Raw genomic sequence first — 115343 nt, 5'->3', positions numbered from 1 at the left:
AAAAATCCTACCAAGGCTTGGGCTCCAGCTGCCAACCGGCGGCTATCCTCGTTTAAATTGCGGTGAAACCGGTTTTGCCATTCAGGCTCGATATTGGTGGTTTCAGCCAGAATAGCGCTTGTAGAACGGATTGCGGTTGCTGCGCTGAGCACTTCAAACAGGGAACCTGCCAAGCGCGGATCATGCGACAAACGATCGGCCATCGCATTCACCATATGTTCAAGTTCGCGGTATTTCCCATGCAGCGCGACCAAACGATTTGCCCAGGGTAAAAACCGTGCGGCAAAATCGGCGGTATCTTTGGGCAACACTGTCGCCTCAGCGTCCAACAGCGCCGCGATATCATTTAACCCTGCGATCAATGCCGCCTCTGCCCCTTGGCTTAAAAGCGTGGCCTCCACGTTGAGCAGCTTGGCAAGGTCAATCAACAATTTGCCAGCGATTTTCCGGCGATCATGCTCTATCAAATTCAAATAGGGCGCCGATATCCCGGCCCTCGCCGCTAATTCGGCTTGCTTCAGGCCCGCCGCAAGCCGGGCTTGCCGGATCCGCGCACCCGGTGTGTTTTCTGAAGTCATATTTTATATCCTAATTTCAGCAGGATGCCGCGTTGCAACATAAATAAATTTACAAAAACTGTCTATTCCATTTACATAAATTTACAAAATTTTTGTTGATTTGATGATGTTTATTGCGAAATTTTCTAATTACAAAGATAAATACCTTACATTCTAGTGATGTGCGCCCAATCGGAGGAGACTGGGCTTGAAACGCGACATGGGAGGTTTTTATGTCAAAATCGAATTTTACACGCCGCGGCGTTTTGCAGACCGGCGCCGTTGCCGGTGCAGGCTTGGCCCTGCCGACAATTATCACGGCCGGTAGCCATGCAGGCTATACAAACGCCCCCACAGGCAGCAGCGTAACGCTTGGCTTTAACGTGCCGCAAACGGGCCCTTACGCAGAAGAGGGTTTAGATGAGCTTCGCGCGCAAGAGCTTGCGGTAGAGCATTTGAACGGCGAAGGCGATGGCGGAATGATGAACACGTTCAGCTCAAAAGCGCTGAAGGGCAACGGCATTTTGGGTAAAAAGGTTCAATTTGTCACGGGCGACACGCAAACGAAATCTGATGCGGCGCGTGCCTCTGCGAAATCTATGATCGAAAAAGACGGCGCGATCATGGTAAATGGCGGGTCATCGTCGGGCGTTGCAATCGCGGTTCAAGGCCTGTGTCAGGATGCCGGCATTATCTTTATGGCGGGCTTGACCCACTCAAACGACACCACGGGTAAAGATAAAAAGGCCAATGGCTTTCGCCATTTCTTCAACGGGTACATGTCAGCAGCTGCTTTGGCCCCCGTTTTGAAAAACGCCTATGGCGCTGATCGCCGCGCGTATCACCTGACGGCGGATTACACTTGGGGTTGGACACAGCAGGAATCGATTGCGGCGGCAACCGAAGCCATGGGCTGGGAAACTGTGAACAATGTGCTGACGCCATTGGCATCAACAGATTTCTCTTCTTACATCGCGCCCGTGTTGAACTCAGGCGCCGATGTGTTGGTTCTGAACCATTATGGCGGTAACATGGTGAACTCTTTGACCAATGCTATCCAGTTTGGTCTGCGGGACAAAATGGTGAATGGCAAACAGTTTGAAATCGTTGTTCCGCTTTATTCAGAGTTGATGGCGGCTGGTGCGGGTGAAAACGTGCAAGGCGTGATCGGTTCGATGAACTGGAATTGGCAGCTACCAGATGCCGGATCAAAAGCCTTCGTCAAATCGTTTGGCGAGAAATATGGACGTCCACCGTCAAATTCTGCGCATACATGCTACGTTCAAACCTTGCTTTATGCGGATGCTTGCGAGCGCGCAGGAACGTTTAACCCCTGCGGCGTAGGCGAAGCTTTGGAAGGGTTTGAGTTTGATGGTTTGGGCAATGGTCCAACCTTGTATCGCGCTGAGGACCACCAATGCTTCAAGGACGTGCTGGTTATGAAAGGTAAAGAAAACCCGACCAACCAATACGATACGCTTGAAATCGTTGAAGTGACGCCACGCGCCCAAGTGGAATACGAGCCCGATCACCCCATGTTTGCGGGTGGTGATTTGGGCACCTGTAATCCAGGCGCATAAGCCGGCTCAAGAAAATAAGGGCGGGGGCAGTTAGCCTCCGCCCTTGCCTATTTCCCAGTGGCAGTGCACTGGTACCCTTTAATTTTTATAAAGGCACGAACGATGGACGCATTCATCCTTCAAATTTTAAATGGTTTAGATAAGGGCTCGGCTTACGCTCTGATCGCTCTTGGGCTCACGTTGATCTTCGGCACGTTGGGCGTTGTAAACTTTGCGCATGGCGCCTTGTTTATGATTGGCGCATTCTGTGCGGTCACCTTGTCCAAACTGTTAAGCATCAGCTATGAAGAGGTTGACGAAACCCAAACCGACTTTTTGGGCAATCCGCTCAAGGTTGACGTGCCATATATAAACGGACTTTTGGGGCCTGATTTGGGCGGCAGCGTCATTGAATGGGCGGTCCCTCTTTCGATTGTTTTCTCGATACCAATCATGATTGTGATTGGCTTTGTGATGGAACGCGGGCTTATCAAACATTTTTATAAGCGCCCCCATGCAGATCAAATTTTGGTCACGTTCGGCCTTGCAATCGTGCTGCAGGAAATCATTAAGCTTTGGTTTGGCGCCAACCCAATCCCGACGCCAGCCCCCGATGCACTTTCTGGTGTAGCCAATTTGGGGGAATGGGTGGGGCTGCAAGTGCCCTATCCGGTCTGGCGTATCGTGTATTTCTGCTTTTCTGTCTTGATTATTGGTGGGATATTCGCGTTTTTGCAATTCACCACCTTTGGCATGGTGGTGCGCGCGGGAATGGCCGATCGCGAAACCGTTTCCATGCTGGGCATCAATATCGATCGGCGCTTTACAATTATGTTCGGCATTGCCTCTGCCGTGGCGGGCCTCGCCGGTGTCATGTATGCGCCGATTAATCCGCCCAATTATCACATGGGCATGGATTTTCTGGTGCTTAGTTTCGTCGTGGTGGTTGTCGGGGGGATGGGATCTTTGCCGGGTGCGGTTTTGGCTGGGTTCCTACTTGGCATCTTGGAAAGCTTTGCCTCAACCACCTGGGCCACGACCACAATTCCGGGCATCAATCAAATCATCATCTATGTGGTGGCAATTATCGTTTTGCTGACGCGCCCACGGGGCTTGCTGGGCAAAAAAGGCGTAATGGAGGATTAATCGATGCTGGGTCTCAACAAAAAAGATTTTTCGCTTCTGGTGATTGTAACCGCGCTTACGCTGCTGGCGCCGTTTTTCCTGAACCCATTCCCGACAAATTCAGGATTGGCCCAGTTCAATGGTGGCTATCCTGATTTGATGCAAAAATTTGTTATCTTTGGTATTTTTGCGGTTGGGTTTAACATTCTGTTTGGCCTCACCGGATATTTGTCTTTTGGGCATGCCGCGTTTTTGGGTGTCGGCAGCTATAGCTGCGTCTGGATGTTTAAATTGCTGGGCTATAATGTTTTGCCCGGAATCGCGTTGAGCATCGTTACTTCAGGGATTTTTGCGTTTCTAATTGGTGTCGTATCTCTTCGCCGCTCGGGTATTTATTTCTCAATCTTAACATTGGCCTTCGCGCAGATGTCTTTCGCGCTGGCCTATTCGGTTTTATCCAACCCGAAATTCAATTTGACCAATGGCGAAACGGGATTGCAAGTCTATGCCAATGATCCGCAATGGTTCCATTCAGCCAGCAAGCCGGACTTACCCCACCTCTTCGGATTCTCCATGCGCGCGACCGAAAAGGTGCAAATGGGCGCTTGGGAGTTTCAATTCAACGCGGGGTATTACCTCTGCGCGGTGTTCATGATCCTATCGGTTTATTTGGCCATTCGAATTTTCAGATCGCCCTTTGGTTTGATGCTGCGTGCGGTGAAATCAAACCAGCAGCGCATGAATTACACCGGCTTGAACGCGCGCCCCTACACGTTGGCGGCTTTTGTGATTTCTGGTATGTATGCAGGCTTAGCCGGAGGGCTTCTCAGCGCGGTCGATCCGCTTGCAGGCGCAGAGCGAATGCAATGGACAGCCTCTGGTGAAGTTGTGCTGATGACCATCTTGGGCGGAGCAGGCACATTGATCGGGCCAATTTTGGGCGCAGGCGTGATTAAGTATTTCGAAAATATCTTCTCAAAAATAAACGATAATGTTCTTCACACGTGGTTTTCATTCATGCCCGACGGGCTCGAAAATTTTATCGTTGCAATTATTCACCCATTTATCGGAAAGGGCTGGCATCTGACCTTGGGCCTTTTGTTTATGTTGGTGGTGATTTTTCTACCCGGCGGGCTTGTCGAAGGCGGCCAGCGAATTGGTAAATTATTTCGCAAAAAAGACGATAAAGCCGCAGCCATAACAAAGCCGGCAGAGTAAGGAAGACACGATGGGTATTCTTGAAATTAACAATGTAGGGATCCGGTTTGGCGGCTTGCAAGCGCTGGGAGATGTGAATCTAAGCATCAAAGAAAATTCAGTGCACGCGATTATTGGTCCAAATGGCGCGGGGAAATCGACCTTGTTGAATTGTCTCGTCGGCAAACTCATTCCCGATACGGGCAGCGTGATGTTTGATGGCCAATCGGTGTTGGGCCGTTCCCCGCATGAGATTAACCAGATGGGTATCTCGCGCGTGTTCCAGACCCCCGAAATTTTTGGCGATCTGAGCGTGTTTGAAAACGTCATGATCCCATGTTTCGCCAAGCGCGACGGCGCGTTTCGGATGCAAGGGCTGGCCAGCGTAGGCTCGCAGGCTGACATCCAGGAAACCGCAGAAAAAATCTTAATGGACGTCAATATGATCGATAAACGCGATATGCATGCTGCATCTTTGTCTCGCGGCGATAAGCGGCGATTAGAAATGGCCATGTGCCTTGTGCAGAACCCAAAATTATTGCTTCTGGATGAGCCAACGGCTGGGATGGCGCGCGCGGATACCAATAATACCATCGATCTTCTGAAGGAGATCAATCAAAAACGCGATATCACAATGGCAATTATTGAACATGACATGCACGTTGTTTTCAGCCTGGCCGAACGGATCACCGTGTTAGCGCAGGGCACCCCGTTGGTAGAAGACACCCCCGAGAATATCAAAGGCCATCCAAAGGTGAAGGAAGCCTATTTGGGCGAGACGCAATAAGGAGCGCTGAAAATGACAGGTAACCTCGCAACAAAAATGGCCAGTAACAGTTATTTTTCGATGCATGATATGCACGCCTATTATGGTGAAAGCTATATCGTTCAAGGCGTCAGCTTAGACGTGAATGAAGGCGAAATTCTGGCTCTTCTAGGGCGCAATGGCGCCGGTAAAACCTCAACGTTGCGCGCAATTGCGCGGCTTGACGACCCACAATTACGCCAGGGTGAAATCTGGCTTGACGGGCAAAGCTTGCACAACATGAGCAGCCACCAAGCCGCGGTCTCTGGCGTGTCTCTGGTGCCGGAAGACCGCCGGATCATTCAGGGTTTGACCGTCGAGGAAAATATTCAACTGGCACAAATTGTAGAGCCTGTCGGCTGGTCGATTGAGCGGCTGTATGATTTGTTCCCGCGCCTGGGCGAACGCCGCAAACAAGAAGGGGTAACCTTATCGGGGGGCGAGCAACAAATGCTGTCGATCGCCCGTGCTCTGGCGCGCGACATTAAGCTATTGCTCCTTGATGAGCCCTATGAGGGTTTGGCGCCGGTTATCGTGGATGAAATCGAGAAAACCTTGGCGATCATTAAAGAGCAAGGCATTACCACCATTATAGTCGAACAAAACGCGGTGCGCGCCTTAGAACTGGCGGATAGATCCGTGATCTTAGACACGGGCAGCGTGGTTTTTGACGGAAGCGCAAAAGAAGTACTGGACAACCCCGACTTGCGTGCTGAATATCTCGCCATCTAAACGTATACGCAGAGGGCGGTTTTTATCCGCCGTTAAGACCACCAACAGAAAATTATGGCTTTCTGACATTAGGGACCAGAGTTATGACCCAGACATCCTACGCACCCACGGCTAAATTCGCTGAAAACGCGCATATCGACCAAGCCCGCTACGAGGCGCTTTATGCCCAGTCGATTGAAGATCCAATCAGCTTTTGGGCCGAACATGGGAAACGGGTTGATTGGATAAAACCATTTGAAACGGTTAAAAACGTCTCTTACGAACATCCCGACGTGTCTATTAAGTGGTTCGAAGATGGCACGTTGAACGTATCGGCAAATTGCATCGACCGCCATCTTGAAAGCCGTGGCAGCCAAACCGCTATTATCTGGGAAGGCGATAATCCTGCTGATAGCAAGCATATCACCTATCATGAATTGCATCAGCAAGTCAGCAAATTATCAAATGTTTACAAAAGCCTTGGCGTAAAAAAAGGGGATCGGGTGGTGCTGTACATGCCGATGATCCCAGAGGCGGCTTATGCAATGTTGGCCTGCACAAGGATTGGGGCAATCCATTCGATTGTGTTTGCCGGGTTTTCGCCAGAGGCTTTGGCAAGCCGCGTAGAAGATTGTGGTGCGGTACTGCTGGTCACGGCGGATGAAGCGCCGCGCGGGGGCAAAAACACCCCGCTGAAAGCCAACGTCGACAAAGCTTTGGCGATCTGCGGTGATGTTAAAACGCTTGTGGTTGAACGCACCGGGGGTGATGTTGGCCTGAAAGAGGGGCGAGATTTTGCATTCGGGGCGATGATGGACAAAGCGGACCCGCATTGCCCGCCAACAGAAATGAACGCCGAAGATCCCTTATTCGTGCTGTATACTTCGGGCTCGACCGGCAAGCCCAAAGGCGTTTTGCACAGCTCGGGCGGCTATCTTGTTTGGGCATCCATGACCCATGAATATGTGTTTGATTATCATCAGGGTGATATTTTCTGGTGTACGGCGGATGTGGGCTGGGTGACCGGGCATAGCTATATTGTTTATGGCCCCCTGGCCAATGGCGCCACAACACTAATGTTTGAAGGTGTGCCCACTTATCCCGATGCAAGCCGGTTTTGGCAAGTCTGTGAAAAACACAAAGTAAACCAATTCTACACGGCCCCGACTGCGATCCGTGCGCTGATGGGCCAAGGCGATGAGTTTGTAAGTAAATGTGATTTAAGCGCCTTAAAAGTCTTGGGCACCGTTGGAGAGCCCATAAACCCTGAAGCTTGGAACTGGTATAATGATGTGGTTGGAAAAGGGAATTGTCCGATTGTTGACACATGGTGGCAAACCGAAACGGGCGGGCATTTGCTCACCCCTCTGCCCGGTGCGACCACTACAAAACCAGGTTCTGCGACCCTGCCGTTCTTTGGGGTGCAACCCGTCATTTTGGACCCGACAACAGGCGAAGAAATTACCTCTACAGAAGCCGAGGGAGTTTTGTGCATCAAAGACAGTTGGCCCGGCCAAATGCGCAGCGTGTTTGGAGATCATGACCGCTTCGTGAAAACCTATTTCAGCGATTTTAAAGGCTATTACTTTTCAGGAGATGGCTGCCGGCGCGATGCCGATGGGTATTACTGGATCACGGGGCGCGTTGACGATGTGATCAATGTTTCAGGTCACCGTATGGGCACGGCTGAGGTGGAAAGCGCATTGGTTGCCCACCCAAAAGTGTCGGAAGCTGCAGTTGTCGGCTATCCCCATGACATCAAAGGCCAGGGCATTTATTGTTACGTCACGCTGATGAGTGGGGAATCGCCAAACGAGGAATTGCGCAGCGAATTGCGCCAATGGGTGCGCAAAGAAATTGGCCCCATCGCTTCGCCTGACTTGGTGCAATGGGCCCCAGGTCTGCCAAAAACGCGTTCAGGAAAAATTATGCGTCGGATTTTGCGCAAAATCGCCGAGAATGACTATGGCAGTTTGGGAGATACATCAACATTGGCCGAACCAGCAGTGGTTGATGAGCTGATCGAAAACCGAATGAATCGCGGATAAAAAAATGCTAAGGTGCTTACGCCGTTCGTAGCCTGCATAATTTATGTCCAAAAAGCGCTTTGCGCAGACTCTTTCAGGTGCAATGGCCTTGCGCCTCTGATCGGTTGATAATGTTGAGCGCTGTTTAGACTGGGAACGGGTTGGGTTTGCCACACCAGAAATATTTTTAGCTCAAGCCACTCGAAACCCGCACATAAGGAAACGTATTTAAGTAATTGATTAATATTAACTTTTAATATTTTATTAAAGATCGCAACGCTGTTTTCAAAACTTTCCCATAATTATTCTTGGGTAACTCAGATACAAAAATATACTCTTTTGGACGTTTAAAACGTGCGATCCTGTCAAGGCAGAATTGATCCAACGCGCTTTGCGAAACGCTATGTGAGAGCCAAGGCACCACAAAGGCGATCACCTCTTCCCCCCAATCGGGATGCCTGCGCCCAATAACGGACACTTCGGAAATACTGGGATGATGCAGCAAAACCTCTTCAACTTCTCGGGGGTAGATATTGCTGCCCCCCGAAATAATTACGTCTTTCGATCGATCTATTAATGTTAAGTAGCCCGCCTTATCCAATTTCCCCATATCGCCGGTCAAAAGCCACCCATTCTTGAACGCCGCTTGCGTGGCTTGTGGATCTTTCCAATATCCAGACATTACCGGAGCGCCCTTCACGGCGATCTCTCCAACCTGCCCCAGCGGTGCAAGCTCTCCTTCACGATCAAACAGTTGAAGCTCAACAACCGATTGCGCCCGCCCTACGGACGATAGGCGCTCTTGCCATCCTTGTGTTTCACGATCGGAAATATCCGCGCGTGACAGCGCGGTTATAGCCATTGGGCATTCTCCCTGACCATAAATTTGAATGAAAATCGGGCCAAAACAGGCAGTGGCATCCACGATATCGCTCAAATACATGGGGCCACCGCCATAAATAACGCTGCGCAAACCCGAAACGTTGACTCCCTTGTGTTGCGCGGCTTTGGTCATGCGTTTGACCATTGTCGGCGCGGCGAACAGATGAGCCCGTTGAAAAAAATTGGCTAATTCAAAAATTTCAAGCGGATCAAACCCGCCAGAACATGGAAAGACGTGCTGCGCGCCCTTCAAGACATGCATTACGTTATAAAGCCCCGCCCCATGCGACAAAGGCGCCGCATAAATCGCTGAATCTTGTGCGCTCACAGCATCCACATCGGCAAAATAACCCAGCGCCATCGCCTGCAGCATCCCATGCGTAATCATCACGCCTTTGGGCTTGCCCGTTGTTCCAGAGGTGTAAAAAAGCCACGCCAAATCGTAGGTACTACGCGCGGTGATGTTTTGAAATCGCCCCATTTCAGCGGCTTGCCTATTACCCGTATCTGGCGCCAGCTGTTTCAAGGCTGCATCAAGCATATTTGGCGCGACAGCAACATAGGTGGTTGCAAGCGGTTCTGCCGCGCTGTCCTGTTGCAATGTTGCGACAAGCTCAGGCTCACAGAACAGCACACGTGCCTCCGAATGTTCCAATATCCAAATCAACTCTTTGGGGTGCAGCTTTGCATTGATTGGCACAACAACCGCCCCCGCCTGCCAGATGCCATAGAACAAACGCAAGTAATCGGGTTGGTTTTTCATAAATACTGCAACCCGATCCCCTGGTAGAACGGCATTTGCGCGCAGCCACTCGGCGATCCGACCGCTGGATTCTGCGAACTGGCCATAAGTTGCAACGATATCTTTGCCCCAAAACAAGGCTGGCCGCTCGGGTGCAGCGCGGGCCTGCCGGTCTAACCAAACTGCCAAATTCATGGAGTTTCCTTTTTTTTATTTAACCAATCAGCTGATGCGTCCCTAGTCCCAACTTGGCGTAAAATTCGACTCGTTCAACAGCTTTTGTCTGTTCAACGCGCTTTCATCCCCCAAACTCTGCGAAAATAGTACAAAACTGCATTTTCCCGACAACAATCGTAAATCCATTTCTTTTCACCCAGCGCTGCATGGCGTATAGTTACATTAACGAGGCCAAGAGCAGGCTAAAACAAAGAATGAGGGAAACATGACAACGCAAAAACGCAAGGATGATATTGCTTTCATAGAAGGTCTCGCCGACCTTTTAGAGCGCCGCGACCTTAGCGAGATTGAGGTTTTACGAGAATATGGCGCAGATGATAGCTTGAACGTGCGCGTATCACGAACCGCATCGGCCGCGATGGTTCCAGCCGCACCGATCATCCAACAGGTTGCCGCGCCTACCCCACACGCCCCTGCCGCTGTCGCAACGGGGTCAAGTGATGCCACCGATGCATCCGATCCTGCAAGCCATCCCGGAGCGGTGACCTGTCCAATGGTGGGTACGATTTATATGCAGGCAGAGCCCGGAGCGCCGGCCTTCATTTCAACGGGCGCTCAAATTAACGAAGGCGACACGTTGATGATCGTCGAAGCCATGAAAACCATGAACCATATTCCAGCCCCAAAATCTGGAACAATAAAGCGCATTTTCGTTGAAGACGGCGCCGCGGTCGAATTTGGAACGCCGCTGGTCATTATCGAGTAAGGCGATTTGATGTTTGAAAAAGTACTTATTGCAAATCGGGGCGAAATCGCGCTGCGGGTCATAAGAGCCTGCCGTGAAATGGGCATAAAATCAGTCGCAGTGCATTCCACTGCGGATAGCGATGCGATGCATGTGCGAATGGCGGATGAATCGGTTTGTATTGGGCCGCCGAGCAGTGGCGCAAGTTATTTATCCGTACCCGCGATTATCTCAGCCTGTGAGATCACCGGCGCCCAGGCAATTCACCCCGGCTACGGCTTTCTATCGGAAAATGCGCAATTCGTTCAAATCGTAGAGGATCATGATTTAACCTTTATTGGCCCAACCGCAGAGCATATTCGCATCATGGGCGATAAGATTTCAGCCAAAGACACGATGAAAGCCCTTGGCGTGCCCTGCGTACCCGGTTCAGATGGCGGCGTTGCAACCCTGCAAGAGGCCTATCGCATTGGTACAGAATTTGGCTATCCAGTGATTATCAAAGCCACTGCAGGAGGCGGCGGGCGCGGCATGAAAGTTGCCCAAAACGAAGCCGAGATGGAACAGGCATTTATGACCGCACGCGCAGAAGGCAAGGCGGCTTTTGGCAATGATGAAGTTTACATAGAAAAATATCTTACGACTCCGCGCCATATTGAAATTCAAGTATTTGGCGACGGAAAAGGCAAAGCGGTTCACCTTGGTGAAAGAGATTGCTCGTTGCAGCGCCGACATCAAAAAGTATTCGAAGAGGCCCCGGGCCCCTCTATCTCAGCTGAAGAACGCGCCGCAATCGGAAAAGTATGCGCCGACGCCGTTGCTAAGATCAATTATATTGGCGCTGGAACTATTGAATTTTTATACGAAAATGGCGCCTTTTACTTCATCGAAATGAACACGCGTTTGCAAGTTGAACATCCGGTTACAGAGGCAATTTTTGGCGTGGATCTGGTGCGCGAACAAATTCGCGTTGCCAGCGGCCTTGAGATGAGCTTTTCGCAATCAGACTTAAGTATTGATGGGCACGCGATAGAAGTGCGGATCAACGCTGAAAAACTGCCCAACTTTTCACCCTGCCCCGGTAAAATCACCGCCTATCATGCCCCTGGCGGCTTGGGCGTGCGCATGGATAGCGCGCTCTACGCTGGCTATTCCATTCCGCCCTATTATGATAGTTTGATTGGAAAACTCATCGTGCATGGGCGCGACCGCCCCGAGGCATTGGCGCGCCTAAACCGCGCCTTGGCTGAATTGATCGTTGATGGTGTCGATTCAACCATTCCGCTTTTTGAAGCGCTTCTGAACGCACAAGAGGTGTTGAGTGGAGATTACAATATTCACTGGCTAGAGGATTGGTTGGAATCGCAGGATTTTGACTAGAGTTAACAATGTTTGGGATATTTTCCATAGAAACGCCCTTCATTTTGGCAAAAACTAACCGCATAGACATGCGGCTTGGACCGCTGAAATAAGGGGCGATACGCGTGATGGCAAATGACGCTTTTGCCCCTGAATTCTTGTTACAAGCCTATCGACAAGGCGTTTTTCCAATGTCGGAGGGGCGGAATGATCCAGATTTATTCTGGGTTGATCCAAAGTTTCGCGGTATATTTCCGCTGGGTAATTATCACATCTCGCGTAGTTTAGGCCGCAGGATCCGTCAGGAAAATTACGAAATTCGGATCAATTCAGCGTTTCCTGACGTGATGCAAGCCTGCGCTGAGCGCAGCGAAACTTGGATCAGCACGCGCATTTTCAACCTCTATTGCGAATTGGCCAAATTAGGCCATGCCCATTCCCTGGAAGTCTGGCAAAAGGGAAGCATGGCCGGAGGTGTTTATGGGCTAACGATCGGAGCTGCCTTTTTTGGTGAGAGCATGTTTTCTAAGCAAACGGATGGATCAAAAATCGCGCTGGCTTATCTTATACATCGATTAAAGCACACAGGGTTTAAGCTTTTTGACACTCAATTTATAACGCCGCATTTGCAATCGCTGGGAGCCGTCGAAATCAGCCGCGCCGATTATCATAAAAAGTTACAGCATGCCCTGCGTAACAATGGCGATTTTTTAAATAGAGATTATTCTGTAGACGCTTCAGACATTGCACAGCGCAAAACCCAAACATCATAACGTCGATGATCCAGTGGATTTAATGCCGGTGAAGAGGCCACCATCCACCCCATAAATACTGGCGGTTGAAGCGGATCCTCAGAAATTGTAAGATAAGCAAACGCATCGCCCATCGGATTATCGACCGGATAGCGACATTCGGATAATGCTACATTCAACGCGCCAAGTTCAATAGAAGACCCGGCGCGCAGCGGGAAATCTTGTATATCGCCGCTGACTTTATCTAATCCGCGCAGTACCGCTCCATCCGCTGTTTGTACGGCGGATTGCGCCTGCCCATCCTGGGCGCAAATAGCGAACCCGATCAAAAAACCAAAAAAGCCGAACCGCATCAGTTTTGGCCGCTAGACACGAACTTCAACAACAATTGAATTAAGCTAACCGAGCCTTGCGTGTCGATAATCTCGTCACCAGCCTCTAAATAATCAAACGAGGCACCGGGGATAACTTCGATAAAGCTACCACCCAAAAGGCCTTCTGAAGCCACAGCCAAAGCACTGTCATCGGGAATTCGAACGTCATTTCTGACCGACAGGATAGATTCAGCGCGGTAAGTTTCGGAATTCAACTTCAAATCGCTGATCGTGCCAATTTTCACGCCGGCGAGGCGAATGTCAGTACCAACACTGATCCCCTCGGCCGAGCGGAAAGACGCCGAAATCGGATATGAAGAAGATGATCCAGACAATCCGGTTGATTGGGCTAAGAATACCGCGAACCCCACTGCGAGGGCTAAAACCACCCCGCCAACGGCAATTTCAAGACGGTTTTCAGACATGCTAAAGCTCTCCGCTACCCTTCTGGTTGCCACGCTTCATAATCTTGTGCGGGCTTGGGGGACTGGAGGCGTAAGGATCCTGCGGGGGCGTAGGCAGATTGCGTGCCCGTCAAATTTTCTTGATGCGCCTTTTCCCAGGTTTTACGCTTTAACGGCGCAACATTGGGAGGATCGTTCCAAGTATGATGAAGCCAACCATGCCAATCAGGGCTAACCCGACTGGCTTCGATTTCTCCGTTGAAAATAACCCATCGGCGGCTATCGTCAGCATTTTGGTAATAGGTATTGCCCTGTTCATCCATGCCCACTTTAAGCCCTTTGCGCCATGTAAACAGCTGCGTGTTTAAGGTTTGACCCTGCCACCACGTAACCGCCCTTAGCAGGCTTTTCAAAACACCCATGAAACTCTCCAAATCGCAAATAATCTCATTTACCCTATCGCTCTATAAGGTTGCACCCTGAAGGTAAATAACCGAATTCACGCCCCCCTAGCTTCAACCCTAACCAGCGGTAGCTGATTCTTTTTTAGCATCAGAATAAATCATCAAAGGCGCCACATCGGAATTAACCGAATCTTCATTCACAACAACCTCTTGGACCTCGTCCATGCCTGGCAAGTCAAACATCGTATCCAGCAGGATATCTTCCAGAATTGACCGCAATCCACGAGCACCTGTTTTACGCTTAATCGCCCGTTGCGCGATTGCCTCGAGCGCCTCATCGGTAAATGTCAGATTTGTTTCTTCCAGCTCAAACAAACGCTGATATTGCTTCACCAACGCATTTTTAGGCTGCGTCAAAATCGTAACCAGCGCGTCTTGATCCAGATCTTCTAGCGTCGCCAAAACTGGCAGGCGCCCAACAAATTCAGGAATAAGGCCAAATTTCAGAAGATCTTCGGGTTCTAAATCTTGGAAAACCTCGCCCACACCGCGCTCATCATTATCGCGCACATCGGCGCCAAACCCCATCGCGCTGCCTTTGCCACGCTGTGCAATGATCTTATCCAAACCGGCAAAAGCGCCACCACAAATGAATAAAATATTGGTCGTATCAACTTGTAAAAATTCTTGCTGCGGATGCTTTCGTCCCCCTTGCGGAGGCACGCTTGCCACGGTGCCCTCCATAAGTTTCAGCAAAGCTTGCTGAACCCCCTCACCCGATACATCCCGGGTGATCGATGGGTTTTCAGATTTCCGCGTTATTTTATCAACTTCATCTATATAAACGATGCCACGCTGCGCGCGCTCGACATTATATTCAGAAGCTTGCAGAAGCTTCAAAATAATATTTTCAACATCCTCGCCCACATAGCCCGCTTCGGTCAGCGTGGTTGCATCCGCCATTGTAAAGGGCACGTCTAAAATCCGTGCCAAGGTTTGGGCCAGCAAGGTTTTCCCGCAGCCGGTTGGCCCGATCAGCAAAATGTTGGATTTTGACAATTCGATATCGCCCGATTTAGCAGCGTGGTTCAAACGTTTATAATGGTTGTGAACCGCCACAGATAAGACACGTTTGGCAATGCTTTGACCAATCACGTAATCATCAAGAACGCCGCAAATTTCGCGCGGCGTTGGAACCCCTTCTGAGGATTTCAACCCCGAGCTTTTGGTTTCCTCGCGGATGATATCCATGCAGAGCTCGACGCATTCGTCACAAATGAACACAGTCGGCCCAGCGATCAGCTTTCGCACCTCATGCTGGCTTTTACCGCAGAAGCTGCAATAAAGAGTATTCTTACTTTCACCACCGGAATTTGATGCCATGTTCTACCCTTTTGGATTTTCAAAATCCCAAAAACTTTACGCGTCTACATATACTGCCTGCTAGCTTAAGCTAGGCATGGCGGCTCTACAATGCCAAAATTTTGCTTCCAACCTCCTGCGCTTGCGGGCGCTGTCACAAGCCGAACCCTATTCCGCGTCATCTTTCGCGCGATTAGTCACGATTTCGTCAATTAACCCCCAGTCTTTGGCATCTTCAGGAGACATAAAATTATCGCGCTCGAGCGCGGTTTCAACCTGATCAAGATCCTGCCCGGTATGCGTGACATAGATTTCATTGAGGCGTTTTTTAAGCTTCAATGTTTCTTCAGCGTGTATCATGATGTCAGTGGCTTGCCCCTGATATCCACCAGAGGGTTGGTGTACCATAATCCGACTATTTGGAAGCGAGAAGCGCATGCCTTTTTCACCTGCCGTAAGCAGTAGGGACCCCATCGAAGCCGCCTGCCCTATCACAAGCGTTGAAACTTTTGGTTTGATATATTGCATCGTATCGTAAATCGACAATCCACTGGTCACTACACCGCCCGGGCTGTTGATATACATGCTAATCTCTTTAGAAGGGTTTTCCGCCTCTAGATGTAGCAACTGCGCAACGATCAAGCTGGACATCCCGTCATGGACGGGACCACTGAGAAAAATGATCCGCTCTTTCAAAAGCCTTGAGAAGATATCATAGGCGCGCTCGCCGCGGCTGGTTTGCTCAACCACCATCGGAACCAAGCTGTTCATATATGTGTCTATTGGATCTTTCATTCTGCCCTGCCTATTCTTAAGGATATCTGACTAGTACGAGTCTTAGTACTGCAACCCCCGCTCTGCAATAGCTCACGCAGATTAAACCTGCTTCCGAGGCAAGCATCTCGTTCGTTTTAGACAAAACCCGCGCTTTTTAGGTGAAATTTACCGCTCTTAAGCTTCATATGCTTTTCAAATTAAAACCAAAACTCGTTTGTTTTTATCGTCTTGAAATCATCCTCTTTAGGACTAACTCACAAGAATGGTTACGGCGGAATTTTCAATGCAGGTGTGTTCAGGATCGCGAGAAGAGGCCCTTGTGCTTTTGGCCGCTTTTTTACCAAAAGCTGGCACATCCTATACAAGAAACCGAAACTTTGACCTGGGCGCGGGCCAGCATAAACATGTGTCGCAGCTCTCTGCTTATATAAAACGCCGCATTATAACGGAAGAAGACGTTTTGAAGAAAGTGCTGTCAGCGCATTCTCTCAACGAGGCGGGAAAGTTCATTGATGAGATTTTTTGGCGCACATACTTCAAGGGATGGCTCGAAAGCAGGCCCCATATTTGGATGCAATACTGCGCCGATGTGCATCACCTAACCCATGAGTTGCAAACTCAATCAGGCCTGCGCGATCGTTGGGCGGCCGCCTGCCTGGGCGAAACCGGGATAGATTGCTTTGATGCATGGGCAAAAGAACTGGCCGAAACCGGATATCTGCACAATCATGCGAGAATGTGGTTTGCCTCAATCTGGGTTTACACGCTGCAGTTGCCCTGGCAATTGGGCGCTGACTTTTTTTTGCGGCACCTTCTGGATGGCGATGCTGCCTCAAACACGTTGAGCTGGCGCTGGGTGGTGGGGTTACATTCTGTTGGGAAAACCTATCTGGCGCGCGCCGAAAATATTCAACGCTTTACCAATGGCAGGTTCGTCCCAAAAGGATTGGCGCAGGTCGCGCCGCCGCTGAACGACACCGCGAGCACGATGGCTCCTAAAATAATAGACCCTCCCAATCCTTACCTCGAGGGGCGCAAAACTGGGTTATTGCTTCACTCAGACGATCTAAATATCGCGCATCTCACTCATCGTAGCGACTGCATCGCATCGGCCGCTTATCGCCCGGTTGATGCGGGCACTATGCTGGTTTCGAGCCCGAAATTGCTTGAATTTAACAACGCAGCTTTGGATGCCGCGACAAAGCGTTGGAAACCCAACCTGCTCAATTGCTGCGACGTGACCACCCCCGAGGGGATCTTGTCTTGGGCGCTAGAAAACAAATTAGAGCAAGTAGTCACACCCTACGCCGCCGTAGGGAATACGTCACAGATGCTTGAAAAATGTACACGTCTATTGAGTAATCACGGCGTTCAGTTAACGCAAGTGATGCGCGAGTACGATATTGTTTCTTGGCCATATGCCACAAAAGGCTTCTTCAAATTTAGAGAAAAAATTCCGAAAATCTTAACGTCGCTCTCGATAATTTAACGCGTTTCGGCCAATCGGGCGACATATCGCGCCAGCGTGTCTATTTCTAGGTTGACCAAATCCCCTACAGCCATGTCGTCCCAAGTTGTGACCGTTTTGGTGTGGGGAATAAAATTGACGCCGAAGCTTTCATCCCCAACCTCATTCACCGTTAGCGAGGTGCCGTTCAAAGCCACCGACCCTTTTGGGGCAATAAAACGCGCAAGATCTTTCGCCACTTTAAATTCAACCCGCGTGCTGTCGCCATCCTCGGTGATGGCCGTGATTTCAGCGATACCATCAACATGGCCCGATACAATATGCCCGCCAAGTTCATCGCCCAATTTGAGCGCACGCTCGAGATTCACGCGCCCTCCTTCAACCCAAGCGGATCTGCTGTTTGTCGCGGTATCAGACGGCCCAATATTGGTTTTTGAAACCGTTTCTGCACTAATATCAACATCAAACCAGCCGTCGCCAAAATCAACAACGGTCAGGCACACCCCATTGCACGCGATGGAAGCACCCAGGGCGATCGTTTCATGGTCATAGCTGGTTTTTAACCTTGCTCTGATATCGCCGCGTTGTTCAACGCGTTCAATTTGCCCAATATCTGTGATGATCCCAGTAAACATTGTTCGGTGACTCCAAATTTTCTTATCTTCGCCGCAATTATGCCAAAAAATTAGCGCATTTGAGCGACAGCCCTTAGCTTGCATAGATATGGATCATTTCACGCTCATGAACAATGACCTGCAGAAAAAACGTATGTTTCTTTTTTTACAAGGGCCGCATGGACCTTTTTTTTCACAGCTGGCAGGTGCGCTTGAAAGCTATGGCCACAGCACCTGCCAAATTGGATTCAATCAGGGCGATAAAATCTTTTGGGCAAACAAACAAAATTTTGTGGCTTTCACGCTGCCGCTTGAGGCCTGGAGCGGGTTTTTCCAACGACAAATTCGAGACAAGCAGATCACAGATCTTGTGATCTATAACGACACGCGCCCCTTCCATAAAACCGCCATTCAAGCCGCGCATGCCAAAGGTATAAACGTTCATATCTTTGAAGAAGGCTATTTAAGACCCTATTGGATCACCTATGAGCGCGACGGCAGCAATGGAAATTCAAAATTAATGTCCTTAGCGCAGAGCGCCGTTATTCCAGATCACTTGATCCTCAATCCAGATCCCGTGCCTGCCCCCTGTCATTGGGGGGATATGCGCGAGCATATTTTCTATGGCGCCGTCTATCATTGGTGCATTCTGTGCGCCAATCATCAATTTCCCAATTTCACCTCGCATCGAGAGATCAGCATTAGGAAGGAATTTCGGCTTCATCTGAAGCAATTGATTTTTACGCCAGCGCGAATGGCGGCACGTTTCTGGGCAAATTTAACCTTAAAGTTACGGACCCATCCCTATCATTTGATTTTGATGCAATTGCAGCATGACAGCGCAATTCAAAACCACTCTCCCTTCAAAACGAACGCCAGTTTTCTTGAATTCGTTCTTCGAAGTTTTGCAAATAACGCCGCGCCGCATCATCATCTTGTGATCAAAGCGCACCCTTTGGAAGACGGTCGTTCAGAGATTGCGTATCATTTGCGAAGACTAGGTGCAAAATTCGATATTAACAGGCGTATTCACTATCTTCCCGGCGACAAGCTCGCGCATGTCTTAGATCCCGCACTCAGCGTTGTGACCGTCAATTCAACCGCCGGGCAACAAGCCTTATGGCGAGGTATTCCAGTAAAAACGCTGGGAAAAGCGATTTACAATCAAAATAAATTTGTCTCCGAGCAATCGCTTGATGCGTTTTTTGCAGACCCAAAAGCGCCAAATCTTCCAGCCTATCAGGCGTTTCGAAACTTTTTATTACAGACATCGCAAATACCTGGCGGGTTTTATTCAAAAGCCGGGCGGCAGCAAGCAATTGCCCGCCTTGCAAAGAAAATGTTTCATCCACTAGACCCCTATACCGCCTATTTAACGGGTGAGATCGCCCATAATAAGCAGGATGGTTTAGCAGCCCTACCCTCCGCAGCTGCATTGGTGGCAGCCGAATGATCCCCTTACCTATCGGTTTTATACGGTCGTATCGCTTTCAACCCGCATCGCGCAGATGGCTGGCTCGCCAGATCGCGGCGCTTATCTGTTTAAGCAGCGTTATGGCGTGCGAATTGCCCAGAGTTGGCCCGACACGAGCAGAGATTATTGCCGATTTAAACACAACTGAAAAAAATCTTATTGTCGAAGTTGACGCCGCCGTTGCACGAAAAACCGCTAGTATCTCTGCCTTGGGCTTTTCCAATAAATTCAAATCAGCCGCCATCCTGGGCTCCGATACGATACAGCCTGGTGATACATTAGGCCTGACGATTTGGGAAAGCGTGGAAAGCAGTCTTTTGGCAGCCCAAAACAGCAATTCAACGATCCTTGACGAGGTACAGGTGGATGGCGAGGGGTATATTTTCATTCCCTATGCTGGGCGGATCAAAGCAGCTGGGCATTCGCCTGACTCGATCCGCCAACATTTAACGGAAATCTTGCAGGTGCAAACCCCTGACCCGCAGGTGCAAGTGCGCCGCAGCTCGGGAGATGGCGCGACCGTATCGGTGATTGGCGCCGTGGTGCAACAGGGCATCTACCCCATCGAGCGCCCAACGCGAACGCTGGGTGCCATGCTGGCCCGAGCAGGCGGCGTGACCATCGAACCCGAGGTGGCGCAAATCACCATCTTACGCGGAAGTCTTTTGGAAAAGGTCTGGTTTCAAGACCTTTATAACCACCCGAACACCGATATTCCGCTGCGTGCAGGAGATAGAGTTCTTGTCGAGACCGACACACGCGCCTTCACCTCTTTAGGATCCACGGGCACACAAGCACGTATTGGATTTCCCACGCAAACGATCTCGGCAATCGAAGCCTTGGCCTTGGTGGGGGGCTTATCGCCCGTTACCTCTGACCCACAGGGCATTTTCGTATTTCGCAATGAGGCCGCCAAAACCGCCAATCATGTCTTGGGCCGCTCGGATCTAACTGGCGAGGTTAAAATTGTTTATATTTTGGATTTAACAAAGCCTACAGGCATCTTTATCGCCCGCGATTTCACCATCCGTGATCAAGATACCGTTTACGTTACCGAGGCCGCCTTTACCCAATGGAACAAGCTTATTGCCGCCGTTACCGGATCTTTAGACGCTGTAAACACGATCAACCAATCAGCGAATACGCTCTCGTTAAAACGCTAAGCGATGCAACCCCCTCTCGCTCATAAAAATCGGCGCATGGTTCAATCGCAGCGCCAAAAGAATGTTTTTTGGCATAGTTTAGGGCTTTTACACAACCGCCGCCTGGCGCGTATTCTGGCGCTTTCAGGATATCAGCTAACGCTGGGCCTTCCCTTTGCCCAAGCTGAAGTTCTGATCTGGGGAAAATCGGCGGCCGCGCGGCGCGGCCAAAAGATAGCTCGGCATTTCAACGCACCGCTTTTATATTGCGAAGATGCGTTTTTACGCTCGCTCTTTCCCGCCCGGTTAAGCCAAGAGCCCCCGATCGGCATAATGCTCGACAAACGGGGCTTCCATTACGACCCGGCGCAGCCCAGCGATCTGGAACAAATTCTGCAGCATGCGCCTTTAAACGATCCACAAGAGCTACAGCGCGCAGAAAACGCAATATTTCGCCTTCAAGACCAGCACCTGTCCAAGTATTCAGCCTTTGACCCGCGCTTGCCGCTTCCCGAACCCGGTTTCATTTTGCTGATCGATCAAACCCGCGGCGATGGTGCTGTACGCGCGTCTGGCGGCGGGCAAATAGACTTCGATGCAATGCTTGCGCACGCAAAAGCCCATTTCCCTGATCATAAAATCATTATTCGAACCCATCCAGAAACGCGGCTCAATCTGCGCGAAGGTTATTTTTCTGCGCGGCATTGCGATACCCCACAGATCACGCTTTTTAATTGCGCAACTTCACCCTGGCATCTCTTGGAACGCGCAAAAGCAGTCTATAGTTTTTCTTCCCAGTTAGGTTTTGAGGCGATTTTAGCGGGGCACCGCCCCCATATTTTTGGGCAGCCCTTTTATGCGGGATGGGGCTTAACAGTGGATCACAAGCCTATGCCTTGGCGAAGCCGAAAGCTAAGCTCTCGCCAATTGTTTTTGGCGGCTATGATTAAATATCCAATTTGGTATGATGCCTATCGGGACCGCTTATGCAGTTTAGAAACCACGTTAGACAATTTGGAAGCCGAAACGCGCACGTGGCGCGAAGATCACCAAGGCTGGTCTGCTTCAGGCATTAGCCTGTGGAAACGCCGGCATTTTCGGGCCTTTTTTGGCCGATACAAATCCGTAAAATTTCAAACCACATCCAGCGAAGACCTAAAAGGAAACCCGCGCAAAAGGATGGTTTGGGCCAGCGCAAAACAACCGGCCGGCAAACCTGTCACGCGCATTGAAGACGGGTTTCTGCGCTCGCGTGGTTTGGGTGCTGACTTGGTGCCGCCGCTTTCCCTAATTTGTGACGATCTTGGGATCTATTACGACCCTTCGCAGGAAAGCCGGCTTGAGCGCATATTGTTAAAAATGCCGCCGCTTCGCGCGGATCAAATACGGCGCATCCAAACGCTACAAAGACGGTTGATTGACCATGATCTGACAAAATACAATCTTCATAGAGCCTATAACCTGCAGCAAAAAACAAGCTGCATTCTGGTGCCGGGACAAGTTGCCGATGATGCCTCTGTGCTGTGCGGCGGTGGCCCAAAGGGTGACAATCTATCGCTTTTAAAGCGCGTCAGGAACGCCAATCCAAACGCCTTTATCCTTTTTAAGCCGCACCCGGATGTGGAAAGCAATTTAAGGCTTGGCGCCTTACCTAAGAAAACCATTTTGCACTTTGCCGATAATTGCCTCGAAAATTGCGGCGCAGCGCAGGCCCTCAGAAGCTGCGATGCGGTGCACACTGGCACATCATTAATGGGGTTTGAAGCGCTGCTGCGCGGTATTTCCGTTACAACATATGGGCAGCCCTTTTATGCAGGCTGGGGGTTAACAAATGATCTAGGGCCCAGAATCACTAGGCGCAAACCCGGCCTAACCTTGCTTGAATTTTTATACGGATGCCACATATTGTATCCGCGCTACTTTGATCCGGTCACGCGCAGGGCTTGCCCAGTTGAAGTGGTGGTGGATCGATTGCTGGACGCCACCGCGCATCGCCCGAGCCAGGCGAACAGAGTGGCCGCAAAACTTCAAGGTTGGTTTGCCAAACCCAATCCGTTTTGGCGTTAAGCCAAAATTTGGACAAAACGAACCTAGCAGCGCCGCCAGATTTGCAATAAATCGGGGCCCACAGCGTGTGCCTTATGCGCAACGAACCGCTTTGCCTGTTTTAAGTGATTGATGGGCAAATCCCCGATCACCGGCTGCGCGCGCGCGCCCAGCACAAGCCCGGCCGTGATGCCAATCAGCTCATCGATCAGATCTTCTTTCAGTAGAGCCGCTGCCAGCGCCCCTCCGCCTTCGCAAAAAACCCGTGTTAGGCCCTTTTGGGCCAAACGCTGCGCAACATCTTTAAGGTCAACATTGTTGTTATCCGCCCTACATTCGATCAACACCGCCCCAAGCTTTTGCCACGCCTGCAAACGCGCGTTATCCGCCTTGGGGCCATGGCAGATCCAGACGGGCACGCTGTTCGCCGTTTGCGCCAAATGATGGGTTTCGGGAAGATCAACGCCATTGCTAACCACAACCCGCACCGGCTGCCGCTCAATGCCTATATCCCGCGCGGTCAGATTGGGATTGTCACGGCGCACCGTCCCCCCCCCCACCAAAACGGCATCATAGCGGGCGCGCATTCCATGCACCCATCGTCGTGCCAATGGCCCGGTGATCCATTGACTTTCGCCATTTTCCATCGCGGATTTGCCATCAAAGCTGGCCGCCATTTTCAACGCTATATGTGGCCTGCCACGCAGGATCCGATTTAAAAAGCCCGCGTGATCCCAGGCAGCGGCCTCAGCCTCTACACCTTCAACAACTTCAATGCCCGCCGCTTTTAATGCCGCCACCCCGCGCCCCGCAACGCGCGGATCTGGATCGGGCGCACCGATCACAACCCGCGCAACCTTGGCCGCAATCAGCGCGTCACAACAGGGCCCGGTCTGCCCTTGATGCGCGCAGGGCTCTAACGTGACAAAGGCCGTGGCACCCGCTGCCAAGGCGCCCGCGCGTTGTAACGCCTGTGATTCGGCGTGAGGACGCCCTCCTATCGCGGTCCAACCGCGGCCAACAACGCGTCCCTCTTTTACGATCACGCAGCCCACTGCCGGATTGGGCCAGCAATGGCCTTGGTTGCGCCGCCCCAAGGCCAGCGCATGGGTCATGAACTGGTGATCTTCCACCGCTCTTGCCTATTCTTCTGTGGGTATATCGGGCCTTAATTCACTGACAAATTTATCAAAATCATCGGCAGCCTGAAAGTTTTTATAAACGCTCGCAAAGCGCACATAGGCCACCGTATCGATGCGCGCCAGCGCTTCCATAACGATCTCACCAATTTTCTTTGAATTGATATCGGTTTCGCCAAGGCTTTCCAGACGCCGCACGATCCCCGAAATCATTTGCTCCATCCGTTCATTTTCAATTGGTCGTTTTTGCAGCGCAATACGAATTGAGCGCTCGAGCTTGTCGCGATCAAAATCTTCACGTCGTCCATTCGACTTGATCACCACAAGATCGCGCAATTGTACCCGCTCATAAGTGGTAAAACGCCCAACGCAAGCAGCACAAAACCGACGGCGTCGAATTGCAACATGGTCTTCAGCGGGTCGGGAATCTTTCACTTGGGTATCAATATTCCCACAGAACGGGCAACGCATTGGCATATCCTTTGGCATAAGACTGGCCCGGGTTTGCGGGCCGAAGAGTGTTTTCCACGAGCACTATAGGGCAACCGCAACGCTTTGTGTAGTCTGCATTTTTGATCACTACAGATAGATCGTCGATGAAATGCCTAAACTCCGCCCACACAATATCGTGCTGCTACACCTGCATAGAAACGGCAGCCGGGCTCAAAAAATTTGTTTGAGAAGCGCAGCGTCTTTACAAGTGCACGGGCAGCTGATCGCGCAAGACAGAGGCAAAGACCCGACGCTGATGCGGCGCCACGCGATGTTCGACGAGGTAAATTCCCTGCCACGTACCCAATGCCAATTGGCCCTCATGCAGTGGAATGGTTAGGAATGTCGGTAAAAGCGCGGCTTTTATATGCGCAGGCATATCATCCGCACCTTCATAAAGGTGGGTCAAATATGACATGGAAGGATGGGTTGCCGGCGGCACCAAACGATCAAAAAACGCCGTTAAATCAGAGCGCACATCCCTGTCAGCGTTCTCTTGAATCAACAAGCTTGCTGAACTGTGCTGAACGAATAAATTTACCAGACCGTTGCCTTGCACCCACTGAGCGATCTGATCGGTAAACTCATACAGCCGCGGACCATTTGTTTGTATAGTGAAAGTCTTTTGAAGCATACCCGCGCTACCGGTTTTTCGGGTTTAGCCAGCGCATACCAAACTGCCCTATCTTCACAAAAATGCATTGGGTGCATCTGGCCGGTAAAACAGACCAAATAGCGTGTTTATTGATCTAAGAAACTACGCAATTTACGCGAGCGTGACGGGTGCTTTAACTTGCGCAAAGCTTTGGCTTCGATCTGCCGGATCCGCTCGCGCGTCACGCTGAATTGCTGACCCACTTCTTCAAGCGTATGATCCGTATTCATACCAATGCCGAAGCGCATGCGCAAAACCCGCTCTTCCCGCGGCGTGAGCGATGACAGCACGCGCGTAGTGGTTTCTTTCAAATTCTCTTGAATAGCACTGTCTAATGGCAAGACAGCGTTAGAATCCGGAATAAAATCGCCCAGCTGCGAATCTTCTTCATCTCCGATCGGGGTTTCGAGTGAAATTGGCTCTTTGGCGATTTTCATCACTTTGCGCACTTTTTCCAACGGCATTTGAAGTTTAGCAGCCAATTCCTCGGGCGTTGGTTCGCGCCCAATCTCATGCAGCATCTGCCGGCCAGTGCGTACCAGTTTGTTGATGGTTTCAATCATATGAACAGGAATACGAATGGTTCGCGCCTGATCAGCGATCGACCGGGTGATCGCTTGGCGTATCCACCATGTCGCATAGGTTGAAAACTTGTACCCACGCCGGTATTCAAACTTATCCACCGCCTTCATGAGGCCAATGTTACCTTCTTGTATTAAATCAAGGAATTGTAAGCCGCGGTTCGTGTATTTTTTAGCAATTGAAATCACCAAACGCAGGTTTGCCTCAACCATTTCTTTCTTGGCTTGGCGGGCTTCTTTCTCACCTTTTTGCACCTGCGCGACTATGCGTCTGAATTCGCTGATATCCAAACCGATATATTGACCAACCTGCGCCATATCATTGCGCAACCCTTCCGCTTTATCGGAGGAGCGTTCGATGAACATTTGCCATCCCCGGCCAGCTTTCTCAGCCATGCGTTCCATCCAATTGGGATCGAGTTCATGGCCCCGATATTCATCGATAAACTCACGGCGGTTGATCCGCGCTTGATCCGCCAATTTAACCATTGAACTATCAATCTGCATGATGCGCCGATTGATGCCATATAGCTGATCAATCAAGGCCTCAATTCGGTTATTGTGCAAATGTAGCCCATTCACCAGCTCGACAATTTCAGCGCGCAACGCCTGATATGTTGCCTCTTGTGTCTCGGTAAAGCTGCTATCTTCGTTCAAAGTCGCCGAAATCCGCGAATCTTGCATGTCGGATAATTTGATATAATCGGATGCAATACGATCAAGCGTTTCAAGCACCTGAGGTTTCAGCGCCGCTTCCATTGCCGCCAAAGACAGGTTGGACTGATCATCATCGTCATCGTCATCATCATCGGTCAGTATTGGATTGCCATCTGCATCCAACTCTTCGGATTGGGCCTCTTTTTGCTGCCCAACCGCGACATTGCCGTTTGCCAGAACATTTTCGCCTTCACCATCTTCTTCCATTTGATTGCCGAAGGTGGTTTCCAAATCGATCACTTCGCGCAGAAGAATATCTTCGCTTAGCAATTCATCGCGCCAAATCGTGATCGCCTGAAACGTCAAAGGGCTTTCACATAGCCCAAGGATCATCGTGTTGCGCCCTGCCTCGATCCGTTTGGCGATCGCGATTTCACCTTCACGGCTGAGCAGCTCAACCGAGCCCATTTCACGAAGGTACATGCGCACGGGATCATCGGTGCGATCAAGCTTTTCGGTTTCACCCGAAGAAAGCGCCACATCTTTACCGCCTGTCACCGCGACCAGATCCGTGGCTCCTTTTTCTTCTTCTTCGATCTCTTCATCTTCAATGATATTGATGCCCATTTCAGACAGCATCGACATCACATCTTCAATTTGTTCGGAAGAAACCTGATCGGGTGGCAAAACCTGATTGAGCTGATCGTATGTTATATAGCCACGCTCACGCGCTTCACCGATCATTTTCTTGACTGCGGCTTGACTCATATCAAGGGAGATCTCCGCATCCTGATCATCTGTCTTGCGATCGTCGGTGTCTTTAGCGGCCATTTGGGACTCCTAATTTAACGCGAGTGATTCGTTACTGACAAGAAATAACGGAATCACATGATTCGGCCACCCCGTGTATAGTACTTTATTTACTGTTATCCCTCTATTTAGTCAGTTTTTTGGCTTTTGAAAGGAAATTCCCCCCAAAATTTCATCGAATCGGTCTTTTTCACTGCGGTTGATTCGCGCACCGTTCTGCGCCATCTGATATTGAACCTTATCTTCTTGAACTGCTTTTAAGGAATTATGCCCCGCCTCAGCGGCTTCCTTCAGACGCCAAACAGCGGTTTCATCCAAGGCCTCCTCTCCGGCCTCTTGCAACTCTTTCAATTCTGCGGCCAGACCTTTTCGGCTGGAAAGTTTCCCCAAAGCCTCCAAAATTGTAGCGCGCGCATTCTCTGTTTGATCCGAATTCAGCAAACCGGCGGCCATACGCACATGTCCCGCAGAAAACAGTTTTTCGATCACCTGAGGCCCTAGCGCAGCGGCAATCTGCGCCTCTAACTCAGAGCGCGTTTGATTTTTGCTTTGCACCATGATGCGGAGCATTGCATCTAAATTTGGATCATCAAAATCCACGCCTTCGAGGAAGCTGCGCACATCCTTCAACACAGCTGGGCAGACCAGCACGGCCGCAACGATCACCGCCTCATGGATATATTGGGCAACCCTATCATTACCTGAGGCGAGCGCTGAGGCCTTGGTGCTTTGCTGAGGTTTTCCCGGCAGGCTTGCCGCTTGACCACGCTTGCCGCCCCGCTTGCCATGGTTTCGAAACAAGGCCCAGCGCAAATCTTTCAGCGCCGTTTCATAATGCAACCGCAGTCCGTGATCCTTGATCAACTTAGTTTTAGTTGCCAACGCTTTATCCAAGCCGGCTTTGCGCTCCGGGCTATCAAACGGTCCAGCCGCCATTTCGCGCTGCCAGAGCAGCTCAACCATTGGCATCGCTTTTTGTAGCAATTTGCGCAAGGCGCCGGCCCCAGATTGGCGGATGAGATCGTCTGGGTCTTGGCCTTCGGGCATCAAGGCAAACCGCAAAGCACGGCCGGCTTCCAACGCCGGCAACGCCAAATCGATCAATCGGTAGGCTGCTCTCAAGCCAGCTTTATCGCCATCAAGTGCCACAATAGGCTCGGGGGTCATGCGCCATAACAGCGAGAGCTGGGTTTCGGTTATGGCTGTGCCCAGCGGCGCAACCGCGGCCTCAAAGCCCGCTTCAACCAATGCGATTACATCCATATACCCTTCGGCTACAATCAATGGTTGATCCGGTCCAACGGCCTTTCTGGCAGGGCCCATATTGTAAAGCGTGCGCCCTTTATCGAACAAAACAGTTTCAGGAGAATTAAGGTATTTGGCCTTGGCAGCCGGATCAAGCGCGCGCCCGCCAAAAGCAATGCACTGCCCACGGGCATCACGAATAGGAAACATGATCCGTCCACGAAACCGGTCATACGGGGCTCTGCCCTCTTCGGGCTGGATACAAAGGCCTGTTTCAATAAGCTTTTCAGGGGCAACACCGGCAGCTTTAAAATGCTGTATAAGCGCAGAGCGATCTTCTGGCGCAAAGCCAATGCCAAAGCGCGCTTGCGCCTCTTCAGACAGCCCACGCCCAGACAAATAGCGCCGCGCATCAGCAGCGGCGTTTGTTTTCAGGCTTAAGCGAAAAAAGCGAACCGCTTGCTCCATAACATCGACAAGCGCACCTTTTTGATCCGCTTTCTCTTTTGCCTGCGGATCGCGGGCCGGCATGCTCAGACCAGCCTCTGCGGCCAAAATCTCTACCGCCTCTATGAAGCTCACATTTTCTGTATCTTTTACGAATGTAATAATATCGCCCTTGGCCTGACAGCCAAAGCAATAAAAATAACCTTTGGTGTCTTCCACGTGGAACGAGGCCGTTTTTTCTTGATGAAACGGGCATGGCGCCCACATATCACCGCGGCCCTGATTGGATTTACGCAGATCCCATGTGACCTTCTTGCCCACAACAGCACTTATGCTGACGCGGCTCCGCAACTCATCCAAAAATCCAACTGGCAGGCTCATGGGCTGAATATCGGAGCTTCCTAAGGCGAAGTCTAGTACTGAGCAAAAAGAAACAAACTTTTTACGCCCCCGAGCAATTCAAAAAAGCACGATCTGGCTTTAAAGCCCTTTTGTTTGATAACTCTCTGCGACTTTGCGAATGGCGACCAAATAAGCTGCGATGCGCAGATCGGTGACGTTTTGATCACTATGCCAAAGCGCCCGCATTGCCTGCATCGCGGCGCGCATCGTATCATCCAAACCCGAGCGCACCAACTCTAACTCACCCGCGCCCTGAACAAAGCGTTTTTTGAAATCTGCACTCATGCTCCAATCAGCGCCCATTTGGGTTGAGAGGCGTTCCAATTCGTCCAATAACATGAGGCTGCGTGCCTCTTCCTGACGGCGCTGCATCCGGCCAAATCTGATATGGCTAAGATTCTTTACCCATTCAAAATAAGAAACGGTTACGCCCCCCGCATTTGCATACATATCCGGAATGATCACGCAGCCCTTTTCGCGCAATATTTCATCAGCGCCCGCCGTTACTGGCCCATTCGCCGCTTCGATGATCAACGGGGCTTTGATCCGCGCTGCATTTTCTAAATTAATCACGCCCTCCAAAGCCGCAGGGATCAATATATCGCAATCATGCTCAAGCAGCTTGGCGCCCTCTGGCACAAACACAGCATCCGGGTAATCTTTAAGACCCCCTGTTGTGTTTCTCCAATCTGCAACGCCCTCAACATTCAGCCCGGTTTCGTTTATGAGCGCGCCGTCGCGCTCGATCACGGCAATAATTTTAGCGCCATCTTCCTGGGATAAAAACTTTGCAGCATGAAACCCGACATTGCCAAGCCCTTGAACAATCACGCGCTTGCCTTCTAAAGACCCGCTCAACCCCGCGCGCTGAAGGTCTAATGGCTCACGAAAAAATTCTTGCAACGCATATTGAACACCGCGCCCCGTGGCCTCAACCCGCCCCGCAATTCCGCCCGCGTTCATCGGTTTGCCAGTGACGCACGCCTTGGCATTGATATCGGTTGTGTTCATGCGAGCATATTGATCTGCAATCCAGGCCATTTCACGTTGCCCCGTGCCCATATCAGGCGCGGGTACGTTTTGGCTGGGATGAATCAAATCACGCTTAATCAGCTCATAAGCAAACCTGCGGGTAATCAGCTCAAGCTCATGCTCTTCGTAAAGCGTTGGGTCAATACAAAGCCCACCTTTAGAGCCGCCAAACGGCGTATCGACCAAAGCGCATTTAAAGGTCATAAGCGCCGCCAAAGCTTCCACTTCGTCTTGGTTCACCCCTAAAGAATACCGAATGCCCCCTTTTACAGGTTCCATATGTTCAGAATGAACCGAACGATATCCCGTGAAGGATTTTATTTCACCGCGTAATCGCACGCCAAACCGCACCGTATAAGTGGCATTACAAATCCGGATTTTTTCTTCCAACCCAGCCGGCAAATCAATCAAGCGAACTGCCCGATCAAACATTCTTTCAACGCTTTCGCGAAAGCTAATTTCCGTTTTCACCCTGCAATCTCCCCCAAACCATAAATATAAAAATAAAACTCGTTCGGCCCAACACATATCATATTTCTCACAACCCCAAGAAAAATTATGGCAGAAAGAACGCGAGGCCTTATGTGGTTAGACGCGCACTTCATAGCCGGGCTGTTCGGGCTCATCATCAATTAATTCGGCCGGAAAACCATCTGCGCGCACATCTAACCCGGTCACCTCTTCTAAGCGCTTGATAATATTTGGGGATAACTCACGCGCCCCAAAGCGCTTAATCCCATCTTGAAAGATAGAGATTAACAATGGATTCAATTCGAGCGGTATCGAAGCTCGATCTGCAACCTCTTGAAACAAGCCAATATCTTTTGCAACCAGATCCATCGTAAACGACACATCGCGGCTGCCATTTAAGATTAGCTGGCTTTCTGTTTCATGCACAAATGACGTACCCGAAGAGATTTTCAAAGCCTCATACGCCACTTTAAGATCCATGCCCGCCCCTTTGGCGACGGTTAAGGCTTCCGCGCAAGACACCAGATTTGCCGTGGCCATATAATTTGTGATTACTTTTAGAATACTAGCAGATCCCAGATCTCCGGTATGCAAAATACGCCGCCCCATTTTTGTAAGAAACGGCAAAACCGCCTCAAAACTGTGCCGGTCACAACCAGCGAAAATGCTAATATTTCCCGTATCTGCACGATGACATCCGCCTGAAACAGGACAGTCCACGGCTTGTCCGCCTTTGGCCTGCACCAACGCACCAAGTCGTTTGACTTCCGCTTCGTCTGTGGTCGACATTTCCAACCAGATTTTACCGGGCTTTACATGCGCAAGCATCGCTTGAACCACCGCGGCAGAAGCGGCTGGATTTGGCAAACAGGTGATCACTATGTCACAGCTTTGCATCATTTCAGCCGGGCTTACTCCGTTTTTGGCGCCCTTTGCCACAAACGCCTCCACCAAAGCCTCATCCAAATCATGAACCTGTAAAGATACACCATTGCGCAGCAAACTGCCTGACAATTTGCCTCCAACATTTCCCAAACCAATAAATCCGACCTGCATCTTATTTTCTCCTGAGTTTTTTAAAACTTAGTGGTTTCCAAACCATTGTTCAGTCTGTTTCCGACCTTCCAGCGCCGAATACTTCCCAGCTTGGCGGCTTGCCCAATTTCAAACGGTTCCTTTTTTAAACACCAAATGTGCCAGCACCAAGTTTAGCAAGCCATTTTCAAGTTTCAAAATTCCGAGTGCGCCTTCAGAGCCGGTTTTTACGGCACATTGAAATCGTAACCACGCTGGAAAATCGTAAACACGCGGATCTGTTCGCGCAACGGTCAGCCTAGACAGGCGCCAGGAAATAAGACGCCCATCAACCGTACGCGGCGCGTTTCGGCGCGATCGCTGGTTCAAGCAAAGAAAAGCAGATCACGGTTTGCTGGCAGGCACGCCCAACATGCGAAGCACAAGGTCACGGTACAGCGCAATAATTTCATCCTTTGTTAAGCGGCCTTCGCCGTCAAACCAAGTGCCCACTTCTTTCAGCATTCCTAAAATGGCGAAACTTGTAATCTTTGGATCTTCAACCGAAAAAATACATGCCCCTTGTCCGGCCGTAATGATAGATTCCAGCTCTAATTCATAGCTCTTGCGCAAAGTTTCAATCTTAGCAAAATTTGACTCAGAAAGATTGCGTAACTCCATATAGGCGATAAACACTGCCTCTGATTTATCCAGATGATAATTCAAATGGCAGGTCACGAATTGCAACACCAGTTCTTCGGGGGCGGTATCCGTTTTTTGCGAACGCCAAGTCTGCAACAAATCAGTAAGATGCGTATGCATCAAATCATACAATAAGGATTGTTTATCCGGTGTGTAATTGTAAAGCGCACCCACTTGCACGCCAACCTCTGCCGCGATCTGACGCATAGACACAGCCGCATATCCGTAAAGCGCAAACAGCTTTAAAGCGGCCAGTCGGACTTTTGGGCCAGTTTTTAATGCGTGAGATCCAGAGGTTCGAGCCATAACACAGCAATATATGAACACTTGTTCAAATAAAAGCATCAGATGATTTTCTGTCAATCTTTTACGGTATGAGGAACAGAGTGATTGCAGCGCTGCGGTGAAAACGCTAGAGCAGGAGTCGTTTTTATATAAAAAATCGGATTGTAGATGAGCGCTCCATTACGACTGGGAATTGCCGGATTGGGCACCGTGGGTGTCGGTGTTGTAAAAATAATTGCAGAAAAAGCTGCCTTGCTGCGCCAGCGTACGGGGCGCGAGATAGTTATAACGGCAGTGTCAGCGCGCAGCGCGCAGAAAGACCGCGGTATTGATCTAGCGCCCTATGCATGGGAAGCGGATCCGGTTGCTTTGGCCAAGCGCCCGGACGTCGATATATTTGTTGAATTGATGGGCGGCCATGAAGGGCCAGCCAAAGAGGCAACCGAGGCTGCCTTGAACGCGGGCAAAGATGTGGTCACGGCGAATAAAGCGCTGTTGGCGCATCACGGGCAAAAACTGGCCGAAAAAGCGGAAAATGGCGGTAAAGTGCTGCGTTTTGAGGCTGCTGTTGCGGGTGGTATTCCAGTGGTGAAGGCCTTGACCGAGGGGTTGGCCGGAAATGACATCACCCGCATTTTAGGCGTGATGAACGGCTCTTGCAATTACATCCTGACGCGCATGCAAACCGCAGGTTTGTCCTATGCCGATGTTTTTGCCGAGGCTGAAGCGCTGGGCTATCTAGAAGCGGATCCCGAACTGGATGTGGGCGGGATCGATGCAGGGCATAAATTGGCTTTGCTTTCTTCGATTGCTTATGGCACCGCGGTAAATTTTGAAGGCGTAGAGCTTGAAGGCATTGGACAAATTTCGATCAATGATATCGAACAAGCCGCCGATATGGGGTTCCGCATCAAATTGCTAGGGGTATCTCAATTCACCGATCGCGGTTTAGAACAGCGCATGACCCCCTGTTTGGTACCCGCACAATCGCCGCTGGGGCAATTGGAAGGCGGCACCAATATGGTGGTGCTGGAAGGAGACAATGTGGGGCAAATTGTGCTGCGGGGCGCGGGCGCTGGTGAAGGCCCCACCGCAAGCGCAGTTCTGTCCGATATTTGCGATCTGGCCCGTGGCACGCGCATCAGCACGTTTGGGCAACCCGCCAAATCGCTTCGACGCGCGCAAACCACGCAAAGCGTGACGCCTGCCCCGTTTTATCTTCGGCTTCAATTGCTCGATAAGCCCGGAGCCTTGGCGCGCGTTGCCGCTATCCTAGCTGACTCAGGGATCTCGATCGATCGAATGCGCCAATATGGCCATTCCGAAGAAACCGCCCCTGTTTTGATCGTAACGCATAAAACCTCGCGCCAGGCCTTAAACAAAGCCTTGGCCGAATTGCCGAACACGGATGTATTGGCCGCCCAGCCGGTGGCGCTTCGCATTGAAACGGTTTGAGCAAACCACCCTTTGCTCCTAGTAAAAGGACTTAAAACAAAAATGACAAAAACAGATTTTAGTGATCGGATGCTGTCTTTAGGGCTGGCGCGCGTATCAGAAGCCGCGGCCCTGGAATCAGCTGATTTAATTGGCCGAGGTGACGAGAAAGCTGCTGATCAAGCGGCCGTGAACGCGATGCGCGACCAATTAAACAAACTGGATATTGCCGGGGTGGTAGTGATTGGGGAAGGCGAGCGCGATGAAGCCCCTATGCTCTATATCGGTGAAGAAGTCGGCACCGGCAATGGGCCTGGGGTGGATATCGCTTTGGACCCGCTAGAGGGCACTACGCTGACCGCCAAAGATATGCCAAATGCATTGACCGTGATCGCTATGGGTCCGCGCGGTTCAATGCTGCATGCGCCAGACGTATATATGGAAAAATTGGCCATTGGGCCGGGTTTTCCCGATGATTTGCTGCATCTTGATATGAGCCCGGCGGAGCGAATTATGACGCTGGCCTCTGCCAAAAATTGTTCTGCATCTGATTTGACCGCCTGCATCCTTGACCGACCAAGGCACGAAAAAATGATTGAACAAGTGCGCAGCACGGGGGCAGCCATTCGCCTGATCACAGATGGGGATGTGGCCGGTGTTATGCATTGCGCAGAACCAAGCATCACGGGCATTGATATTTACATGGGCGATGGCGGGGCCCCAGAAGGGGTTTTGGCAGCCTCTGCGTTAAAATGTATGGGCGGGCAAATTTTCGGTAGGCTTTTATTCCGCAATGAGGATGAAAAAAAACGCGCTTACAAAGCCGGTATAACCGATTTAAATCGTATCTATGCGCGCGATGACATGGTTACCCAAGATGTGATCTTCGCGGCAACCGGCGTGACAGGCGGTTCGCTCTTGCCGGGGATAAAGCGTGAGATTGGATTTCGAACAACCGAAACCTTGCTCATGCGCTCTAAAACCGGCTCTGTGCGCCGAATGAGCTATCGCGTTCCAACGGAGCCGCGCGATTAAAGGAGATGGTTTGGCCTTTCTAAACGTTGAGTCTTCGATCTCCGGTCGCCCCTGGATGGGGCCATCTGACGCGACGCGCCGTGCCGCTGAAACACTTGCACAAGATCATGACCTGCCTTTTGCCGTCGCTGCAGTATTAGCGCGGCAAAATATTTCTGGCCAAGAGGCCAAACCCTATCTTAACCCGCAATTGCGTGACCTATTGCCGGACCCCTTGCGATTGCGCGATATGGATAAGGCGGCCAGTCGCTTGATTGAGGCGATGCTCAAAAAACAGCGAATCGCGATTTTTGCGGATTATGATGTTGATGGGGCCACATCGGCAGCTTTGTTGATCACGTGGCTAAAACATTTTGGCCAAGCCGCAACGCTGTACATCCCGGACAGAATTGAAGAGGGATATGGCCCCAATGAACCAGCAATGCAAAACTTGGGTCAACATCATGATCTGATTATCTGTGTGGATTGTGGAACGCTGAGCCATGCCCCTGTGCAGGCCGCGCAACCTGCCGAAGTGATCATTTTAGATCATCATTTGGGGGCAGAGACGCTGCCCCAATGCTGCGCGGTTGTGAACCCTAACCGCCAAGATGAAGACAGCGACCTTGCGCATTTATGCGCTGCCTCTGTGGTATTTTTATGCCTTGTAGAAGCGGGTCGACAATTGCGAAAAATGGATCAATCAGGTCCAGATTTGATGCAAATGCTCGATTTGGTGGCTTTAGCGACGGTTGCCGATGTTGCCCCCTTAATCGGGGTGAACCGCGCATTTGTCCGCCAAGGTCTGCGCATTATGGCGCAGCGCAAACGCCCTGGCATGACGGCCCTTGCAGATTGCGCAAACTTACAAAGCCCGCCCAGCAGTTATCATCTTGGATTTGTTTTGGGCCCGCGCATCAATGCGGGCGGCCGCGTCGGACAAGCGGATTTGGGCGCAAAATTACTTATTTGCGATGATCCCTCTCACGCACAAGCCCTGGCTGAGCGCCTTGAAGAGCTGAACCAAGATCGCAGAGACGTGGAGGAAAGCGTGCGCTTAGCGGCGATCGACCAAGCCAGCGAGCGCGGTTTAGAGGGCCCCCTTGTCTGGGCCGCCGGCGCAGGGTGGCATCCAGGCGTCGTGGGAATTGTTGCCGCGCGGCTAAAAGAAGCCACCAATCGCCCAGCCATCGTTATTGGATTTGACGGCAAGTCGGGCAAGGGCTCGGGCAGATCCGTCAGCGGTGTTGATCTAGGCGCGACAATTCAAAAATTGGTGCAAGAAGGAATGATTGAAAAGGGCGGCGGACATAAAATGGCGGCTGGTCTGAGCCTAACAGAAGCCCAACTGGCCCCGGCAATGGCGCGTTTGTCTGACTTGCTTGCAAAACAAGGCAGCGCCGCAGGGGGCGCAAAAGATTTACAACTCGATGCGTTACTAATGGCCTCTGCAGCTTCCCTTGAGCTTTATGAAGATCTGGAAAAAGCTGGGCCCTTCGGATCGGGGGCTCCTACGCCGCGCTTTGCCTTTAGCGATATGCGTCTGTCTTTTGCAAAGCGCGTTGGGGATCAGCACCTCAAGTTTCGCGCGCAAGATCCCGAGGGCGCGGCGCTTGAAGGCATTGCATTTAATGCGTTTCAAACGGCGCTTGGCCCTGCTTTGCTTGCGCATGGGGGAAAACGGTTTCACTTGGCAGGAAAATTAAACCTGAACATCTGGAACGGACGAAAATCCATTCAATTGGTGCTCGATGATGCCGCGCTGGCCTAGATTGAAATGCCAGCAGATGGTTTTAACACTCCCAGTTCAATAAAAAGTGGATTTTTTAAAAATCACTCAAATTTCGCTTGCAAGCCCCTTGGTCATTGCCTAAAGACACGGCACGAAGCGATAGTGGCCCGTTCGTCTATCGGTTAGGACGCCAGGTTTTCAACCTGGAAAGAGGGGTTCGATTCCCCTACGGGCTGCCACGTTTTTAAAACCCCTTATTTACATGACAAAAACAGGCTTCGGTTAAAGATATTTCCCGCAGGTTTTTCCCGTAGGTCGTGACTGGTAATATTTTCCTCAGACATTCCGCTTCAATTTCAAAGCTACGGGGACATAGGGAATCGTACACTTTTGCAATGTAATTAAACTAGCCCTGCTTAATCGGTGGGGTCATTTTTCGATAATGTTCTGCACAATCAATCTTGTAGAAACTTCGGGTTGTTCCATATGTTGACCACTCCAGAACAGGCGTTAGTCCGGCTATCACCAAAAAATTCAAGTAAATGCTCTACGGTATCAAGCCACGTAACTTCTTCGTCTTCCGTTTCAATTTTTTCTTCTAAACCTGCGATACCTAACTCGTAAAATTCCTGTTCATCAGTTTGAATAATTGTCTTGCGTATTTTCATAGGAATTTCTGATGGGGTCATCACGAAGTCTAGAAACTCATCCACACAGCCTTCTTTGACCCGATACTTTACAGCCGACAGTACCTTAGTTTTGTTTTGCAACTGCAATTCATTTTGGTCATTATGCCAATCAAACAATATTGCTCCTGAACATGCATCTGTCCTACTGCCATTAGAGAACTTAACTAACATATGTTCGACAGTATCTAACCAATTCACCCCCGTTTCTTCTTTCGTAATCATATCATCTAACTCAGGTACCATAGTTACATTAAGTATTTCAGAATCTGAGATTTGAAGTGTGTATTGAACTACCGCTTCTTCCGAACCAGTCTTTGTTATTTCATCAAACATTGAACTCATATGGCCTGGTTTTACGACGAAACGAACAATAGATGCGAAGACTGGTTTGGGGGCATTGGCCGCTGCGATGGAAGACAATGTTTGCACTCTTTCAACTATAGATGTCTCTTCTTTCATTTTGAGGTCGTTATCAATCGTCTCATCTTTCCCGACGGAATACCCCTCTGTTTTTGGGAAACTTTTAGAAGCAGAGTGCCTTTTCCAGTACAGTAAATTGAAACCTTGGTCGGCATAAGTATCTACTGTCACTAGCTCCCAGCCTTGAGATCCCATATCGTTAAGGTGGCTGGAATAATTTTGTGGGTTAAACTCCCGAGAAATCTTTGTGTTCGTATATTCCCATCGAGAGTTCATAGTTCAGTTAATCGCCTTAGTTTTTGACCACATATTTAAACTACGGGACATTAATCAAAGGTCAAACTTATTTCTTATTTTTATCTTTCTGAGTGATTAGGTTTTAAGCGAATGCTGGTGGCGTAGATTGATATAAATTGGGCGCTTATACTATCGCCTCAGAACGTATTTTTTAACCCTTTAGTTAAACAATTTTTACTTTCCACCGTATTTTCTTGCACAAAGCAAATTAGAAGTGAGGTGGTAATATGAATTTATACACTCACACTATGGCAACCAATTTTGCTGTTACGAGCGTATATTCCAAAGCGAACAATGTGTTGGAACCCAAGCAATCGGGTCGTTTACGTCGTAACAAGAAACATAAAGATGGAGTGGAAGTCTCGATAACCCGTGACAGTCCTACCCAAAACCATGAAGAACTTTTAAATATGCTAAAAGGTCAGTTCGGTTAGTCTATCTGCCGTGGGTACATACTTCGTATCTGGCCTATACGGTACCCCACTGGTGACAAGTTCATTGGCTACTTGCTAGAGTTAGAGCCAATGGCAATCCTTTCAATGCTGTCCTTTATTAAAACACCAGTGCCATCATCAATCAGTTGACCCGCTGAATAATTAGTGCTGCATTCGAGTTTATGAGAATGAAAAGGGCTAATGACAATGACTGTGGCAAATGTTGTAATGTTTGAGTTTGATACGCCAGAGGAACTTAAGGGTTGGGCGCAACAATACGGTAAGTCAGGGCCCTTTCCCAATAATATTATCTCCTTATTTGTTCAGACTGGAGATACCTCAGCTATTGGCATCAACACTTACCCTGATGAAGAAACTAGAGCAGTTGCTGACCAGCACAGGGTGAATTTTATCGAAGATCAACGTGAGAACTTTAGTGTGAGGGAAGTTATGCCCTTGAGTGGGCCAGTCTTAGTTGAGTTTATCAACGGAGTACTGAACAATAACACTGAGAAAGATTAACTTAAATGTACTGTATCAAAGCCGAGATACCACAAAACATTTGTGACATAGATGATGAGTTAAAAGCTATTTATCATGGCAAAGACACAGTTTGTATTTGGGTTTTTCAATCCAGAGAGGACAGAAACAACTTTATGGATGATACAGCGGGGATGCTAAAAGCTGAACGTGAAAGCCACTATGAAAAATACTTCAGCTAAACAATTCCTGTCTTTATCCGTATCAATTATAGACTTACTTTTTCTCCCTCGCTTTAAAACTGGCCCTGCTTAATCGGTAGGGTCATTCTTTAGGTAAGTAATACCTTTTCGAAGCAGCTTATCTGTTTTCAACACTCTCGATTAAAGTCGCAAGACGCTCCATCAAGCCGCTATCTTCAACCCGCATTTCAAAACAATCGTTGTCTTTAAGAAACTTTAGCTTTTCACTTGTCCAGATTTCCAGCTTCAAACCTTCAACTTCTTTAGCCTTGTCAAATGTTCCGAGTGGCATACCCACAACGCCCTCTAATATTTCTGGTCTGGCTGAAACTCTGACATAACATTTGGGGCAGAAACCCATCTTCATATTTCCACCACTACCACCTTCATACTCGTAATAAACTTGGTCCCCCGAAAAATTCACTTCATCTTCTTGATAATACATACCCATATTCACAGACCCAGTTAAACGTCGGCATGAGGAACAATTACATTGCATCGAAAGCATTGGGTTTAAGTCAGTTTCAAACTTCACCTGTCCACAGTGGCAGCCACCTGAATGTTTCATTTCACTCTCCCTCTTTAAATCCTCTCAATTCTAACAAACGATACGAAGCACCTCAGTTCAGGTCAAACTTATTTCTTATTTTTGTATTTCTAGGGGATTTGGGGTGAGGTGAAGGCTATTAGTGAAGAAGTACCGATACGCAGTGAAACAGCAGACGGGCTAAAGTATTTTTTTTATTTTACACCTATAGGTAGTTATTAAGTACCATCGAATCTACCTTTGATTATATCAGGGGTCCCATATAAATCAAGTAAGCATGGGTATAAACTAGCTGCTATTATCACCTTAGAAATATCCTCTAAATACATTGTAAACATTACATTCTTATAGACATCCTAACTGTGTCACTAGCATCAACGGTCGTTGGTGGACACGACACAATAGAGGGATTCTTATTATGAAACAGAGGTTCATCTCACTACTTAGAGTATCGACTGACAAACAAGGTATCTCAGGACTAGGATTAGAAGCCCAACGTGACCATGTGGGTCGCTATATTGAGGGCGTAGGCGGGGAACTCATCCAAGAGTTTGTAGAGGTAGCCAGTGGACGTAAGACAGACCGAACTGTCCTTAATCAAGCGATAGAACTCTGTCAGGTCTACAATGCCACCCTTATCCTTAAGTCATTCGATAGATTAAGCCGTGATGCCCACTTCCTATTGGGTTTACAGAAGTCAGGCATACGCTTTCTTGCCAGTGATAACCCCCAAGCCAATGAACTCACCGTGGGAATACTGGCCCTTGTAGCCCAACAAGAAGCCCAAGCTATAAGTTCAAGAACCAAAGCTGCATTGGCTGCTGCTAAAGCTAGAGGTGTGAAACTAGGTGGTTTCAGAGGGTATGTGGGACGCACCGAAGACCTTCAGGCAGCAACAGAGAAGCGCATGGAGAACGCTAATCTAAAAGCCACCAGACTTAAGCCAATACTTGAAAGGGTTAATCCTGACGGTTCCCTGTCGCTGCACAGGGTAGCCAAGGCACTTAATCAAGAAGAGATACCTACAATGTCAGGGAAAGGTCAGTGGAATGCTAAGTCAGTCCAAAGGGTCTACAAACGATTAGCCGCCTGACCCCCTCCAGTGGAAAATGACCCCATCAGCGAAATTAATTCAGTTATTTAAAGTAAGTCCTTGCGCTCGTAGAGCAAAAGCGCCGCCCAAAACCCCCATATGATTTTAAGGTAAGCCATTATCAAAACCACCTAGAAGCTTTTGCTGGAAAGCTACAAATAAGCATAGAACTACCTATAGCTTTGAGATGAAAACCTTTCTGGTCTTCGAATGAAGCAAGCGGTATGCTGTAAGACAACATGCATTGGCCTAACCAACCACAAGAAATCAGCATATTCAAAAATGAAAAATAAAAGAGCTAAAAACTCAGACACCCCACAAATTGATCACGGTTCATTTAGCTCTATCGATGAAAAGGTACTGCTTAATCAGAAAAATATAGAACATAAGCCTAAGGTTTTGCTGCTTTATGGCTCACTTCGTGAACGTTCATTTAGTAGGCTGATGACCGAAGAGGCAGCTAGAGTACTATCGCTCTTAGGAGCAGAAACAAAAACATTTAATCCGAGTGGTCTACCATTACCTGATGACAGCGACGAAACCCATCACAAAGTCCAAGAATTGAGAATGTTAGTCAATTGGAGTGAAGCAATGGTATGGTGTTCCCCAGAGCGCCATGGAACGATTACAGGTATTATGAAAGCTCAAATTGATTGGATACCATTGTCCATAGGGTCTGTTCGTCCGACACAAGGTAAAACATTAGCGGTCATGCAAGTAAATGGCGGCTCACAAAGTTTTAATGCTGTTAATCAATTACGTATTTTAGGTCGTTGGATGCGATGTGTTACCATTCCTAATCAATCATCAGTTCCAAAAGCGTTTCAACAATTTGATGAGAATGACCGAATGAAACGCTCTCCATTTTATAACCGTATGGTCGATGTGATGGAGGAGCTTGTGAAGTTCACGATTTTAACCCGAGGATGCTCAGATTATTTGGTCAACCGCTATAGCGAAAGGGTTGAAACCGCTGAGGAGCTTACAGTTAGGGTAAATCAAAGCGACTGAATGCAAATAACCGCTTTAGTGGCCCACCAGTGAGCAAAAACTTACTTTATAAACCCATATCAAAGAGCCGTCTGTATTGAGCTTGTAGAGATTCTCTGTGGACTTCTGAGGGGCTGCTGGTTCAGGTGTTTTCTCAAGCCTATCTTGAGCCGTGAGAATACGGTAGCGAACTGAGTTTGCGTTAAGCATAGAAAGCCCTGTTGTGTTCTGCTGGTCCAGTGTCAATGCCTTTGTTTAATTTGTCTAAGTTATGGTAGAAACCCGAAAGTCTAAATCAGGAAACCGATTATCATGCTGCGATTAATCAGATTTGTGTTCAGGCTGTTTAGATCAGCTATTTTCTTATTCTTATTAGCCGTTGGTTTAGGATTAGCTCTTCTGCAAACCAGCTTAAGTTTAGCCAGTGCAACAGCCCAAGTCGCCACTCTATCAGCTAACGCAGCAACAGCAGCTGCACTACATAAAAAGCAGATGGCTAAAGCTATTTCTAAAGAGAAGGCGAAGGCTAGGCTTAAACGACTGATTGTAGCAGTTCCTCTTCTTGGCACAGGCGCAGCAGTAGCTTTTGAAGGAAATGACTTGAAAGTTTGGCTTGCGGAAAACCCAGATAAATCTCCTACGGATTATGGGTGTGAGATAGCATCCTCTTCGGCAGAAGTTATGGATGAGGTACTAGCTGAATTACCTGAAAAGTTTCGTCCTTCAAGTGATCTGATTATGTCTCGAATGCCTGAGTGCAATGAGCCCAGCACTGATAATTGAAGACACCCACGGCGCAGAAGGTCTACCCAAAGCACAAAGCATTTAACCGCAATTATCACTTTAGATGTCTGAATTAAATCTCTGATATAATTAATAAATACATAAATATTATCAATAAACAAGTAACCTGCACATGACCAACAGAACCCAAGCAGGCAGCGTAAAAACATTTGCTTTATACACTCAATAAGTCTCAACTTGTTCCAGTAATTGGGGGGGCTATGTGGGATGACAAATAGAAGTATGGATAACCTAGACCCCATAGACAGATACTTTTCAGAAGTTCTAGACGTACATACTTGGTCAAACCATCCTGAGATAAGAGACTTAACTAACCTTCTATTCGATGAACTTGGCTGTGCTGAGTTACAGTCCAGATCTAATAATCAAGGCAAGATCAAAGTAAAAGATATGCTGAGGGTTCTTCTCTTAGATCTTTATGTTCGTTGGCTGACTGACCCAAATCTGGCTACTGGCTTCCACAAGCACCCAAGGAACTACAAGCCAAATAGCAGATACAATGCGTTATATATCAACAGAAAGATAATAGCTGTTGAGAGGTTACTGGAAGAGCATGGATACTTAGGCGTCTTAAAACATTACAATGAGAGATCAGGTACTGGCCCTAGTTTCTCTACACGAATAAGACCTAGTCAGAAGCTGGTAGAACACTTCAATAAACTGACAGTAGAGCTACACGACATAGACAAACACTATAATCAGGAATGTATTATTCTCAGACAAAAGTACTTCGATGATGAGGATCGGAGAAACACGACAGTCGATCTTGAGTATCACGATACTGACTTTACCAATACAATACGAAACCAACTACAAACCTATAATACCCTTCTAACGACTTCCTTCATTGATATTCCATCATTCTCTAAGGCGTCCTTCTCTAGAGCTATAAAAAAGGGCAAGAGAGCAGGTCAGAGGACAACAATCTCTATTGGGCCAGACAACAAGTTCGTAAGACGTATCTTTAGTGGAGGACTAGAGAGTGACTGGAAACTCAATGGCAGGTTTTATGGTGGTTGGTGGCAACAGATAGATAAGGAATACAGAAGCCACACCTACATAAATGATGAGCCAACCTATGAATATGATCTAAAGGCTTTACACCCTACATTATTATCCAACAGAGCAGGCATAGAGCTTCCAGCAGACCCATATAGCCTACAAGACCATTTACTTACTCAGACAAGCCCACAGCAGCAGAGACAGTACGTTAAACTACTAGTCCTTATGGCTATCAATGCTTCCACGCCAAGTGACGCTTATGCAGCCTTTAGGAATAACGACAGAAAGGACAAACTTGCGGCCAGCCTAACCAACAATACCCTCTCATCTCTCCTTAAATCCTTCTTTGATGAACAACCTCATATGGAACAGTTCTTATGTAAAGGACTAGGACTTGAGCTAATGGCAGTAGATGGTCAAATAGCTAATATGGTTATTGATTACTTCACTAAACAGAATGAACCAGTTCTTTGCATCCATGACAGTTTCTTAATCAACTACAAGAAGGGTGAAGAGCTTAGAAGGATTGTATCTAACAGTACATTTCAACTCACTGGATACAGAATACAGCAAGACATTAAGAATGAGAGATTAGAAACAACAACACCAGTAAAGGGTAACATAGAGGGATATAAAGAACCTATAGACGTTACCTTCCACACACCAAACAGAATTGAAAGAACTGATCAGTATGTAGCTAGAAGGGATAAATTCTATAAGTGGACAGAACTAAAGAGTGAGTAACTTGTTTGTTGTAAATCTGAATAAGTTATTAAGTTGGTGGTTGTTATTACTTTGTTGTTATTCCGCCTATAGCACCCCCTCCTCCATTACTGGAACAAGTTGAGATAATGACCTTAGATCTAGAAGAATACATCACCAAACGCATGCAGATGTCACACATTTACCAGCCCGTGATGCTAAAAGTGTTATTAGAAAATTCTGGTGAGGCATCAGTAGATCAGATCGCATCAGCACTTCTCACCTATGATCAATCTCAAATGGAATATTACGGCAAAAGAACAAAACAGATGGTTGGGAAAGTCCTAACGAAAAATGGTGTAGTAGAACCCATCAGATCTGGTCGAGCGACTAAAGGTTATAGGCTCAACTCAGAAGCTCTTACAGAAGCCCAAAGAGCGTCACTGATAGCCGAATGCGATAAGAGTATTTCAGATTACCTAGATAAACGTGGTGACCGGATATGGCAGCATAGAGCTTCCGAGAGTGGTTATGTTTCAGGCTCCACAAGATACAATGTCCTTAAAAGAGCAAAATACCGTTGTGAATTGTGCGGTGCGCACGAAACCCAAGTAGCACTCCATGTTGATCATATTATGCCACGATCAAAGGGTGGCCCCGACGATCTGAGTAACTTTCAAGCATTGTGTCAGACCTGCAATACCAACAAACGGGCAGAGGATGATACTGACTTTAGGGGCATACTAGACAGTTACAGTGATAGAGATGCTGATTGTGTCTTTTGTAATAACTGCGCTGGGCGGATCATAGCCGAGAATGAACTATGCTTTGCCATCAGAGATGGTTTTCCAGTTACAGACTTACACACTCTGATAATTCCAAAGAGACATGTTGCAGATTTCTTTGATCTCTACCAACCAGAACTCAATGCTATTCACGATCTTCTTTCACGGCAGAGGCAAAGCATAATGCATGAGGATAAAACAGTGACTGGCTTCAATGTTGGCATCAACGCAGGGAAATCAGCGGGACAAACCGTATTCCATGTGCATATTCACCTCATACCTAGGCGTAATGGTGATGTAGAAGAGCCGAGAGGTGGTATAAGAGGAGTTATACCTAGGAAACAGTCCTATTGAACTAAGTAAGGGATTTTTGAGGTGACAAAACCGTCTAACATAAGCGACTTTATCTCTGAACTTGATGCCAGTGCTGCGAACCAAATTATCCTTTCAGACATATCAGTTACAACCGCAACACCAGAATTACCTTCACCCCTTTTAACTGCGAGTGGTGCCTTAAAGAATGCTTCACTCGTTTTGGTAACTATGACAAGCAAATGTGGTATCGAAGGTCACAGTTACTTGTTTTCACCTAACGCCAAGCTTTTACCAGCATTAGCTAGTGCAGTATCAGTCGCCTTTGAAGAGGTTAAAGGCAGAAGTTGCTCACCAGAAATGAATACAGATTACCTGTTAGATAAGTTTAAGTTGTTCGGCGGCACAGGTATCCTGACAATGGCTTTTGCTGCGGTCGATATGGCTTCTTGGGATTTACTTGCTCATGCGCTGAGAAAGCCACTGTATCGTCTTTGGGGCGGTATAAAGACGCCCATACCTTCCTACGAAAGTTCAGGTTTAAGCATTGGTAGCATTAATCAGGTTTTGAAACAGGCAGAAACCTTTCTAATTAACGGTAATAGTAGAATGAAGGTCCGACTGGGCTACGAAACAGTTGAACAAGAGGTCAGTTTGTTGAGCCGTCTGAAAGAGGAACTTGGTCACGACATCGAATTGATGGTGGATTATAACCAAGGACTAACCGTTGATCAGGCATTTGAGCGTTGCAAAAAACTTGATGACCTTGGACTTACATGGATCGAAGAACCAATTTCGGCTGACATGTTGGAGAAAGCCGCAGAACTGACGAAGCAAATTAAAACGCCAATACAACTTGGTGAAAACTTATGGTCGCTGACAGAAGTTGAAAGAGCATTGAACTTAGGTTCTAGTGACTACCTGATGCCCGACGTTGCTAAAATTGGCGGAGCTACCCAATGGCTGAGAAGCGCAAAGTTAGCAGCAAAGCGTGGGGTCAAAGTCTCGTCACATCTTTATCCAGAAATCAGTGCGCACCTTTTATCTTCAATCGAAAACGCACACTATTTGGAATATGCCGATTGGACAAAGTTACAATTCGCTGGCCATATAACTTCAAAAAATAACCAGCTCTGCATCAATGACACATACGGCGTAGGTCTACATGGTTTTTAGGCATCAGATTGACGTCAAAGGCCCTAGAGGTGGTGTGAAGGGCGTCATTCCAACTAAACAAGTCTACTAAAGAGAAAATAGACCACCCTCCCCTCTGGACTATTGAACGTGAGAGATCTGGGGATATTCGATGGACGACAGAAGATGAAATCAAGAAGCATGAGATCAGCAGGATGGTTATTGTAGGTTAGATATGAGAACTAATTCCCCAAAACATAGGTACACTTCTCTATTGCCTCCACCTTGGCTTCAAATCCTATATCCTCACCGTATAAGCCATACGTCATAGTATCTAAATCGTGACCAACTATTTGAGCCGCATGAGCTTCAGGAATACCAGCGGTCATCATCTGTGTAGCCAGAGTCTTCCTGAAGCTGTGCAAAACATATTGATGATTGTAGAATTTATCCCTCAAGCGTAGGAACCTGCGCCCCAAGGCATTGCCTCGCTTCTTGTATTTATTATTAGAGGCATCCAACCCAGAAAGTAAAAAGCCATCCTCACTCGTATCAACCAACCGAGATACTAATTGCTTAATCTCGCTGTGTATCGGGATCTCTCGCCATCCAGATTCTGTTTTAGCATCCTCTACAATAAATCTATCTGAGGTCACCTTACTTAAGGGCATTGAGCAAATCTCTTCCCTCCGACAACCAGTATACGCAGCTAATGTTATGAGGTCGCAAAGGAGTTGATCGTTAGGTTTAGCTTTAAGTAACTTATGGTAGTCATCTACCGTAAACGCTTTTCGTTTAGCTTTTACCTGCCTAGTAATTGTGGCCTTGGTTTTTCGTTTTTCAGGATAAATATCTTCTGTTAGGATAGAGCTCGGGTTCGCTTTTGTGAAATGTCTCTTCTTACAGTATCGCCAGTATGACCTGACAAAACCAATCTTCTTTTTTACCGTTCTGAGCGACAGTTTTTCAAGTAACTCAAGAACCCACGCCTCAATATCTCTCTCTGAAATGGTTTCAAACACCTCAAATCTATCGGTAAACAATTTTAAATTACCCCGACACTCATCAGCAGTCTGCATGGTGTACTCTGCTTGAGCCACGAACTCATCAACCCGTTCATGCGTAGCAGTCCACTCACCCGAAACTCTCTTGAAAATGGTAACGGCTGCTAACTTCTCTTGATCTGTGGTGTCTGTCCTCAGTGGGATATCGTACATCGTCTGATTGTCATGATCTCGTAAATACTTTTCGTCGAGAATATCAGCCACACTATTGAGGCCATTTTCTTCAAACCCCTTCCAATTCCGCTCTAACTCTCCCCTGTAAAATGCAACCTGTTCATCAATACCCAAATCGGCACCTAACTTTTTTGAGGATCTCGCAACTTTTATTTGAGTTTTCCATTTTGATATAAGCGGCAGCTTTTTAATGTTTGCTTCAGCAAGGCTATCAGTTTCCAAGCTCTCATAAAACTTAGTTTGATTGAAAAAATGTTGTACGTCCTTGGGTACTTTCAAGGTGGCATGATACACGTTCCAAGGCCTCTCAAGATAAGACGGTAGTTTCGGCATCAAATAATATCCCGTAGGTTTTTCCCGTAGGTAGCACACGTAAATCTAATATTTCAAGAATATAAATGACTTTAAAGCGAATGTACTAGAGTCCCCTACGGGCTGCCACCAAAAATCCTCCATCTAGAAATGACACGCTGAGCAACAGCAGGGTTGTCCGCCTGAAATCCAGCATTAAAATCCAGCCCGATGCTTTTCCCATTACTGATCCCCGTAGGCCATGACAGTTCAGTGAGTGAATATCGGGGCGAATAATAGCCATTCCCACAAATAGGTCTCAGCCTTTTGCACCGCAGCTGGACATATCTGCACAAATAAAACGCACCGCACAACATGTTGACTCCGGTTTTCATGAATGAACGGGCGGGCAGTCATGAAAATGATTCAGTTAAACCTGACATGGTCAAGCCCTCCGACGCAAAAGTGATGAAGATGCACATTAGATTCAGCGGCCCTCGGATCATACAGTGGCCCCTTTCAGCCAGATTTGGGCTTAATCCCTTTGTAAGCTTGGTGGCACAATAGGCAGATTATCGGTTTGTCCTCCCGAAACACGCCGTCATCAGCTTCGATATCTTTTGCATTCAAGACTTGTTCCCTTGGGTCGCAAACACGCCAAGTTTTTTTGGCTGGATAGGCATTTAAAGAGAAGTTAAGTCAGACCCCTTAAGCAGCAATAGCAGGCGCTTGGGCGCCCTACAGCGCGGATCAACTTGATGCGAACATGTCTTTATATTGACCGCGCAGAATATTCTTTTGAACCTTGCCCATCGTATTGCGCGGCAATTCATCAAGCAGGATCAATTTGCGCGGGTGCTTAAAGCGGGCAAGCGCGCTGCGGATGGCGTCCATCATCGCGTCAAGATCAGGTGATTGGCCTGATTCTGCAACGATAACACCCAAGACTGTTTCGCCAAAATCTGGATCGGGCACGCCGATTACCGCGCTTTCCAAAACGCCAATCTGATCATCGAGCACCAGCTCAATTTCCTTAGGATAGATATTATAACCTCCGGAAATAATCAGATCCTTGTTGCGACCCACAATATGCAAGTACCCATCTTCGTCAATTCGCCCCAGATCACCCGTGATAAAAAACCCAGTTTCACGCAATTCTGCAGCGGTTTTGTCAGGCATTTGCCAATATCCTTGAAAAACATTGGCGCCACGCACTTCAACCTCGCCAATTTCGCCTTGCGGCAACGCATGGCCATCAGCATCGCAAATCCTGACCTCAACCCCGGGCAAGGGCAAGCCCACGGTTCCCGCGCGCCGATCCCCTTCATAGGGATTCGAAGTGTTCATATTGGTTTCGGTCATACCATATCGTTCAAGAATGCGATGGCCGGTGCGCGCTTCAAAGCGGGAATGGATTTCGGCTAAAAGCGGCGCCGAGCCAGAGATAAATAGCCGCATATGCGCGGTTGATGCCGCGGTAAAACGCGGATCATCTAGAAAACGCGCGTAAAATGTTGGTACACCCATCAAGGTTGTTGCTTTGGGCATATGTTTGGCGATCGCATCGAGATCAAATTTCGGAAGGAAGATGAGGCTGCCACCCGAAATTAACGAAATGTTGGTTGCCACGAAAAGACCATGCGTGTGAAAAATAGGAAGGGCGTGAAGCAAGACGTCATCTTCCGTAAACTGCCAAGCTTCCACCAGCGCCAATGCGTTTGATAACAGGTTTTTCTGCGTCAACATGGCACCTTTCGATCGCCCTGTGGTGCCGGATGTGTAAAGAAAGGCCGCAAGGTCGTTCTCGCTACGGGCCACCGTTGGAAAAAGAATGGGCATTTTTTGCATCTTGGCGTTCAGCGAGCCGCTTCCATCCGCATTCAGCGTTTCTATTATTGCCCCCAGCCTACCAGCCAAAGGCGCCAGCGCTGCTTGGTTGCGGCCGTCGCAAACGATCAACGAGGCACCACTATTGTCTATAAAGTAGGCAAGCTCATCGACTGTGTAGGCCGTGTTCAATGGCAGGAAAACCAGACCGGCTTGCGCACATGCTGCATATAGGGCCAATGCCTCGGGGGATTTTTCAATTTGAGCTGCGACTCGGTCACCCGGCTTTAGCTCAAGCTGGAGCATCACATTGGCAATTTGGGCCGCACGGCTCAGAAAATGCTGATGCGTGATCGTCGACCCATCCAAAAGATGCAAAAAAGGGGTTGTTTTGCCGGCATGTCGACCAAAAAGACCATCATAAAGCGGGTTTGCCACTGCGTTACCTTTCATCTGTCCGCGCACGCGCGGCTTCTCGAGCAAGGGCCTGTACACCCGGGGTTGCCGCCACATCTTTAGTGCTTACAAAAGCCTCATGGTTCTGAGACACATCACGCAGATCGTAAAGATAGTTGACCATGGCACCACCCGATTGACTTCTTCCATTTTCTGAAATGTCAGCATCCGCATGCACCGCATGGATAATCGCGCCATTTCCAAGATGAAAACGCGCGACCGGATCAGCCGGCAGACCATCCTGCGCTTTCGCATTAAGCAAGTAATCGGCGGCCAATGCTTTCATCTGCCTTGGTTGTTCGCTGTCCCATGCGTGGTTTTCATGCGCAAGCCACTTGGTCAGACTGGGAATGGGTGACAAAGTAACGAATGTTGTGAGCCCCGTCAGCTCGGCAGCAAGATCTGACACCACTTGCTTAATTAATGAATTGCCAAAAGAAATACTCGCCAAACCAGGCTGACAATTGGAAATCGAATAAAAAACTGCCGTATCGGCCTCTGCTTCGGGAAGCGCTTTGCGATCTTGCGCCAACAGCCTTTGAACCGATCCCGGAATACCTTTGTTCAACGCAACCTCCACGAAGATTAACGGTTCGTCTGGCATAGAGGGATGAAAGAACGCAAAACAACGCCGATCCGTTGGCTCTAATCTGCGGCGCAGATCATCCCAGCTATCGATCGCATGGACGGCCTCATAGGCGATAATCTTCTCCAAAATAAGCGCCGGGCTTTCCCAGTTAATCGGGCGCAACACCAGAAAACCACGATTGAACCAACTGGAAAAGAGATGCCGGAAATCCAGATCCAAAGCTTCAAGGTCTGGCACGCCCCGCCCGATCCGCAGAAGATCGGCGCGCATTCGAACCAAAGCTCCCGTGGCACCTGGAACACGATTTAAACGCCGCACCATTTCCTGTCGGGCCGGCTCTGCAGCTGAAGCAAAGGCGCGGTAAGATGCTTTTGACGGTGTTTTTTCATAAGATTCAAGGGTGCGCCGAACGCTCGCTGGATCAATGTTCATCGCCGTCGCAAGATAGTGAAAAAACTCTAATTTCTGCGCGTCATCCATTATCTCGAAGCGCGACAGAATATCCTCGGCGATGGCCAAGCCAGAGATTTCCCCTGTGGTTCCAACCAAGTCATCTGCCAATGCGCTCAGAGGTCGACGATCACTTTGTAAAGGCATCCTGCGGCGATAGCGCCGCGCAAACACCGTTGACAGAAGGTCAGATAGGTTCATGGAGTCAAATGCCCTTTCAAAAAAGCCGCAATGTTGCGCATAGATTGCTGCGCCTCCGGGATGCGGTGGTGCCATTCAAAAACATGCCACAGCCCCTCCCAGACCTGCAAATCAACCTCTACACCGCTTTCTCGAAGGCAGCGTGAAAGACGCACGGACAAGCTCAGCAACAAGTCTCGCGTGCCCGTTGTAATGAGGCAGGGCGGAAACGCGCTATCATAAGACCCGTTGATTGGAGAAATATCGGGATTTGTGATGTCATGATCACCAGCATAGAGCCGCGCAGCCGTTTTAGACTCTTGTATCTTCAATGAAGGATCCCGCCCGTCATTGAACATCTGGCTGTCACTCGACATATCAAGATCGCACCACGGCGACAAAAGCGCCACTGCGCGCGGCAAAGGAAAGCCTGCCCTTTTTGCGCGTAACATCGCAGCAAGCACCAGATTGCCCCCAGCAGATTCGCCAACACATGCAAATGGTCGTTCGCAAAGCGCCTGATAAACAGAAAACCCATCATCAATGGCAGCGGGCCAAGGATGTTCTGGGGCCAGCCGATAGCTTGGGATGATCAGCGCAGCACCTGTCATCGCGCAAAGGGGCGCTGCGATGGTTAAGTCCTCATATGCACTGCCTTGGATGAACCCTCCACCGAACCCATAAAGTATCGGCCAAGATACCGTGGTTTTAGGCGGTCTTACCTCTAAACACTCGACATCGTTGATGATGATATGGCGGGTTGTCACTTTGGTGGTTGCCAAAACCTGCCTAACCGCCGGAGTGATATAGGCTTTTGTCGCGGACCGCAGATCCGCCAATGTCGTCTCCGAGCGCCCCGACGGCGCGGGTTCCTCGTTGCAAAGAAAGCGCTGAGCTTCCGCGCTGAGATGTCCCTTGAGCATCAAATACCTCTCCTTTTGCATCTCTTATACAGCCCTTGGCTAAGGCCAGATTCTCATCAGAAAATAAGCTTGTTTAAATCTGCCCCGCGCCTTGCAATGGCAAGCCGCGAGGCAAGCGTTTTTCTGGATCATAAAACGGGAGATCAACGATCGTGCAAGTGACCTTGTCAGATTGCTGCGATTTTAAGGTTAGCGTTTTGCCAGACCACTCATCGGGCTGATCAAACCGGGCATACCCTATTCCGCACTTCAAATAGGGTGAAAGCGCACCAGTTGTGACCATCCCAACGGGCGCACTGCCGCTAAGGATTAAATCGCCGGAGCATGGGGTGGCCGCAATGCAGCGCAATCCAAAAATTCGGGTTGCAGGAGCGGCCGCCTTTAAGGCATCGCGGCCTATAAAACCTTTTTTACTGAGATCAACAAACCGCTCCAACCCTGCCTCATAAGGGGTCATAGAGATGTCAAAATCGCTGCCGCTATCTAAAATGCCAGCCTCGATCCGGCGTGTATTCATCGCCTGCATGGAACTGAAAACCAGACCATGAGGGGCTCCTTTTTGCATCAAGTGATCCCACAAGCGCGGACAATCTGTTTGATCGCCAAGGGTGTAGAGTTCATACCCCAATTCTCCGGTCCACCCCGTGCGCGAAACATAGACTTGCTGACCGTCAAAATCAAAAAAGCCAGAATGAAAATATTTCAAGCTTTCGGTGAGCGCGCCCGAAGATGCAGCCTGCATAATAGGAAATGAGTTTGGCCCCTGCAGCTGCAATACCCGCGACTTAGGATCGCTAAACGTGACATCAAAGCCATGGCTATGGGCCAAAAGCCATGGCTCTAGATCACCATCAGGATGCACAAACCAAAAGCGGGTCTCCGCCAGTCGAAACAAGATGCCATCCATAAAAATACCACCTTGATGGGTGCAAATCAACGCATAGCGCCCGCGATCAATTTTCATATCGCCGATCCGTCTGGCGACGATGCGCTCGAGAAAGGCAACAGCATCGGGGCCAGAAATTTCGACAGGGCGTTCGGGCACATCGAATAGCGCTGCCTGTTTTCGCAGGGCCCAATACCCCAACTCTGAAGGATCGCCGTTATGATAGGCAAAGAAACGGCCCGCTGCTAGGCGTAACACCGTCTGATCATTGGCATAGCAATGATGAAAAGGCGATAATTCGTTGCCCCCAATATAGGTCGGGAAGATATGCGCAGGATCAAGAGCAGGATGCTCATTCATCAGCGGCCTGCACTTTCACCCCATCATAGAAGGCACAAATCTTATTCCCGTCAAAATCGCGAATATAAGCATAGCAGATCCTGCTTCCCTCTTCGCGCGGACCAGGGGCGCCCTCATCGCTGCCGCCGTTTTGTAAACCCAGCCTATGAAACTGCTCAAGCGCTTGCATTGTTGGAGCGGACAGGGCGATCATCGTTCCGTTCCCGGGCGTTGCCGAGGCTTGATCAAAGGGCCTAGTGACGTAAAATTCAATTGCATCTTTTGCAGCTTTAGGGGCGTAAGCCGCGTAGGTTTCTACACGTTCAACCTGTACCAATCCAAGCGGAGCCAGAAGAGCATCGTAAAATCTTGCGCCTCGATCCAGATCATTTGTGCCGATCATCACATAGCCAATCATGTCTTCCCTCTTTTTTTTCGAGTAGTCGCTTGCTTATGGGCATGGCGCAAACTCTGCATTTTGCCACAGATCCGCATCAATCCGCGGCAAGGGCGCGCGACCCAAAATATCATCGCTGAGTTTTTCGGCCAGCATGATGGTGGGCGCATTTGTATTCCCGTTGGTTACAAACGGCATGATAGAGGCATCGACCACCCGCAGCCCAGACACACCATGCACCCGCCCGCGCGCATCCACTACGGCCCCCTTATCCGTCGCTGCCCCCATCCGGGCCGTGCAGGACAGGTGCCATTGTGTTGTCGTATGAGATGTCAGAACCTGATCGAGCTCATCGTCTGAATGGATGTCAGAGCCCGGAAAAATCTCATCCCCTTTAAGATCGGAAAAGGCAGGTTGCTCAACAAGCTCTCGGACCAAGCGGATACCTTTGCGCATAAGATCTCGGTCGCGCGCGTCTTTGAGATAGTTCACCAAGATGCGCGGCGGATCGCTAGGATCGGAAGAGCGCAGCTCTATTTTGCCGCGGCTATGCGCCCGCATCAGCCCAACATGAATTTGAAAGGCATGCTCTTGAAGCGGCGCCCATGTTCTATCATCGACCGCAATCGGCGAAATGATGATCTGCAAATCCGGATAGTCCACGCCCGGCCCCGAGCGGACACAGCCCAGACCTTCAAACAGGTTAGAGGCGACGATGCCGCCGCGTGTCATCATCCATTGAATCCCGGCCCCTAGTTTGGCCAGCGGCTTTGTCTTGGGCCAAAACGAAACGGGCTGCTTGCATTTATACTTCAGCACGAAATCAGGATGATCATTCAGGTTTTGGCCAACACCTGGAAGATCACTCAGAACGTCCAACCCCATATCTCGAAGATGCCCAACCGGACCGATACCTGAAAGCATGAGAATCTGCGGCGACCCAACGGCGCCCGCGCTCAGAATAATCTCTTTTCGAACATGGGCGCTGCGCAAGATGCCAGCGCCGGTTTTATAGGTCACTGCCACGGCTTTGGTACCGTCAAAATTAATTTTCTGCACCAGCGCCCGCGTCAGTATGGTCAGGTTTGATCGCTTGCGCACGGGATCAAGATACGCCCTCGCGGTGCTCCAGCGCTCGCCCTTAAAAACGGTGCGATCCGAGACGCCGAAACCTTCCTGACAATAGCCGCTCACATCGTTTGTTATGGGGTATCCAGCCTCTTGGCCCGCTTTGATAAAGGCCAGCGTGATTGGATCCTGAGGATCCGCGCGGTGCACGTGAAGCGGACCACCTGCGCCGCGGAACGCATCCCCGCCGCCGCCATAGTTTTCCATGCGTTTGAAATATGGCAGAACATCTGCGTACCCCCAACCGGGGCATCCGGCCTGCTGCCACCCATCATAATCCAACGCATGCCCGCGGATGAAGACCATGCCATTAATCGATGACGACCCACCAATTGTTTTGCCGCGGTCATGTTGAATAACGCGGCCATCCAACCCGGGCTCAGGCTCACCTTGAAACGCCCAATTATGCGTTGTGCTGGTCAGGTTTGACAACACGGCCGCCGGCATTTTGAGGGAAAGCGCGCCCGTATCACGGCCGGCCTCAATCAACAAAACCCGATTGCGTGCATCACTGCTGAGGTGATTGGCCAAAACACAACCAGCCGATCCTGCCCCTATAATGATGTAATCGAATTCCATTTCGACATTCTCCGCAAAATTTCGCCCAATCCACGCCTTGTTTGATTCTTGAACCGCCTGCGTGGACGTTTTGTTAACTTTTCTTTTAAAGATATACTTACCGTTTGACAATATACTGACCAAAGGTTAGTAAAAATTGAATACTGACTGGAGACGTTGGTGCAACTCAACTCGGCTTTAGCATCTGTAAAAATTCCGACCGGACTAAATTTCGGCCCGGTTGCCTTGTTGCGTTTGGAAACTTGGATTACCGCTCCCGAAATGGGGGGCGATGAATGGGGGCACGTAAAACCATGCTTATTCGTTCGCCTCACCACGAAAGACGGAATATATGGCTGGGGTGAAGCTTTTGTGCTGCCCTATCGTAAAAAAGCGGTTGCAGAAATCATTCATGCACTGGGTCGATCGGCAAACAAACTAAAATCTATTTCACCTTGGGCATTTCTTGATCTGGCAAAGCAGGCTGCCGCGCACCATCTGCGCTTGAAGTTTAGCGCCGCGAGTAGCGCGTTAAAAATGGCCTTATGGGATATATCAGGCAAACTTTTGAACGCACCGCTCTGCGACTTATTGGGCGGCGATCACAACCGCGCCATTCCGATTCATGGAAATATCCGGAGCGCCACGCAATGGGGTGTCGCTTCGTTTGAAACACGCGCAACGGATCTTGTTGCTCAAGAGTATAGGGCGATCAGAATCCACCCCATGCTGAACCACGCGGCGCAGGACGCCGCGATCGGCGATGACATTGCGCTTCTGGTTGATTTGGATGCTCAAGGCAATGCCGACGCCGCGATACAGATCGCACAGGCAATCAAACCCGCGCATGCCTATTGGTTTGAAGAACCCATCGACGGAAACGACAGTCAGGCCCTTGCTCAGATCCGCAAAGACACGGGGCTGCGCGGTGTGACGGGTGAAAAACATTGCGGTTTGGCACATTTTCGTGCCGTACTGGCTGCAGGTGCCGCCGATATTCTAAACCCTGACATAGCCGCAGTAGGGGGAATTTTGGACCTGCTTGAGCTTGTAGAACTGGCCAAGCAGCAAGGCGTTCAGATCTCGCCACATTGCTCGAGTTCTATGACTGTTGCGGCCGCGGCGATGCTCCATGTTTGCGCGTCAATCCCCAACGCTGAACTGGCCGAAATATATCCCGCATATATCCCATATGGCGAAAAATTTGCGCTTAAAGCGTTCCATCTGGAAGGAGAGTATGCCCATCTTTCATATAAGCCGGGGATTGGTGTTGACCTTAATGTATCGGCTCTGCACACTCTGAGTGAGCATCATCAATCCACTTGCCTGAGCCTTGCGGAGGCAACCTGTTGAACGCATCCCTTGAAGTCAAAGCGAAACTTGCCTGCCTTTATGCAGGCGCTGTGTGGGGATTATTCTGGATTCCCCTAAGGGCTCTCGAAGACGCAGGGATTCACGGTCTTTGGATCACCGTTGTTTATTTTCTTATACCGACAATCTGCATTACTCCCGTTACCCTAAAGCGATGGAAGCATGTCAAAAAGGGTGGGCTTTCATTGCAACTAACCGCAATGTTATCGGGCGGAGCATTGCTGCTTTACTCAACGTCAATCGTATACACGGATGTGGTGCGGGCCATGCTGCTGTTTTATCTCACGCCGATATGGGCGACGATATTGGCACGGATCTTTCTAAACGATGCGATCAGCCCAAGCCGCATACTTGCTATGGCGATGGCCATTCTAGGCATGTTGACCATTTTTGGCCTGGGCGCGCGGTTTCCCATCCCGCAAAATATAGGGGATTGGCTTGGTATTGCCTCGGGGGTTCTTTGGGCGATAGCGACGGTGCGCCTGCGCATGTCTGAAAGCCATTCAGCCATCGAGTTGACGGCCGGTTTTTTTCAGTGGTCGCTGATCTTTTCGGCAAGCGCTGCCTTTTTACTGGCCCCCGCTTATATACCAAAAGTTGAGCAGGCTTTACCGGCGCTGCCATTGCTACTGATTTTCATGGCTCTTCTGGTTTTGCCCGGCACCTATGCCTCGCTTTGGGGGCCAAAATATCTAAGCCCAGGTATCGTTGGCCTATTATTCATGACCGAAATCGTCGTTGGGGCAATTTCGGTAGCGCTTTTAGCTGGCGAACCCTTTGGTATCCGTGAACTTACGGGCGTTTTGCTTATCGCCGGGGCGAGCATGCTGGAACCACTTTTGGCGCTCCGTCGCCCGCGTCGAAATCTCCATCCCATTGATTAAACGGCGCTCTAAACTTGCAGGAATTTTTCTTTAAAAGCCTTAGAGCCCAGCGCAATATCTGCAACTGACTTAATCTTCTTGCGGGCCTCTTTATGCTTGATGGCGCTTATTTCATCCAAAGGCAGCATTTTTTCGATGGCAAATTGCATTTCCGATATGGCCATATTGGTTTCGACAGGGTGCGGCAACAGGCCAGCGCGCACCCAAATGCCATCAATATGAACCCCAAGATGGCGCGCCACCTGCTCGGCCTCCTGTTCTGGCAAAAAATGTTTCAACTCATGCATCAAGTTGCTTCTGATGCGTTCATTATTGGCAATCTGAACGCGCTGGCAGTCTGTATTATGGGGCACTTCAGAAATCAGAGACACCCAAGCTTGGCACACTTGACGGTTAAAAATAGTTTCAAAAAAATTGGCGACGATAATCGCCCAGAGCCGTTCATACGGGGTTTCGGCATAGCGGTATAATTCAACAACAGATCCGCTGAGCAACGTGTTTGATCTTCGAAAAACGGCTTCAAGCAAAGCACTTTTATCTTTAAAATGGTGCAGCACCACACCTTTTGAAACACCCGCAATATCGCCAACTTTTTCCAATGTAGTTTTTCGCAAACCGTATCGAATCACCGCCTCAAAGGCAGCACGAGACAGTTCGACGCGTCTAATAGCTCGGATGGAACTGGTTCGCATATGGGAGCACCCTCAGAAATCTACATTGTTATTATTGCCATAGTTTTGACGAAAAACCTGAAAAACACAACCATTGACATAAAAAACTTTCTAATGGTAAGTTTTATCTACAATAAGAAAGAAAAGGGGCGGCCACCAACGGTGGAACGTCGACAATCAAAGGGAGAAACCATGCAACAGATTAGTAAAGTAACCAGCGTTCTTGGCTTTGCCATGCTTGGATTGGTTAGCAGCGCCGCTGCCGATAGCAGCGATCCAATTAAAATCGCCGTCAATGAATGGACAGGACAGCATGTGTCGGCGCATATCTCGGGCAGCGTTTTGCAAGCTGCAGGATATACTGTCGAATATGTTACCGCCGGCGCGGTGCCGCAATTTGCCGCCATTGCGCAGGGAAATCTACATCTGCAGCCCGAAACATGGGGCAATAACGTGGGAGACATTTACCCCAATTCTGTTGCCAATGGCGATATTGTCGTCTTGGGCTCAACAGGGCTTGAGCCAACAGAAAGCTGGATGTATCCAAGCTACATGAACGCACAATGCCCCGGATTACCAGATGTGAACGCACTGATCGCCTGCTCGCAGCTTTTTGCCGCGGCTGAAACGTTCCCCAAGGGACGTTTAATAACCTATCCCGCCGATTGGGGCACGCGCTCCAAGGATTTGGTCAACAGCGCGGGCTTACCATTTGAACCGATTGCCGGCGGATCAGAAGGCGCTATGATTGCCGAAATGCAGGCCGCCTATAAGACACAATCCCCCATGTTGGTGATGTTTTGGGAGCCGCATTGGGTTCACTCAGAAATGGATTTTGACTGGGTTCAATTCCCCGGCTATACCGAAGATTGCGACACCAACCCTGAACCCGGCATTTACCCCGACAAAACAGGCGATTGCGGCTTCAAGCAGGCCAATATCTCTAAAATCGTGTCGCGTGACTTTGAAACCACCTGGCCCGGCGCCTTCAAAATCATAGAAGCTTTGTCCATCGACAATGCTATGCAGAATTCGCTTCTTTTAGAAATCGATTTCAACAAACGTGAACTTGAAGAGGTGATCGCAGAGTGGATGGTGAACAATGAAGCCACTTGGAAGCCTTGGGTTGCCGCAGGCAGTTGATCCTGCTGGCAGCTGAACATTCAAACGGGGCGGTCTCATTCCACCGCCCCGTTTCACAACTTAACCATAACAAAAAGTTCTGATATGATGTGCGGGCCACGTTAAAACAGGCCAGAGGCGCCGGACTGCTCTGGCGCATCTAAAGGGGGGGAGCATGACACAAAAGAGCGAAGCCACCGTTAAAATCGCCTGTCGAAATGTGTGGAAAATATACGGCAACACTCCCAATTCTTATTTTGATCACCCCACCGGCCTCGCCAGCGATAACATCCCAGAATTGGTTGATAAAATAAGGCAGAACGGCGCAATCCCAGCGGCTGCAGATGTTTCTTTCGACGTGAATGAGGGTGAGATTTTTGTTATTATGGGCCTGTCCGGTTCTGGTAAATCCACGATGGTGCGCTGCCTGTCGCGCCTTGTCGAGCCGACCCGCGGGGAAATTTTACTCGATGGCGAAGATCTGCTTAAGAAAAACAAGTCTGAGCTGATCGATATCCGCCGTCACAAAATGGGTATGGTTTTTCAAAGCTTCGGTTTGCTTCCGCATCTATCTGTGGCAGAAAACATCTCATTTCCTCTTAGCCTGCAAGGCTTGTCGGCCAAAGAGCAGCACGAAAAAACAGCGCGGGTGATTGAGCTGGTTGGGCTGGAAGGGCGCGAAAAAAGTTTTCCGCGGCAACTTTCCGGGGGGCAGCAACAACGGGTGGGGATTGCGCGTTCCTTGGCGGTAGAGCCAGAGCTGTGGTTTCTAGACGAGCCATTTTCCGCGCTTGATCCGTTGATCCGGCGCCAGATGCAAGATGAATTTCTGCGGATCCAATCCACGTTGAAAAAATCCATCGTCTTCATCACGCATGATTTTCTAGAGGCGCTGCGCATTGCCGACCGAATGATGATCATGCGCGATGGCATGGTTGTTCAGATCGGTACACCCGCTGAATTGATCATCAATCCGGCAGATGACTACGTGGCCGAATTTACCAGTGATGTACCTTTGGCGCGCGTGTTGTTGGCGCGCGATGTGATCGACGATACCGCAACGGTGCAAGCGGGCATGTTTGAAGTGCAAGAAACGGTTTGCGTTGAAGATCTGCTTTGCCATCTGGCAATTCATCGCGACGGCGTTGCGGTTGCCCAGAATGGGAACCCCATCGGCGTTGTTACCCCGACCTCGGTGGTATGTGCTTTGTCGAAGGGTTCAGAAGTTAAACCTGATACCACGCGGCAGCAGGAGGCCGGATGATGCGCGCCGAAACGGATGCCGTCAAACACTCTCAAAAGCCGGCAGGGCGTTTTTCCTTGCTTCTTTGGTTTGCGATACTGGCTGTGACCTTAGGCTTGTTGGCCCTGCGCGACGCGGCCCCATGGCTGATCGTCTTTCCCGACGAATGGGTTATGCCGATCGTATTGGTTCTAAACACCATGATGACGTGGGTCGTAGAGGCAACAGGGGCATTTTTTCGTACAGTTTCTATGGGCCTTGACGTGCCTATGGATGCGGTGCGCAGCGTTTTAACCTGGCTGCCCTGGTCCGTCTCAGTCTTTATATTGGTGAGTATTGCTTATGCGGCATCAGGGTGGAAGCTTGCCGTTTTTACAGCTTTTTCTGTCAGTTACATGCTGATTGTGGGGCTTTGGATTGAGTCGATGAATTCGCTCGCTTTGGTGGTGGTATCGGTGCCGCTGGCCGTGTTGATTGGGTTTGCCATCGGAACCGCAGGGTTTTTCTATCCGCGCGCGGAACGTGCCATCATGGTCACCTTAGATGCGCTACAAACTATTCCAGCCTTTGCCTATTTGCTTCCTATCCTGCTGCTATTTGGCTTTGGCGTCGTGGTGGGGCTGATTGCGGGCATCTTATATGCCTTCCCTCCAATGGTACGCAACACGCTGCTTGGTCTACGCCGGGTTGCGCCGGAAGTGATCGAATCTGGTTTGATGTCGGGGGCCACCGCGACCCAATTGTTCTTTCGGGTGCGCGTACCAAGCGCAGCAAGACAAATTATGTTAGGGATTAACCAGACCACGATGGCGGCGTTTTCAATGGTGATCATTGCGTCAATTATTGGTGGGGCCTCCGATATTGGCTGGGAAGTTTTATCGGCGATGCGCAAGGCACGGTTTGGTGAAAGCTTGGTGGCAGGCGTGGTGATTGCCTTGATGGCCATGGTTATGGATCGCATAACGGCGGGGTTTGCAAATCGAAAACCAAAGGAAACGAACCTTGTTTCCGAACCGTTTTACTGGCGTCACCAATTCACTTTAACCGCCGTTACGGGCGCCTTATGCCTTTATTTTATTAGCCTTATTTTGCCACCACTTCAAACCTATCCAAAGTCTTGGGTCTACGACCCTTCTGGCCCTTTAAACAACGCGATCGATTATATCATCATTGAATATGCAGCCTGGATTGCGCTGATTAAAACTTGGGCGTTCTTTTACCTAATGCTTCCAATCAAAATGGGGTTAGAGCAGGTGATTTCGCCCTTTTCTTGGGGGTTCACATTTACCCCCGCATTGAAGGCCGGTTATGCTTTGACGGCACTGGCATTGATGGCGCTTGCAGGGCTGCGAAGACGGCAGAGACTTGCGGTGGTGATTGGATTGCTGGCGATTATGCTGTTTTTTGGATTGACCCGCATGCCATGGCCTGCGCTCTGGTTGATTATGGCTTTTGTGTGCTTGCAATTATCTGGTCCAAAGCTGGCTTTGTCCGTTTTAATCGGGCTCGCCTATCTGTTACTGTCAGGCATCTGGCCGCAGACCTTACTGAGTGTTTATCTCTGCGGCATTGGCGTCGTTTTGTCATTCACCCTTGGCTCTGCACTGGGTATTTTGGCCTCTGAATTCAAATCTGTTTCGCGGGTTTTGCAGCCCATTAATGACACGCTGCAAACCATGCCACTCTTTGTGCTGCTGATCCCTTTTGTAATGATCTTCAAAATTGGCGAGTTCACAGCCCTCCTGGCCGTGATGGCTTATGCCATGGTCCCTGCAATCCGGTATGCTGAGCATGGATTGCGAAGCGTACCACATGAGGTGGTTGAAGCGGCCACTTGCATGGGCTGCACCCGTTGGCAATTATTGTGGCGGGTAAAGATTCCCTTGGCTCTTCCCGAAATGATGCTGGGCCTTAATCAGACAATCATGTTCGGGATTTCTATGCTGGTTATCGCGGCCTTAGTGGGCACCAGCGGCCTGGGTCAACAAGTCTATATCGGGCTGGGAGATGGTGATTTTGGCGTTGGTATGACCGCCGGGATTGGCATGGCGATTATCGCAATCATCGCAGACCGAATGACCGCTGCCTGGAGCGTCAAGCTGCAGGAACGCTACACATCAAACCCAGCCAGCTGAAGGTTAGCGCTATGGTAAAAACACCTGCCCTGCCCCTGACAAGTACGCATTGGGGCACCTATCGCGCCAAGGTCGCGAATGGCCGCGTGCAAGAGCTGCTACCCTTTGAGCATGACCAAGACCCCTCGCCCATCGGGCCAGGCATTTTGGATGTGCAGCATGGGCCAATGCGCATAGATATGCCTATGATACGCAAAAGCTGGTTAGAGGGCAAAGCTGGCCATAGCACCGACTTGCGCGGGCGCGAGCCGTTCGTGGCCGTAAGCTGGGCGGATGCGAACCGTCTGGTTGCGGATGAGCTTACGCGGGTACGCCGCGACTTTGGCAATCAGGCGATCTATGGCGGCTCTTACGGCTGGGCAAGCGCCGGCCGGTTTCATCATGCCCAAAGTCAACTCAAGCGGTTCTTGAACTGCATCGGCGGCTTTACCAGTTCAAAATTCACCTATAGTTTCGCCGCTGCTGAGGCCATGGTGCCGCATATCCTGGGCAGCTTTCGCGCGTATCTGGACACCTGTACAAGTTGGGAAGTGATCAGGGACCACACGCAGCTTTTCGTCTGTTTCGGAGGCGTGCCGCTGAAAAACGGTCAGATCAGTCAAGGCGGCACCGGCTGTCATATTCAGCGCGAAGCCTTGTTGGCCGCAGGCAGCGCGGGGATCGAGATTATCAATGTCAGCCCCATAAAATCTGACATGCTTGAAGATGTTGACGCTGAATGGGTGCCCCTGCGCCCTAATACGGATGTGGCGATGATGCTGGGGCTAGCGCATACTTTGCAGATCGAAGGGCTTACGGATCAGGCCTTTTTGGATCGTTACACGCAGGGATTTGAAGCCTTTCTGCCTTATTTGATGGGCGAGCCCGACGGCATCGCAAAAACCGCGGATTGGGCAGCTAAGATTTGTGAAATTCCTGCAGAGACGATCCGCGCATTGGCCCGCCGCATGGCAGCCCAGCGCACGATGATTTCACTCAGTTGGTCGCTCACGCGTCAAGACCATGGTGAGCAACCCTTCTGGATGGGTATAACATTGGCCTCAATGCTCGGCCAGATCGGTTTGCTTGGTGGCGGGTTTGGATTTGGTTACAGCGCAATGAATTACATCGGGGGCAAATTCAAAAGCATTTCCGGAGCATCTCTTCCACAGGGAAAAAATCCAATTGAAAACTTTATTCCAGTGGCCCGTATCACTGACTTGCTGCTTAACCCGGGTCGGCCCTTCGATTTTGACGGGGTAGAGTACACATATCCTGATATTAAACTGGTGTGGTGGGCCGGAGGCAATCCTTTTCACCATCATCAAGACCTGAACCTGATGATGCAGGCTTGGCAAAGGCCAGACACGATCATCGTCAATGAGTGGTGCTGGAATTCACTTGCCAAACACGCTGATATCGTGCTGCCCTGCACCACGCCGATGGAACGGGCCGATATCGCGATAACCCCGCGCGACCCCTATGTGGTCGCCATGGCGAAACTGACAGAACCCTTTGCGCAGGCCCGCGACGATTATGAGATTTTTGCCAATATTGCTGAGGCCATGGGTGTTGCAGAGGCTTTCACCGAAGGGCGTAGCGCTGCTGATTGGCAGAGGCAAATATACGAACAAACCATCACTCGAGCTTATCAAGACGGCGTTGAGATGCCCGAGTATGACCGTATTCTTGATAAGGGCTGGTTCAAACTTGCAGAGCCTGCGCACCCCACCGTCATGTTAGAGGATTTTCGCGCCGATCCTGCGGCAAATCCGCTGACCACGCCTAGCGGTAAAATTGAAATCTTTTCAAAAACGGTTGCAGATTTTGGCTACGCCGATTGCCCCGGACATCCGCTTTGGCAGGAACCCTATGAATGGTTGGGCAATAGGGCTGACTATCCACTTCATCTGATATCAAACCAGCCAAAGGGAAAATTACACTCCCAGCTCGATCATGGTTCTGTCAGCAAGGCCCATAAAGTTGGAGGCCGCGAACCATTGCACATGCACCCTGAGGATGCCGATATGCGCGGGCTTAAAACCGGGGATCTCGTGCGCGCGTTTAACGATCGCGGTGCCTGCCTGGCAGGCATTGTGGTTGACCCCACCATGCGCCCTGCAGTTGTTCAGATGAGCACCGGTGCCTGGTATGATCCAGATGAAACCGGTTTGTGCAAACATGGCAACCCCAACGTGCTGACCCGTGACAAGGGCACATCAAAACTGGGGCAAGGCCCCAGCGCCCATTCCTGCCTGATCGAGGTTGAACTGTTCACAGGCTCAGCGCCATCTGTCACGGCACATGCGCCGCCCACCATCCTACGCCCCAGCCCAGATAACGATCGAATGGAGAAGACATGAGCAATCTTCAAGAAGCCTCTGATTTGCATAACAATATCGCTATAAGCGCCCGCCGTTTTGAGGAATCTCCATTTATCGAACGCACACGCCGACCAGAAATGGTGAAAGGGGTTTATGCAGGGCGGTTCTTCACAATTTATATGGGTGAAGATTATCTCGATAAATATTGGTGTCTGCGTCAAAAGGCGCTTATTTTTGACGTGCCTGAAAAGCCGATCGAAATCTTCGGGCCGGATGCCGTTCCTTTTCTAGAAAAAGTATTTGCTCGAAAGATTGCAACAATGACCGAAGGCCGCGGATATTACGCAATTGCCTGCACCCCGCAAGGCGGCATCTTTATGGATGGGGTAATGTTTCGGTTGGCTGAAGACCGGTTTTGGTATGTGCAGGCCGATGGCCCAATGGAAGCTTGGTTGGTGGCGCATTCCGAGGGCTTAGACGTCACCATACGGGACCCGCGCAGTCGCGTGTTGCAAATTCAAGGGCCGGCCTCGATGGCGGTCATGACGGCCGCCTCAAACGGGGCGATTGACGTTACAATGAAATATTTTCGTTCCGGATATTATGACTTGGGCGGTCAAACGCTCTATGTCTCACGCACCGGTTTCACCAATGAACTTGGCTATGAAATTTACAGCAACGGGGCGCAGACGGATCATCTGGCGCTTTGGGATCATCTGATGGATTGCGGCGCGCCGCATGGCATGGAGTTTTCATCCACCCACGCCTTGACCATCCGCAGGATCGAAGGCGGTATTCTTGGAAATGGCACCGATATCACGCCGGATATGACGCCGTTTGAGGCTGGCTTGGCACCTTTCGTTAACATGGACAAAGGCGAATTCATCGGTCGAACTGCGCTTTTGACGAAAGAAAGGCACTGCTGCCTCTTTGGGGTGACATGTAGCACAAAAACCCCGGCTGCAGGCGCGCTGATTTTCGACGGTGGCCGCGAGGTTGGGCGCATTACCGCAGGGATCCCCTCTCCAACGCTGGGCCTTGGCGTTGGCTATGTGCATTTTAACACGCGCGGCGATTGGGTCGGCAGAACCCTCGCTATGCGCTTGCCTGACGGCAGCCTACACGACGCTCAAATCGTTCAACCGCCATTTTTTGACCCAGACAAAAAAATTGTACGCGGGCTGGATCGTTCTATCCCGGAACGCCCTGCGAACTGATCAATGAAAGCAGTAGATAGCATGACTGACGCCAACATTTTGGAACCACAGGATTGGACCTTCCCAATACCCATCGCGTATGGGCCGGGCCGTCTGGGGGAAATTGGACAACACTGCGCGGCGCTGGGGCTGAAAAACCCCTTGATCGTCACCGATAAAGGCAGCCGAGATTTGCCTTTCATTTCAAGGTTGCAGAGGGTTTTGTCTGACGCAGGCGTGTCCGCTGGCTTGTTTTCGGAAATATCGCCAAACCCGCGCGATGATGAAATTGGCGCCGGGCGCGATAAATTCCGCTCGGGCAATCACGATGCGATCATTGCGATTGGAGGCGGCAGTGCGATGGATGGAGGCAAGGCCATCTGCCTTACCGCCAGAAATGACAGAGATCTTTGGGAGTTTGAATGGGAATCCGAGCCGGCAGATATTGGCCCTGATCAAGCGTTTCCAACGCTGATCACCATTCCGACCACGGCCGGAACTGGCGCCGAAACTGAAAGTACGGCGATGGTCACCCATACGGGTAAAGGCATGAAATTCTGCATCTACCATCCGCAATTGAAACCATCTTTGGCGCTGCTTGACCCAGAACTGACCCTTGGCCTGCCTGGCAATCTGACCGCCTGGACCGGCGCGGATGCCATGGTGCATGCAATTGAGGCCTATTGCGTGCCGGGTTTTCATCCACTGTGTGATGGCCTTGCACTGGAAGGGCTGGCTCTGGTCGCAAAATGGTTACCGGTGGCAGTACGCGCGCCGGAGAACATGGCCGCGCGTGGTGGCATGCTTGTCGGATCTTGCCTTGCCGGGATCGCTTTCCAAAAAGGCTTGGGACATGTGCACGCGATCTCGCACATGGTGGGGGCTGAATTCAATACACAGCACGGGCTCACCAACGCAATCATATTGCCAGTTATTCTGCGGTTCAACTTGCCGGGTATGGAGCACAAGGTAAAGCGTATGGCGGATGCCATGGGCCTCACAGATGCATCAGTTGACGCCTTCATTATAGAGGTTGAGCGCCTTCTTAACGATATCAATATCCCACGTTCTTTAAGTGAAATCGGGGTGCCCGCAGATTGTGCCAGCCGCATCGCTGAAAAGGCAATGCAAGATAGCGCGGCAGGTACAAACCCCAGAACCGCGAGCCGCGCCGAAATGGAGCTTTTGGTAGAAAGCGCTTTGGCTAAAGCACGCTAAGGGAAGGAAAAAACCGAATAATGTACAGCGCATTCCAAAAGCACGATGTTGAAACAGCCCCAGAGAAAAGCAAACCACTCTTGCGGCAATTGCGTGAGCATTCGGGGCCAAATGGGTTTTACGCCGTAACCGCAGATTCTCCAGAAACGCTGACAGCATATGCTGCACTGCACAAAGTATTCATGGCCACAAGCTTTACGAATGAAGAAAAAACTGTGGTTTGGCAGAGCATCAATGTCGAAAATCAATGTCATTTCTGTGTTCCAGCGCATACTTACATGGCCAAGGCTATGAAGATTGATAAGGCGATATCAAATGCTCTGCGCAACGAAAAAGCTCTTCCCACGGCCCAGCTCGAAGCTTTACGCGATTTTACTTTGCTGTTGTTGCGCAATCATGGGCACGCAGGTGACTCTGAAATCTCAAAGTTCCTAAGCGCCGGTTTCACTCATCAGAATTTGTTGGAGGTTGTGCTGGGCTTGGCTCAAAAAACGATCAGCAACTACGTCAACCATTTGGTACGTACACCTATTGATAAGCAATATGAACACTACGCCTGGAAAAAATCGGGATAAAATCAGATGAAAAACCTTTCAAACTTTTATATCTCTGGGCAGTGGGTTAACCCAATCTCAGAAGCCTCAATGCCAGTTCTGAATCCTGCCACGGAAGAACAAATTGGAACGGTCGCCTTGGGCAATTCAGCGGATGTGGACAGCGCGGTCGCCGCCGCAAAATCTGCCTTTGATAGCTTTTCTTTAACCAGCAAAGCCGATCGCTTGGCGCTTCTCAAAGCGTTGAAAGCTGTCACTGAAAAGAGGTTCGAGGATCTTGCACAGGCGATGCGCATAGAGATGGGCGCCCCGATTAGCATGGCGCGCGACGCGCAGGCCGATGCCGCGATTGGCCATCTTATTGGCTTCATAGAGGCGCTTGAAACGCTTGAAGAGCGCTCCGTTTTATCCAATAGCGATATTTTGATACGCGAACCGATTGGCGTTTGTGGGCTGATTACGCCTTGGAATTGGCCGATGAATCAGATCGCGCTTAAGGTTATTCCGGCACTGGCCACGGGCTGTACCTGTATTTTAAAACCTTCCGAGCATACGCCGATTTCCGCAATGATCTATGCAGAAATTATTCATGAGGCCGGCTATCCAGCTGGAGTGTTTAACCTAATCAATGGCCTTGGAGACACGGTTGGCTCGGCGCTGTCGCGTCACCGCGATGTTCAGATGATGTCGTTTACCGGATCAACGCGTGCCGGGGCAGCCGTCACGCAGGATGCCGCCGAAACCGTCAAAAGGGTGACGCTTGAGCTGGGTGGCAAATCACCCAACCTCGTCTTTGCAGATTGCGACCTTGCAGAGCGCGTTACCGCCTCGGTCGGTGAATGCATGTTTAACACCGGACAATCTTGCGATGCTCCAACCCGGCTTTTGGTCGAGCGCGCGTGTTATGACGAGGTGCTCAAAATCGCAAAGCGGGCGGCAGAAGCAACGGCGGTCGGGGATCCGGCGCAGGCGGGTGATCATATCGGCCCTCTCTTTGACCGTATTCAATATGAACGTGTGCAAGCCATGATCCATAAGGGGCTTGCCGAGGGGGCAACCTTATTGGCAGGCGGTCCCGGCAAACCCGAAGGCTGTGAAATTGGGTGGTATGTGAAGCCAACGATCTTTGCAGATGTCTCCAACGATATGGCGATTGCGCAGGAAGAAATATTTGGTCCCGTTTTGGTGATCATTCCCTTTGAAAATGAAGATGAGGCGATTGCGATTGCCAATGACACGCCCTACGGTCTGGCCGCTTATGTGCAAACTGGCAGCGCGGCTCGTGCCGAGCGTGTTTCCGCGCGCCTGCGCGCTGGCGCCATTCACGTCAACGGGGGGGGCTTCAATTACGGGTCCCCCTTTGGCGGCTATAAGCAATCGGGCAATGGCCGCGAAGGCGGGTCAATGGGGCTGGAAGATTATCTTGAAACAAAAACGCTGCATGGCATCACCTGAAAGGCATCTGACATGACAAACCGGATTATTCGCCCGCGCCGCAGTTTCATTTTCACACCAGGCTTACGCCCTGACATGTTCCCAAAAGCGCTGGCCTCGGGCACAGATATCGTGTGCGTTGAACTTGAAGACGGGATTGCCCCAAAAGACAAAGCCGAAGCGCGGCAAAAAGCTTTGGCGCTGTTTGAAACCCCGCAATCCGATGACGGTGTCGAGCGGATCCTACGCATCAACTCGATGCGCGAACGCTTTGGGATCGAGGATGTGAACGCCGTCTTAAACAGCAAGACCCCGCCACCCGCCTTGATGATGCCCAAGCTGCGTACGCCAGACGAAGTGGTGATTTTGGATCAATTGTTAACAGAAGCGGGCCATACAACGCGGTTGCACGTTATTATTGAAACCAATGAGGGGCTTGAAGCGGCGTTTGAGATTGCCAAATCTTCGGACCGAATTGATGCAATGTTTTTTGGCGGCGTTGATATGGCGGCTGAACTGCGGTGCCAAAACACATTTGACGCGATGATCTATGCACGCTCGCGCGTGGTGCATGCCGCTGCAGCCGCCGGATTAGACGTGATTGATGTGCCATTCCTTGATCTTGATGACTCTGAAGGGATGCGCGTTGAGGCCAAAAAAGTTCGCGACTTGGGCTTTTCGGGTAAGGGCTCCGTGCATCCCAAACAGATTGCTGCGCTGAATGAAGTGTTCACACCGAGCATTGCGCAAATTGATCGCGCCCGTCGCATTATTAACGAATTTGAGAACGCGGATACGGGTCTGATTGTGATCGACGGCAAATTGATAGAAAAACCGGTTATGCGTGAGATGTACCGGATCGCAGCGATTGCGGATAGACTGGAACAATAGGATTAAAAACGTAGCGCCTTTCAATATAGGCACCCACAACGCTACGGGAAACTGTCTTAGCAGTGCTGTCAGACAAAGTAGCCCAAGCATCAGAAGCCTGAAGATATTGCTTTTAGACCAATTCGCTCAAGCATCAGAAGCCTAGGGAGCGTGCACTTTATGAAACGATAAGAGAGCGCCACTCGGTGAGAGCCGCGTCACGGTTTAGCTTGAAACTACTGCGCTTGGAGAGGGGCTTTTGTGAATTGAAGTGATTGTAAAATGAGGCGTGGGTTGAGGCGAACTTTTGGAGGCTGTGAATTCGCTTAAACCGAAGCATTGCCCTTTCTCGTCTTCGGAAGGGTAAATGTGAATTCTCAGCTCGGTTGTTCGCCCACCGCCCGGTAACTTGCTTTTCTAAACAGCCCAGCTCTTTTGCTGCTGCGCTGTAGGACCGAAGCTTATCTGTAACGATCTCATTGGGTGATCCATGGCGCCGCATGGCTTTTTTCATGAACTTTAACGCGGCTTTCTTGTCTCTCTTTTTGGTGACGTAGCTTTCTAGCACCTCGCCCTCATGATCAACTGCACGCCAGAGGTCATGCCTTTCACCAATTATCTTCACAAAGGCTTCATCAAGGTGCCACTTACAGTTGCTTGACTGCATACCCCCTGCTCGTCTCTTTTTGATCTGGTTTGCAAATTGAGAGCCAAACCTATGCCACCAGTACCGGACAGAGTCATAGCTTAAATCTGCTCCACGCTCATAAAGCAGGTCTTCTACATTTCTCAGTGAAAGCGGAAACCACACATAAAGCATAACTGCAAGTTGGGTGATCTCAGGGCAGATTTTGAAATAGCGGAATGAAATTTGCTTGGACATAGCCTAATTGCTAATTACCGAAGACAGTATGGCAAGACGGTTTATTCTGGTAAGATCTGACAGGCCCTTATAACGCAACCGGTAAACTTAGCCGCCATTGACTTGCGATTTAAATCGTTTCTGATGTTTAAATGCTCATTGTATAACGCAATCAATCTGAGGCGTGCATTTTAGCCTGTAACAAAAGTCTAGGCTGAGTTTGAGATTCCTGTTGAAAATCTACTTTTGAGCGCCATCCTCTCCAATTCGCCCGAATAAGAGCTTGAGCCGTAGCACCGCCAAGCGTGGTGCCTGGGCCCAAAACGATAAAAACATCTGGCATAAATTCACGCGCCGCTGTGCGAATAGCTGCCGTAAAGTCATAAGGTTCAACAACCTGATGCCCTAGCGTGTAGTTATATAGCGCGCTAATATCTGTCGAGTTGGGATACCAAATTGCACCACGACCATCAATGAGCGGGGTGGTCGGTTGGACAAATAGCTGCTCTGAAAGCGCGTCAAAGCCAAGTTTGGAAATAGGTCTTTGCAAATGGGTATGAAAACCTGCATGATTTTGTAGGCGCATCGGGAAACGCCCCTGTAAAGCTGGGACTGATCTTTCAAATGCGCTCAAACCTGCCTCGTTTCCCGCAAGTACCAACATGCCACCAAGATCAATGGATAGGCCCAGATCGTGATCTGGGCGGGCGTTGATCGTGGCGACTTCAGACAGCAAATTGTCGCGTCTGCCGGGAATTTCTTGCCAATTATCGTCTAGAAAAGGATAGATCAGTTGGCCACCAATCATGTGATCTTGCATAAGCTTTCCCATGGTGTTGACAACCTGCATCCCACCCATGGGATCAAGTGCACCCGCGCAAGCCAACGCGATATACCAACCCATGGAATTGCCCGTTATCCCTACAATATCGAAAAGATCACGATCAATGGAAACAAAATCAGAATAGGCGCAGGCATAAATAAGCGGTGCCGCATTGTCACCGCGCGTATGCGTGGGACCCGAAAATTGGGGAAACGTATCTAGCTCACTGATTTTTTTTTGGCCAAGCGTGGCGCGGTAAGCATCAAATTGGTCAAGATTTGGAGCGTTCGAGTGATGCCGTTTCAAATAACCGAGTTCGTTTTTATTATAAGTGCCCCGGCCAGGCGCGATAACAACTGCGGTTTGTTTCATAATGTATTCCAAAGCTTCGTAGCAGCCGCGATTATACTCTCACGACTGGGCATTGTGGCGGCATATGCTGGACCCGTCGCGATAAAGCTGTCTTCCGCAGCAAGACGTGACACGGGGAGATCGCTGCGTTCCGTAAGCATCGCAAATAAGGCTTCGGCCTGGCCACCGGTTCCGCGACATTCATCTACGACCAGAACTTTTTGTGCACCGTCAATGGCGGATAATATGCCCTCGGCAGGAAGAGGGGCAATCCAGCGGATGTCGACAATACGTATTTCAATCCCTTGTTGTTTCAGAACTTTAGCGGCTTGTTGTGATAAATAATGACCATTGCCATAAGTGATGATAGCCAAAGGGCCATTGCCTGTAACGCCAACTTCACCCAATGAAACGCTTTCATCCATTGCGGGGTAAGTGTGCATCCAACCGCCGTCTTTTTCATCGTGCAAGTCACGCATTGGATACAGCGCGATGGGTTCTACAAACACCACAACCCGCTGTTCTTCGCGCGCTAGTCGCAAGCATTCGCGCAGCATTTTAACAGCGTCGGCACCGTGGGATGGGCAAGCAACGATCACACCAGGGATATCGCGCAAGACTGCAAGCGAATTATCGTTATGGAAATGCCCACCGAACCCTTTTTGGTAACCCAGTCCCGCTATGCGCAGCACCATAGGGTTTGTGAATTGTCCATTGGAAAAAAAAGAGAGCGTTGCGGCTTCGCCGCGAATTTGATCTTCGGCGTTGTGGAAATAAGCCAAGAACTGGATCTCAGGCAGCGGAATAAACCCGTTATGGGCCAGACCGATAGCCAACCCGAGTATGGATTGCTCATCTAGCAACGTGTCGATCACCCGATCCTGACCGAAACGATCACAAAGCTTTTGTGTCACACCATAAACGCCTCCTTTACGGCCCACGTCTTCGCCCATCATTATAATTTCAGGATATTCGAGCATAAGATCGGTTAATGCCCAGTTTATCAACCTCGACATATTTTGAGGTTTTTCCATTTGTTGTATGTCGCTACCGAATGCAGTCTCTCGTGCCTCTTCAGATGGACCGTTGGTGAGCTTACATTCTCTTTTGGGTGGCACAATAGAGGCCATGACCTCCTGCGATGTAGACAGACGTTGTTGTTGAATCACCTCCTCAGCGACTCGAGCGCATTGCTCTTCAGTCTCAATATATATTGAAAGAACCTCGTCGGCCGTTAGAACGCCGCTTTCGGTAAGCAAGCGCGCCGAATGCAGCAGCGGATCGTTTTGCTCCCATTCCTCAAATATACTTTTCGCCAGATAAGTTTGTTGCAAATCTGCACCTGCATGACCGTAAAGGCGAACCAGCGACAGATGTAAAAATGCGGGTTTTTTTCTTTTGCGGACATATTCTGCAGCTGCCTGTGCTACGCAAAAAGTGTCAAATAGATCAAGGCCGTTTGCTTTGAAGTATTTCAGACCTGGTTTATTGGCAAAGCTTGCGCCGATCCAACCTTGAGGCGTGCGCGTGGAAATGCCGATATCATTGTCTTCGCAAACAAACAATAGAGGTAGTGGGACAGATTGATAGGAGGTCCAGCAGGCTGTGTTTATTGCTCCTTGCGCTGTGGAATGGTTCGCCGACGCATCACCAAACGAGCACATGACAATGCTATCATCCTTCAAAACTTTGTGTTCAGGTGGATGTCGTTTGGCCAATGAAATGGAATATGCCGCACCGACCGCTTTGGGAAGGTGACTGGCAATTGTAGAGGTTTGGGGCGGGATGTTCATAGCCTTGGATCCAAGTACCTTATGACGCCCCCCAGACAAAGGATCCGATTTTGCGGTGGAGAAGCTGAGCAGCATATCCCAAGCAGGCGTTGTTCCAGGCACCATTGCAGAACGGCGCGTTTGAAACGCCCCATCCCGATAATGCAGAAACGCCATATCATCGCGCCGTAATGCAGAAGCAACCGCAGCCATGCCTTCGTGCCCGGATGAACCGATGGTATAAAACCCTTGTCCCGCGCTTTGCATTTTGCGCGACCGTCGATCAAGATTTCGGCTCAGGCATTGAGCCCGAAAAATCGCAACGGCCTCAAAGCCAGACAAAGGGCCGTATGGCGCATCACCACTGGGAAATTCGCCTGCACTCACTCTGGCAAGAAAAGCCTCGTGAACGATATCTGCGCGATCCATAAATATTCCCCTAGATGTTCAAAAAAAGGCCTGCAAGCCAGTCTGTGCGCGGCCCAAGATAAGGGCATGCACATCATGGGTTCCTTCGTAGGTATTAACCGTTTCCAGATTAACCATATGGCGGATCACCTGAAATTCCTCGGAAATTCCATTGCCTCCGTGCATGTCACGAGCATGGCGAGCAATTTCTAAGGCTTTGCCGCAGTTATTGCGCTTCATCATACTGATCATTTCTGGCGCAGCCTTTGCCTCGTCCATTAGGCGACCAATGCGCAAGCTTCCTTGCAAACCAAGTGTGATTTCAGTTTGCATATTGGCCAATTTCAATTGGAAAAGTTGTGTTTGAGCAAGTGGTTTATTGAACTGTTTTCGATCCAAACCATACTGGCGCGATGCATGCCAGCAGAATTCTGCGGCGCCCAGAACACCCCATGAAATACCGTAACGCGCCCGGTTCAAACACCCAAACGGCCCCTTAAGACCTTCGACATTCGGAAGCAGTGCATCTTCGCTCACTTCCACGTTATCCATAACGATTTCGCCGGTGATTGAGGTACGCAATGACATTTTACCGCCAATTTTAGGCGCCGAAAGACCTTTCATACCCTTATCCAGAATGAAGCCGCGAATTTTATCGCCATGGGCGTTAGATTTTGCCCAAACCACAAATATATCTGCGACTGGGCTGTTTGAAATCCACATTTTAGAACCGTTAAGGACATACCCGCCCTGCACCTTTTCTGCGCGGGTTTTCATATCACCCGGATCACTACCGGCATCTGGTTCAGTAAGCCCAAAACAACCGATGAATTCGCCACTGGCCAATTTGGGTAAATATTTCTGACGCTGTTCTTCGGAGCCATAGGCATATATCGGATACATCACCAATGAGGATTGCACGGACATCATCGAACGGTACCCAGAATCAACGCGTTCAATTTCGCGCGCAACCAGCCCATAAGTGACATAAGATGCGCCTAAACCGCCGTATTCCTCAGGAACGGTAACGCCAAGCAAACCCATTTCTCCCATTTCACGGAAAATTTTTGTTTCTGTGGTTTCATTGGCGTAGGCTTCAATAACGCGAGGCTGTAGTTTTTCTTGAGCAAAGGTACGGGCTGCATCGCGCATCATCCGTTCTTCCTCATTGAGTTGCTGCTCTAAAAAAAATGGGTCATCCCAGTTAAAACGGGACAAGCCTGGGACGTCTTTGGGTTTTAGTGACATTCAATTATCCTTTGTGATAGCGCTGCGACAGCTTTGGTGATACGCGCGCAGCTTTGTTTGAGTTCTGCCATCGCATAGGCGTATGACAATCGAAAATGGCCTGACAAACCGAAGGCGTGGCTAGGAACAACCGCAACAGCAGCCTTTAAGAGATAGGGACAAAATTCAGCGTAGCTGGTGATTTCGGTTCCATTCGGCATTTTAAAGCCAAAGGTTTTCACACAGCAGGGGAAGGCATAAACCGCACCAACTGGGATGAGGCAATCGGAGCGGTCTGTTTTGTTCAATTCTGAAATTATAAAGTCTCGGCGACCTCTTAAGGGTTCAAGGCATTCGCCAAAAACATCTCGTGAACCCGTAAGCGCAGACGCCAGCAAGATTGAGGATGCGTCGAAGGTAGATTGCCCCTGCACTCCTACCATCGTGTCGATAGGTTCGCGCGGACCAATTCCCCGGCCCAATCGCCAGCCAATTATTGCATAGGCTTTAGGCAAGTCATCCACGATAAGGATGCCGCGCACGAAGTTAGGCGCAAATTTGCAAAATGAAGTAAAGGTGGCATATGAAATATGCAGGTTTGCCCGCGAAGCACCAGCAAGCGCCGACAATTCATCTGCCGAATATAATGCTCTAGTGGGATAAATTGGTGCATTAAACGACAGCCATTTTGTTTCCGGCCTTGGAAAGTCAAGGTCGACCATACCGAAACTAAAAAGATCCTCACCCACTCCCCTGTAAGCCTGCACTTTTTCTGAACTCTGGACCATTTCCGACAGTTTTAAATCCGCAGCGCGGTCAGATCGAATGAACACTGGTATATTTCTCCCTGCAGTCATTACAATTTGAAATTCGCCCTCTTGTTATAAAACAAATACACTGCTTTATATAACTTATAACGGGTATATTTTAAGAATTTTTGGAATTAGATCATGCTGAAATGGAATGAAGTTTCAATCCCAAGGAGGTTCTTGCCTCCTTTCGTCTGGCTTGCCTCATTCGAAGCAGTTGCAAGACGCGGATCAGTCACAGAAGCAGCCCATGAGCTGAACCTGACCCAAGGCGCGGTCAGTCGTCATATACAAAAATTGGAACAACAAATTGGCGTACAACTTTTCGAACGGGATAAACAACGGTTACATTTAACAGGAGCTGGAAAATCTTATGCTGAGGAGGTGCACCAAGGCATTAGCCTGATCACCAATGCTGGGGTTAAGTTGCGTACAAACCCAAATGGGGGCGCGTTAAATTTAGCCGTACTGCCCGCATTCGGAACACATTGGCTGGCACCACGTTTGGCGGATTTCATCGCCCAATATCCCGGTGTAACAGTTAATTTTTCCACACGAACCCGCCCTTTTGACTTCTCAAACGAGAATTTTCATGCAGCTATTCATTTTGGTTTGGATGACTGGCCTAACGCAAATAGCTTACGCTTGATGGAAGAAGAAGTGGTTGCGATTGCGGCCCCACTGATTGTAGGCCCAAGGGCTGCCGACAATTTGAAAGAAATTCAAAAAATGCCGCTTCTGCATTTGCAGACACGGCCAAATGCATGGAGCCGTTGGTTTGCACAACATGGGCTGGATATTGATAACGTCATGGGAATTCAATTCGATCAGTTTGCAACTATGATACAAGCAGTTGTTTCTGGCCTTGGAGCGGCGATTGTGCCCAAATACTTGGTCGAAAACGAACTTAAGCAAGGAAAGTTGATTGGCCTGGGTGGGTCCGCAACCTCTGTTATTGGATCATATTTTCTGGTTTGGCCAGAACGCAGCACCCACCATCCGCCTGTGCTTGCGTTCCAAAAATGGATAAAATCTATTATCGCGGAAAGTGCGATAATTTAACCCTACAACGCGTCCGGTTTATTCTGTAACAAGCGCCGCTGAGCACGCCAAGATGAAGGAGTGCCTAGGTCAGAGACACAGATCAGTTTTTGACTGAGCTTCATAAAAACTGTGATAGCGCATTACGGATGTCAACTGGGGTAAACTCAACCGGCAGGTTCCAGATAGAAGATTTTTCGCGCATCATAATTGTGGCCAGTTCCTGAACACCTTTTGAATCGATATCCTTAAGGCCAATGCCTGATAATTTTGTTGGCAAGCCCACATCATTATAAAAGGGCATTAATTCGGCAACCGTATCCTTGTCACCCTCTAATACCAGCTGAAACAACACGCCCAAGGCAACTCGCTCTCCGTGTTGAATGCTATGATTAGAACTGAAACGTGAAACAGCCGCATCGAATGCATGAGCACCCGCGACACCCGTGTTTTCAAACCCAACACCGCTGAGAAAAATATTTGCTTCGACCACCCGCTCAACGGCTTCGCTCACTTCGCCCTTCTCTACCGAAGTCAAAGCTTCGCGCCCAAACTTTAAGATCGTATCATGGCAAGACCGCGCCATTGTCATCGCCACATTCGAAATCGCTCCACCGCGATAATTAACCTTCCCTTTTGCATAACATGCTCGCGCCTCTACCCAAGTTGCCAGCCCATCCCCCATACCCGCAACCAGCAATCGAGCGGGCGCGTTTGCAATGACTTGTGTATCCACCAAAACCGCTGCCGGGCTGCAATTTAAGCGCATGACCCCAATATGAGTGTGGTTTTCAGAATATTCGACAGCAATGGAGCTGACTGCCCCATCAGTGGATGCAATTGTCGGCACAGACACGAAAGGAACATCCAACTCTACAGAAACAGCCTTCCCAGTATCAAGCGCCTTACCGCCACCAATCGCGATCACCAAATCTGCAGATGTGCCACTCGTTTTGAGTCTGTGGATTTCAGGGCCACAGCATTCGCCGCCAAAATCTTTCCACAGACACACCACATTTGCAGCCTCAAGACTTGTAACCACGCGCGTGCCCACAAGCTCTTTCACAAAATCATCAGCGAAGACAAGCGCGCGATTGCCAAGGGCCGCTGCAGTCCCCCCGATACGATCGAGCGCTCCCGATCCTTGAATATACTTTGCAGGCAACCCCAGAATACGATCCACTGCCTTATCCTTCAATGATAGTTTTGCAGCCTTTGTCGATATTCATCAAAGGGCCATTTACAACGTGTAATCCAAATGAAAACAACGGCGCTTTTGCAGAACATGAACTTCGGCATGCCGCTGACATTTCCATCATCAAACACGTTTTATATTTCAGATTTTCTTTGGCCACTTTCAATAAGTGACAGCAGAAAAGGCGATAAAACCGCAATCGTTTCATCGGAATTAAGCAACCATTTTTTCGATAAGCTTTTGAACACAAAGCGCATCTGAAAACGTTGCCAGTCGTTGTTTTTTATCATTAAGTTGTAACGCTAACTGATCTAATTGCCCCTGATAAGCCGCTGCAGGAGATTGTTGTTTTAAGTCCAAAACCCGTTCCGTTCCAGCTTTGCTTTCTAAAAATAAACCATACCAATTATCAAAAAAAAGGCATCCCTTGCTGCCCAATATCCGAAAGCTCACCGTGTCATTTCGGTTTCCGCCAACAACGCCCGACACTGTCACCTTGCCCATTGCTGTATCCCAGATCGCCAACATTAAGTTTTCGGCACCGCCATTGGGCTCAAAATGGGCTAAAACTTGATTGTTCAGGTTTGGTTTCCCCATTAAAACCAGCGTGAGATAGGCGTAATGAGACATCATTTCTCGAACAAAGCCACCTTCAGCCCGTGTTGACAACCATTCTGCGCCAGATTGAAAAGCCCGCGGCCAATTACTTAAGCGTAGATCAAGCTCCGCCCCCAAAATTTCACCGATCGCTCCTTCATTTATTAATTTCTTAGCGCGAAGTGCTGCGGGGGCGCCAGAATACACAAAATTCACCGCTTGGCCTAACCCGCTGCCGTTCATTTCCTCCACCAACCGTTCGCTGTCTGCCACATCCACCCCTAAAGGTTTTTCGCAGAAAATATTCCAACCTTTAGAAATTCCATGACGGACAAATTCAGCGTGTGATTTCGGTGGAGTACAGACGTATAAAACATCGATATCATCTCTTAATAGTAAAGCCTCAAAATCGTTAGAACTGCGCATCTTTGGGGCTATTTCGGTCAGCGCCGCACAAGCGGTAACGGATGTGTCAAACCCGGCAACTGGTTCAAAACAATCATGAGTTTGCATATTTTTCACCATGCGGGCACCCACAGCACCAAGACCAACCACTCCAACTTTATAAGTCACTTGCGCCATAGGTTTCTTTCCTTACGATTTGATTTGTAATTCCCGATAACGCCCAAGCACACTGCTAAATCATGTGTTTACTTTACGATTAGATTTAAATGCCAGCCACTGGTCAGCACAGGCCCCGGCAATCCCTTTCGGTAAGAAAATAATAAACAAAACCAACATAATCCCATAAACGAATAGGGGCATTCCAGCCAGGTTCAAACATACTTTCTCCGTGATACAGACAACTCCTGTACCCATCCAAATTCGTAAAAACTCTGCCAGCATTAAGGTAATGACGGCACCTATTGTGGGACCAAGTGTGCTATAAATTCCACCGACAACGACCCCGAAAACAATCTGAAGCGAAAGCCCAATACCGCCTATCGTTGAGGGAGAAATGAACATTTGATATTGACAGTAAAGCGCCCCGGCAAACGCCGTCATCATTGCGCTTAAGACCGTCACTTTCAATTTCTCTTTTGTTACCTGGACGCCAACTGCGGCAGACGCATCTTCATCCTCTGAAATTGCCTCTAAAGCATAATAAGACATAGATTGATCAACAGCCCGCCAAATCAAAATTCCGATTATCCATACGATTAGTGCAACGAAATAAAAGATGAGACGGTCATCTGATTGGAGCGCGTAGAGCGATCCACCAGCACCATGACTTTCTGGCGTATAGCCCAAGGCCCCTCCTGTTGTATCGCGCGTTGCTACGAGTACTTGACGCACCACTTCTGCCAAGGCAAGCGTTACCAAGGCAAAATAATGACCTGTGATCCGAAACCGAAAACAAGGATATCCTATCAGCAGAGCCAACGCCCCCGCCAAGATCATCGCGCCAGGAACAGAGAGCCATGGCGAAATGCCCAGTTCATTCCAAGCAAGGGCAGTCACATACCCGCCCATTGCCATAAAAGCACCATGGCCAAGGGAAACAAGTCCAAACCGTCCCATGATCGACCAACTTGTGTAAACGAATGACCATATCAAAATCATGATAATGAGATGCAGTTGATAGCTGTCTAAGCCTAAAAACGGTAGGGCAAATAGAACGGCCGCGATTGCGGGGATGAGTAGTTTGGTATTCATGAATTCCTCGCAAATAAACCTTTAGGCCGAGCAAACATAGCGGCTATGAAAAACGTAAACGCCATTACATAACCCCATTCTAGTTCGGCAAAATATCCACCAACCGTAATCAGCGAACTAAAGACGAAAGCCGCCAAAAAGCCGCCAACTAAATTGCCCAGACCACCCATCACGCAGATCATAAATGTAATGGGGCCAAAGCTAAGTCCTATGAATGGGTGAACATCATATTGAAGCACCAACAACGCGGCGCCCAAGCCCGCCAGACCACCGCCAATCGCTGATGTCAGCAAATATAATCTTTTGGTATCAACCCCCATCAAGATCATTATTTCGCGATCCTGGCTGATCGCGCGAATGGCCGCCCCTAAATACGAACGTGTCAGAAACAGATAGAGGGCTATAACAACAAGCGTTGCCAGAGCAAACGACAGAAGGCGTGTCCATGAAAGATAGATATCTTCCGAAACAGCCAGACTGCCTAAGCTGATGCCTATGTTGCGAAATTCGATACCAAAGACCACCATCGCGACCCCTTGAAAGAAAAACAGCAACCCTCCAGTTGCGAGCAACTGGTTGATGGGTTCGGCCTGAAGTAAATAGCCAATAATGAACCGATGCGTTAACCAACCGATTAGCGCGGTCAAGCCCACCCCACAGCAGGAGGCGAGTACGATTGGCATGCCAGCCTCTGCGTGAAGAAAGAAAATTCCGTACATCCCCAACATGATAATTTCGGCATAGCAAATCCAAACCACATCGATCACACCGAAAATTAAGTTCAATCCCAATGACAACAAAGCGAAAACGCCACCCAGCAAAAGTGCGTTCATCAAGGTTTCAATAAAAAAGATGCTGAACAAGCCGTCCATGAATTCCGCCATCATAATTCTTATACTCCCATGAACGATTTTTGAATTTCTTTGCTTTGCAGCAGCTCATCTGAAGTGCCCTCTGAATGCAGCTTGCCTGATTCTAGAATATAAGCCCGGTCTACGACCCGAAGCACTTGTTTTACATTTTGTTCAACGATCAGAACAGTTAAGCCATCACTCCGAATTTTCTCAATTAGATCGAAAACTTGATGCACCACCACTGGCGCTAAGCCCGCCGACGGTTCATCCATCAATAAAATTTTTGGATCTGACATTAACGCCCGCCCGATGGCACACATCTGCTGTTCGCCCCCCGACATTGTACCCGCCATCTGATGACGCCGCTCTTCCATTCGAGGAAAAAGCTCATAGACAAATGCGCGGCGTTCTTCAAAGCGCTTACGAAATTGCGGTAAAAAACACCCCATGCGCAAATTATCTTCAACGGTCATTCTTGGAAATAACCTTCTGTTTTCTGGAACATGCGCTATTCCCATACCAACAATTTCATGTTCGGGGGCATCCAGAACAGATTTTTGTTCCATTTCAACTTTACCGGAAGCTGCGGGGATCATTCCTGAAATCACCCGCATTAAGGTTGATTTACCAGCCCCGTTCGGTCCGATGACGGCAACAGCCTCACCTGCTCGCACGTCAAGCGAAACGTTGAACAAGGCTTGAAACTTTCCGTATCCAGCGTTTACATTTTGTACATTCAACATCTTGAACAGTTTTCCTGTTTAAAGATTAAGTTTTCAAACACGACTGGCAGCCGCCGCTGCTTCGTCGGCGTCTCTTCCAAGGTAGACTTCTATAACCTTTGGATTAGCGGCGACTTCATGAGGGAGCCCCTCAGCAATTTTCTCGCCATGATCCAAGACCATAACGCGGTCCACAACACGCATTAAAACACCCATAATATGTTCCACCCAAATAATCGTAACACCCAGTTCGTCTCGGATATTTTTCAACATATCGGCGGCTTGATCCATTTCTTCGTGATCCAACCCACCCAAACTTTCATCCGCGAGCAACAAACTTGGCTTAGTCGCCAACGCTTTGGCGAGTTCCAGCTTTTTCAAACCGGCGGCGCCCAATATATCCACTGAGGCAAGCTCATCTGTGGGAAGGCCCACAAGATCCAAGGCCTCCTCGGCACTGCGCCAAGCCTGAGCACGCGTGACCGCACCAGCTTGGCCGTAAAACCCAGCCAGTGCAGCATTTTCAAGAATTGTCAGCCGACGAATTGGCCGTGGAATTTGAAACGTGCGACCCACCCCCATTCTACATATCGAATTTGGAGGTGAGCCAGCTATTTCCAGACCGTCTAATTGTATAGACCCCGTGCTTGGCTTTAACGCCCCAGATAACATATTAAAAATGGTACTCTTTCCCGATCCATTCGGTCCGATCAAGCCGAGGATTTCACCCTTTTCAAGGTTAAAATCTACGTTTGAAACAGCCGTAAAGCCACCGAAACGTTTGGACAGTTTTTTTACTTGTAACATATTCAATATTTTCCAGTTGATTGACGTCAAAACCAATGCAAACGAAGTTTCTACTTGGAGAAAGACGAAGAACTTGGCAGCGGCAGAACAGGATCGATCGTCTGCAACGCTTTGGGCCATGCGATAAAGACCTTGCGATCCACATATTGCATCACAACAGGGGATGCGCGCTTGTTCTGGCCCATCATGTCATTTTCGCCTTTTTGTGGAAACTTTACACCATATCCGAGCAATGTCCCGCCAGTTGCGATGTCAGTGTCCATAGCTGCTTTGCGAAGAGCCTCTGAATCGATACCACCATATTTCTTAATTGCCCTCGGTAAAACATCATCAAAAAAGACAAATGAGTTTGATGCGCCCTGCCCTAATGATGCTGACTTCACCTTCATTTCTGGCTTGGCTTTTTGATATTCAGTACCAACCATTTCTGTAATTTCTGGCAAACCTGCCGCCAGAGATTTAGGATCTAGTAACCAAATGGAAACTGGGTCAACATTAAAGATATGGTCAATATCGCTGCCGAGCGCGTCGTACAGCTTATCTGGAACACCATAACCGGCACCATGCCCAATCAAAGCTTTGAAGCGTAAGCCTTGTTCTTTAGCCTGACGTAAGAACAAGGTGATGTCAGGATTATAACCAGTGTGCAAGATAACGTCAGGGCGGCTGCGCTTAAGTTTTGTGACAAGTGAAGATAAATCGGGTGCGGTCGCAGAATAACCTTCGCTCATAACCACATTCATGCCTAATTTTTCAGCGGCGCTTTCATTTCCACCTGCTACGCCTGATCCATAAGGACCATCCTCATGAATGATAGCGATACGAAGATCTTTGGGATCCATACCCAGTTTTTCTTGCGAGGTTCCGTGCAAGAAGTCTATTGAAGCAGCACCGTACATGCCACCGTGAACTTGGGGCCGGAAAACGTAATCTAGGTCTCGGTCTTTTAGAACTGAGGGTGAAATACATGTTGTAATCCACATGAATTTCTTCATCGCGTTCGCTTTGGCAGCCACTGGAACACATTGCGCCGAGGAATAAAAACCCAAGAGCATATCAACTTTTTCTTGTTCGACTAATCGGACAACCTCGTTGATCGCAACTTCTGGTTTAGACTGAGCGTCGGCGTAAACCGGATCGATCATGTAACCTTCAACACCACCTTGGGCATTGATACTGTCGATTATTATTTTGGTACCCAGCGCGTGCAATTCTGACCCGCCACCAGCCAAGGGCCCCGTATAGTCATATACCACCCCGATTTTTATAGTTTTATCCGCCGCTTGTGCTGCAGACACCATTGTCAATGCAACCGTTGCTGCTGACAGGCCTATTTTCAGACTTTTGCCAAAGCCTCCAAGGCTCAAATTAAAACTTGACATGAATTGATCTCCTTTTCGATTTTTTGTTATCTAGAGGACTGTGATTACCTAACGCGATCGTCAGACCGGAACTGACACAAATTTTGGAATAACTCCCATTACCTCCAAGGTCTTTTTCCGTACTCCCCCCAGTATTATTATTTTTTAGATTTTATAGTTCTCCTTTGTTTTTTCAGTAAGCTCGTTTCTTAATTTTCGTCACACCCCTTGTGAAACTGGGGCACGCCCAAGTTACCCGGCGACAAGGCTTGCTTTAGACCTGCGCCAATTTGAGTGATCAGCTTGGATGAATATTTATTAAAATATTTTTGATTTTTGCGGCCAATTCCATGCTCCCCGCTAAAGCTACCATCAAACTTTCTGACGCAGGTTTCTATGACCCAATCTCGTATTGCGCCTTCCACGATATCCACATCGTCCAAAAATTCATCCGGAGAAATAATAAGGTTGAAATGCACACCACCGTCTCCCAAGTGGCCAAAATCAAAAACCCGTGCACTGGGAAATCTCTTTGGAATTTCCACTTTAGTGTAGGCTATAAAATCAAGGAGACGTCCGCGTTCAAAAGCTAAATCGAACGCAATTAGATATCCCGCTTTGCGCACACCCTCCGCTATCGAGTGACGCAGCGGCCACACGTCTTCAGGGGCAGCTGGCACCGCATTGCTCAGCGGTCTGTCAGGATGTTCCCAAAGTTCAACGAGAAAATCTTCCATCACCTGATCAAGGGTTTGTTCGCTTTGGCGCGACATCCATGGCCGCGAAATTTCAATCAAAATTACAAATTCAGGCAACTCAGTCCCACTGAACGGGTTTTTAAGAGAGGCAACGTTTGCAAACGTGGCTTCCATGGCATTGCATGACATATATTCAAAGGCAGAAAGTTGTGGCCCCAACCGACGCTCGGCTTCAATTAAAACCATCGGAACCGAAGCCAGAGAGGTGGGCATCAACAGCGCCACAGCTGTTTGCTGCGGAAGCAATTCTAAGCTTAGCACCGCCTCGGAAACAATACCAAACGCACCAGAGGTGCCAATAAACACTTGTTTCCAATCAACCCCAACATTGTTTTTTCTTAACGCACTATTTAAATCAAGTAAGGTTCCATCATGGTCTCCGAGCACAACTTTCAAACCAAGCGTATTTGCGCGAACATCTCCGTATCTGAGAAATTTCGAACCACCGGTATTTGTTGAAATCATACCGCCAATCATAGGATCGGCGCCAAGGTCAATTGGGAAAAATAGACCATGCTCGGATAACTTGGCATTCAATTCCGACAAGCGGACCCCTGCGCCAACGCGGACACTTCGATTGACAAGATCCAATTCAAAAACGGTGCGCATCCTGTCCAGTGACAACAAGATCTGGTTACCCGTAGTATCGGGTGTTGATCCCCACACAAGACCAGTGTTTCCTGATTGAGGAATGATATCCACCCCCCACTCAACACAGACAGCAACCATATCGGAAATTTCTTCATTCGTTGCTGGTCGCAGAACAAATATTGCCTGACCGCGTTCCCACCTTGCCCCCGTTTCGTAGGGCAACTTATCTTTTTGCTCACTTAAGATCGATTGAGGCGACCGGGAAACATCTTTTAGACAGTCAATGAACGATTTGTCCATCAAGCCGCTCCCTGCCTGGTCTTATCAGCCGTTCTCGGCCAGAATGAAATTTCACCAACGACGTTCAGCAGCAAGATTTATTATCCCCGTTTTGTAATGTCCAAGACGAAACGCCAAAGATGTTTCGCCTATTGATGCCAACTCCTTACATCGATACAATCTAATAATGACGAAAGTTTATTCGAATTCTACGAAGTTAGGAATCCGCCATCTACGATATGCGGTATCAGTAGCGCGCAATCTGTCTTTGACTGGAGCAGCACAAGAATGCAATGTTGCGCTCTCAGCAATGTCAGAGACGATCAGGCAAATCGAAGACGATGTTGGTGTTATCCTTTTCGATCGTTCACAACGCCCTTTGATCATAACAGAATTTGGTCATTATTTTGTGCGCGATGCGCTCGAAGTATTATCTCGATTTGATCAAACCATTCGCGATATGCGAGATTTTGGCGGAAAACAAAAAGGGTTAATACGAATAGCCTCGTCGCCCTCACTGGTTTCAACTTTAGTGCTACCAGCGTTAGTGGAGTTTCGAACACGTTATTCGAATATTGAATTCTCGGTGCATCAAGAAAATGCAAAGAATGTGAGCGAACAACTGCATTTGGGTTTCGTCGAAATTGGCCTGCACGAGCACTGGAAAAAAAGTGACGAACTTTCAAGCGATCTGCTTTTGAGAGATAAGTATGGGCTTGTTTGCTGTGAAACGCACCCGCTGGCAAAGAAAAAAACAGTTAACTTTAATGATATTGCAAGCACCACCGTCATTCAATTAAGTGATGATTCAGCCATCCGTAAAGGCCTAGATGCGGAGATGAATATCAATGACTTCATTCATGCAGATATTGAAACGTCTGACGCAACATCTCTTGTTTGGATGATCAGTCAAAACATAGGCGTATCTGTATTGCCCGAAAATGCAGTGATGATTCCAACCAATGAGAATTTATGTTTTGTACCGATCGAAGGCTTTACAAAAACTCGAGAGCTCTATTTGCAGTGGCATTCAAAACGTATTATTTCGCCTGCTGCGACAGTTTTTATGGAGCTTCTCAAAGATATGGCGCGCCGTCATTCCTTATGCGCACATTAGAAAAATCCTAGCAATCTAAGCGTGAAACACATCTAAAGAAGAAGGGCTTTCGCATCCGGCGGGCGAAACTAGGCAGTAAGTCCCATTTAAGAGGGGTTATGAGTTGTATAAAATGGTCAAACGCCCCTCATCAAATTCAGGCTCAATTAAATTTTCTGTTAGAATTGCCCCATCAACACCAAAATTTGAACCATTAACGCAAAGTGATCAAATAGAACCCTAGCACGTTTGCCACTGTCAACGCGCTTTTGCAAAATCCATTTCAACCAAGTATTGGTCGAAATTATACACATAAATAAGAAAATATAGTTTCAAGACAGCATTATTTCATTAAGCTCTGTTTTTCTAATTTGTTCGCGCATTTTAAAAGTCAGTAGTTATTCGCAGCAATTAATTTAACTGACGGCGAATGGCGTTTTTGAGGCCACGCTAACAAACGCGTCGTTACTATCAAACCTCACACTTTACTCGCTGAGGTCATAGCCGCCATTGATCCATGTCTGCAGGATTTGGGTGAATTCTATGCTTTGGTCTTGATAGAAAAAATGGCCACAATTCTTGAAGATGGTTAATTTACTTTTAGGTAGCCGCGCATGCAATTGTTCCGCATTTTCTACTTTCAAAAATGCATCTTGCTCGCCCCATAAAACGTGGACAGGCAAATTCAACGTAGCGAGATATGGATCGATATCTTTACAACCTTCTGGGTAACCTTTGAACCATTTAGTAACTGGACCAACTCTACCAGAATAAGAGGCAACATAATCAGCGACCTCCGAAGCTGAAGGACTATAACTTAAGTAACCCAACTGGTTAGCGCCAGCGACGAATGCCGGTGCGCCGGTAACTGTGAAAACAAAGCGCCAAAATCGCGAAGCAATCATCTTCCTGACCAGACTCCCATCTGCAGACGGTTGAACGCTTGGTCCGGCACCAACTAAAATACTTTTTGCCCTGTGCTCGCGGTGCAAAACATAATGGAGCGCTACGGGCATCCCAACATCTGGGGCCACGATATGAATATCAGAAAGACCAAGTTTGTTGATAAACTTTTGAAGAAAGGCGCTTTGCGCCGCGAAATTCATATAGCTTAAGCCACCTTCACTTTGTCCAAAGCCCGGCAAATCCAATGCGACCAAATTGGCACTGGCACAAAGCGCTGACCAAGTCGGTTCAAAACATAATATGCTTTGAGGAAGAGGACTAAGGAATAACACTGTGGGTCCATCCGGATTACCGCCCGTGGCAAATCGGACTTTCAGTCCATCAAGCTCCATATATGCAGGACTAATCGTATAGCTTTTAGGCTTATGATTAATCTTACCTGCACCCGTCATACGTTTTGGCAATAGTCTGTAAAATTCAGGTGTTATAGTCATCAAGCTAGCCGCATTTATTCGACCCAGCACCCCGATGGGATCTTTGAACATGTTGCTTCCTTTATGGTTAACATCTAAGAATCGTTAAATAACTAGAGGTACGAAAAGGTAGGGTCAATAATTAAATACCCCTAGGTACGATTATGAATGAAAAGTCTATTTCTGCACGGGGCCGGCCCAAAAAGCTGAATCGAGATCACGTGGTGCAAACTGCTTTGCTTCAATACTGGTTAGACGGGCCTGCAAATGTTTCGATAAACGATATATGCAAATTAACGGGAGCATCTAAACCAAGCGTTTACCGGGAATTTGGCAGTGATGATGGATTAAAAAAGAGTGCTCTAGACGCCTATCACAGCCTCGCAATTAAACCTGTTATTGAAATTCTTGAAACAGATCAGCATGCATCGGATACTATCGAGGCACTCATAGGTTTTATAACGCAAGATCGTACCCGGCTTGGACTTCCACAAGGTTGTTTATTTGCGATGATGCGTGCGCAATCAAAGCAACTTGGTCCGTCCACCTGTGCAAAACTTAGCCAAATGAGGCTTGAACTTTTGAACACCTACAGCGCATGGATAACACGCTCAAAATTACGCGGCGAATTTGCTAATATTCCTACGGATATCGCGGCACTTTTCTTTGATGCACAGCACGGCGGGGCCATGCGCATGCAAAGAGAAGGTGTTTCTAATGACGACGTTGCAAATGTACTCGAGATTGCATTTAAGATGACTGTCGCTGAGGCCAGCACAAGTGGTCGTTAAGCCAAGAGCGGCCACTAATCAGCTATGCAGAAAAAAGCGGCTTTGTCCGCAAAGCTGGCCTTGGAATCCATGAACGCGAAGGCCTCGTGGCCAGCGTATCCCACTATGTCCAAACCAGAAGTAACCAGACATGTTTGACCTTATACTCTTCTCTTGCATTGCACTTTTCGTCGTCTTTCTTCTGCGCCAGAAGAAGCACAGGCGTAACCCTAACTTTAAAGCAAAACGAATAACCCGTTCTTTCAGTAGGAACCCAAGCAATAAAAAGAAAAGTTAAATAATTATTTATGTGACCAGACCCGCTCTCCTCCCAAACAGAGAGCCTGGCCACTAAACTTCGAGCCTATTATTCATAAGCAAAGCAATGTGTTTTTATAATTAGATTACTTTTTGAGCAACAAGCCGCTTTATTGCCCTATATATAATCCAACCTTTGCAATGGGTTATGTGATTTCCGCATAGCAGCATTGCAATCTTGACCATTGCTGCAATGCAGAATTATTGCTAGTTTATTGACAACAAGTTACTCCTCCCAGATTGCTTGTTTCATTTGAAAATTCTTCCTCCCAGAAGTTTTCAATTTACTGGCGGTGCTTCACAGCATCGCCTTTTCTTTTTTGCACGGTTACAAAAGCAAAGCTTATAAACGTAGCCAACTGTATGCGCGTGGCTTTCAAAATGATCATCTTGCTTTCTAACCTACGGTCGCCCTACCTGACTTTTTTCAGATTTGACCTACGTTTTAGGCATGGCAAGAAGAACTTATGAAGCAGACGCTGAATACATAGAAACAGCAGATGACCTAGATGATCTCGTACAAGATAAACGAGAAGGCTGGAGAGCAAACTCCAGTAAAGCTAGGCGCAGACAACGTAGATATAAAAAGCGTCTAACACACGAACTGATACGCAATGATTATTCTCAAGCTGCTGATGAATAAAACTCGCTGGGCCGCCATGAATATCAAGCGAGGTTGGCCAAACTATTTCTTCAGCTCGTATTTACTTGATTTCTAGAGGTTAGATAGATGAAACACTTAAATGAGGTTTGCAAATTGCTCATGGACGAAGCAGATCAAAGATATGAATTAACGAAAAGTAAACTTGAAGCCGCCTCTTTAAAGTCAGATGCAGACATCGCGGCACTACAAAAAGAGCATTCAAGAGCCGCTAAGGAATATCTCGCAATTGCCTTTAAGACTAAGTTTTTAGGTGTTTAAATAACCGGGTAAATAAACAGGCGCTAGGTATTGAACTGGTTATGCTATGAGCGAGATGCTCATGGTGTTCAGTCCCATTTGTCACCTTCATCAGGATACTGGCGCATAATTTCATCGGAGGCCCGATAAGCGGACATAAATTGGTGCATCTCGCTGACCCTAGAATTAACCACTTCACCCTCAAGTTCAAAGGCATTCAGTTGCTGATAAACATCATCTTCACTTTCAGCAATCCAATGACAGTAGAAAAAGTCATCGTTTCCACACCAAGTCTGCATACATTGGGCATATTCGCCAATCGCTTCTACTGCCCACTGCAATTCTGACTTTTGCGGCTGGGGCGGATCACGTTTTTCTGGCGGCGTTAAATATTCTTGCCGCGCCTCATCAGATACAAAAGAGTGGATAACAAAAAAATGTTTAGAAAAGCGTTCCTTGAGCATATTTTTATCTCCATAAGCTTAAAGATGGGCAAGCGTGAAGGTTGATCAGTTTTAAATCAATTAATACGTAACGTAACCTCACATATGTACCGCCTTCACCATAATTACTTCTAGTATGGGACTTATGGGATTACTTTCGCCAAACTTATAAGCCAGCCAGAGTCTTATGGCGATAGGCTGCTCAGCACCTTTCCACCGAAATATCTAAGAATTCTGCGCCATCCTGAAATGTATATATAAATTGTCTAATACCTCCCAGCTGAATGAACGCCCTACTGGCTTCATTGGAACATGCGCTATCAGCGCTCATTATTTCCATAGCATGTTCTAAACTTTTCATAGAGCGCCCATCATCTCTGATTTTATCTTCAAGCACAGAACGCTCATACAAAATCGTCATATAGGTAATAAGCTGATTTTTATCTGAAGATACTGAAGTGAACTCTAAGCCTTCCTCCAATTTCAAAGGAAGCTGAGAAGCCAGTACTTTTTCAAGCCTATTTGCTTCTTTGCACATATTATGCGCCAAGCTATTGGCTGTGCAAATATCTTCGCTTCCTGCGCTGACCTTCGTTGTGAGCGTCATCATTAATGCCATGGTTATGGTGCGCATCGGGTTACTTTTTTATCAGGCTTCCTCTTTTGTCCTGCTAACTAAACGCCGCCAAGTCAGTAAAGACAGCACTGCGATAATACCTGTGCCCAGAATTGGTGGAAGCGCAGATATTTTACCAGTGAGCTGGAGCGCAAGGTTGGTAATGCACACCACACTGAACGCTAGAGTATATCCTCTCATTACATGTATCTGAAATGCATGGCCGGTAATGTCGCGCAAATGATAACTTATTATGACCAAGGCTAGAATTATGCTTGCGATCGCATAGCGAAGCGTCACAAGATCAGCAAAACCTTGCCCTTCTGAGTTTGGAAATTGCTCACGAGTAACAAACTCAGGCGCTAAAAACATCGCGAAAGAAAAAATCAAGCCTATCACTGAAGCAATGGTCAAAGTGGTTTTCGGTTGCATTGGGTGTCTCCAGTTATCTTCCTAAGAATAATGCGGTACGGAAATATGTGAAGTCTAAAACTTAGTTTTCCATGCGGCTTATCGGTGACCCCTTAGATATCGGAGCGGGTGGGTTTATTTCTTTGGCGGTAAAGGAGTCGCCCCAGTTTCAAGCTTTGTCAGCATTCCATCTTCTTTAGTAAACACGTACATGACAGCGTCTCTAGTGCCATTAGCTGCATTGGTTATTTGATGAACAACCATAATATCGTCATTTTCATAAAGGCATCTAATATTTTCCGCATAAGCATCTGAAAGCATCACTGCTGAAATTCGTTCCATCCAAAGGTCATAATCTATCACTCCACCCGTTGAATGCATGATGATTTCAATGTCTGCATGGATAATGGATGTGAAGGCTTCAATATCGCCCTCCTCCCAGAACTTCTTATATCTGTCAAAAAGCAAGGTCAGGCTCCACCTACGTAGCCTGCGTTATCAGTAATACCATAAGTCTGGTGCGCACGAAGTTCGCTTTCAAAATCATGGATAATATAAAGCGTGAATTTCTGAAATAGCTTCACAACCGCTCATATTTACGTCTTCGCATTCCGCGATGAAATACAACTTATCTGCCTCAAGGCTTATACCACTCCAAACTAATAACTCTTTATTTGATAAGTTAAGGTAACTAGCACTATCCTCTAAATCAAAATCATCAGGAATTTCAATTTCACCAGCAATTTTCTGAGAGGTAGACGTCGCCTCTGTGTTCCATACTTTATGTTCCTGCAAAGCAGAGATGATTTCTTGTGTTTCTACTCTCACGCCAGATGCTTCGCGCATTTTTAAAGCTTCCGGACTGTTTGTTGACTCTAGTATTTGGCCAACGTCTCCAGTCATTTCAATGACTAAGAAAAGTGTTTCTTCATTTGGGTCCGCCGCCACAAAACGAAAGGACATACCAGCCTCAGACATTTTAGGTGCCATACGTTTGTGTAGAGCGATCCATTCACCCAAGCCCTTCGTCACGCTAACCTTCCCAAAATTAAGCATACATTTCCTCCAACAATTTACTCCAGAATAACGTAGAGCCAAGATATGTGGAGTCCCAAATGAGTCGGAGCATATAATTTAACTGCGACCGCTCAGATATTAGAGCCGCTGGAGTGGCGGAGAGGCAGCATTTGAACATTAACAGGCTTTTCCACTGTTAAAAACAGTCTGCCTCAACCCATAGTCGAGACGGTTTCCTATTAAGACAATGCAAAAGTACCATTCACGCTGGTTAACAGCGACGCGCACAGGCGCGCGCTTATAGAGGTAAAACAGACCCCAACGATCAATAATACTCATTCGGAATTGTAGCTCAAATGGCTTATTTTTTCAAATGATGAGGTACAGCAAAATGTACAGCAAAAAGTACAGCAAAATTGCCTGCAATAAGATCACTCAGATATAATCTTAACCTAAGTTATTGTTTTTATTTAATATAAATTTACTTACAACCGAGTTTGTGGCGGACAGACAGGGATTCGAACCCTGGAGACGGTCTCCCGCCTACACACTTTCCAGGCGTGCGCCTTCGACCACTCGGCCACCTGTCCATATGCGGGGTTTAGCCCGACCACTGGGTGATTTGCAAGAGGCCTTATGCCTCCACCAGAAAAGCGACAGAACGCAAGACTTCAAGACCCTATAAATTGTTCAGAGGGATAACGCGTCTGCCTATTGCACTCAGCTTGCAAACCTTTCTTGCCGCAGGAAATGCCCCTTACTTAACACGGAGCCACAACACCGATCGATACGCAATTGATCGTAAACAGGCACATCACTTATCAGAGGCGGCGCATAGCTCTTCTGCGCTCAAGCTGCGATCTGATTTTCGAAACCGCGTATCCGTTACGAGGCTCGGAACCGTTAACCGTGAATGGTTAGCCACTTTTTGAGTTTTTTGCGCCTTCGGTAAGCGCTTCTGGGTTTCGGAGCCAAATATCGCGTTGAACAAAGGGCATCTCAATCCCTTCGGCTTGGAACACGGCCGCAATCTCATGGTTTAAATCTGTTTTCACGCGCAACATCGCATTCACATCGCGCAAAATAGCTCTGATTTCAAAATTCAAACTGCTATCACCAAAGGCGCTAAAAACCACATATGGGGCAGGATCACCCATCACCAGCGGGTGGTTTCCTGCGATCTCTAATAATAGCCTTTCCACATGTTTGGTATCCGTTCCATAAGCCACGCCAACGGGAACAATAACCCGGCCCAAAGTGTTGCCGCGGGTGTAATTTGTGACCACCCCGGCAACAAGATCCGCATTTGGAACAATAATATCGCTGCGATCAAACGTTTCGATCCGCGTGGAGCGAACAGAAATATTGCGCACATAGCCCATTTTTCCGCCCACCTCGATCCAGTCGCCCTCACTCACTGGGCGCTCGATCAATAATATAATGCCAGATACAAAATTTGACACGATATTTTGTAACCCAAAGCCGATGCCAACCGATAACGCACCCGCAACGATGGCCAGAGATGACAGATCGATCCCAATCGAAGAAATCGCAACCAGCGCGGCCAGGAAGATGCCGATATATCCAATTCCCGATACAAGCGCTGTTTGAGCGCCCGGATCAATCGATGTTTTGGGCAGTACAGAGCCTTTTAACGCCGATTGAACAAACCGGGTGGCCATATAGCCCGCGGTAAAAATGATGACAAACGTTAAAAACTCACCAGGTGACAGGCGCGTTTCACCAATTTGAACACCGCTCAACACCTGGCTCCAAAGCTCTATCAGATCCACCGCCCGCGCGCCCCAAATAAGCGCAAAAACCGGCAGCGCCAATATAAGGAACGAAAAGCCGATTAAAATCGGCAGCAACGCATCCTTGCCTGCGCCGGCCTTGCCAAGGAAAACTTCATATGTATCGCTCACCAAACGCTGCAAAACTAAAATTGACGCCAACAAGCCAAGCGTGAGCACAAACGGGTACAGCAAAGCATTGGCGGCGTTCATATAGCCCAGCGCACCAGCCAAAGTGGCAATAATCGCAACAAAGCGAGAAACGCGTCTGAGCAACCACATCATCGTTTGGTAAAGCGGCGCTGTTTTCTCTGCAGACGCGCCAAGCGCGACCGCTTCCTCAGCGTTTTCAGTAGGTTGTTGCGCCAAGCGCATCAAAATCAACGTTGTTAAAACCAAAAGGGGAAACGTCCAAATCACCAGAACATGCTGTGAGCTGGCTTCATGATGCGCGACCAGTTCGAGCACCGCATGAACAATAAACACAATTGCCAAGGCACCAACCAATCGGGCATTGCGCTCGTCACTTTGGTTGCCATCCGCGGTTAAAACCGCTGTTTCTCCTACGAATAAGCGTTGCCCTAGCCAGAACGCCCCAAAAATCCAAGCCGCCCAATAATGATCTAGCGCCCGCTCGATCAACAACGTGCCTTGAAATCCCAAAAAACCGTTTTCCAACAGCGTCAATAAAAGAAAATGCAGCCCCGACGCTTTCACCACAGCGATCACCAGCGTGCTTAAAAAACCAGTGCTCGAGACCAGACCCTGGCGTTGATAAGTCAGATCTCTGCTAAGCCGCTGCACGATGCGCGGCGCGGCAAGCAGTAATAGCAACGCGATAAGAAGGCTCAACACAAAAGAAGCAAGAAGCTGCTTCCCCGCCAGCAGCGTCAGCGCAAGCGGTATGGTTTCAAACGTTTCCCCTAGTAAGCCGCCCATAATATCGCTGAGCTCTAGCAAAGCTTTAGGCCAAGCCACTATCGAGAGCGGGCTTTTTGACAATTCGAACAATGCTGATTTTTGTTCAGCGCGGATCAGCTGATCGATTTCCTTGACCAGCCCCTGCGCCTTACTCAGGGCTTCTTGCGCTTGCGCAACGGGCACTTGCAGCTTTGCCAAATCCGCGTTCAACGCCCTTCGGCGCTGCGCCAAAGGATCGTTCTGCCCCTCCGCTGGGGGATCACCAAGCGCTAATATTTGTTCCTGTAACGTCGCAATACGCCCCGAATTCGCATCGCTTGCCCGGATAAATTGATCCCGCCAGTCTGCAACCAAACCGCGCAGGCTTTCCGAAACGTTCTGTTGCAAGATTTGCCGCTCTACATAAGCAGACTCAGAGCTCCACCGCGTATAATCCGGAAGGCTCGATTGGGCAAAAGCGGCTAGGCTGAGACCCATCCAAATAAACCACAGTAGGCCCCAAGCCCATAATTTAGCGACCGCCTTCACGGGGTTTCGTACACTTCGGGCACGACGCTCGTCGTCTCTTCCAGCCAATCAGGGACAGGCAGGCCCTTCTCACGCAAAAACGTGCGATTAAACAGCTTTGACTGATAACGCGCGCCAGAATCGCAAAGAATGGTTACAATCGTATGTCCGGGTCCCAATTCGCGGGCCATGCGCATCGCGCCTGCCACGTTGATCCCTGACGACCCCCCTAAACATAAGCCTTCATGCTGCATCAGATCAAAAACGATCGGCAACGCGTCGTGATCACTGATCTGATAGGCAAAATCCGGCTGAAAACCCTCTAAGTTTGCAGTCACACGCCCCTGCCCGATACCTTCAGAAATAGATCCGCCTTCAGATTTGAAAACGCCCTCGGTGTAATAGGAATAAAGCGCAGCCCCCATCGGATCAGCCAATCCTATTTTAACGCCTTTCGGCTGCAAGGCTGCCGCAACGCCAGACAGGGTTCCCCCAGAACCAACAGCACAGATGAAGCCATCTACCTTGCCCTCGGTTTGCTCCCAGATTTCAGGACCCGTGGTTTCAATATGCGCCTGCCGATTGGCAATATTATCGAATTGATTGGCCCAAATCGCGCCATTTGGGCTGGTTTTAGCAATTTCAGCCGCCAAGCGGCCGGAATAGCGCACATAATTATTTGGGTTTTTATACGGCACGGCGGGTACTTCGACCAACCGCGCCCCAAGCAGACGCAACGCGTCTTTTTTTTCCTGGCTTTGGGTGTCGGGAATTACAATCACCGTTTTAAAACCCATTGAGGCGCCAACCACGGCCAATCCAATCCCCGTATTCCCTGCGGTCCCTTCAACGATTACGCCACCGGGACGAAGCATGCCTTTTGCGATTGCATCTTTGATGATGAACAAAGCTGCGCGGTCCTTGACAGATTGGCCTGGATTGCGAAATTCAGCCTTTCCTAAAATCGTACATCCGGTTTCCTTGCTGGCATTTTGCAGCTTGATCAATGGCGTATTGCCAACCAAATGCTCTAAGGCAGGCGCATAATGCATGAAACCCCTTTCAATTCGACCGTGTGTGCCAACCCCTTAGTGGCTCTGGGCACATAACTCAAGCGAAAGCCCCGCTACGCTATTGCAGTTTTGTGAACTGTGGGTCTGTTTTTAAAGACCATAGATCAGACGCAGCGGGTGCAAGGCATAGGTAAAGATCACACCCCATAACGCGCCCAAAAGCCGGCTACCGGTTGGTCACGGTAATCTGCGTGACGTCACAATTGCTGGTCGAAAACGTTGCAGCGCAAGATGTAAGGTAAAAATTCCACATGCGGCGAAAGCGCTCATCAAATCCCAAAGCCGCGACTTGATCCCATTTTCCATTGAACACATCATGCCAGCGGCGCAAGGTTTGCGAATAGCTTTCGCCAAATTCTAAGGATCGGACCACATTCAGACCGGCGGTTTCAATCTCGGTTCTCAAAGCGCTCGGACTTGGCAGCATTCCACCCGGAAAAATATATTTCTGAATGAAATCCACACCTCTTTGATAGACGTCCCAGCGCGCATCTTGCACCGTTATAATCTGAAGCGTCGCATGCCGCCCGGGTTTCAAACAATCGCGCAAAACTTTAAAATATGAAGGCCAATATTTTTGACCCACAGCTTCAAACATTTCGATGCTTGCAATCCCGTCATATTGCCCGGTTTCATCCCGATAATCTTGCAGCTTGAACTCTACCAAATCGGACAGGCCCAATGCTTCAATGCGTTCGCGGGCAAATACAAGCTGCTCGTTGCTCAGGGTAAGGCCGGTTACCCTTAATCCATGCTCTTTTGCAGCATATTCTGCAAATCCACCCCACCCGCAGCCAATTTCTAAAATATGATCACCCGATTGCACATCCATCTGTTCGACCATCGAGGCGTATTTAGCCAATTGCGCATTTTCTAAGCTTTCTTGTCCGGTTTTGAACAAGGCAGAGGAATAGGTCATCGTTTCATCAAGCCATAACTGATAAAAATCATTGCCCAAATCATAGTGGTAACTGATATTTTTCAACGCTTGTTTTTTTGAGTTGCGCTGTAGCCAAAATCGAAATTTTTCATAGAAACGCACCAACGCCATTCCCGGAAATCCATCATACAAATCGTCATTATCTGCGTGTATCAAATCCATAAACGCCTGCAAGTCTGGCGTGCTCCACCACTGATCCAGATAGGCATCACAAAACCCCAAATCCCCCTCTCGGATCAGGCGCGCAAAAATATCAGGATTGTGAATATTCAACTGCGCGATCGGGCCCTGGTTTCTGCCAATCGCCCGAAACACGCGGCCATCGCTTAGAGCAAAGTCCAACTGGCCAAAATTCATATTGCAGGCCATATCAAACACTCTTGAAAAATAGCGTGGCAAGTTCTTTTGATTTTGGGTCGACGTAAACAGCATCATTACCTCTTAAAAGTCACGGTTCTTATAGTTATCTAACGCACGCTGACGTCCCTCGGCCAGCGAAATAACGGGGTTAGGATAAGCCAAATCAGCAGATAAATTCCAGCTTTTTGGTATAGCCTCAAAATAAAGTGAAGCGGTACGGCTTGGCGCAGAAGATCCCTCGGCCAGCCATTGGCGTTGATACAGGGTTTTGGGATCAAATTTGGCCAATTGCGTCTCTGGGTTAAAAACCCGAAAATACGGAGTGGCATCCGGCCCCGACCCTGCCGACCATTGCCAACCCATCGCGTTGCTGGCAGCGTCCCAATCGATCAAACACGATTCGAACCATCGCAATCCGATACGCCAATCAGTCATCAGATGTTTTGTAAGGAAGGAGGCCACGATCATTCGGCCTCGGTTGTGCATGCGCCCGGTTACATACATTTCGCGCATCGCAGCATCAACAAAAGGCATGCCTGTGCGGCCTTGTTTCCATGCCAGTACTGCCGGATTCTGTTCATCTTTGTTCCAAGGAAACCTATCCCAACCAGGTTTCCAATTTTGATCCAAAATATGCGGCGTATGATGCATCAGGTGATAGGCGAACTCGCGCCAAACAATCTCTTTCAAAAACGTCTCAGCGCCCTCTTTGCCATCCTGCAAGGCCCGCAGGCCGGCATGCCAGCATTGATAGGGGCTGATTTCCCCAACAGCCAGGTTTTCCGAAAGACCAGAGGTGCCCAAAACGGCCGGAACGTCTCTCAACCGATTATATGAGGCAATGTCGGACTGACAAAAATCGGCCAAACGCGTTTGCGCTGCCTCTTCACCCAGCCTTACATACGAGCGCACGACCGCCGCCCCCCGTTGCATCCCAGATCCAAGTGACCAGCCAGACAGGTTTTCTGAAGGTGGAAAATTAGCCGGTGCTTGAAGTTTTACCACGCCGGGTAGCGGCGCGGGAATGTCTCGATTTTTAACCGCATTCCAAAAAGGCGTGTACACCTTATAATAGCCGCCTGTCTTGGTTTCTACGCTCCACGGCTCATGTAGCAATTTACCGCCGAAACTGCGCGCATTAATCCCAAGATCTTTCAGCTTTCCTTTTATATCGCTATCGCGCTGTACCGATTTAGGGTCATACTCACGCGCCCAAAACACTGCATCGGCACCGCTTTCTTTGATCAGCGCGCGCAAGGTTTCCAGCGCTGCGCCAGATCGAAACGTCAGCCGGCTTCCAACCCCCTGCAACGCCTGATCAAACTGTTCCAAACCCAGCCCAAGCCGCCATTTTGGCGCCGCACCTAAACGATCCACAGCCGCGTCTCGAATAAACACCGGCAGCACCGGCCTGCCCTGCTCAGCCGCGGCACGAAGCGCTGGATTGTCACTCAGACGTAAATCGCGGCGAACCCAGTAAATAATCGGAGCGTTTTGCTGCACATTCCCTCGCATATTTTTAGCTTTTACGATGCCGCAACCTGATCTGGATCAAAGTAAATCATCTAGTGCATTCAGCAATTTATCAATTTCGGCTTGGTTCGTATAATGAACAAAACTCAGCCGCAACACGCCTTGATTAGGATCAACACCCATCGCGCGCAACGCCCGATTGGCGTAAAAATCCCCATCACCTGCCATGATGCCGCGCGCGGCGAGGGCTTTGGCCATGGGCCGCGCCGAAGTTCCCAGATCAATCGCAACGGTTGGCGCGCGATTTTCGGCTTTGTCAGACCCGAGCAGCCGCACCGCGTTTTTCGCGCGCAAAAGATCAAGCACAGGCTGTAGTAAGCTTTGCTCATGCGCCCGCATCAAATCATGAACCGCCTCGGCGCGCTTTACTGGTACTGCAGCCGCCGTGAAATGCGCCTCATATAGTGCATCAATATAATCAGCCATACCCGCACAGGCGGCTATTTGCGCATGATCAGGCCCTGCCGGCGTGAACCGTTTGCTTAGGTAATCCGAATTGAAAAAATGCCCCTGATTGGGCAATTGCCGCGCCAACGCTTCGCGCACCACCATAATACCCTGATGCGGACCATAGGTTTTATAGGAAGAAAACAGATAGATATCTGCCCCCAATTCGGCAAGGTTTGGCAGGCCATGCGGCGCATAGCTCACCCCATCTACGCAGGCAAAAGATCCATTTGCATGTATCAAAGCAACAATCTGCGCAACGGGGTTCACTTGCCCCACCACGTTTGAGCAATGCGGAAAACACACCAATTTTACGTCTTGGTCCAATAGATTCTCTAAGTCGGCAATATCCAATTGGCCGGTTAAAGCGTTTAAACCCCATTCTTTGACAATAATGCCCGCATCTTCAAGCCGCCGCCACGCCCCTGAATTGGCTTCATGGTCCTGGTTGGTTACAATAATCGCATCGCCTTTTGCCAAAAAAGCCCTGAAAGCCTGCGCAAGCACATAGGTATTTTGGGTCGTTGATGGCCCAAAACTAAGCTCTTCCGCCGCAACACCCATCATGGCGGATAAACGCGCACCCGCTTCATCCATCTCGGCGCCACCCAACCCAGAGGCTGCATAAGCCCCATAGGGTTGAACTTTACGCTGTGTGTAAAATCGGAACAAACGATCGATCACCTGCTGACAGGTGTAAGAGCCGCCCGCATTCTCAAAAAATGCCTGTCCCTGCAAAGCAGCTTCGCTGAAAGCGGGAAATTGAGATCTTACAAACGCACAATCAAGCATGGCAACCCCGGTATAATGAGAGGAAGACAGGACCCAATTTTAGCCCCAGTTACAAGCCTATTCGACCAAGCCACCCCCCAATTTTCACAGATTGACCAAATTTATACTTTTGTATATAAAAACAATACTAAAGACTATTTATTAAAGAATATTTTTAAATACGCCCATGCAGCAGCCAGTGGCCAACCATGAGTGCAGCGAAATAAACGTAAAAAAACTGATAAGATTTAAGGGTTAAGCGGCAAACTCATCTAAACGCAAAGCTAAAAAATTTTGTTAGACAAGATCGTTTACCAGTAAAAAGGATAACAAAATGGCCACAAAGCCAGCATTAATGAACCTTCCAATAGAAACATCTGATACGGGGTTTTATTCCGGATTCAGCAAGGACGTCACCATCAGTGCGAAAATATTGGTAAGCGCGCTGATTATTTGGGCGGTTGTTTTTCCAGAAAACGCCAGCAATGTCCTAAGCGCCTTAAATTCGTTTCTGTTAACCAATTTTGCCAGTTGGTATATCTTCGTCATCGCCTTCTATGTTGTGGTTTGTTTGTTATTTGCTCTGGTTCCAAGCTCGGGCAAGCTCTTGCTTGGCCGACCTGGCGACACACCCGAATTTTCGAATTTTTCTTGGTTTTCGATGATGTTCGGCGCTGGGATCGGGATCGGAATGCTCACCTTTGCAACCGCCGAACCAATTTATCATTTTGGTAATAATCCCGACGTCATTCGCGGATTGTCCACGGGATATGAGGCCGATAATGTGCGCGCAGCTTACCGCTGGTCATTCTTGCATTGGGGCGTCTCTGCTTGGGCCTGCTATGCGTTGGTCGGCCTAGCGCTGGCGTATTTCTCTTATCGGCGTAACCTGCCCCTCACCATTCGATCCGGTCTTGCGCCTTTATTCGGCAAAAGCCTTTCGGGACCGGTCGGCAGCATTATTGACATCGTAGCCGTTGTGGCCACGGTGCTTGGCGTGGCCCAAACCTTGGGCTTTGGCGTTCAGCAATTTGTTGCAGGCTTGCACCGTGTGGGTATCGGAGACTGGGTGTTAAACGCGGAAGGCACGGCCTCGACCGCCGGCATCATCCTTGCGCTTTTGGTGATAATGGGCGCCTCAACCCTATCGGCGCTTTCGGGCGTGGGCAAAGGGATCAAATGGCTTTCAAACATCAATATGGGTCTAAGCTTTTTCATATTGTTCTTTTTCCTTGTCTTCGGCAGTACATTCTTTGGCCTGCAGGCGCTGATCGTTGGCATGTTTGATTATTTTGTCACGCTTCCGAAAACCTTATTCACCGTCTGGAAGGCCGACGGCAGTGAAACCGGCGATGCGTTAAGCGCGTGGCAAGGCGCCTGGTCGGTGTTTTACTGGGCTTGGTGGATCGCTTTTGCACCTTTTGTCGGTGTTTTCCTTGCCCGAATTTCAAAAGGCCGCACCATTCGCGAATATGTCTTGGGCGCAATGCTTATTCCCGCCACCATGTGTTTTATTTGGTTTGCCATCGTTGGGGGAACCGCCGTTGATTTAACGCTGGATGGCACCGCTGGCGACAGCATCATCACGGCGGGTTCACAAGCACAGCTTTTTGTGATGCTCGACGTTATTCTTAGCAGCTCGCAGGCCTGGATGATGGCGGTTGTCGTGGTGATCCTCTTGCTGACCTATTTGGTCACCTCAGCCGATTCCGCGGTCTTGATCATTAACACCATCAATTCCGGTGGCGATGAAGGGCCCAAAGGGCGCCCGCATATTATCTTTTGGGGCTCGGCTTTGGGATTGGTGGTTGGCGCGCTGTTGATTATCGGGGGCTTAGGAGCAATTCAAACGGCTATGGTGATTGGCGCCCTGCCCTTCAGTATGGTGATGGCATTGATGGGGATCGCGCTGATAAAGGCTATTTATAAAGACAGCATACGCGAGAAAGCCGGCGTCGAGATTATTTATGACCCAAGCGCGGATGCAAACACCAAAGCTGAAACGCCAGACGCGGTTTGACCAAAAAAAAGGTGCGGGATTAATACAGCCCGCACCTGTTTCAAAAAAAAAGCTCCGCCCGAACAAGGTTTCAAAACCCAGCGGCGGAGCGTTTTAAATGGGGCTACGCATTCACATCCACAACCACGCGCCCTTGCACTTGACCTTTCAGGATTTGCGCCCCCAATTCGGGCATATCAGCCAATACGGCTGGGCTAATCATCGCCTCAAGCTTGTCCATCGGTAAATCTTTGCCGATCCGCTGCCAGGCGCGAAGGCGGTTTTCATAAGGCTGCATAACCGAGTCGATGCCCAAGAGGTTAACGCCTCGCAATAAAAATGGGATAACGTTGGCGGGCAGTTTCGCACCGCCCGCATTGCCAATCGCCGCGGCCGAACCGCCATAAACCAATTGGCCTAAAACACGCGCCAGCATTTCGCCGCCAACCGCATCTACGATCCCCGCCCAACGCGCCGATTCCATCGGCCGTTTAATCGCCTCATTCACCTCATCGCGCGGTATGATTTCGCTAACCCCCAATGATTTTAAATAGGCTTCGCTTTCAGGCCGCCCCGTGACGCCGGCAACTTTATAACCCAAATTCGACAATATCGCGACCGCAATTGAACCCACGCCGCCCGCGGCCCCTGTCACCAAAACCGTACCTTTTTCGGGTGTAAGGCCGTGATCTTCAAGCGCAAGAATACCAAACATCGCAGCGATTCCCGCAGTGCCAACCCCCATTGCTTGTCGCGGTGTCACGCCATCGGGTAGCGGCACAAGCCAATCCGCCTTCACCCGAACTTTTTGAGAGAAGCCCCCCCAATGTGCTTCGCCAACGCGCCAACCGGTCAGAACCACCTTATCACCTGCGGAATAACGGGGATCCTGCGAGCTCTCAACCGTTCCGGCAAAATCGATCCCCGGCACATGCGGATAATTACGCACCAAACCACCGCCATTGGCGGTAAAGCATAAACCATCTTTATAATTGACCGTAGAATAATCCACCGCAACGGTCACATCCCCGTCAGGCAATTGCTCTTCCGACAACGCTTTTATCCCAGCTGTTACCGTTCCATCTTCGTCTTTTTCAATCAAAACTGCATTGAACATAAGTTTTCCTTTAAATCCAAAATTTCTCATGCACGCGCGCTGCGCGCACGCCATCCTTTGTCACCACATCAACATCGGTGCCAGCATCCCAATGCGTCATACGCACCATACCAATCGCAACATTGGTTTTAAAGTCAGGAGACCAAGCGGCTGAGCTGACCGCGCCGACTTGTTTGCCTTTGGCCATCACCGGCCAGAGCTGATCGCAGGGGCCCACGGGCAATCCCTCAATTTCCAGCGCGCGAATTTGTTTCACAGGGCCTTCTTTGGCAACCCGCAGCAACGCGTCGCGCCCGATGCACCCAATCGCCGTTTGCGTGTTGCAAAACTTTCCCAAACCACATTCATGCGGCGTGTTTTGCATTGTCATATCATTGCCAAAACTTAGCAATCCACCCTCAATCCGCTCAATCAAATTCGGGCAACCCGCCCATACATCATAGGGCTTTCCAGCCTCCATCAGCGCGTTCCAAAGATCCATCCCAATATCCGAACCTTCAACATAAATTTCAAATCCGCCTTGTTTTGAATATCCCGACCGCGCAATAACCAAGGTGCGGCCCTGAAAATCAAACATCCCATAACGAAAAAACTTAATATCGCGAATGGCATCGCCAAAAACGTTCGCCATCAAATCATCCGCCTTTGGGCCCTGAATGGCCAAGGGCGAGATATCAGGCTCATCCACCAAAACATCGAGACGCAAAGAATGCGCGATCGCTTTAACCCAATGCAGCAGATCACTATCCGCAATGGAAATCCACCAACGCTCATCCGAAATCTTGACGGCAACCGGATCATTCAGCATCCCACCGGTTTCATCCACGATTGGCACGTAAAAACACTGACCAGCCAGCATTGAGCGCAAATCTCGAGGGGTCAGCATCTGCATTAACCGCCCCGCATCAGGGCCGCGCAGTTCAATCTGGCGCTCGCAGGCCACATCCCAGATCTGCACCGCAGATTTAAGGTGATGGTAATCTTCTTCGATCGAACGAAACATCGTTGCCAGCAGCATATGGTTATAAACCGTATATGCTTTTACCCCTGCGGCTTCCACGCCATCAGAGAACGGAGTGCGCCGCAAACGGCGCGAAGGAGAAATCAAAGCCATCGCTATTCAACCTTTGACAAATATGGGAATACCCAAAAATTTTCAAAAAGAGCCGCTATTTCGGCCCATGCCAATCAATTTGACAAATTTCAGCTGACTTGCCGCCAAAATCCCAAATACGACCAAAGTCGCGTACTTTTGATTTTAAACCACGCGCCGCAACGATATTGGGACCCATCCAATATTTGGAATTCTGGATCATAACCGGGCTGTCTGCATCTTTGCCTTCTAAAGCTTCAATCTCGCCGGCGATTTTACGGCCTATATACAACCCGCGGCGATTGCCTTCGCGCATGATTTCCACTTTTTCTCGCTCGGCGCCAATGATCTCAGAGACCAGCATGGTGAATAATCCCGTCGTTCCACCAGCCGCACCGCTGAAAATTTTCAGCAAGCCATTATACGCGGTTTGGTTGGCGCGCTCATCAATATAGGCCGCCACTTTCCATTGGCCCTCGCCCATCCGCCCAGGGATGTCGACAAGCAGACCAATATTCAAACCCGACAGGCTTTCGCCCTGATAATGGCCCTCATCAATCACAACCGCCATCCAAGCATGGCAATGCCCTTCTGTTGGAGGATGCGCACCCAAAGATACCACGCAGGGGCAAAAGACGGTGCAAGAGCAATTCATGAACAGCTCGCCCTTAATCGCCCAATCCGTGGGGTTCATCTTCCGGCGTTTAGGGTTGTCCATTCGCTGATCAATTCTTTGACTGATCGGCAACCTATCCGCATCTGGACGTTTTTTAACCGCCATTTTTCATCACTCCCATTTACAAATTTACCCTGCAACGGCGAGAACACCGCCGCCCAAGATCAACAAAATACCCATCGGCTTTGTAACCCGCTGTCCTATTTGCGGCAATTTTTCCAGGACCATGAATAAAGTCGCAGCCCCCATCCACAGCAAGCTCATCACGCCCCCGACAAACCCCAAAGCCATAAAACCCCAACAGCAGCCCACGCAAAAGGCACCAAGGCCAAGCCCCATACGAACACCGCCCATAAAGCCCGGCTTCCACTTCCCCAAGAAATACAAGCTTGGGCTGTGGCAAACCCCATGACACAGCTCTTTCATGCGCGTGAATTGAAACGCGCCAACCGCAACCAATAACGCAACGGAGACTGCTTTTGATTTGGCTATCCCCAACATGTCGACGATGCCTTGATAGAGCAGCAACAATTGCACTGAGGCAATCGCCGCAGCAAAAACCAGCCAGATAACCATATAGCCCAACACCACGCCCAGCCAACCGGCCCGCGTTCCATCCGCACTGATCATCAAATCCTCATAACTGCGCAACGTTGGCACCATAGTGGGCAGCATCATCGCCGCCATCATGATCGCCCACATTCCAAATACGGGGGTGAACCGCGCCATCGGCATCGGCATTCCCATACTAGGGTCCATGCCGCGCATTTTTTCGGCCATCATACCCGGCCGACCAATCAGATCCAGCCCCATGGACAGGCTCATATCAAACATAACCCACCACGCAAGTAGAACGCAGGCAAAGAAACCAAGCCAAAACACATTTCTAAAAGGGATCTGTTTTTCGTTCATAAAATAGACCTATTTAATAAGATCACAGAGAGGATCGGCCAAATATCGACTCACATATAGAGCTTGCTTTTCTAATGTCAGACTTTTAATTGTCTGACAAATGAAAATTGATCCCACAAAAAATACTGATTATTCAGCTCAGATCGCAAAGGCCATTCGCGACGCGATTATAGGCGGTCAGTTAAACGTGAATGACCGCTTGCCCTCAGAAGCAGAGTTGGCAGAGCAATTCGAAGTCTCGCGCCCCACCGTGCGCGAGGCTTTAAAACGGCTGGCCGCTCAATCTTTGATCCGCACGCAGCGCGGCGCATTTGGAGGAGCGTTTATCAACCAGATCAGCTATGAAGAGGCCCATAGCCAACAAATCACCACCTCAACGCTGCTGTTATCAATGAATGATGTCAGCTTTGACGTGGCCTGCGAGGCGCGCTTTGCGCTTGAACGTTCTTGCGCGCCTTTCGCCGCCCAGCGCCGCACCGCAGACCAGTTGGCAACCATGCGCGCTGAAATACACCGTCAAACCCAACCGGGATTAAGCGATGAAGGCTGGTGTGCGTCTGATGTAACCTTTCATCGGGCCTTGGTAGAATCGGCGCATAACGTGATCCTATCTTATCAATTAACCGGAGCTGTTGAAGCGATGCAGCCGCTGATGAACATGATCACCTTTACCGCGCGCAACCGAGAAAAAATTATCAGCTTGCACACAGATATCGCAGATGCGCTTGAACAACGTAATCAACAGCAGATAGAGCATGCGCTATTGGCCCTGAGCGATTATACCAAAAACCTCGCGGATAATGTTTTTGCAGCCAAGCAAAAAAACAAAACCGACATTGATAACCAAAAAAAGGTCTATCCTGACTGAAAGATCTAAGCTTGAAAAAAGTCTTTGATCTAGGCGATCGCGGCATTGCCTATTGAAATCAGCCCAAGCCTATCATATTCTAAACATGTTCTTTGGAACTATGGACATAAACGCGCTCATAATAACCGGATCGGACCCGGGGGCGGTACCCGGCGACTCCACCAAAATCCGTTCATTTGGCGGCTGAGGGGTCGAAATAGGATCGACGAACGTGTAAAAGGGTTAGCTTTGTTTCGGCGAGATACCACCGTATCGGTTCAAAATGTACAATTGCAAATGACAATCGTGCTCCAATGGCGATGGCCGCGTAAGCGACCGGAACTATTGAAAACTTAAGCCCTAACGCTTTGCAGCTTTAGGCGGGGTTCGAAGGCACCTGGCAACAGAAGCCTTCACTTTTCCCCAATTCTGTCAGGGCCAAGCTGGCTGTCGAACCTTATCCGGCTAAGCAGCGGTTTGAAAACAGCCTTTAATTTCTATATCTTTTCAAAGATGCTGCACCATGTTTGCCCCGTAGGAATTTCTGGCATGCTCTGAACACCGAATACGCCAAAGGAAGACAATCGCCCTTTTTTGGCAATCATCAGGTCAAAATCTGTTAAAAAGCCTCTGCCAAATGCCAAAAATAAGTGCGGATATGTGGTGAGATGAAGAAACACCGTCTGAAACAGATGCGTTTAGGCGCTGTTGGTGTTCAATCCGCTCTACATAAAAAACCAACATCCCCCTCGCGCTTTAAATGCATACAGGCTTTGCACCATTCGCCAATAAGAAATAATTTAGGTCCATTAAATTCTAAATATTTTTGGCTCTTTCCATTGCCAAAAACTTTGGTGACAATCGGGTATGAGAAATACCAGATTGATCGTGATCTCGTGCCATCATCACAAAGCCGCAGAGATTTTAAGTGCAAGGGGCAAAGACCAAACCCACTTAAATACACGCCCGCGTAAGATGTGTCCTCAACCCCATCAGCATTCTTATTTACTTCTGAAAAGCTACTTTACCCAAGAAATAAGTGGCGGTTTGCAAAACTCACTGAAATCAAACCTGAGATAGCCCCGTTAGAACAAATCTTATAGTCTTTTCAAAGGCTAGGTTGATCAAAAAATACAACTGCCCGGCCGCACACCCGCCAAAAATCTATCAGAGAACCGACATGGATGAACCAAAGGCAGAGCGCAAGCAACATGTTTTCACAAAACACAGCCCACTGCACCCTGCCCTACTGGAACATCGTCACAAATATAAACCGCGTGCTTTTTCGGTGTGGCATGCGGCTGATTTATCGAATGAGGCCAAGAATTTTCGGCTTAGCTGCGATACAAATTTAGACATATCAATCTCCTTTATCCGATAATGAGATAGTGCAAAGCCTGCCGGCTGGTTAGATCTGCCGGCACATACCCGCTATGCAAAAACAACGGGTCATTCTATCAAGATACAGGCCCGTTTCTGCCGTTCGCACTTTGTTACAGCCCCTCAAGAAACCTGTTCAAAACCAAAACTGTCTGCAAGACTGAGGCAAGATGTGGTGGATACGTGAGAGGAAGCGCAAATGATCGCTATAATTTTCGAAGTTATACCAGCGGTTGGGCGCAAGCAAGATTATCTAGATATAGCCGCGGCTATGCGCCCGATGGTAGAGGAGATTGAAGGCTTTATCAGCGTTGAGCGCTTTCAAAGCATGAGCAACCCCGACAAGCTCTTGTCTATTTCCTTTTTTGAAGATCAAGCTGCCGTGGACCGATGGCGCGCGCTTGCCGAGCATCGAGCGGCGCAAAGATTGGGGCGAGAAGGGATATTTTCAGATTACCGGCTTAAGGTTACGCAGGTTTTGCGGGATTATGGCATGCACAAGCGGGCTGAAGCGCCCGCGGACAGCCGTGCCCATCATGACACCTAAAAAGGATCTTCTCGCGTTTTGCGCCGACCTTCGGGCTTTAAGGCTGCAGAAGGACAGAGGGTATTTTGTAAAATCGTCACATATATTCTTAAACACTGCCCTGCATGCCGTTTAGATCGGCCCTTAACCCGCGATTATCAGCTTAAATCGAAAATCTTTGGGATTTGTCGCTGAGCACCCTTTCACAATGCGCAAAACCTTTTATTGTGGTTTCAAATAAGCAGGGGTTCGAGATGAGCGGCGATTTAGACTACGGAAACATTATGAACCGGGCGATGCGCGGCTTTATAAAGGAAGTTTTACAACGCGTGGCCGATAACGGGCTTCCAGGGGAGCATCATTTCTTCATTACCTTGGAAACCATGCATCCTGATGTTGAAATCGCCGATTGGCTGGTAACGCGTTATCCCGAAGAAATCACCATCGTCATGCAGCATTGGTTTGAAAATCTCGTGGTCCAAGAGGATGGGTTTTCCGTAACACTCAGCTTTGGCGATGAACCCGAAGCGCTTTATATCCCCTATGCCTCGATCATAACCTTCGTGGATCCTTCAGTTGAATTTGGGGTTCGGTTTGAAAAAACCAATGAGGAGCATGTTGATGAGGATTTAGACCCCCAGGAAACGCCAGAAAGACCGCTTGAGGTTCTTGGGTTAAATGAGCCCGAGCTTAAGAAGCCCAACAGCGACACACAGAAAGCAGATGTGGTCAGCTTGGACAGCTTTCGGAAATAAATTCGCCGCTTAAAGCAAGCGAACTATACCCTTCAATTTATACAAGCCGGGATATTGCTCAGGCGGCAACTCGGCTTTAAAAGCGATAGAAATAACCCGAACCGGAGATCCCCCATGACAGAGACCAGAACAGAAACCGACAGCTTTGGTCCGTTAGAGGTTGAGCATACAAAATATTGGGGCGCTCAAACGCAGCGCTCGATCTTAAACTTCCCGATCGGATGGGAGCGCCAGCCTATTGCAATTATTCGCGCTTTAGGGGTGATTAAACGCGCCTGTGCAGAGGCCAATCTAGAGTTGGGCAGTTTGGATAGCCCGCGCGCAACCGCTATTATCGAGGCCGCTTCCGAAGTGATCGACGGCAAGTTTGACGATAATTTTCCCTTGGTGGTTTGGCAGACCGGCTCGGGCACGCAATCAAACATGAATGCAAATGAAGTGATCGCCAATAGAGCAATCGAGCTAATGGGAGGCACCATCGGCTCAAAAGAGCCAGTGCATCCCAATGATCACTGCAATATGGGCCAATCCTCAAATGATACATTCCCAACCGCCATGCATATTGCCACTGCGATGACTGCCGAAAAGGTTTTGCTGCCTGGTTTGCAGAAACTGCATAAGGCCCTTTTGACGAAAATTGAGGCGTTTGAGGGCATCATCAAAATTGGACGCACGCATACCCAAGATGCAACGCCGCTGACGTTATCACAAGAATTTTCTGGCTATGCGCATCAAGTTGCGATGGCGATCAAGCGGATCAACACCAGCCTCACGGATATTTATGAATTGGCCCAAGGCGGCACCGCGGTGGGTACGGGCCTGAATACAAAACAAGGTTGGGATGTTCTTGTCGCGCGTAATATGGCGAAAATCACGGGTTTGCCCTTTGTGACAGCGCCAAATAAATTCGAGGCATTGGCCGCGCATGATGCGATGGTAGAAATATCGGGCAGCTTAAAAACAACGGCAGCCAGCCTGTTTAAAATTGCCAATGACATTCGTTTGCTCGGCTCAGGCCCCCGCTGCGGTCTTGGCGAATTGGTCTTGCCCGAAAATGAACCTGGCAGTTCGATCATGCCGGGTAAAGTAAACCCCACGCAATGCGAAGCCCTCACGCAGGTCTGTGCGCAAGTGTTTGGCAATGATGCCGCGGTCGGGTTTGCTGGCAGCCAAGGGCATTTCGAACTGAACGTTTATAAACCCATGATGGCCTATAACGTGTTGCAATCTATGCAGCTGCTCGGTGATGCATGCGATGCGTTTACCGATAATTTGATCGATGGGTTGGAAGCCGATGAAACCCGTATTGACAAACTGATGCGTGAAAGCTTGATGCTGGTCACCGCGCTAGCGCCTGAGATTGGCTATGATAACGCCACAAAAGTTGCCAAAACAGCGCATAAAAACGGCACCACGCTGAAACAAGAAGCTATCGCGCTTGGCTTTGTCGATGCAGAAACTTTTGAACGGGTGGTGCGCCCGGAAAACATGGTCGGGCCCAAAGCATGAGCCAATCGATCAATCTCAACCAATTCCGAAAAGCAAAACAAGCCGCTCAGAAAAAAACCAAAGCCACTGAAAACGCGGTGAAATTCGGGCGGACAAAAGCCCAGAAAAAGGCAGAACAAAACGCGCAAAGTGGCCTAGACGCGCATCTTGAGGGGCATAAAAGCGATCGATGAGCCTCAAGCCCAAAAAACGCTCATTAACCTTGCGCGGCCATCGCACAAGCGTTTCGCTTGAAGATCGGTTTTGGACTGCTTTTCGCCAAATTGCCGCCGATGAAAACCTTGCCATCAACGCATTGGCAGCCAAAGTAGATGAAGAGCGCCCCTTTGAAGAAGGTTTGGCAAGCGCAATTCGCGATTATGTTTTACAATATTATATGCGATTGAGCCGCCATAACGATAATTAACACTCGTTCCTGCGATAAAACCTGCGGTTCTGCAACAGCCTTAGCGGGGATCAAAACGCAGATAAATTCCTGACCTTGCCCTTAAAGTGAGATGCGCCAAGGGCTGCGGAACCGGCAAATCGCGGCAGCTTAACCGATATTTCTGAACGATGCGCGCCAATAGATAAGGCCCTTCAATCATCGCAAAACCTGCACCAGGGCAGATGCGTGGCCCAGACGAAAATGGCAAAAAGGCCTGACGCTGGCAGTCAGCAATCGGCATTTCTTGCCAACGCATGGGGTCAAATTCATCCGGACGTTCCCAGATCCTATTCTGCCGCTGCACATACCAAGGGCTAATTATGATCAAGCTATTTTTAGGCACGCGGCGGCCCCGAAACACTTCGCCCCTTTGCTTGACCTCGCGCACCATCATCGGCACGGGGGGATAAAGGCGCAGCGTCTCGCGAAATACATCACGGGTGAATGGCAGGTTTCGCATTGCGGCAAAGTCTTCTGAACCCGTCAGATGGGCGGCTTCTTGCGCCACTTGATCTTGAAACTGAGGATAGCGTGCCAGCAAATATAACGCCCAACTGAGCGCAGCAGCGCTGGTTTCATGGCCCGCAAGAAAGAAAATCATAACCTGATCGACCATTTCAGATAGGGAAAGCCGCGTGCCTGTTTCGGGATCTTGCGTGCTCAACAGCCGCGTCGCCAAGTCTTGCGGTGCGCGGCCTGCGGCAATCTGGTCTTGTCGTATATGGGTCAGATGCGTGATCAAGCCTCTGATTTCAAGCGCCGACCTTTTCACCCGGCGATTTTGCCAAAATGGCAGCCAGCGCAGCGCGGGCACCAGCGCAGGCAGATTAGCAACCGGTTGTTGACGCTGATAGGTTCGAAAAGCGTCAAATACTTTGCTCGCGGTTTTATCTTCGATTGGAACAGAAAAAAGCGTGCGAAAAATCACATCTGCAGCCAATTTACTGGCCAATGGCTCTACATCGACCGTTCCGGGCGAAAGCTCGGCTAAGAACGCATCACCAGCGGCTTGAATGGCCGGAAAAGCCTGCTTAAGCCGCCCGCCCTCAAAGGCAGGGTTCACAATGCGCCGCTGCCGTTGCCAAGTGCTGCCCGTGGTTAAAAAAACACTGTCACCCAACAAAGAATATAAGCCCGTCGCAATCCGCGAAGATTTCGGAAAATCATCCGGGCGCTGCTGCAAAACAAGTTGGATTAAGGCCGGCTGGTTGATCAAAAAAGAATGAAAAAAAAGTGTTCGAAATTCGGCCATCCAAGCGCGATACAAATGATTGGGTTGCGCAGATAATATATCTTGGCGAAAGGCCTTTAAATATTTCAAAAAAGAATATTTTTCAGGTCTTGAATGGGGCTTTGGTGGCAGATCGATCACGCGATTTCTCGGTAGCGGTTATAGGCAATCTTTTGCACTTGTTTTGACGGCTTACGATTGCAGAAGCGTTTGCGCAAGGTGATCGGGCCGGCCGTAATTGCAAAGTAATCATAATGATGGGTCTCATCAAAGGCGCATAGATATTGAAAATGCAGCTTGAAAAATCGCCATCGCAAGCGCCGCCAACGCCTGGGGGACAGCGCCTGCGAAAAGGCCGCGGATAAAACCAAAGGGCCAGTTTGACCAGCCAATGGTAGCGCAGAAACCGCAACTGGATCGCAAAGGGAAAAAGAGCATCCATCACCCGGAGCC

Annotated in this window: 101 protein-coding genes, 2 tRNA genes and 1 other RNA gene (2 of these 104 cut by a window edge); 47 read left to right on the top strand and 57 right to left on the bottom strand. The window is 49.1% G+C overall.

Translation table 11 applies throughout. From position 1 onward, the window contains the following. On the bottom strand, positions 1-578 hold the 5' portion of the coding sequence (locus UM181_13715) for a helix-turn-helix domain-containing protein (protein WQC62363.1). The gene continues 751 nt to the left of window position 1, outside the view; the window shows 578 of its 1329 coding nt (coding positions 1-578); it begins with the start codon at positions 576-578; the stop codon falls past the left edge of the window. A gap of 212 nt (positions 579-790) precedes the next feature. Between UM181_13715 and UM181_13710 the strand changes: the two genes are divergently transcribed. The 6 genes from UM181_13710 (at position 791) to acs (ending at position 8002) form a co-directional block, all read left to right on the top strand. Further along, entirely contained in the window at positions 791-2137 is a 1347-nt protein-coding gene (locus tag UM181_13710; protein ID WQC62362.1) for a substrate-binding protein, read from the top strand. Positions 2138-2239: 102 nt separating this feature from the next. Then, positions 2240-3262 (top strand): branched-chain amino acid ABC transporter permease, encoded by a 1023-nt coding sequence (locus tag UM181_13705; protein ID WQC62361.1) that lies wholly within the window; start codon positions 2240-2242, stop codon positions 3260-3262. A 3-nt stretch (positions 3263-3265) separates the two neighbouring features. After that, on the top strand, positions 3266-4459 hold the full coding sequence (locus UM181_13700; GenBank protein WQC62360.1) for a branched-chain amino acid ABC transporter permease: 1194 nt from the start codon (positions 3266-3268) through the stop codon (positions 4457-4459). 10 nt (positions 4460-4469) lie between these two features. Then, positions 4470-5225 carry an ABC transporter ATP-binding protein gene (locus tag UM181_13695; GenBank protein ID WQC62359.1) on the top strand — a complete coding sequence of 252 codons (756 nt, stop codon included), beginning with the start codon at positions 4470-4472 and terminating at the stop codon, positions 5223-5225. A gap of 12 nt (positions 5226-5237) precedes the next feature. Continuing rightward, positions 5238-5975, top strand: a complete 738-nt coding sequence (locus UM181_13690; protein ID WQC62358.1) for an ABC transporter ATP-binding protein — start codon at positions 5238-5240, stop codon at positions 5973-5975. Between the two features lie 83 nt (positions 5976-6058). Continuing rightward, positions 6059-8002, top strand: a complete 1944-nt coding sequence (acs, locus tag UM181_13685; protein ID WQC62357.1) for an acetate--CoA ligase — start codon at positions 6059-6061, stop codon at positions 8000-8002. A gap of 232 nt (positions 8003-8234) precedes the next feature. Here acs and UM181_13680 read toward each other — a convergent pair whose 3' ends face one another. Beyond that, a complete protein-coding gene (locus UM181_13680; protein WQC62356.1) occupies positions 8235-9800 on the bottom strand; it encodes an AMP-binding protein in 1566 nt (521 codons plus the stop codon). A gap of 247 nt (positions 9801-10047) precedes the next feature. Between UM181_13680 and UM181_13675 the strand changes: the two genes are divergently transcribed. From UM181_13675 to aat, 3 genes are all read left to right on the top strand, one after another. Next, entirely contained in the window at positions 10048-10548 is a 501-nt protein-coding gene (locus UM181_13675) for an acetyl-CoA carboxylase biotin carboxyl carrier protein subunit (protein WQC62355.1), read from the top strand. Between the two features lie 9 nt (positions 10549-10557). Then, entirely contained in the window at positions 10558-11907 is a 1350-nt protein-coding gene (accC, locus tag UM181_13670; protein ID WQC62354.1) for an acetyl-CoA carboxylase biotin carboxylase subunit, read from the top strand. A gap of 107 nt (positions 11908-12014) precedes the next feature. Continuing rightward, positions 12015-12659, top strand: a complete 645-nt coding sequence (gene aat, locus UM181_13665; protein WQC62353.1) for a leucyl/phenylalanyl-tRNA--protein transferase — start codon at positions 12015-12017, stop codon at positions 12657-12659. Here aat and UM181_13660 read toward each other — a convergent pair. The 5 genes from UM181_13660 to UM181_13640 all read right to left on the bottom strand — a co-directional run bounded on the left by UM181_13660 (position 12608) and on the right by UM181_13640 (position 15977). Continuing rightward, positions 12608-12991, bottom strand: coding sequence for a DUF2155 domain-containing protein (locus UM181_13660; GenBank protein WQC62352.1), 384 nt, complete (start codon positions 12989-12991; stop codon positions 12608-12610). The two genes, aat and UM181_13660, sit on opposite strands and share 52 nt — an antisense overlap. Then, positions 12991-13437, bottom strand: a complete 447-nt coding sequence (gene mlaD / locus UM181_13655; GenBank protein ID WQC62351.1) for an outer membrane lipid asymmetry maintenance protein MlaD — start codon at positions 13435-13437, stop codon at positions 12991-12993. Before mlaD ends, UM181_13660 begins: the two co-directional genes overlap by 1 nt. Before the next feature lie 14 nt (positions 13438-13451). Continuing rightward, positions 13452-13838, bottom strand: a complete 387-nt coding sequence (locus tag UM181_13650; GenBank protein ID WQC62350.1) for an NADH:ubiquinone oxidoreductase subunit NDUFA12 — start codon at positions 13836-13838, stop codon at positions 13452-13454. Positions 13839-13937: 99 nt separating this feature from the next. After that, the gene (gene clpX / locus UM181_13645) at positions 13938-15203 is read right to left on the bottom strand and encodes an ATP-dependent Clp protease ATP-binding subunit ClpX (GenBank protein WQC62349.1); all 1266 of its coding nucleotides are present in this window, start codon (positions 15201-15203) and stop codon (positions 13938-13940) included. 147 nt (positions 15204-15350) lie between these two features. Further along, positions 15351-15977, bottom strand: coding sequence for an ATP-dependent Clp protease proteolytic subunit (locus UM181_13640; protein ID WQC62348.1), 627 nt, complete (start codon positions 15975-15977; stop codon positions 15351-15353). A 244-nt stretch (positions 15978-16221) separates the two neighbouring features. Between UM181_13640 and UM181_13635 the strand changes: the two genes are divergently transcribed. Further along, positions 16222-17448, top strand: coding sequence for an FAD-binding domain-containing protein (locus tag UM181_13635; GenBank protein ID WQC62347.1), 1227 nt, complete (start codon positions 16222-16224; stop codon positions 17446-17448). Here the strand turns inward: UM181_13635 and UM181_13630 are convergent. Further along, positions 17445-18062, bottom strand: a complete 618-nt coding sequence (locus UM181_13630) for a riboflavin synthase (protein ID WQC62346.1) — start codon at positions 18060-18062, stop codon at positions 17445-17447. The two genes, UM181_13635 and UM181_13630, sit on opposite strands and share 4 nt — an antisense overlap. Positions 18063-18195: 133 nt before the next feature. Between UM181_13630 and UM181_13625 the strand changes: the two genes are divergently transcribed. The 3 genes from UM181_13625 to UM181_13615 are packed head-to-tail and all read left to right on the top strand — an operon-like array spanning position 18196 to position 22724. Next, positions 18196-19494, top strand: coding sequence for a capsule biosynthesis protein CapA (locus tag UM181_13625; protein ID WQC62345.1), 1299 nt, complete (start codon positions 18196-18198; stop codon positions 19492-19494). Then, complete coding sequence (locus UM181_13620; GenBank protein WQC62344.1) at positions 19491-20678, top strand: polysaccharide biosynthesis/export family protein; 1188 nt, start codon at positions 19491-19493, stop codon at positions 20676-20678. The genes UM181_13625 and UM181_13620 overlap by 4 nt, the downstream gene beginning before the upstream one ends. 36 nt (positions 20679-20714) lie before the next feature. Then, on the top strand, positions 20715-22724 hold the full coding sequence (locus UM181_13615; protein WQC62343.1) for a capsular polysaccharide biosynthesis protein: 2010 nt from the start codon (positions 20715-20717) through the stop codon (positions 22722-22724). A gap of 23 nt (positions 22725-22747) precedes the next feature. On the opposite strand, the gene ribD is transcribed toward UM181_13615, so the two are convergent. The 8 genes from ribD to UM181_13575 form a co-directional block, all read right to left on the bottom strand. Further along, positions 22748-23818, bottom strand: coding sequence for a bifunctional diaminohydroxyphosphoribosylaminopyrimidine deaminase/5-amino-6-(5-phosphoribosylamino)uracil reductase RibD (gene ribD / locus UM181_13610; GenBank protein WQC64765.1), 1071 nt, complete (start codon positions 23816-23818; stop codon positions 22748-22750). Between the two features lie 27 nt (positions 23819-23845). Next, positions 23846-24313, bottom strand: coding sequence for a transcriptional regulator NrdR (gene nrdR / locus UM181_13605; GenBank protein WQC62342.1), 468 nt, complete (start codon positions 24311-24313; stop codon positions 23846-23848). Between the two features lie 223 nt (positions 24314-24536). Then, positions 24537-24968, bottom strand: coding sequence for a secondary thiamine-phosphate synthase enzyme YjbQ (locus UM181_13600; protein WQC62341.1), 432 nt, complete (start codon positions 24966-24968; stop codon positions 24537-24539). 107 nt (positions 24969-25075) lie between these two features. After that, the gene (gene rpoD, locus UM181_13595; protein WQC62340.1) at positions 25076-27058 is read right to left on the bottom strand and encodes an RNA polymerase sigma factor RpoD; all 1983 of its coding nucleotides are present in this window, start codon (positions 27056-27058) and stop codon (positions 25076-25078) included. A 111-nt stretch (positions 27059-27169) separates the two neighbouring features. After that, positions 27170-29110: a DNA primase gene (gene dnaG, locus UM181_13590; GenBank protein WQC62339.1), complete on the bottom strand. Its 1941-nt coding sequence runs from the start codon at positions 29108-29110 to the stop codon at positions 27170-27172. A 99-nt stretch (positions 29111-29209) separates the two neighbouring features. Further along, a complete protein-coding gene (locus tag UM181_13585) occupies positions 29210-30595 on the bottom strand; it encodes a Glu/Leu/Phe/Val dehydrogenase (protein ID WQC64764.1) in 1386 nt (461 codons plus the stop codon). Positions 30596-30751: 156 nt separating this feature from the next. After that, positions 30752-31690: an NAD(P)-dependent oxidoreductase gene (locus UM181_13580; protein ID WQC62338.1), complete on the bottom strand. Its 939-nt coding sequence runs from the start codon at positions 31688-31690 to the stop codon at positions 30752-30754. A 363-nt stretch (positions 31691-32053) separates the two neighbouring features. Further along, entirely contained in the window at positions 32054-32656 is a 603-nt protein-coding gene (locus UM181_13575) for a TetR/AcrR family transcriptional regulator (protein ID WQC62337.1), read from the bottom strand. Positions 32657-32803: 147 nt separating this feature from the next. On the opposite strand from UM181_13575, the gene UM181_13570 reads away from it, so the two are divergent. From UM181_13570 to UM181_13555, 4 genes are all read left to right on the top strand, one after another. Further along, positions 32804-34090: a homoserine dehydrogenase gene (locus UM181_13570; protein ID WQC62336.1), complete on the top strand. Its 1287-nt coding sequence runs from the start codon at positions 32804-32806 to the stop codon at positions 34088-34090. 42 nt (positions 34091-34132) lie between these two features. Continuing rightward, a complete protein-coding gene (gene glpX, locus UM181_13565; protein WQC62335.1) occupies positions 34133-35104 on the top strand; it encodes a class II fructose-bisphosphatase in 972 nt (323 codons plus the stop codon). 10 nt (positions 35105-35114) lie between these two features. Beyond that, positions 35115-36854, top strand: a complete 1740-nt coding sequence (recJ, locus tag UM181_13560; GenBank protein ID WQC62334.1) for a single-stranded-DNA-specific exonuclease RecJ — start codon at positions 35115-35117, stop codon at positions 36852-36854. Between the two features lie 125 nt (positions 36855-36979). Further along, positions 36980-37054, top strand: a tRNA-Glu gene (locus UM181_13555). A 216-nt stretch (positions 37055-37270) separates the two neighbouring features. Here the strand turns inward: UM181_13555 and UM181_13550 are convergent. Beyond that, complete coding sequence (locus UM181_13550; GenBank protein ID WQC62333.1) at positions 37271-38095, bottom strand: hypothetical protein; 825 nt, start codon at positions 38093-38095, stop codon at positions 37271-37273. A 767-nt stretch (positions 38096-38862) separates the two neighbouring features. Here UM181_13550 and UM181_13545 point away from each other — a divergent pair. After that, positions 38863-39177, top strand: a complete 315-nt coding sequence (locus UM181_13545) for a hypothetical protein (protein ID WQC62332.1) — start codon at positions 38863-38865, stop codon at positions 39175-39177. A 318-nt stretch (positions 39178-39495) separates the two neighbouring features. Here UM181_13545 and UM181_13540 read toward each other — a convergent pair whose 3' ends face one another. Next, entirely contained in the window at positions 39496-39945 is a 450-nt protein-coding gene (locus tag UM181_13540) for a GFA family protein (GenBank protein ID WQC62331.1), read from the bottom strand. A 397-nt stretch (positions 39946-40342) separates the two neighbouring features. Here UM181_13540 and UM181_13535 point away from each other — a divergent pair, with 397 nt between their 5' ends. The 6 genes from UM181_13535 (at position 40343) to UM181_13510 (ending at position 46788) form a co-directional block, all read left to right on the top strand. Then, positions 40343-41017, top strand: a complete 675-nt coding sequence (locus UM181_13535; GenBank protein ID WQC62330.1) for a recombinase family protein — start codon at positions 40343-40345, stop codon at positions 41015-41017. A 282-nt stretch (positions 41018-41299) separates the two neighbouring features. Then, a complete protein-coding gene (gene arsH / locus UM181_13530; protein ID WQC62329.1) occupies positions 41300-42028 on the top strand; it encodes an arsenical resistance protein ArsH in 729 nt (242 codons plus the stop codon). Positions 42029-42319: 291 nt separating this feature from the next. After that, positions 42320-42790 carry a hypothetical protein gene (locus UM181_13525; GenBank protein ID WQC62328.1) on the top strand — a complete coding sequence of 157 codons (471 nt, stop codon included), beginning with the start codon at positions 42320-42322 and terminating at the stop codon, positions 42788-42790. Between the two features lie 243 nt (positions 42791-43033). Further along, entirely contained in the window at positions 43034-44557 is a 1524-nt protein-coding gene (locus UM181_13520; GenBank protein ID WQC62327.1) for a hypothetical protein, read from the top strand. A 107-nt stretch (positions 44558-44664) separates the two neighbouring features. Then, complete coding sequence (locus UM181_13515) at positions 44665-45654, top strand: HIT domain-containing protein (protein ID WQC62326.1); 990 nt, start codon at positions 44665-44667, stop codon at positions 45652-45654. 21 nt (positions 45655-45675) lie between these two features. Further along, positions 45676-46788, top strand: coding sequence for an enolase C-terminal domain-like protein (locus UM181_13510; protein ID WQC62325.1), 1113 nt, complete (start codon positions 45676-45678; stop codon positions 46786-46788). Positions 46789-46988: 200 nt separating this feature from the next. Here UM181_13510 and UM181_13505 read toward each other — a convergent pair whose 3' ends face one another. The 7 genes from UM181_13505 to UM181_13475 form a co-directional block, all read right to left on the bottom strand. Next, positions 46989-48317 (bottom strand): tyrosine-type recombinase/integrase, encoded by a 1329-nt coding sequence (locus UM181_13505; GenBank protein ID WQC62324.1) that lies wholly within the window; start codon positions 48315-48317, stop codon positions 46989-46991. 708 nt (positions 48318-49025) lie between these two features. Beyond that, positions 49026-50540 carry a malonyl-CoA synthase gene (locus UM181_13500; GenBank protein WQC62323.1) on the bottom strand — a complete coding sequence of 505 codons (1515 nt, stop codon included), beginning with the start codon at positions 50538-50540 and terminating at the stop codon, positions 49026-49028. 4 nt (positions 50541-50544) lie between these two features. Continuing rightward, positions 50545-51798: a malonyl-CoA decarboxylase gene (locus UM181_13495; GenBank protein WQC62322.1), complete on the bottom strand. Its 1254-nt coding sequence runs from the start codon at positions 51796-51798 to the stop codon at positions 50545-50547. Further along, positions 51795-52700, bottom strand: a complete 906-nt coding sequence (locus UM181_13490; protein WQC62321.1) for an alpha/beta hydrolase — start codon at positions 52698-52700, stop codon at positions 51795-51797. The genes UM181_13495 and UM181_13490 overlap by 4 nt, the downstream gene beginning before the upstream one ends. Before the next feature lie 73 nt (positions 52701-52773). Then, complete coding sequence (locus tag UM181_13485; protein WQC62320.1) at positions 52774-53946, bottom strand: aminomethyltransferase family protein; 1173 nt, start codon at positions 53944-53946, stop codon at positions 52774-52776. Beyond that, positions 53939-54343, bottom strand: coding sequence for a VOC family protein (locus tag UM181_13480; protein WQC62319.1), 405 nt, complete (start codon positions 54341-54343; stop codon positions 53939-53941). Before UM181_13480 ends, UM181_13485 begins: the two co-directional genes overlap by 8 nt. Positions 54344-54376: 33 nt before the next feature. Further along, positions 54377-56029, bottom strand: coding sequence for a choline dehydrogenase (locus UM181_13475; GenBank protein ID WQC62318.1), 1653 nt, complete (start codon positions 56027-56029; stop codon positions 54377-54379). A 159-nt stretch (positions 56030-56188) separates the two neighbouring features. On the opposite strand from UM181_13475, the gene UM181_13470 reads away from it, so the two are divergent. Continuing rightward, on the top strand, positions 56189-57361 hold the full coding sequence (locus UM181_13470) for a mandelate racemase/muconate lactonizing enzyme family protein (GenBank protein ID WQC62317.1): 1173 nt from the start codon (positions 56189-56191) through the stop codon (positions 57359-57361). Further along, positions 57331-58263 (top strand): DMT family transporter, encoded by a 933-nt coding sequence (locus tag UM181_13465; GenBank protein ID WQC62316.1) that lies wholly within the window; start codon positions 57331-57333, stop codon positions 58261-58263. The genes UM181_13470 and UM181_13465 overlap by 31 nt, the downstream gene beginning before the upstream one ends. 8 nt (positions 58264-58271) lie before the next feature. On the opposite strand, the gene betI is transcribed toward UM181_13465, so the two are convergent. Continuing rightward, positions 58272-58955, bottom strand: a complete 684-nt coding sequence (betI, locus tag UM181_13460; protein WQC62315.1) for a transcriptional regulator BetI — start codon at positions 58953-58955, stop codon at positions 58272-58274. A 171-nt stretch (positions 58956-59126) separates the two neighbouring features. Between betI and UM181_13455 the strand changes: the two genes are divergently transcribed. From UM181_13455 to UM181_13415, 9 genes are all read left to right on the top strand, one after another. After that, positions 59127-60077: an ABC transporter substrate-binding protein gene (locus UM181_13455; protein WQC62314.1), complete on the top strand. Its 951-nt coding sequence runs from the start codon at positions 59127-59129 to the stop codon at positions 60075-60077. A gap of 154 nt (positions 60078-60231) precedes the next feature. Then, positions 60232-61320 (top strand): betaine/proline/choline family ABC transporter ATP-binding protein, encoded by a 1089-nt coding sequence (locus UM181_13450; protein ID WQC62313.1) that lies wholly within the window; start codon positions 60232-60234, stop codon positions 61318-61320. Next, positions 61317-63434 carry an ABC transporter permease subunit gene (locus tag UM181_13445; GenBank protein WQC62312.1) on the top strand — a complete coding sequence of 706 codons (2118 nt, stop codon included), beginning with the start codon at positions 61317-61319 and terminating at the stop codon, positions 63432-63434. The genes UM181_13450 and UM181_13445 overlap by 4 nt, the downstream gene beginning before the upstream one ends. A gap of 11 nt (positions 63435-63445) precedes the next feature. After that, entirely contained in the window at positions 63446-65776 is a 2331-nt protein-coding gene (locus UM181_13440) for a molybdopterin guanine dinucleotide-containing S/N-oxide reductase (GenBank protein WQC62311.1), read from the top strand. Next, on the top strand, positions 65773-66954 hold the full coding sequence (locus UM181_13435; GenBank protein ID WQC62310.1) for an aminomethyltransferase family protein: 1182 nt from the start codon (positions 65773-65775) through the stop codon (positions 66952-66954). The genes UM181_13440 and UM181_13435 overlap by 4 nt, the downstream gene beginning before the upstream one ends. Positions 66955-66975: 21 nt before the next feature. Then, positions 66976-68151 carry an iron-containing alcohol dehydrogenase gene (locus UM181_13430; protein WQC62309.1) on the top strand — a complete coding sequence of 392 codons (1176 nt, stop codon included), beginning with the start codon at positions 66976-66978 and terminating at the stop codon, positions 68149-68151. Positions 68152-68171: 20 nt separating this feature from the next. After that, positions 68172-68726 (top strand): carboxymuconolactone decarboxylase family protein, encoded by a 555-nt coding sequence (locus UM181_13425; GenBank protein WQC62308.1) that lies wholly within the window; start codon positions 68172-68174, stop codon positions 68724-68726. Positions 68727-68732: 6 nt separating this feature from the next. Next, the gene (locus UM181_13420) at positions 68733-70160 is read left to right on the top strand and encodes an aldehyde dehydrogenase family protein (protein WQC62307.1); all 1428 of its coding nucleotides are present in this window, start codon (positions 68733-68735) and stop codon (positions 70158-70160) included. A gap of 12 nt (positions 70161-70172) precedes the next feature. Further along, on the top strand, positions 70173-71030 hold the full coding sequence (locus tag UM181_13415) for a CoA ester lyase (GenBank protein WQC62306.1): 858 nt from the start codon (positions 70173-70175) through the stop codon (positions 71028-71030). Positions 71031-71187: 157 nt separating this feature from the next. Here UM181_13415 and UM181_13410 read toward each other — a convergent pair whose 3' ends face one another. The 5 genes from UM181_13410 to UM181_13390 form a co-directional block, all read right to left on the bottom strand. Beyond that, positions 71188-71892 carry an IS6 family transposase gene (locus UM181_13410; protein ID WQC62305.1) on the bottom strand — a complete coding sequence of 235 codons (705 nt, stop codon included), beginning with the start codon at positions 71890-71892 and terminating at the stop codon, positions 71188-71190. Between the two features lie 151 nt (positions 71893-72043). After that, positions 72044-73066: an ACP S-malonyltransferase gene (locus UM181_13405; GenBank protein WQC62304.1), complete on the bottom strand. Its 1023-nt coding sequence runs from the start codon at positions 73064-73066 to the stop codon at positions 72044-72046. Next, entirely contained in the window at positions 73063-75246 is a 2184-nt protein-coding gene (locus UM181_13400; GenBank protein ID WQC62303.1) for a thiamine pyrophosphate-dependent enzyme, read from the bottom strand. Before UM181_13400 ends, UM181_13405 begins: the two co-directional genes overlap by 4 nt. 18 nt (positions 75247-75264) lie before the next feature. Next, positions 75265-76473: an acyl-CoA dehydrogenase gene (locus UM181_13395; protein ID WQC62302.1), complete on the bottom strand. Its 1209-nt coding sequence runs from the start codon at positions 76471-76473 to the stop codon at positions 75265-75267. Then, on the bottom strand, positions 76464-77309 hold the full coding sequence (locus UM181_13390) for an aminotransferase class I/II-fold pyridoxal phosphate-dependent enzyme (protein ID WQC62301.1): 846 nt from the start codon (positions 77307-77309) through the stop codon (positions 76464-76466). Before UM181_13390 ends, UM181_13395 begins: the two co-directional genes overlap by 10 nt. A 93-nt stretch (positions 77310-77402) precedes the next feature. Between UM181_13390 and UM181_13385 the strand changes: the two genes are divergently transcribed. After that, positions 77403-78323 (top strand): LysR family transcriptional regulator, encoded by a 921-nt coding sequence (locus tag UM181_13385; GenBank protein WQC62300.1) that lies wholly within the window; start codon positions 77403-77405, stop codon positions 78321-78323. 100 nt (positions 78324-78423) lie between these two features. On the opposite strand, the gene UM181_13380 is transcribed toward UM181_13385, so the two are convergent. The 8 genes from UM181_13380 to UM181_13345 all read right to left on the bottom strand — a co-directional run bounded on the left by UM181_13380 (position 78424) and on the right by UM181_13345 (position 87143). Further along, positions 78424-79485: a glycerol dehydrogenase gene (locus UM181_13380; GenBank protein WQC62299.1), complete on the bottom strand. Its 1062-nt coding sequence runs from the start codon at positions 79483-79485 to the stop codon at positions 78424-78426. A 225-nt stretch (positions 79486-79710) separates the two neighbouring features. Next, positions 79711-80676, bottom strand: a complete 966-nt coding sequence (locus tag UM181_13375) for a Gfo/Idh/MocA family oxidoreductase (protein WQC62298.1) — start codon at positions 80674-80676, stop codon at positions 79711-79713. Positions 80677-80736: 60 nt separating this feature from the next. Beyond that, on the bottom strand, positions 80737-81750 hold the full coding sequence (locus UM181_13370; GenBank protein ID WQC62297.1) for a branched-chain amino acid ABC transporter permease: 1014 nt from the start codon (positions 81748-81750) through the stop codon (positions 80737-80739). After that, positions 81747-82634, bottom strand: a complete 888-nt coding sequence (locus tag UM181_13365) for a branched-chain amino acid ABC transporter permease (GenBank protein WQC64763.1) — start codon at positions 82632-82634, stop codon at positions 81747-81749. Before UM181_13365 ends, UM181_13370 begins: the two co-directional genes overlap by 4 nt. 8 nt (positions 82635-82642) lie before the next feature. Next, the gene (locus tag UM181_13360) at positions 82643-83347 is read right to left on the bottom strand and encodes an ABC transporter ATP-binding protein (protein ID WQC62296.1); all 705 of its coding nucleotides are present in this window, start codon (positions 83345-83347) and stop codon (positions 82643-82645) included. Between the two features lie 33 nt (positions 83348-83380). Continuing rightward, positions 83381-84133 (bottom strand): ABC transporter ATP-binding protein, encoded by a 753-nt coding sequence (locus UM181_13355; GenBank protein WQC62295.1) that lies wholly within the window; start codon positions 84131-84133, stop codon positions 83381-83383. 50 nt (positions 84134-84183) lie between these two features. Continuing rightward, the gene (locus UM181_13350) at positions 84184-85434 is read right to left on the bottom strand and encodes an ABC transporter substrate-binding protein (protein WQC64762.1); all 1251 of its coding nucleotides are present in this window, start codon (positions 85432-85434) and stop codon (positions 84184-84186) included. Positions 85435-85703: 269 nt separating this feature from the next. Further along, positions 85704-87143 carry an FAD-binding oxidoreductase gene (locus tag UM181_13345; GenBank protein ID WQC62294.1) on the bottom strand — a complete coding sequence of 480 codons (1440 nt, stop codon included), beginning with the start codon at positions 87141-87143 and terminating at the stop codon, positions 85704-85706. A gap of 166 nt (positions 87144-87309) precedes the next feature. Here UM181_13345 and UM181_13340 point away from each other — a divergent pair, with 166 nt between their 5' ends. After that, on the top strand, positions 87310-88239 hold the full coding sequence (locus tag UM181_13340; protein ID WQC62293.1) for a LysR family transcriptional regulator: 930 nt from the start codon (positions 87310-87312) through the stop codon (positions 88237-88239). Between the two features lie 464 nt (positions 88240-88703). Here UM181_13340 and UM181_13335 read toward each other — a convergent pair whose 3' ends face one another. Then, positions 88704-89669 (bottom strand): alpha/beta hydrolase, encoded by a 966-nt coding sequence (locus UM181_13335; protein ID WQC62292.1) that lies wholly within the window; start codon positions 89667-89669, stop codon positions 88704-88706. 92 nt (positions 89670-89761) lie between these two features. Here UM181_13335 and UM181_13330 point away from each other — a divergent pair, with 92 nt between their 5' ends. Together UM181_13330 and UM181_13325 are read left to right on the top strand one after the other, a co-directional pair. After that, positions 89762-90388, top strand: a complete 627-nt coding sequence (locus tag UM181_13330) for a TetR/AcrR family transcriptional regulator (protein WQC62291.1) — start codon at positions 89762-89764, stop codon at positions 90386-90388. Between the two features lie 1027 nt (positions 90389-91415). Continuing rightward, positions 91416-91607: a hypothetical protein gene (locus tag UM181_13325; protein ID WQC62290.1), complete on the top strand. Its 192-nt coding sequence runs from the start codon at positions 91416-91418 to the stop codon at positions 91605-91607. Between the two features lie 68 nt (positions 91608-91675). Here UM181_13325 and UM181_13320 read toward each other — a convergent pair whose 3' ends face one another. From UM181_13320 to UM181_13270, 11 genes are all read right to left on the bottom strand, one after another. Then, entirely contained in the window at positions 91676-92050 is a 375-nt protein-coding gene (locus tag UM181_13320) for a hypothetical protein (protein WQC62289.1), read from the bottom strand. Positions 92051-92231: 181 nt separating this feature from the next. Further along, on the bottom strand, positions 92232-92663 hold the full coding sequence (locus UM181_13315; protein ID WQC62288.1) for a hypothetical protein: 432 nt from the start codon (positions 92661-92663) through the stop codon (positions 92232-92234). A 15-nt stretch (positions 92664-92678) separates the two neighbouring features. Next, the gene (locus UM181_13310; GenBank protein ID WQC62287.1) at positions 92679-93077 is read right to left on the bottom strand and encodes a hypothetical protein; all 399 of its coding nucleotides are present in this window, start codon (positions 93075-93077) and stop codon (positions 92679-92681) included. A gap of 114 nt (positions 93078-93191) precedes the next feature. Beyond that, positions 93192-93524, bottom strand: coding sequence for a nuclear transport factor 2 family protein (locus UM181_13305; GenBank protein WQC62286.1), 333 nt, complete (start codon positions 93522-93524; stop codon positions 93192-93194). Between the two features lie 75 nt (positions 93525-93599). Next, positions 93600-94112: a hypothetical protein gene (locus UM181_13300; protein ID WQC62285.1), complete on the bottom strand. Its 513-nt coding sequence runs from the start codon at positions 94110-94112 to the stop codon at positions 93600-93602. A gap of 461 nt (positions 94113-94573) precedes the next feature. Continuing rightward, positions 94574-94663, bottom strand: a tRNA-Ser gene (locus UM181_13295). A 327-nt stretch (positions 94664-94990) separates the two neighbouring features. Continuing rightward, the gene (locus UM181_13290) at positions 94991-97315 is read right to left on the bottom strand and encodes a DUF3772 domain-containing protein (protein WQC62284.1); all 2325 of its coding nucleotides are present in this window, start codon (positions 97313-97315) and stop codon (positions 94991-94993) included. Continuing rightward, positions 97312-98346, bottom strand: a complete 1035-nt coding sequence (locus tag UM181_13285) for a cysteine synthase A (protein WQC62283.1) — start codon at positions 98344-98346, stop codon at positions 97312-97314. The genes UM181_13290 and UM181_13285 overlap by 4 nt, the downstream gene beginning before the upstream one ends. A 187-nt stretch (positions 98347-98533) precedes the next feature. Next, the gene (locus tag UM181_13280) at positions 98534-99742 is read right to left on the bottom strand and encodes a cyclopropane-fatty-acyl-phospholipid synthase family protein (GenBank protein ID WQC62282.1); all 1209 of its coding nucleotides are present in this window, start codon (positions 99740-99742) and stop codon (positions 98534-98536) included. Between the two features lie 6 nt (positions 99743-99748). Then, a complete protein-coding gene (locus UM181_13275) occupies positions 99749-101182 on the bottom strand; it encodes a deoxyribodipyrimidine photo-lyase (GenBank protein ID WQC62281.1) in 1434 nt (477 codons plus the stop codon). A gap of 36 nt (positions 101183-101218) precedes the next feature. Beyond that, on the bottom strand, positions 101219-102439 hold the full coding sequence (locus UM181_13270) for an aminotransferase class V-fold PLP-dependent enzyme (protein ID WQC62280.1): 1221 nt from the start codon (positions 102437-102439) through the stop codon (positions 101219-101221). Between the two features lie 313 nt (positions 102440-102752). Here UM181_13270 and UM181_13265 point away from each other — a divergent pair, with 313 nt between their 5' ends. Then, positions 102753-104438: a BCCT family transporter gene (locus tag UM181_13265; GenBank protein ID WQC62279.1), complete on the top strand. Its 1686-nt coding sequence runs from the start codon at positions 102753-102755 to the stop codon at positions 104436-104438. A gap of 103 nt (positions 104439-104541) precedes the next feature. Here the strand turns inward: UM181_13265 and UM181_13260 are convergent, their stop codons facing one another. Genes UM181_13260 through UM181_13245 form a run of 4 tightly spaced genes read right to left on the bottom strand, consistent with a single transcriptional unit; the run spans position 104542 to position 108215 of the window. Continuing rightward, positions 104542-105534: an acryloyl-CoA reductase gene (locus UM181_13260; GenBank protein ID WQC62278.1), complete on the bottom strand. Its 993-nt coding sequence runs from the start codon at positions 105532-105534 to the stop codon at positions 104542-104544. A gap of 10 nt (positions 105535-105544) precedes the next feature. Then, complete coding sequence (locus UM181_13255; GenBank protein ID WQC62277.1) at positions 105545-106648, bottom strand: dimethylsulfoniopropionate demethylase; 1104 nt, start codon at positions 106646-106648, stop codon at positions 105545-105547. Between the two features lie 55 nt (positions 106649-106703). Continuing rightward, entirely contained in the window at positions 106704-107408 is a 705-nt protein-coding gene (locus tag UM181_13250) for a DUF1326 domain-containing protein (protein ID WQC62276.1), read from the bottom strand. A 24-nt stretch (positions 107409-107432) separates the two neighbouring features. Beyond that, on the bottom strand, positions 107433-108215 hold the full coding sequence (locus UM181_13245) for a DUF2182 domain-containing protein (GenBank protein WQC62275.1): 783 nt from the start codon (positions 108213-108215) through the stop codon (positions 107433-107435). Positions 108216-108315: 100 nt separating this feature from the next. On the opposite strand from UM181_13245, the gene UM181_13240 reads away from it, so the two are divergent. From UM181_13240 to UM181_13210, 7 genes are all read left to right on the top strand, one after another. Then, on the top strand, positions 108316-109083 hold the full coding sequence (locus tag UM181_13240; GenBank protein ID WQC62274.1) for a FadR/GntR family transcriptional regulator: 768 nt from the start codon (positions 108316-108318) through the stop codon (positions 109081-109083). A 48-nt stretch (positions 109084-109131) separates the two neighbouring features. Further along, positions 109132-109480, top strand: a transfer-messenger RNA (tmRNA) gene (gene ssrA / locus UM181_13235). A gap of 1161 nt (positions 109481-110641) precedes the next feature. After that, positions 110642-110989, top strand: coding sequence for an antibiotic biosynthesis monooxygenase (locus tag UM181_13230; protein ID WQC62273.1), 348 nt, complete (start codon positions 110642-110644; stop codon positions 110987-110989). 233 nt (positions 110990-111222) lie between these two features. Then, the gene (locus UM181_13225; GenBank protein ID WQC62272.1) at positions 111223-111723 is read left to right on the top strand and encodes a ClpXP protease specificity-enhancing factor SspB; all 501 of its coding nucleotides are present in this window, start codon (positions 111223-111225) and stop codon (positions 111721-111723) included. Positions 111724-111837: 114 nt separating this feature from the next. After that, the gene (gene fumC, locus UM181_13220; protein ID WQC62271.1) at positions 111838-113232 is read left to right on the top strand and encodes a class II fumarate hydratase; all 1395 of its coding nucleotides are present in this window, start codon (positions 111838-111840) and stop codon (positions 113230-113232) included. Continuing rightward, positions 113229-113405, top strand: coding sequence for a DUF4169 family protein (locus UM181_13215; protein ID WQC62270.1), 177 nt, complete (start codon positions 113229-113231; stop codon positions 113403-113405). Before fumC ends, UM181_13215 begins: the two co-directional genes overlap by 4 nt. After that, positions 113402-113638: a ribbon-helix-helix domain-containing protein gene (locus UM181_13210; GenBank protein ID WQC62269.1), complete on the top strand. Its 237-nt coding sequence runs from the start codon at positions 113402-113404 to the stop codon at positions 113636-113638. The genes UM181_13215 and UM181_13210 overlap by 4 nt, the downstream gene beginning before the upstream one ends. Before the next feature lie 40 nt (positions 113639-113678). Here the strand turns inward: UM181_13210 and UM181_13205 are convergent, their stop codons facing one another. Both UM181_13205 and UM181_13200 read right to left on the bottom strand, forming a co-directional pair. Continuing rightward, positions 113679-114980, bottom strand: a complete 1302-nt coding sequence (locus UM181_13205; GenBank protein ID WQC62268.1) for a cytochrome P450 — start codon at positions 114978-114980, stop codon at positions 113679-113681. Positions 114981-115027: 47 nt separating this feature from the next. Then, a protein-coding gene (locus UM181_13200; protein WQC62267.1) for a hypothetical protein crosses the window boundary here: on the bottom strand, positions 115028-115343 show its 3' portion. Its footprint extends 878 nt past the window's final position; only the last 316 of its 1194 coding nucleotides appear in the window; its start codon lies beyond the right edge, outside the window; its stop codon occupies positions 115028-115030.

The sequence above is a fragment of the Alphaproteobacteria bacterium US3C007 genome (assembly GCA_034423775.1).
Classification (GTDB): domain Bacteria; phylum Pseudomonadota; class Alphaproteobacteria; order Rhodobacterales; family Rhodobacteraceae; genus Thalassovivens; species Thalassovivens spotae.
Note: the sequence above shows the minus strand (reverse complement) of the source record. Positions and strands in the feature narration are given on the sequence as shown.

What these genes read in the sequence shown, in the direction of transcription:
- UM181_13710 (WQC62362.1), top strand. Translation starts at nt 791, where the DNA reads ATGTCAAAATCGAATTTTACACGCCGCGGCGTTTTGCAGACCGGCGCC.
- UM181_13705 (WQC62361.1), top strand. Translation starts at nt 2,240, where the DNA reads ATGGACGCATTCATCCTTCAAATTTTAAATGGTTTAGATAAGGGCTCG.
- UM181_13700 (WQC62360.1), top strand. Translation starts at nt 3,266, where the DNA reads ATGCTGGGTCTCAACAAAAAAGATTTTTCGCTTCTGGTGATTGTAACC.
- UM181_13695 (WQC62359.1), top strand. Translation starts at nt 4,470, where the DNA reads ATGGGTATTCTTGAAATTAACAATGTAGGGATCCGGTTTGGCGGCTTG.
- UM181_13690 (WQC62358.1), top strand. Translation starts at nt 5,238, where the DNA reads ATGACAGGTAACCTCGCAACAAAAATGGCCAGTAACAGTTATTTTTCG.
- acs (WQC62357.1), top strand. Translation starts at nt 6,059, where the DNA reads ATGACCCAGACATCCTACGCACCCACGGCTAAATTCGCTGAAAACGCG.
- UM181_13680 (WQC62356.1), bottom strand. Translation starts at nt 9,800, where the DNA reads ATGAATTTGGCAGTTTGGTTAGACCGGCAGGCCCGCGCTGCACCCGAG.
- UM181_13675 (WQC62355.1), top strand. Translation starts at nt 10,048, where the DNA reads ATGACAACGCAAAAACGCAAGGATGATATTGCTTTCATAGAAGGTCTC.
- accC (WQC62354.1), top strand. Translation starts at nt 10,558, where the DNA reads ATGTTTGAAAAAGTACTTATTGCAAATCGGGGCGAAATCGCGCTGCGG.
- aat (WQC62353.1), top strand. Translation starts at nt 12,015, where the DNA reads ATGGCAAATGACGCTTTTGCCCCTGAATTCTTGTTACAAGCCTATCGA.
- UM181_13660 (WQC62352.1), bottom strand. Translation starts at nt 12,991, where the DNA reads ATGCGGTTCGGCTTTTTTGGTTTTTTGATCGGGTTCGCTATTTGCGCC.
- mlaD (WQC62351.1), bottom strand. Translation starts at nt 13,437, where the DNA reads ATGTCTGAAAACCGTCTTGAAATTGCCGTTGGCGGGGTGGTTTTAGCC.
- UM181_13650 (WQC62350.1), bottom strand. Translation starts at nt 13,838, where the DNA reads ATGGGTGTTTTGAAAAGCCTGCTAAGGGCGGTTACGTGGTGGCAGGGT.
- clpX (WQC62349.1), bottom strand. Translation starts at nt 15,203, where the DNA reads ATGGCATCAAATTCCGGTGGTGAAAGTAAGAATACTCTTTATTGCAGC.
- UM181_13640 (WQC62348.1), bottom strand. Translation starts at nt 15,977, where the DNA reads ATGAAAGATCCAATAGACACATATATGAACAGCTTGGTTCCGATGGTG.
- UM181_13635 (WQC62347.1), top strand. Translation starts at nt 16,222, where the DNA reads ATGGTTACGGCGGAATTTTCAATGCAGGTGTGTTCAGGATCGCGAGAA.
- UM181_13630 (WQC62346.1), bottom strand. Translation starts at nt 18,062, where the DNA reads ATGTTTACTGGGATCATCACAGATATTGGGCAAATTGAACGCGTTGAA.
- UM181_13625 (WQC62345.1), top strand. Translation starts at nt 18,196, where the DNA reads ATGTTTCTTTTTTTACAAGGGCCGCATGGACCTTTTTTTTCACAGCTG.
- UM181_13620 (WQC62344.1), top strand. Translation starts at nt 19,491, where the DNA reads ATGATCCCCTTACCTATCGGTTTTATACGGTCGTATCGCTTTCAACCC.
- UM181_13615 (WQC62343.1), top strand. Translation starts at nt 20,715, where the DNA reads ATGGTTCAATCGCAGCGCCAAAAGAATGTTTTTTGGCATAGTTTAGGG.
- ribD (WQC64765.1), bottom strand. Translation starts at nt 23,818, where the DNA reads ATGACCCATGCGCTGGCCTTGGGGCGGCGCAACCAAGGCCATTGCTGG.
- nrdR (WQC62342.1), bottom strand. Translation starts at nt 24,313, where the DNA reads ATGCGTTGCCCGTTCTGTGGGAATATTGATACCCAAGTGAAAGATTCC.
- UM181_13600 (WQC62341.1), bottom strand. Translation starts at nt 24,968, where the DNA reads ATGCTTCAAAAGACTTTCACTATACAAACAAATGGTCCGCGGCTGTAT.
- rpoD (WQC62340.1), bottom strand. Translation starts at nt 27,058, where the DNA reads ATGGCCGCTAAAGACACCGACGATCGCAAGACAGATGATCAGGATGCG.
- dnaG (WQC62339.1), bottom strand. Translation starts at nt 29,110, where the DNA reads ATGAGCCTGCCAGTTGGATTTTTGGATGAGTTGCGGAGCCGCGTCAGC.
- UM181_13585 (WQC64764.1), bottom strand. Translation starts at nt 30,595, where the DNA reads ATGTTTGATCGGGCAGTTCGCTTGATTGATTTGCCGGCTGGGTTGGAA.
- UM181_13580 (WQC62338.1), bottom strand. Translation starts at nt 31,690, where the DNA reads ATGCAGGTCGGATTTATTGGTTTGGGAAATGTTGGAGGCAAATTGTCA.
- UM181_13575 (WQC62337.1), bottom strand. Translation starts at nt 32,656, where the DNA reads ATGGCTCGAACCTCTGGATCTCACGCATTAAAAACTGGCCCAAAAGTC.
- UM181_13570 (WQC62336.1), top strand. Translation starts at nt 32,804, where the DNA reads ATGAGCGCTCCATTACGACTGGGAATTGCCGGATTGGGCACCGTGGGT.
- glpX (WQC62335.1), top strand. Translation starts at nt 34,133, where the DNA reads ATGACAAAAACAGATTTTAGTGATCGGATGCTGTCTTTAGGGCTGGCG.
- UM181_13545 (WQC62332.1), top strand. Translation starts at nt 38,863, where the DNA reads ATGACTGTGGCAAATGTTGTAATGTTTGAGTTTGATACGCCAGAGGAA.
- UM181_13540 (WQC62331.1), bottom strand. Translation starts at nt 39,945, where the DNA reads ATGAAACATTCAGGTGGCTGCCACTGTGGACAGGTGAAGTTTGAAACT.
- UM181_13535 (WQC62330.1), top strand. Translation starts at nt 40,343, where the DNA reads ATGAAACAGAGGTTCATCTCACTACTTAGAGTATCGACTGACAAACAA.
- arsH (WQC62329.1), top strand. Translation starts at nt 41,300, where the DNA reads ATGAAAAATAAAAGAGCTAAAAACTCAGACACCCCACAAATTGATCAC.
- UM181_13525 (WQC62328.1), top strand. Translation starts at nt 42,320, where the DNA reads ATGCTGCGATTAATCAGATTTGTGTTCAGGCTGTTTAGATCAGCTATT.
- UM181_13520 (WQC62327.1), top strand. Translation starts at nt 43,034, where the DNA reads ATGGATAACCTAGACCCCATAGACAGATACTTTTCAGAAGTTCTAGAC.
- UM181_13515 (WQC62326.1), top strand. Translation starts at nt 44,665, where the DNA reads ATGACCTTAGATCTAGAAGAATACATCACCAAACGCATGCAGATGTCA.
- UM181_13505 (WQC62324.1), bottom strand. Translation starts at nt 48,317, where the DNA reads ATGCCGAAACTACCGTCTTATCTTGAGAGGCCTTGGAACGTGTATCAT.
- UM181_13495 (WQC62322.1), bottom strand. Translation starts at nt 51,798, where the DNA reads ATGAACCTATCTGACCTTCTGTCAACGGTGTTTGCGCGGCGCTATCGC.
- UM181_13490 (WQC62321.1), bottom strand. Translation starts at nt 52,700, where the DNA reads ATGCTCAAGGGACATCTCAGCGCGGAAGCTCAGCGCTTTCTTTGCAAC.
- UM181_13485 (WQC62320.1), bottom strand. Translation starts at nt 53,946, where the DNA reads ATGAATGAGCATCCTGCTCTTGATCCTGCGCATATCTTCCCGACCTAT.
- UM181_13480 (WQC62319.1), bottom strand. Translation starts at nt 54,343, where the DNA reads ATGATTGGCTATGTGATGATCGGCACAAATGATCTGGATCGAGGCGCA.
- UM181_13475 (WQC62318.1), bottom strand. Translation starts at nt 56,029, where the DNA reads ATGGAATTCGATTACATCATTATAGGGGCAGGATCGGCTGGTTGTGTT.
- betI (WQC62315.1), bottom strand. Translation starts at nt 58,955, where the DNA reads ATGCGAACCAGTTCCATCCGAGCTATTAGACGCGTCGAACTGTCTCGT.
- UM181_13455 (WQC62314.1), top strand. Translation starts at nt 59,127, where the DNA reads ATGCAACAGATTAGTAAAGTAACCAGCGTTCTTGGCTTTGCCATGCTT.
- UM181_13450 (WQC62313.1), top strand. Translation starts at nt 60,232, where the DNA reads ATGACACAAAAGAGCGAAGCCACCGTTAAAATCGCCTGTCGAAATGTG.
- UM181_13445 (WQC62312.1), top strand. Translation starts at nt 61,317, where the DNA reads ATGATGCGCGCCGAAACGGATGCCGTCAAACACTCTCAAAAGCCGGCA.
- UM181_13440 (WQC62311.1), top strand. Translation starts at nt 63,446, where the DNA reads ATGGTAAAAACACCTGCCCTGCCCCTGACAAGTACGCATTGGGGCACC.
- UM181_13435 (WQC62310.1), top strand. Translation starts at nt 65,773, where the DNA reads ATGAGCAATCTTCAAGAAGCCTCTGATTTGCATAACAATATCGCTATA.
- UM181_13430 (WQC62309.1), top strand. Translation starts at nt 66,976, where the DNA reads ATGACTGACGCCAACATTTTGGAACCACAGGATTGGACCTTCCCAATA.
- UM181_13425 (WQC62308.1), top strand. Translation starts at nt 68,172, where the DNA reads ATGTACAGCGCATTCCAAAAGCACGATGTTGAAACAGCCCCAGAGAAA.
- UM181_13420 (WQC62307.1), top strand. Translation starts at nt 68,733, where the DNA reads ATGAAAAACCTTTCAAACTTTTATATCTCTGGGCAGTGGGTTAACCCA.
- UM181_13415 (WQC62306.1), top strand. Translation starts at nt 70,173, where the DNA reads ATGACAAACCGGATTATTCGCCCGCGCCGCAGTTTCATTTTCACACCA.
- UM181_13410 (WQC62305.1), bottom strand. Translation starts at nt 71,892, where the DNA reads ATGTCCAAGCAAATTTCATTCCGCTATTTCAAAATCTGCCCTGAGATC.
- UM181_13405 (WQC62304.1), bottom strand. Translation starts at nt 73,066, where the DNA reads ATGAAACAAACCGCAGTTGTTATCGCGCCTGGCCGGGGCACTTATAAT.
- UM181_13400 (WQC62303.1), bottom strand. Translation starts at nt 75,246, where the DNA reads ATGGATCGCGCAGATATCGTTCACGAGGCTTTTCTTGCCAGAGTGAGT.
- UM181_13395 (WQC62302.1), bottom strand. Translation starts at nt 76,473, where the DNA reads ATGTCACTAAAACCCAAAGACGTCCCAGGCTTGTCCCGTTTTAACTGG.
- UM181_13390 (WQC62301.1), bottom strand. Translation starts at nt 77,309, where the DNA reads ATGACTGCAGGGAGAAATATACCAGTGTTCATTCGATCTGACCGCGCT.
- UM181_13385 (WQC62300.1), top strand. Translation starts at nt 77,403, where the DNA reads ATGCTGAAATGGAATGAAGTTTCAATCCCAAGGAGGTTCTTGCCTCCT.
- UM181_13375 (WQC62298.1), bottom strand. Translation starts at nt 80,676, where the DNA reads ATGGCGCAAGTGACTTATAAAGTTGGAGTGGTTGGTCTTGGTGCTGTG.
- UM181_13370 (WQC62297.1), bottom strand. Translation starts at nt 81,750, where the DNA reads ATGAATACCAAACTACTCATCCCCGCAATCGCGGCCGTTCTATTTGCC.
- UM181_13365 (WQC64763.1), bottom strand. Translation starts at nt 82,634, where the DNA reads ATGGCGGAATTCATGGACGGCTTGTTCAGCATCTTTTTTATTGAAACC.
- UM181_13360 (WQC62296.1), bottom strand. Translation starts at nt 83,347, where the DNA reads ATGTTGAATGTACAAAATGTAAACGCTGGATACGGAAAGTTTCAAGCC.
- UM181_13355 (WQC62295.1), bottom strand. Translation starts at nt 84,133, where the DNA reads ATGTTACAAGTAAAAAAACTGTCCAAACGTTTCGGTGGCTTTACGGCT.
- UM181_13350 (WQC64762.1), bottom strand. Translation starts at nt 85,434, where the DNA reads ATGGTGTCTGCAGCACAAGCGGCGGATAAAACTATAAAAATCGGGGTG.
- UM181_13345 (WQC62294.1), bottom strand. Translation starts at nt 87,143, where the DNA reads ATGGACAAATCGTTCATTGACTGTCTAAAAGATGTTTCCCGGTCGCCT.
- UM181_13340 (WQC62293.1), top strand. Translation starts at nt 87,310, where the DNA reads ATGACGAAAGTTTATTCGAATTCTACGAAGTTAGGAATCCGCCATCTA.
- UM181_13335 (WQC62292.1), bottom strand. Translation starts at nt 89,669, where the DNA reads ATGTTCAAAGATCCCATCGGGGTGCTGGGTCGAATAAATGCGGCTAGC.
- UM181_13330 (WQC62291.1), top strand. Translation starts at nt 89,762, where the DNA reads ATGAATGAAAAGTCTATTTCTGCACGGGGCCGGCCCAAAAAGCTGAAT.
- UM181_13325 (WQC62290.1), top strand. Translation starts at nt 91,416, where the DNA reads ATGAAACACTTAAATGAGGTTTGCAAATTGCTCATGGACGAAGCAGAT.
- UM181_13320 (WQC62289.1), bottom strand. Translation starts at nt 92,050, where the DNA reads ATGCTCAAGGAACGCTTTTCTAAACATTTTTTTGTTATCCACTCTTTT.
- UM181_13315 (WQC62288.1), bottom strand. Translation starts at nt 92,663, where the DNA reads ATGCGCACCATAACCATGGCATTAATGATGACGCTCACAACGAAGGTC.
- UM181_13310 (WQC62287.1), bottom strand. Translation starts at nt 93,077, where the DNA reads ATGCAACCGAAAACCACTTTGACCATTGCTTCAGTGATAGGCTTGATT.
- UM181_13300 (WQC62285.1), bottom strand. Translation starts at nt 94,112, where the DNA reads ATGCTTAATTTTGGGAAGGTTAGCGTGACGAAGGGCTTGGGTGAATGG.
- UM181_13285 (WQC62283.1), bottom strand. Translation starts at nt 98,346, where the DNA reads ATGCATTATGCGCCTGCCTTAGAGCATTTGGTTGGCAATACGCCATTG.
- UM181_13280 (WQC62282.1), bottom strand. Translation starts at nt 99,742, where the DNA reads ATGATGCTGTTTACGTCGACCCAAAATCAAAAGAACTTGCCACGCTAT.
- UM181_13275 (WQC62281.1), bottom strand. Translation starts at nt 101,182, where the DNA reads ATGCGAGGGAATGTGCAGCAAAACGCTCCGATTATTTACTGGGTTCGC.
- UM181_13270 (WQC62280.1), bottom strand. Translation starts at nt 102,439, where the DNA reads ATGCTTGATTGTGCGTTTGTAAGATCTCAATTTCCCGCTTTCAGCGAA.
- UM181_13265 (WQC62279.1), top strand. Translation starts at nt 102,753, where the DNA reads ATGGCCACAAAGCCAGCATTAATGAACCTTCCAATAGAAACATCTGAT.
- UM181_13260 (WQC62278.1), bottom strand. Translation starts at nt 105,534, where the DNA reads ATGTTCAATGCAGTTTTGATTGAAAAAGACGAAGATGGAACGGTAACA.
- UM181_13255 (WQC62277.1), bottom strand. Translation starts at nt 106,648, where the DNA reads ATGGCTTTGATTTCTCCTTCGCGCCGTTTGCGGCGCACTCCGTTCTCT.
- UM181_13250 (WQC62276.1), bottom strand. Translation starts at nt 107,408, where the DNA reads ATGGCGGTTAAAAAACGTCCAGATGCGGATAGGTTGCCGATCAGTCAA.
- UM181_13245 (WQC62275.1), bottom strand. Translation starts at nt 108,215, where the DNA reads ATGAACGAAAAACAGATCCCTTTTAGAAATGTGTTTTGGCTTGGTTTC.
- UM181_13240 (WQC62274.1), top strand. Translation starts at nt 108,316, where the DNA reads ATGAAAATTGATCCCACAAAAAATACTGATTATTCAGCTCAGATCGCA.
- UM181_13230 (WQC62273.1), top strand. Translation starts at nt 110,642, where the DNA reads ATGATCGCTATAATTTTCGAAGTTATACCAGCGGTTGGGCGCAAGCAA.
- UM181_13225 (WQC62272.1), top strand. Translation starts at nt 111,223, where the DNA reads ATGAGCGGCGATTTAGACTACGGAAACATTATGAACCGGGCGATGCGC.
- fumC (WQC62271.1), top strand. Translation starts at nt 111,838, where the DNA reads ATGACAGAGACCAGAACAGAAACCGACAGCTTTGGTCCGTTAGAGGTT.
- UM181_13215 (WQC62270.1), top strand. Translation starts at nt 113,229, where the DNA reads ATGAGCCAATCGATCAATCTCAACCAATTCCGAAAAGCAAAACAAGCC.
- UM181_13210 (WQC62269.1), top strand. Translation starts at nt 113,402, where the DNA reads ATGAGCCTCAAGCCCAAAAAACGCTCATTAACCTTGCGCGGCCATCGC.